The following is a 115,343-nucleotide window of genomic DNA, read 5'->3' on the forward strand; positions in this document are numbered from 1 at the left end:
ATAAATTGTTAAAGAGCAGGTGCGACGCGGCTTTCAGCTCACCGTCGCGAGGTGGCGTATATTACGCTTTCCTCTTTCAGAGTCAACCCTGAATTTCAGGATTTTTCTCTTCAACCGACCGGCTGTTTGTGTGAAGTGATTCACATCCGCCGTGTCGATGGAGGCGCATTATAGGGAGTCGGTTCAGGAAGACAAGCGGAAAAATGCATTTTTGTTTTAACCGCTCATCTTTTATCCATAACGCTTATTTTTGCTGCTTTTTTATCGCCGATGGCAGGTCGGCAAGGCTGTTTAACACCCAGTCCGCCGCGTTTTCTGCTTCTGCCGTGACCGGTTTGCCCGTACGCACCAGCACTTTTGTCCCGACATTTGCCGCCGCAGCCGCCTGCATATCTTCCAGCTTGTCTCCCACCATATAAGAAGCCGCCATATCGATATGCAGGAAATCACGCGCCGAGATAAGCATTCCTGGATGCGGCTTGCGGCAATCACATACCTGACGGAACTCTTCTATGCTGCCCTGCGGATGGTGAGGACAATAATAGATGCCGTCCAAATCAACATCGCGATCCGCCAACGACCAGTCCATCCATTCGGTTAACGTTTCAAACTGCGCCTCAGTGAATTTGCCGCGCGCGATTCCGGACTGGTTCGTTACCACCACCAGCGCATAGCCCATTTTTTTTAGCTCGCGCATCGCGTCAATAACGCCGTCTATAAACTCAAATGCATCGATTTCATGTACGTAGCCGTGATCCACATTAATGGTGCCGTCACGGTCGAGAAAAATTGCGGGTACAGACTTTGCCACCTTTTATAGCTCCTGAGTAAAGCAAGTGGCGCTAGTATCGCATGTTTCAGCAGGCAAGAAAGTGCTCATCGTATAAAGCCTGATTGATTTAGACGTCTGGATGCCTTAACATCCATTCTGTTGACGGCGTTGACCGTATTAGACAGACGAAAATGCCACGGCTAACTTAATTACGATAATAAATAACCAATGATTAAACTTTCGAATATTACCAAAGTGTTCCAGCAGGGGACGCGCACCATTCAGGCGCTAAATAATGTCAGCCTGCACGTGCCTGCCGGGCAGATTTATGGCGTCATTGGCGCCTCCGGCGCCGGTAAAAGTACGCTTATCCGCTGCGTTAACTTACTTGAACGCCCAACCGAAGGTAGCGTTCAGGTCGGCGGTCAGGAGCTGACAACGCTTTCAGAGTCTGAGTTGACCAAAGCTCGCCGTCAAATCGGCATGATTTTCCAACATTTTAACCTGCTCTCTTCCCGTACCGTGTTTGGCAACGTCGCGTTGCCGCTGGAACTGGATAACACACCAAAGGAAGAGATCAAACGCCGTGTCACAGAGCTGCTGGATTTAGTCGGTCTTGGCGACAAGCACGACAGCTATCCGGCAAATCTTTCCGGCGGTCAGAAACAGCGTGTCGCGATTGCCCGCGCGTTAGCCAGTAATCCAAAAGTGTTGCTGTGCGATGAAGCCACCAGCGCGCTTGATCCCGCGACGACCCGTTCGATTCTGGAATTGCTGAAAGATATCAACCGTCGTCTGGGGTTGACGATTCTGCTTATCACTCATGAAATGGATGTCGTAAAACGTATCTGCGACTGCGTTGCCGTCATCAGTAATGGTGAGCTTATTGAGCAAGATACGGTCAGCGAAGTCTTCTCGCACCCTAAAACGCCGCTGGCGCAGAAGTTTATTCAGTCCACTCTGCATCTGGACATTCCGGAAGATTACCAGGCGCGTTTGAAAGCGTCGCCGGAAACTGACAGCGTGCCGATGCTGCGCATGGAGTTCACCGGACAGTCTGTGGATGCCCCGCTGCTTTCTGAAACCGCGCGTCGTTTCAACGTGAACAATAATATTATTAGCGCGCAGATGGATTACGCGGGCGGTGTGAAGTTCGGCATTATGCTAACGGAAATGCACGGCACACAAGAAGAGACGCAAGCCGCAATTGCCTGGCTGCAGGATCACCATGTGAAAGTAGAGGTACTGGGTTATGTCTGAGGCAATGATGTGGTTACTGGTTCGTGGCGTCTGGGAAACGCTGGCGATGACCTTTGTCTCCGGTTTCTTCGGTTTCGTGATTGGCCTGCCGGTTGGCGTATTGCTGTATGTTACGCGCCCGGGGCAGATTATGGAGAACGCCAGGCTGTATCGCTCCCTCTCTGCAGTGGTCAATATTTTCCGCTCGATTCCCTTTATCATCCTGCTGGTGTGGATGATTCCTTTTACCCGAATAATTGTCGGCACCTCCATTGGTTTGCAGGCCGCGATTGTACCGCTGACCGTCGGCGCCGCGCCTTTTATCGCCCGTATGGTGGAAAATGCGTTGTTAGAGATCCCTGCCGGGCTGATTGAAGCCTCGCGAGCGATGGGCGCCACGCCGCTGCAAATTGTACGTAAAATCCTTTTACCGGAAGCGCTGCCTGGTCTGGTGAATGCGGCAACCATTACACTGATCACCCTGGTCGGTTACTCCGCAATGGGCGGCGCCGTCGGCGCAGGCGGCCTCGGTCAAATCGGCTATCAGTACGGTTATATTGGATACAATGCTACCGTGATGAATACGGTGCTGGTATTACTTGTCGTTCTGGTTTATTTAATTCAGTTATCCGGCGATCGCATCGTCAGGGCTGTCACGCATAAGTAACGTTAAACACAACACAAATACTCATTAAGGAAATAAGCATGGCGTTCAAATTCAAAACCTTTGCGGCAGTGGGTGCTCTGATTGGTTCTCTGGCACTTGCGGGTTGCGGTCAGGATGAAAAAGATCCGAATCATATTAAAGTCGGCGTAATCGTTGGCGCAGAGCAGCAAGTTGCCGAAGTCGCGCAGAAAGTCGCGAAAGAAAAATACGGCCTGGACGTGGAATTGGTGACCTTTAATGATTATGTTCTGCCTAATGAAGCGCTGAGCAAAGGCGATATCGATGCCAATGCCTTCCAGCACAAACCGTATCTGGATCAGCAAATCAAAGATCGCGGCTACAAACTGGTTTCTGTTGGTAAGACTTTTGTCTATCCCATTGCAGGATATTCCAAAAAAATCAAATCTCTGGATGAGCTCAAGGACGGTTCCCAGGTCGCTGTGCCTAACGACCCGACCAACCTTGGTCGTTCCCTGCTGCTGCTGCAAAAAGTAGGGCTGATTAAACTGAAAGACGGCGTTGGTCTGCTTCCTACCTCGCTGGATATCGTCGAAAACCCGAAAAATCTGAAAATTGTTGAGCTGGAAGCGCCGCAGTTGCCGCGTTCGCTGGATGACGCGCAGATCGCGTTAGCGGTCATCAATACGACTTACGCCAGCCAGATTGGCCTGACGCCAGCGAAAGACGGTATCTTCGTTGAAGATAAAGATTCTCCGTACGTTAACCTGATCGTGACGCGTGAAGATAACAAAGACGCCGAGAATGTGAAAAAATTCGTTCAGGCTTACCAGTCTGATGAAGTGTACGAAGCCGCAAATAAAGTTTTTAATGGCGGTGCGGTGAAAGGCTGGTAAGTTTTAGGCTGATTCCACAATCTGTAATATTATTCAGGACGGGCTATTGCCCGTCTTGTCATTTATGCAAGCTCCTGATTCAATATCTGGCAATTAGAACATTCATTGAGGAAATATTATGCGTGCTTTACCGATCTGTTTATTGGCACTCATGCTGGGCGGTTGTTCCATGCTAAGCAGATCCCCTGTTGAACCCGTTCAAAGCACCGCAACCCCGCCAAAAGCGGAGCCGGAGAAACCTAAAGCGCCGCGTGCCGCTCCCGTCAGGATTTACACCAATGCTGAAGACTTAGTCGGCAAACCTTTCCGCGATCTTGGCGAGGTTAGCGGCGAATCCTGCCAGGCGACAAATCAAGACTCTCCGCCTAACATTCCAACTGCGCGCAAGCGTATGCAGATTAATGCATCTAAAATGAAAGCCAACGCCGTCCTGCTGCACAGCTGTGAAATTACCAGCGGCACGCCAGGCTGCTATCGTCAGGCGGTTTGTATCGGGTCCGCCCTGAATATTTCGGCGAAATGAGCAGCTTTCAGTTTGAACAAATCGGCGTTATTCGCTCCCCCTATAAAGAAAAATTCGCCGTTCCGCGCCAGCCTGGTCTGGTCAAAAGCGCCTGCGGCGAACTGCATCTGATAGCGCCTTACAACCAGGCCGATGCCGTTCGCGGCCTGGAAGCGTTCAGCCATTTGTGGGTGCTTTTCGTTTTTCATCAGACGATGGACGGCGGCTGGCGGCCAACAGTTCGTCCGCCCCGTCTTGGCGGTAACGCCAGAATGGGCGTTTTTGCCACGCGCTCCACGTTCCGCCCCAATCCGATTGGCATGTCGCTCGTTGCGCTAAAAGGTATCGAGTGCCGGAAAGAGAGCGTAATTCTGAAATTAGGCAGTCTGGATCTGGTGGATGGCACGCCGGTGGTGGATATTAAACCGTATTTACCGTTTGCCGAGGCCTTACCGGACGCCGCCGCCAGCTATGCGCAACAGGCGCCGATAGCTGAAATGCCCGTGAGTTTTACCGCTGAGGTGGCTCAACAGCTTACGACGCTGGAAAGGCGTTATCCGCAGCTACGGACATTTATTTGCGATGTGCTGGCGCAAGATCCTCGCCCGGCTTATCGTAAGGGTGAAGAGACGGGCAAAACCTATGCCGTCTGGCTGCATGATTTTAACGTGCGCTGGCGTGTGGTTAACACCGGATTTGAAGTGTTTGCGCTGGAACCACGGTAATTTCACGCCCTTCTCTTTTGACATCTCTTGCACGCTGGTAAACTAAATCACTTTTTTTGTATCAGGCTCACATTGAGCCTGTTCGATCGTTCAACTGGAACCGTAACAACATGCGTACTAGCCAATACCTGCTCTCCACTCTGAAGGAGACACCTGCCGACGCCGAGGTTATCAGCCACCAGCTGATGCTGCGCGCCGGGATGATCCGCAAGCTCGCCTCCGGGTTATATACCTGGCTGCCGACCGGCCTGCGCGTCCTGAAAAAAGTCGAAAACATCGTGCGTGAAGAGATGAACAACGCCGGTGCTATCGAGGTGTCGATGCCAGTCGTTCAGCCAGCCGACCTGTGGCAAGAGAGTGGTCGTTGGGAACAGTACGGTCCGGAACTGCTGCGTTTTGTCGACCGTGGCGAGCGTCCGTTCGTACTCGGCCCGACCCACGAAGAAGTTATCACCGATCTGGTGCGTAATGAACTCAGCTCTTATAAGCAGTTGCCGCTGAACTTCTTCCAAATCCAGACCAAATTCCGTGATGAAGTGCGTCCGCGCTTTGGCGTGATGCGTTCGCGCGAATTCCTGATGAAAGATGCTTACTCTTTCCACACCTCTCAGGAGTCGTTGCAGGAAACCTATGACGCCATGTACGCCGCGTATAGCCGTATCTTCAGCCGTATGGGGCTGGATTTCCGCGCGGTACAGGCCGATACCGGTTCTATCGGCGGCAACGCCTCGCATGAATTCCAGGTGCTGGCGCAAAGCGGCGAAGACGATATCGTTTTCTCTGATGTTTCTGATTACGCGGCTAACATTGAACTGGCGGAAGCTATCGCGCCGCAAACGCCGCGCGCAGCGGCGACGCAGGAAATGACTCTGGTCGATACGCCAAATGCCAAAACCATCGCGGAGCTGGTGGAACAATTCAACCTGCCAATTGAAAAAACGGTAAAAACGCTGCTGGTGAAAGCGGCGAAAGACAGCAAGTCTCCGCTGGTGGCTCTGCTGGTTCGCGGCGATCATGAACTGAATGAAGTTAAAGCGGAAAAACTGCCGCACGTTGCCAGCCCGCTGACCTTCGCTACCGAAGAAGAGATTCGCGCCGTGATTAATGCCGGCCCTGGCTCCCTCGGCCCGGTCAATATGCCGATTCCGGTCATCATCGATCGCACCGTTGCCGCCATGAGCGATTTTGCCGCTGGCGCCAACATCGACGGTAAACACTACTTTGGTATTAACTGGGATCGCGATGTGGCGACGCCTGTTGTTGCCGACATCCGTAACGTAGTCGCCGGCGATCCGAGTCCGGATGGTCAGGGAACGTTGCTTATCAAACGCGGTATCGAAGTGGGTCACATCTTCCAGTTAGGTACCAAGTACTCAGAAGCGCTGAAAGCCTCCGTTCAGGGTGAAGATGGCCGTAACCAGATCCTGACAATGGGCTGTTACGGTATCGGCGTAACACGTGTCGTTGCCGCAGCTATCGAGCAGAACTTTGACGAGCGCGGCATTGTATGGCCTGACGCCATTGCGCCTTTCCAGGTCGCTATTCTGCCGATGAATATGCACAAATCCTTCCGTGTGCAGGAGCTGGCGGAAAAGCTGTACAGCGAATTGCGCGCGCAGGGCATTGAAGTGCTGATGGACGACCGTAAAGAGCGCCCGGGCGTGATGTTTGCCGATATGGAGCTGATTGGTATTCCACATACTATCGTGATTGGCGATCGCAACCTGGATAACGACGATATTGAGTATAAATACCGTCGTAGCGGTGAAAAATCGCTGATTAAAACCGGCGATATCGTTGATTATCTGGTCAAGGCGATTAAAGGCTAAACGACATTTTGTTGGGATTGCCCGGCGCCATCCGGCAGATATGTAAAGGCCTCGCACCCTGCGAGGCCTTTTATTAGTGAGTGCAATCTTTACCCGGCGCAAACTTCACATTTTTATCAGCTATTAGCGTTTTTACCGGCTCGCCCGTGTCCGGATTCGCGGCTAACACAAAATGCCCTTCTACCGTCAGCAGCACCGGTTTTTCCGCTTCACCTTTCGCCGCCAGATAGCCGCGCTCAAGCTGGGCGTTACTGGCGACCGGCAGCCGTTTTCCGGTCGCGCAATCGGTAAAGGTCGCCGCATCGGCCCTGTATACATACATACCACGCAACGGCATTGGCGTTACCGGCAGGCTGGCGGTAACAGGCACCAGCGTATAATTAAGCTGCGAAGCCACCGGATTGCCTTCTCTGTCGAGCATCTCCAGCGCATTGCCTTTCGCGCGATAATACGATTTCTCGCCATTGCTGTCGGTTAACACCAGTTTATCCGCCGTCCGCGCCCAGGTACCGTATGACGCAAAAGAGGAAGGTTCTTCGCGCACGCCCTGATAGCGCTCGTTCATCACCCATGTGCCGTCTTTTTCCAGAAACAGTGACGTTTCAATACCTTCACAATCCGCACAGGGCAGCACGCCGCGCCAGCTTTGCTGCATGGGTTTTAATTCCGCCGCCTGCGCAGGTTGCAGGGCGTCAACTTCCGCACGGTTATTACACCCTATCAATGCAAATAGCGTACAGGCTGCCGCTACTGACAATATTGCTGTTCTCACCATAAAATCCTTATGAAATTGCTATTCCTGCCCGTCAATCCAATGGACGACGAACTTTGCCGCGAAGCGCCTTTACAGAAGATTTTTGCGCCTTTGAGGACAAACGGCGCTCTTTCGAGGCACGCGTCGGACGGGTTGCGCGACGGCTTTTCTGCTCCGCAGTTAATTCTTTTATGACGGCAACCAGCCTGGCGATAGCCGCTTCCCGGTTGAGCTCCTGGCTCCGGAACTCCTGCGCCTTAATGATAATGACGCCATCATCGCTTATCAGATGGTGGCTGGCCGTCAGCAAACGCTGTTTATAATACTCTGGCAGGCCAGAGGCCCGAATGTCAAAGCGCAAATGAATCGCGCTAGAGGTCTTATTTACGTGCTGACCACCCGCGCCCTGCGCGCGAATGGCCGTAATTTCCAGCTCATTATCGGCTATGGAGACCGTCCGGGAGATGGCAATCATGAGGGCTGTTGCCAGGCGGTTAGCTGTATTTCCAGATTATTCCGAGCATCAGAAAGCCAGATTGCGCCGTCCTGAATCGTCGCCTGTAGCGTCATGGTACGATCGGCAAATTCACTGAGCTGCGCCAGTTGCCCGTCATCCAGATACCAGACGGACAGGTTAGCGAACTGCGCGCACTTGCTTTGATGCTGCTGCCACCAGATTTGCGCCGCCCGGGAGTTATAAGCAAAGAGCGCGACGTCGCTCGCCTGAGTACAGGCTTTCTTAATACGGCGCTCATCCGGCAGCCCCAGCTCTATCCAGAGATCGATGCCCAGATGATCGTTGCGCAGCCAGGCCTCCGGCTCATCTTCCGCGCTGAGCCCACGTGTAAACTGCAACCGTTCATCAGCATATTTTATCCATGCCAACAGGCGCAGCATCATGCGCTCCTGCGTTTCAGAAGGGTGACGCGCCAGCGTCAATGCCGCATCCAGAAACCGGTTGCGATCAAGGTCAGCCACATTGACGACGGCTTTATAAATTGTCGCTTTAAGCGCCATGAGAAAACTCCTTTCGAATCAGGCGCCCATTGTAGCGAAAACTGCGCTAAAAGGCTGTTAACGAATCTTTTACCCACTCGCGTCAGGCGCTGATATTGCGCAAATGAGTATGGTATAGTCACCTTGCTAAACAAGATTTAACTTCGTAGGCTTAGACTTGCATCCACGGTTAAGTCAGAATGCTGACAGGAGGGCATGTGGAAAAATATTGTGAGTTAGTACGCAAGCGGTATGCGGAAATCGCCAGCGGAGACTTAGGGTATGTCCCGGATGCGCTGGGTTGTGTATTGAAAGTGCTTAATGAAGTGGCGGCAGATAGCGCCCTTTCAGAGTCGGTCAGGGAAAAGGCAGCTTATGCTGCCGCGAACTTACTGGTGAGCGATTATGTCAATGAATGAAACGTATCAACCCATTAATTGCGATGACTACGATAGTCTTGAGCTTGCCTGCATGCATCATTTAATACTGACGCTAACGTTAAAAGATGGCGAGGTTTTGCAGGCAAAAGCGAACGATTTGATCTTACGTAAAAACGTAGAATATCTGCTTGCCGAGGTTTCCGGCGAGTCTTGTGAGCTTCGTCTCGATAAAATCGCCAGTTTCAGCCACCCGGAAATTGGTACCGTGGTAGTTAGCGAATCCTGAGTATTTTGTTGCCGGATGGTGGTGCAAGCACCTTATCCGGCCTACGTTCCATGCGATACGTAGGCCTGATAAGCGCAGCGCCATCAGGCATGCCAAACCAGACTCACCCCTTCTTTATCTTCTGCTGCTCCCTCACGCGTCACAAAAACACCCGCAGCCGCAATCAGCGTTTCGCCGTAAAACAACAGCGGCGTGGTGTCTCGTCGCCAGGGCGGGATCCCCTGCTCCTGCCAGATTTTCTTTAATTTACGTCCACCGTTACGCCCGACAATATGTAACACGCCTGGCGCTTTAAAACGAATGCTGACGGATTCTTCCTCTCGCGGTCGGCGCAGTTCGCCGCCAGGAACGAGCTGTACCGTCCCTAAGCCGGCAGGCAGCGCCAGCGGCGTTTGCCAGGCGGGCCAGGCCACCGTCGTTTCGTGTTGTCCGGCCACGGATTTAATCCACCACAGTTGCGACTGATAACGGCGAATCTCGTGATCGCCAAAGCGTAAACAGGGAGAGGCATCGTCGCGCGCCAGCGCCACCTCCTGCCAGATACGTTCCAGCGCGTCGCGAGAGGGCATCGGCGCATTACGCATCGCCAGCCAGCGACGCAAAATCGCCGCCCGCCGTACATCGCTCATCGACATTAATGGAGAGAGCCGCAATGTTCCCTCCGCCGTGATACAGTCAGTAAGATCGCTGGCCAGAAGCTCGTCCAGCAGCCGTTCTTGCTCGGCGCAGAGCGTCGCGCTACGGGCTACCGCCGCAGGAAAATGCGGCCAGCGCTGCTGCAAGAGCGGAAGCGCGCGCAGGCGTAAAAAATTGCGATCGTAGGCGTCATCCTGATTGCTTTCATCTTCAATCCAGCATAAGCCATGACGCACAGCCCACTGTTCCAGCGTCTTCCGCGTTTCTCTCAACAGCGGGCGAAGAAGCAGAGTTCCGGCAAAAGGCGAGCGTTCTCCCATCGCGGAAAGTCCGGCCGGACCGCTGCCGCGCTTTAACGCCAGCAGGAATGTTTCACACTGATCGTCAAGGTGCTGCGCGGTTGCCAGCACTTCGCCAGGCAATAGCGTCTGTGCGAACGCCCGGTAGCGCGCTTCACGCGCATGGGCCTCGATACCCAGGCCATTATCCGCCAGCGTCACCCGCTCCACTACCAGCGGAACCTGCCAGCGTTCGCATACGGTTTCGCAATGCCGCACCCAGCTATCAGCATGAGGGCTTAAACCGTGATGAATATGGATAGCACGCAGCGTGACGTCAGGATGGCGTTCTCGCCACAACACCAGTTGATGCAGAAGCACCGTAGAATCCAGGCCACCGCTAAAGGCAGCCAGAATACGGCGAGAAGAGAGTAACGAGGTATTCAACGTGAGAGTGGTCATGATCCATGCTTATAGTGACTTAGCCCGGCAACGTTACCTGGCGAGCGTCTTAATGACAAGCCTTACTGCTCATACAGCTCAAGCGGTAAACCGTCCGGATCGTTGAAAAAAGTAAAGCGCTTCCCGGTATACGGATCGATGCGTATCGGTTCGCACTTAACCTGATGCTTTTCCAGATGCGCAACGGCGTTTTCCACATTTTCCACGCTGAAAGCCAGATGGCGCAGGCCGCAGGCTTCAGGTCGGCTTGGACGCGCCGGAGGGAAGGGAAAAGAGAAAAGCTCAATCACATACTGCCCGTTTAGTGCCAAATCGCCCTTCCACGAGTCACGCTCTTCCCGCCAGACTTCGCTTAGCAGATCGAACCCCAGAATATCGCAATAAAACGCCTTGCTCACCGCATAGTCTGTCGCAATGATCGCGATGTGATGAACCTGTTTTAATCCCAGCATAGCGTCTCCTTTATTGATTATCAGTACGTTACTCGTCACATTCCCGTCAGGCAAGCTAACAGGCGTGTTTTAAGACTCGTACCTGGTACACCCCGTCTTCATTCCGTTTCGCGCCGTGAATATCCGTTTCAAAACCGGGATAATGCTGGCCAATCGAGCAGAGCATCAGCAGAAAATCGAGCACGGCCCGACTCTGTTGCGTGATCCTCTCGCCGGGCATCAACAGCGGAACGCCTGGCGGATAAGGCAGGATCATATTCGCGGAAACGCGCCCTGGCAGTTGATCGAGCGCCACGGTTTCCACCTCGCCTTTGATCTGACGCTGCCAGGCCTGGTGCGGGGTCATGATCATCTCCGGTAAAACCTCGAACGCCCGCAGCATCAGCCCCGGAAGATCGTGCTGGCGGATCAGTTTATGGATCCCCTGCGCCAGATCCTGAATGCGCATATTGCGATAAAAATCCGGATCTTCCGCATACAGATCCGGCAACATATTTTTGACGCGCAGGTTAAGATCGTAGGCGCGTTTAAATTCCGTCAGTCCGCGCAGCAGCCCCATCGCACGGGTCTTATCAATCCCTATGCTGAACAAAAACAGCAGATTATACGGCCCGGTTTTTTCCACCACCACGCCTCGCTCATCGAGGAACTTCGCCACCAGCGCGGCGGGTATCCCCTCTTCGCTCATGTTGCCCTGTTCATCCATCCCCGGCGTCAGGATTGTCACCTTAACCGGATCGAGAAACATATGATCATCATCGGCATCGGCGAAGCCATGCCAGGTTTCTCCCGGCGTGACCGGCCAGCATTCGGCCTCATCAACCTCTTCCGGCTGCCAGATATCAAAGAACCAGCTATCGGACTCTTCACGTAGCCGCTGTACCTCTTTACGAAAATGGAGCGCCCGTTCCACCGAACGGTTAATCAATCTTTTCCCTGGATTGCCGCGCAGCATCGCCGCCGCGGTCTCGATAGAGGCGACAATGGGATAGCTCGGCGATGTGGAAGTGTGCATCATAAACGCTTCGTTAAACGTCTCTTCGTCATATTCCCCTTTGATATGAATAAGCGACGCCTGCGAAAAAGCCGCCAGCATTTTATGGGTAGATTGCGTTTCGAAAATCACTTTTCCGGGCACCCGATCGCCGCTCATCCCGCTTTTCCCCTGGTAGATCGGATGGAAATGGGTATAGGGTACCCAGGCGGAATCAAAATGGATCGAGGGAACGTCCAGCATCTGCTTGATCCAGTTAGTGTTATACAGCAGACCATCGTAAGTCGAATTGGTGATAACCGCATGAACCGGCCATTGCGCCTGCGCGGTTTCCGCCACCTTACGCGCAATGCTGTCGCGGGTAAATTCACGCTTAGGAATACCGCCGAGAATACCGAGCGCATTGCGCGTCGGCTTCAACCAGAGAGGCACCACATCGCTCATCATCAGCAAATGCGCCAGCGATTTATGGCAATTACGATCAATAAGTAGCGTACTTCCCGCAGGCGCGGCATACATACCGACAATTTTATTCGAGGTCGACGTACCGTTCGTCACCATATAACTCTGCTCGGCGCCAAAAGTACGGGCGATATACTCTTCCGCTTCCAGATGCGGCCCGGTGTGATCCAGCAGCGATCCCAGTTCAGTCACCGAAATCGACACATCGGCCTTTAAGGTATTGCCGCCAAAAAAGTCATAAAACAGACAGCCTGGCGGGCTTTTCTGATACGCCGTTCCCGCCATATGACCCGGCGTACAAAAGGTATATTTTCCTTCTTTGGCGTAGGTAAACAGCGCTTTGGTAAACGGCGGCGTAATATTATCGAGATATTCGTTTGTATATTGATGAATGCGCGTCGCGATATCTTCAGCCAGCCCCAACGCATACTCAAAAAACCACAGCGCCATGCGCATATCGTGAACGCTAACGTCCAGCGTGGAGTTGGTATTGATAAAGGCGTAGAGAGGAAGGTATTCATTTAGCTGGTTGATTTCGCTACAAAGGTCGAGACTGTATTCATCCCAGTCAAAAATAACGCCGCAGATGCGCGGGTTATGTTCAATAAACTTCAACAAGTCAACGCTATTTTGCGGCCAGATAATTTGAAATCCCAGGGATTGTAATGCACGCTCAAGCTCCTTGATGGGTTCATCTTTATAGTAAACCCCGTGCGGCCCCATAATGGCGATGATGTTCATGCTTTCTCCTGAAAAAACCTGAGATAAGCATAGTAACAATCCTGCCGATGCAAAGCACCGACAGGATTTATCTTATTACAATGCGTTCCATGCATCGGCCCAGGCAATCCCTACACCGGGCTCATAGTAGGCAGGCGCAACATTACACCATGAGCCTTCCGGGAACGGTTTGCACTGGTACAATGCGCCATTACTGTTGACGATGTCGCCCGGATTCCATTTCTGGCTGCTGCTCCAGGCAGGGTAGCTGGTGGTCTTATCTTCGTCATCCGCAGCGGCGGCCTTCGCTTTCACATTCAGCGTATAAACCGCTGTACTGGAGAGCGTACCGTCGCTAACGGTCAGATTCACCACATACTGGGTGTTCTGAGTGACATCCGGCGCGTTGAAAATCACAACGGCTTTATCCTGGCCGCTCAGCGTTTTGCCATCCTGCGACATCCAGGTATAGGTGAGCTTGTCGCCATTCGCGTCGGTCGATCCTTCCGCGCTGAGTGAAACCGGGCTACCGGCTTCCACCGCCCCGACCGGCCCGGCAATGCGCGCGACTGGCGCCACGTTTTCATCCGTCACTGGCGCCGGAGTTGGCGTGACATCCGGTTCAGTGGTTCCGTTATCATCGACGATATTAACGTTGAAATAATGCTGTACACATTTCGTGTAGTCACCCTCTTTAAAGGCGGTATACGGTGTTTGATATCCCACTAACTGGCAGGAATAGGTTTTACCATCCGCAGTATCGGCGCTCCAGCCCCAGTCTTGTTCCCAGTAGATCGGTAACGCGCCAGCGCCGCCTTCATCGAACTGCTTCATCTTTTTACAGCCCAACACTTCGTCCGCCGGCACCGGCACTTTCAGGTAGTTGGCAAACTCTTTGTAGTAGGCGATACGGTTAAGCGACTGCGCATTCTCATCTGCGCCGCCGCACTCCACGCCGCCATTGATGATTTGAATGGTGACGCCGAAACCTGATACCAGGCCGTTTGCTTTATCGCGATCGTTTGGCTGCCAGGTACCGTCAATCACATGTAGCATAGACGGCTTCGGCGGCTGCGGATACACAAAGAAGAAGACGGCGCTCGCCAGGTTCATCCAGGTATCCGCCACCAGCTCGGGTTTATCCAGCAGAGGGCGAACGTCGCCATACATCGCGTCAGAGAAAGGCCCATAGTTGTAGTTATAAGAAAGCTGTTTTGCCCCGCGACCAAAATAGCTGAGGAAATCGCCGTCCTTATCTTTACCGCACGGCCAGGTCTGGCCCTGCCATACATCCGGGTTACATTCGCCGTTGTAGCCGCCTTTCTGCCCTTCAGTCCAGCCGACTTCGCGCAGATAGACCAGCGCCTGACGCCATTCTGGAATGTCACGCCAGCTTTCGTGACCGCCCGTCTCCTGGGCAAAATGCGCAAACATAGTAGCCAGGGTTTTACGGCAGATAGCGTCGCTATCGCGTCCATCGGTGTAGGTACCACAAACCGCCGGGAATTTACCTATCGCTTTCAGGAAGTTAGAGTAAGTGTATTCCGGCGCGCGCATCGGGAACAGATAATCCCAGTCGGCCTCTTTCAGAATACTTTCAACGCGTTTTACGTTTGCCGGGTTAGCGGCGCGCCCCGGTTCAATTTGTTCAACCGCGCTGTTATCCAACGTCTGAATAGAGGATTTCACGGCCTCCATTAACGGAAAATCCGTCAGCGCTTTCTCTTTCGCCGCCAGATCGCTGGCGTTAATGGTCATTGGCTCACTACTGCTAAGCAGCGGCGCGGCCTGCGCACCGGATAAGCTCAACATGATCCCTGCCGCTACGGCGCTGAGCGCCAGTGTTTTTTGCAATCCCATAATTTTTTCCTTGAAGGGTAGTTCACTGCCTGCCCTGGCCACACGCCTGGCAGTTGATACAGTGTCAGGGAGAACATGCCGTTGCGTTTAATCACATCAACTCATCGGCGTCTCATTTTTCCTCGTCCAAAAAAAAGAGGCCGGATTATCCGGCCTCCTGGGAAAAATGAGGTAAATGATTAGGCGTAACCGTAGCTCATCAAACGCTGGTAACGACGGTTTTTTAAATCATCGGTGCTTAACACATCGAGATCGGCTAAATCTTCCAGCAGCTGCGCTTTTAGCGATGCCGCCATCGCTTCCGGATTACGGTGCGCGCCGCCCAGCGGCTCCGGAATGATGGAATCGATTAGCTTCAGCTCTTTCAGACGCGGCGCGATGATGCCCATTGCTTCAGCAGCCAATGGCGCTTTGTCGGCGCTCTTCCACAAAATAGAGGCGCAACCTTCCGGGGAGATAACGGAATAGGTGCTGTATTGCAGCATATTCACTTTATCACCCACGCCAATCGCCAATGCGCCGCCGGAGCCGCCTTCGCCAATCACGGTGCAGATGACCGGTACGTTCAGACGAGACATCTCACGCAGGTTGCGGGCGATGGCTTCAGACTGACCACGCTCTTCCGCGCCCACGCCAGGGTAAGCGCCCGGGGTGTCGATGAAGGTGATAATCGGCATGTTGAAGCGTTCAGCCATTTCCATCAGGCGCAGCGCTTTGCGGTAGCCTTCCGGCGCTGGCATGCCAAAGTTACGACGAATTTTTTCTTTGGTTTCACGACCTTTCTGATGACCAATGATCATCACCGGTCGCCCTTCCAGACGCGCGATACCGCCGACGATGGCTTTGTCATCAGCATAGGCGCGATCGCCCGCCAGCTCATCAAACTCATCAAACGCCAGACGGACATAATCCAGGGTGTACGGACGCTGCGGATGGCGAGCCAGTTGGGCTACCTGCCATGCGCCGAGATCGGCGAAGATTTTGCGCGTCAGTTCTACGCTTTTTTCGCGCAGGCGATGGACTTCTTCATCGATATTAATATCCAGTTTCTCATCCTGGCGGCTTACCGCAGTCAGAGAATCGATTTTCGCTTCCAGCTCTGCTATCGGCTGTTCAAAATCAAGGAAATTCAGACTCATAGTATTCCTGTATTAGTCAAACTCCAGTTCCACCTGCTCCGAACCAATGAGGCCACGCAGATCGTTAAGTAAACGATCGCTCGGAGAGACACGCCACGTTGCGCCAAAACGCAGCCGCGCACGCGCATCCGCCCTCTGATAGTAGAGATGTACTGGAATGGTCCCCGAGCGGTGGGGTTCCAGAGACTGACGGAGTCGGTTTAAAAGCTGGTCATCAATTTGCCTGTCCGTCAGCGAGATAGCAAGCCCGCGAGCGTATTTTTCGCGAGCTTCGTCAATATCCATCACTTCGCGGGCGGTCATTTTAAGCCCCCCGCTGAAGTCATCAAAGCTGACCTGTCCGCTGACGATAAGTATGCGGTCTTTTTCCAGCAACTGCTGGTATTTATCCAGCGCGTCGGTAAATAACATCACTTCCAGACGCCCGGAACGGTCATCCAGCGTACAGATGCCGATACGATTGCCGCGCTTGGTGACCATAACCCTTGCGGCAATCACGAGCCCCGCAGCCGTGGTGACTTTACCACGTTCTGTCGGATGCATGTCTTTGAGCCTTACCCCGCCGACATAGCGCTCAATTTCTTTTAAATACTGATTGATGGGGTGGCCCGTCAGGTACAGCCCCAACGTTTCACGTTCCCCATCTAACACCACCTGCTCCGGCCACGGCTGGCAGCTGGCATAGGATTGCTCGATTTGCTCCGGCTCTTCCGCCAGTACGCCGAACATATCCGCCTGACCGATAGCTTCCGCTTTGGCGTGCTGGTCGGCGGCTTTCAGCGCATCGCCCAATGAGTTCATCAGCGCGGCGCGGTGCGGCCCCAGGCGGTCGAACGCCCCGGACATGATCAGCTTTTCCAGCACCCGGCGGTTGAGCTTTTTGGTGTCGGTCCGCGCGCACAGATCAAACAGCTCGCGGAAATAGCCGCCCTGATTACGCGCGTCGATGATCGCTTCGATCGGCCCTTCGCCGACGCCTTTGATCGCGCCGATACCGTAGACGATCTCGCCCTCATCGTTAACGTGGAAATGGTACAATCCGGAGTTAATATCCGGCGGCAGAATTTTCAGTCCCATCCGCCAGCACTCGTCCACCAGGCCGACGACCTTCTCGGTGTTGTCCATATCGGCAGTCATCACCGCCGCCATAAACTCTGCCGGATAGTGCGCCTTTAGCCATAGCGTCTGGTAAGAAACCAGCGCATAAGCGGCGGAGTGCGATTTGTTAAACCCGTAACCGGCGAATTTCTCCACCAGGTCAAAGATTTTCATCGCCAGTTCGCCGTCGATACCGTTCTTTTTCGCGCCCTCTTCAAAAACGGAACGCTGTTTGGCCATTTCTTCCGGCTTTTTCTTACCCATCGCACGACGCAGCATATCCGCGCCGCCGAGAGTATACCCGGAAAGTACCTGGGCAATCTGCATCACCTGTTCCTGATACAGAATGATGCCGTAGGTCGGCTCCAGTACCGGCTTCAGGCTTTCATGCTGCCACTGAACGTCCGGGTAAGAGAGTTCTTCACGACCGTGCTTACGGTCGATAAAGTTATCTACCATCCCTGACTGCAACGGACCGGGACGGAACAGGGCCACAAGCGCGATCATATCTTCAAAGCAGTCCGGCTGCAGACGTTTGATCAGATCTTTCATGCCGCGCGATTCAAGCTGGAAGACCGCCGTGGTTTCCGAGCGCTGCAGCATGTCGAAGCTTTTTTTATCGTCCAGCGGAATGGCGGCGATATCCAGCGGCGGCTCACCGTTTTTCTCGCGCCGCTTGTTGATCATCTCCAGCGCCCAGTTGATGATGGTCAGCGTACGCAAACCGAGGAAGTCGAACTTCACCAGCCCGGCATATTCCACGTCGCTTTTATCAAACTGGGTAACCGGATGCTTGCCCTCTTCATCGCAGTACAGCGGCGCAAAGTCGGTAATTTTGGTCGGCGCGATGACCACGCCGCCAGCGTGCTTACCGGCGTTACGCGTGACGCCTTCGAGCTTACGCGCCATATCGATCAGCGCTTTGACCTCTTCGTCCGCCTCGTAAATTTCCGGTAGTTGCGGTTCCGCTTCAAAGGCTTTTGCCAGCGTCATGCCCGGATCGGGCGGCACCAGCTTCGAGATACGATCCACAAAACCGTACGGATGCCCCAGCACGCGGCCCACATCGCGGATAACGGCTTTCGCCGCCATCGTACCGAAGGTGATAATCTGCGATACCGCATCACGCCCGTACATGTCTGCGACGTGCTCAATCACCTGGTCGCGTTTCTCCATACAGAAGTCAACGTCGAAGTCAGGCATCGAGACACGTTCCGGGTTCAGGAAACGTTCGAACAGCAGGTCAAATTCCAGCGGATCAAGGTCAGTAATTTTCAGCGCGTAGGCCACCAGCGAACCGGCCCCGGAACCACGTCCCGGCCCTACCGGCACGCCGTTATCTTTTGACCACTGGATAAACTCCATCACGATGAGGAAGTAGCCAGGGAACCCCATCTGGTTGATAACCTGTAGTTCAATATCCAGACGCTCGTCATATTCCGGGCGACGCTTTTTGCGCTCTTCTTCGTCCGGAAACAGGAAAGCCAGACGCTCTTCCAGCCCCTCTTTCGCTTTTTTGACCAGATAATCTTCGGTGGTCATATCGCCGGTCGGGAACTGCGGCAGGAAATATTCACCCAGACGCACCGTTACGTTGCAGCGTTTGGCAATCTCCACCGTATTTTCCAGCGCCTCCGGAATATCGGAGAACAGCTCGCACATTTCTTCTTCACTGCGCATATACTGCTGCGGTGAATAATTGCGTGGACGTTTAGGATCGTCGAGCGTGAAACCGTCGTGGATCGCGACACGAATTTCATGGGCGTCAAAATCATCGCTTTCAAGAAAACGGACATCGTTTGTCGCGACAACCGGCAAACCACGTGCCTCAGCCAGCTCAACCGCAGCATGGAGATAGGTCTCTTCATCCTGTCTGCCGGTACGGATCAGTTCCAGGAAGTAGCGTTCGGGAAAATGCGCTTCATAGAAAGCAACGCACTCCTCCACCAGCGCCTGGTTGCCGCGTAGCAGACAGCGGCCTACGTCGCCCATGCGCCCGCCGGAAAGCAGGATCAAACCTTCTTTAAGCTCTACCAGCCAGTCGCGCTCAATAATCGGGCCTGCCGCGCCGTAGCCGCGCTGATACGCTTTCGAGATCAGCAACGTCAGGTTCTGGTATCCCGTATTATTCGCCGCCAGTACCGTCAGATGAGTCAGCTCATCTCCCAGCAGTTCGTTGTGAACATTAAAGTCCGCCCCGACGATGGGTTTAATGCCCGCGCCATGACCCGCTCCGTAGAACTTCACCAGACCGCAGAGGTTGGTAAAATCGGTGATCGCCAGCGCAGGCATACCTAATGAGGCCGCCTTTTTCACCAGCGGCCCGGTCTTCGCCAGCCCATCGATCATAGAGTAGTCGCTGTGCACCCGCAGGTGAACGAAACGTGGTTCAGACATCTTCAGATTTCTCGATACAAGAATCAGGACACAAGTCCCAGAGCGCGTTTAACAGGCGCAAAACTGCGTCGGTGGTGCGCCGTCGCGCCATACTGGGCCAACTTTTCCAGATGAAAAGCGGTTGGATAGCCTTTGTGCTGCGCAAAGCCATACTGAGGAAAAACGATATCCAGCGCCGCCATTTCTGCGTCGCGGGTGACTTTCGCCAGAATAGACGCCGCGCTAATCTCCGCCACGCGACTGTCGCCTTTCACCACGGCCATTGACGGCACAGGCAGTTCCGGACAGCGATTGCCGTCGATCAGCACATATTCTGGCGCAATATGCAGACCAGCGACAGCGCGCTGCATGGCGAGCATGGTGGCGTGCAAAATATTCAGCTCATCAATTTCATGCGCTTCCGCGCGTCCCAGACTCCAGCTTAACGCCTTTTCTTTAATCTCGTCATACAATGACAGACGACGCTTTTCAGACAATTTTTTGGAATCATTCAGACCGACGATCGGGCGAGCCGGATCGAGGATCACGGCGGCGGTCACTACGGCGCCCACCAGCGGGCCACGGCCCACTTCATCCACACCCGCCACTAAATGGGTGTGTGGATAAACAAATTCGATCATTGTGCTAACTCCAGGACGGCATCTGCCGCCTGCTCATCGGCATTACAGCGGATCTGCTGATGCAGTTCACGGAAGGTGTCGTGCATCGCATGGCTGGTTTTACCGTTCGCCAGTAGCGGCAACAGCGCTTCGGCGAGTTTTTGCGGTTCGCACTCTTCCTGCAACAGCTCTTTGACTAATTCTCTTCCCGCCAGCAGGTTAGGCAAAGACACATACTCCGTTTTCACCAGACGTTTCGCCAGCCAGAAAGTGAAGGGCTTCATACGATATCCCACTACCATCGGGCATTTTGCCAGCATACACTCCAGCGCCGCCGTACCCGAGGCCAGCAGAGCCGCGTCGCTGGCGATCATCGCCTCGCGCGCCATGCCGTCCAGCAAATGAACGGCGAGATCCGGCGCAACCTCCGCTTTAATTTTTTCAAACTGCTCGCGGCGTTTCGCGTTCACCAGCGGCACTACCACTTCCAGATCGGGATAGCGCTGTCGCAGTAATTGTGCGGTTTTCAGGAAATCGGCGCTGAGCATTTCCACTTCCGCGCCACGGCTGCCAGGCAGTAGCGCCAGACAATGGGCGTCATGCGGGATACCCAGCACATCGCGCGCCGCATTTTTATCCGGGTCCAGCGGCATGGCATCCGCCATGGTGTGACCGATAAAGCGGCACGGGACGTTAAATTTATCGTAAAACGCTTTTTCGAAAGGCAGAAAAGCCAACACCATATGGGTGGATCTGCCTATTTTGAAAACGCGTTTCTGTCGCCAGGCCCAAACGGACGGGCTGACATAATGAATGGTCTTAATCCCTTGTTTTTTCAGATTACCTTCGAGGGTAATATTGAAATCAGGGGCATCAATCCCGACAAAGACATCGGGCTTGAGTTCGGTAAAACGGCGGGTCAGATCGGCGCGGATATGCAACAAACGGCGTAAACGTCCGAGCACTTCAACAATGCCCATGACCGCCAGCTCTTCCATTTCGTACCAGGCTTCACACCCTTCGGCCTGCATACGCGGCCCCGCAACGCCCACAAAGCGGGCGTTGGGTACGCGCGCTTTCAGCGCACGAATTAAGCCTGCGCCAAGAATATCGCCGGACGTTTCACCGGCGACCAGGGCAATCGTTAAAGGACGCTGTGCCGCCATTAACGAATCGGACCACGCGTTGAACGCTCAAAGAACTCGGTAAACGCCTTCACTTCCGGATGCTTTTCAGCAAGTTCAGCGATTTCCAGCTTCGCTTCGTCGAGCGTTTTACCACTGCGGTACAACAGTTTGTAGGCATTACGAATCGCCACCAGCCCTTCACGGCTAAAGCCGCGACGCTTCAGCCCTTCAATATTTACCCCGAACGGCGTCGCATGGTTACCCTGCGCAATCACATACGGTGGGACATCCTGCGCCACGCCGGAGCAGCCGCCGACCATCACATGCGCACCGATAATGCAGAATTGATGAACTGCCGTCATACCGCCGATGATCGCAAAATCATCGACTGATACGTGCCCCGCCAGCGTGGCGTTGTTGGCGAGGATACAGCGATTACCTACCGTACAATCATGTGCGACATGCGCATTGATCATCAGCAGGTTATCGCTACCCACCTTCGTCAACCCACCGCCCTGCACTGTACCACGATGAATGGTGACGCTTTCGCGGATGCGGTTACGATCGCCAATTTCCACACGGGTCGGCTCACCCGCATATTTTAGATCCTGGTTCACTTCACCGATGGAGGCAAACTGATAAATCTCGTTGTCGCGGCCGATTTTGGTTTGACCATTCACGACCACATGAGACTTCAGTACGGTTCCCTCACCAATTTCGACCTGCGGCCCAACAATACAAAAGGGACCAATGTGGGCATTAGCGCCAATTACAGCGCCGTCTTCCACAATGGCGGTAGGATGAATAAAGGCGGATTTATCAATCACGAATCAGGCCTCCCGGCTACGAGCACACATCATGGTTGCTTCGCACACAACTTTACCGTCGACCAGCGCAACCCCTTTAAAGCGGGTCAGGCCACGGCGCGTTTTCTCGAAAGTGACTTCCATGATCATCTGATCGCCTGGCACCACCGGACGCTTAAAGCGCGCTTCATCAATACCCGCGAAATAATACAGTTCGCCAGGTTCCAGTTTCCCAACGCTTTTAAACGCCAGAATACCGGTTGCCTGCGCCATCGCTTCCAGAATCAGCACGCCTGGCAAAATCGGTTTGCCCGGGAAGTGTCCCTGGAAAAACGGCTCGTTGACGGAGACATTTTTCACCGCACGCAGAAAACGACCTTCTTCAAAGTCCAGCACGCGATCGACCAGTAAAAACGGAAAACGGTGCGGCAGAAGCTCTAAAATCTCTTCAATCTGCAGAGTATGAGTGTTAGTAGTCAAAATACTCTTCCTGTCCAAATATACAAAAAGGCAATAATAACACGGCCTGCCGCAATCGTATGAATGTGACAGGCCGGAAAAGAATGGCAACTACAAGGCGGAACGTTAGTCTTGTTGATTAACCTTGCGCTCAATCGCTTTGAGACGCTTGCTCATATCATCAATGTTCATCACCAGTGCAGCAGTTTTACGCCATACTTTGTTGGGTTGCAGCGGAATGCCTGAGGAGTAGACGCCCGGTTCCGTGATGGGACGCATCACCATACCCATGCCAGTTACCGTGACTTTGTCGCATATTTCCATATGCCCATTGATCACGCTGGCGCCGCCAATCATGCAGTAACGGCCAATCTTCAGGCTACCCGCCATAATGACGCCACCGGCAACTGCCGTATTGTCGCCAATCACGACGTTATGTGCAATCTGGCACTGATTATCAATAATCACGCCATTGCCAATAACAGTATCATCCAACGCGCCACGGTCAATGGTGGTACAAGCGCCGATCTCGACACGATCGCCAATAATGACCCGGCCCAGTTGTGGGATCTTCACCCAGTTGCCACGATCGTTAGCGTAGCCAAAACCGTCCGCGCCGATCACCGTACTGGACTGGATCAGGCAATTCTCACCGATCTGAATGTCGTGGTAAATCGTTACGTTCGCCCACAAGCGTGAACCCGCCCCGATTTTGCTATTTTTTCCGACGAAACAGCCTGCGCCGATAACCACGTTATCGCCCAGTTGTACGCCAGATTCAATCACCGCATTCGCGCCGACTGAAACATTGCTACCCAGCGTTGCCGTCGCATCAATCACGGCGCTTGGCGCGATATTCTGCGCGGGCTGCGGCGTAGTATCTAAAATTTGCGCCATGCGCGCGTAGGTCAGGTAGGGATTTTTAACTACCAGCGCCGCGCTCTTGGCAAAAGGAAGATCGTCCTGCGTCATGACAACCGCAGAAGCCTGGCATAAACCTAAGTGTTCACGGTACTTAGGATTTACCATAAACGTAATGTGGCCTGTTGTTGCAGATTGCATGGACGCAACGCCGGTGATGACGATATCGCCATCACCGTGTAATTCTGCATCCAACTGTTCTGCTAAGTCAGCCAGTCGAATTGAAGGCATTACTTATTTAACCTGTTTCAGTACGTCAGCGGTGATGTCTTTCACATCGCTGCTGTTGTAAGCAACGGTGTTTGCGTCTACCACCAGATCGATACTCTGGTCGTTAGCCACTTTTTTCACCGCAGTCTGGATACGAGTCACCAGTTTGTTGCGTTCTTCGTTGGAACGACGAGCGCGATCTTTCTCAAAAGCCTGCGCTTTTTGCGCGAAAGTCTGGCGCTGAGACATCACGTCTTTTTCCAGCTTAGTACGATCGCTACCTGCTTTCATGGATTGCAGACGCTGCATTTTAGATTGCAGATCGGTTTCCATTTTTTGCAGTTCAGCCGCACGGCCTTTAAATTCGTTTTCCAGTGTATTGGATACACCCGTCTTCTGCGCAACCTGTTGGAACAGATTACCCATGTTGACGATTGCAATTTTGTCAGCAGCCTGTGCGGACGTTACCATCGCCAAACCAAGACCTGCAGCTAATAACCACTTTTTCACAATAAACTCCTTACCATCCCATTTGCACCCGAAGGTACAGCTCTTTGCGTGGCCTGGCGATCCCTGGGGGCATCGCCAAAAGTCATCGCTACACTACCAATGCATTCCTTTGCAGTGAACAATTACCAGGTTTTACCAATGTTAAACTGGAACTGCTCGGCTTTGTCTCCATCGTACTTTTTAAACGGCTGGGCGTAGGAGAAGACCAACGGCCCCAATGGGGACATCCATTGTAATGCGATACCCGCGGACATACGGATGTTGCTCGGATCGCTGTAGTCCGGATAACCAGAATACTGGCTGGAATCCCAGTTAGTATCCCAGACGGTCCCCATATCCCAGAAGAAAGAAGTACGGACCGAATTAGCATATTTCTCGCTGATAAACGGCGTCGGCGTGATAAATTCCAGGCTGGCGACCGCCATCGCGTTCCCCCCTACCGCATCATCCGACTTACACATATCTTTTGCGCCGTCCTGCGTCGCGCAATCGTAGTCTTCATCAGCATCGTAATTTTTAGGGTTATAGGGATAATAGACCGCCTTAGGACCAATGGTATTCGACTGGAAACCACGCACGGTACTGGAACCACCGGCATAGAAGTTCTCATAGAATGGCATCTCTTTACCGCCTAAACCATCGCCATAACCAAAGCGGGTACGGCCCAGAATGACCCACTTATGATCGTTATCGATCGGTACATAGGTCGCGGTATCCAACGTCGCTTTATAGTATTCGTTATCCGATCCCGGAATCGTCACCTTACCCGTCAGGTTGATACGCGTACCTTCCGTCGGGAAGTAACCACGGTCTAGTTTGTTGTAGGTCCAGCCGTAGTTAAAGGTGAAGTCATCAGTGCTAAAACTATTATCCTGATCATTAGTACTCGGATACTGGCCCATTGATGCCAGATAACGCCACATTGCAACCTGCGGTTCCATATTGGACAGGGAGTTATGCACATACCCTAAACCAGCACGCAACGTGTTGTACTCGTTGATGGGGAAGCCAAGCGTCACGTCCGTACCGTAACTCTTGTTGGTATAGTCGGACAGGTCTGCATCGTCCGCCTGGAAGTCGTTATAGAAGATACGACCACCGAGGCTCACGCCGTCAACGGTAAAGTATGGGTTAGTAACGGACAGTTCGCTGTAGGTCTGGTAGTCGTTTTTGGTACCGTTAATCCCCACGGAATAACCGGTACCTAACCAGTTGTCCTGCTGAACGCCGGCCTGGAAGCTAACGCCGCTTTCTGTACCGTAACCGATACCGAAGTTAAAGCTACCGGTGTTGCGCTCTTTCACCTTGTACACCACATCAACCTGATCCGGGCTACCCGGAACGCGCTGCGTGTCGGTGTCGACGGTTTCAAAGAAGCCGAGACGGTTCAGACGCTCTTTCCCCTGGTCAACCAGGTCGCTGCCCAGCCACGCCCCTTCCATCTGGCGCATTTCACGGCGCAGAACGGAATCTTTTGAGGTATCGTTGCCTTCAAAGCGGATCTTACGCACGTAGAAACGGTTGCCCGCATCGACGTTTACGCGCAGTTTTACGGTTTTGTCAGCATCGTTAATTTCAGGCTGTGACTGCACGCGCGGATAGGCGTAACCATAGCGACCCAGAAGCTTTTTGATGTCATCTTCCATTTTGGTCACTTTGGTGCCGTTATAGAGCTCGCCCGGTTCAATTTTCGTCAGTTTCTCAATTTCAGCGGAATGTCCGGCCAGGTTACCGCTCACCTGAACCCCGGAAAGCTTGTACTGATCGCCTTCGGTGATATTGACGGTGATGTAGATCCCTTTCTTATCCGGCGTCAGACTCACTTGCGTGGAGTCAATATTGAAACGCGCGTAGCCGCGATCCAGATAGTAGCTGCGCAAGGTTTCAAGGTCGCCCGCCAGCTTCTGTTTCTGGTATTTACGATCGCCGACGACGTTCCACCACGGCACTTCGTCACGCAACTGGAAATGAGAAATGAGTTCTTCGGTGCTAAAGGCATGGTTACCGACGATGTTGATCTGTTGGATCTTCGCCGATACGCCCTCCTGGAACACCAGTTTAAGATCAACACGGTTGCGCGGCAGCGGCGTGACGACCGCCTTAACGCTGGCGCTGTATTTACCTACGCTATAGTAAAAGTCTTCCAGACCTTTTTCGATATCAGACAACGTGGTGCGATCCAGAGACTCGCCAACACGTACGCCAGACGCTTCGAGGTTTTGCTTGAGCATGTCATCTTTCACCGACTTGTTCCCGGAGAAAGTGATGCTGGCAATGGTCGGACGTTCTTTTACCTGAACCAGAAGGGTATTACCATCGCGCAGGACGCGGACGTCCTCAAAGTTGCCGGTGGCGAACAGAGCGCGAATGGTGTTACTGATATCTTCATCATTAACCGTGTCGCCTGTGCGCACCGGCATACTGAGGAGAGCCGCACCAACGGCGACTCGCTGCAGGCCTTCGAAATGAATGTCCTTCACTACGAACCCTTCAGCACCGTATACGGTGGCGCTGCTGAACAGCAGCGACGCTATGAGCAACTTTTTCATCGCCATCGTTATTATGCGTTCTTCCTAACTAACTCTCTTACAACCGAGAGAAATCATTGAAAAGTGCAAGCCCCATTAACAACACCAGCAAAATCGAGCCAATGCGATAACTAAAGTCTTGAACCCGCTCGGATACCGGCCCGCCCTTAAGCTTTTCAATCGCCAGGAACAGCAGATGACCCCCGTCAAGAACGGGCAGCGGAAACAGGTTGATTATCCCTAAGTTCACGCTGATTAGCGCAAGGAACATCAGGTAATAAATCACCCCGAACTCCGCTGACATCCCAGCCCCCTGAGCGATAGAAATCGGCCCACTGAGGTTGTTCAGTTTCACATCACCGGTTATCAATTTACCCAGCATACTGACCGTCAGCTTCATCAACTGCCACGTCTTATCCGTGGCTTCGAGGATGGCGCTAAAAGGCCCATACTGGCGTATAGTCTTGTACTCTTCCGGCAGAGGAATAATTTTAGGCACCACGCCTGCAAACCCTTCCGCCTTTCCGTTAACCGATTTCGTATCCGGCGTTAACGTCAACGACAAGGCGCTCCCCTGCCTTTCAATCTCTAACGCTAACGGCTTACCGGGATTATCGCGTACAAACGTCACGAATTTCATCCACTGCGTTAACGGCTGACCATCGACTTTAACGATCCTGTCGCCCGCTTGCAAACCCGCTTTACTGGCTGCGGAATTCGCCTGCACTTCTGACAGTACCGGTTCAATCTGTGGCCCGCGGGGCCGAATCCCTAAAGAAGATACAGGATCTTGCTTATCAGGCTCAAATGCCCAGTGACGTAAATCAAGCGTTTTGTCCTGCCGCTGGTCGCTACCAAACGGCGCGACGCTCACCGTCGTCTGCTGATCGCCAATTTTGGACACCAGTTGTAAACGCACGGCATCCCAATCAGGGGTTTCGATACCATCAACGGCTTTAAGTTCCGTACCAGGCGCAATTTGCGCCTGCGCAGCAATCGAGTTGGGCGTTATTTCGCCAATGACCGGACGAACGCCAGGGACGCCGATGATAAAGACCAGCCAGTAAGCAAAGATAGCAAAAATGAAGTTCGCAACCGGACCTGCGGCAATAATTGCGGCGCGCTGGCCCACCGTTTTGTTATTGAAGGCGTGACGACGCAATTCCGGCGCTACCGGTTCGGCGCGTTCATCCAGCATTTTGACGTAGCCGCCCAGCGGGATCAGGGCGATGACATACTCGGTGCCGTACCGATCGGTACGACGCCAGAGCGCTTTGCCAAAACCGATGGAAAAGCGCTCAACTCGCACACCGCAGCGCCGGGCAACCCAGAAATGACCAAATTCATGCACAGTGATCAGCACGCCCAGTGCGATGATGAATGCAGCCAGATTCCAGAGAATACTCAGCATAAAACCTTCCGTTAGAGCGTCCTGAACACCAGTAACAACAGGCAAGCAAAGACCGGTACGGCAGCCGTCAGGCTGTCAATTCGGTCCAGAATGCCGCCATGGCCTGGAATCAAGTGGCCGCTATCCTTAATTCCTGCTTCGCGCTTAAACATACTCTCGGTGAGGTCGCCCAGTACAGAAGCCAGAGCCGCCACCACAGAGCAAATCAGCAAGATAACAGGCGCAACATTCAGATTCGCCCACATACCGTAACCCCATGAGATCACGGCAGCCGTAGCAAGCCCGCCGATAAACCCTTGCCAGGTTTTACCCGGGGAAACCTTCGGCGCCAGCTTATGTTTGCCAAATAATTTACCAAACATGTACGCGCCAGAGTCCGCTCCCCAGACCAGGATCATGACATAGAGTAGCCATATTGCGCCACTGTAATGATTCTCGTCATAGTGCCAGGCACGCAGCGCCAGCATGCCCCAGAAAAATGGCACAATAGTTAACAAACCGAAAATGAGACGCAATGTTTTTGAGTTGCGCCAGATTGCCGCCGAACCGGGATAAAATAGCACCAGCAGTAGCGCGACAACCCACCATCCTAACGATGCCCAAAGCGACATCTCAACCAGCGGTTGACGAATGTTGTGATGATACTCAGGCAACAAAAATAGCATCAGCGCCAATAACAGACCACACAGCACCGCCAGCCAAACCCGCTGTGAACGCGCGGCGAAACCGCTTAACTGTCCCCATTCCCACGCGGCCAGCATACAGACAACCAGCGTAATAATAGCGAACCCCACCGGCGGCAATAAAAAAAGCGCAGCGATGACCGCGGGTATTAACACAAAAGCAGAAATCAGGCGATACTTCAGCAAAAGCAACCCCCATCAGGCTTTGTCATCACCAGGCTCGGTACCGCCGAAACGACGCTCTCGATTAGCAAAGGCATGCAGCGCACCTTCAAAGTCTTGTTCATCGAAATCGGGCCAAAGAACATCCGTAAAGTAAAGTTCGGCATAGGCAATTTGCCAAAGCAAAAAGTTACTAATGCGATGCTCTCCCCCAGTCCTAATTACTAAATCCACAGGCGCCAGCTCATGCATACAGATTTGCTGGCCTAGTCTCTCTTCATCAATCTGATCGGGGCGCAGCACTCCAGCCTGCACCTGTTCCGCCAGTTGTCGGACTCCCTGGACAATATCCCAACGTCCGCCGTAATTCGCAGCAATATTCAGCGTTAGACCCGTATTATGGGCGGTAAGCGCTTCTGATTTGCGAATACGTTCTTGTAAACGTGAGTTGAATCGACTGATATCGCCGATAATACGCAGGCGAACGTTATGGCGGTGCAGGCTTTTGACTTCGCTATCCAGCGCCCACACAAACAGCTCCATTAACGCGCTCACTTCCTGCGCCGGTCGGTTCCAGTTTTCACTACTAAAGGCATACAGCGTTAACGCATCAATACCGTTATTGGCAGCAAAAGAGACCGCTCGCCGGACGGACTTCGCTCCGGCTTTATGCCCAAAGGCCCGGATCTTCCCTTGCTTTTTCGCCCAGCGACCATTGCCATCCATAATTATTGCAACATGACGGCAGCCATGCGCTGGCAAATTTTCGCTTACTGGTTGAGTTGCAGACAACATAACGCGTTTTTTGTCCCTGAAAGGATTTAGCGGTACTCAGGAATACTGAAGCCTTTATACACATTCTCTTCGGTTCGCTTCGCGGATGACTGCGCGTCATCGCCCCTGTCGTGCGCTGTCTGCGCACGCCGGGAACGTATTCGCCTGCCGTCCCGATGCGTCCTGAATGATTTTGTGTATCCACAAAAAAGCCGTGTAAAACCACGGCTAACCTGACCGAAAAAAGCCAAAAACCTGCGATCAGGTGGCGCAGACTATATCACCGAAGCCCAACGCTAACAAATAGCACGATCTTCTGTCGCGGGATAATCGTCAGCGTGAGAGCCGTATCACTTGTTTTCTGGCTACTTCACGCGCGATGGCGTCAACCTGCAATACGTCCTCAACGCTTGCCGGTTCCTGTAAATCCATCCTCTCCAGCACCGCTAAATTGAGCCCGGCGATATCGGTAAAACGAATCTGTTGCGCCAGAAACGCGGCAACGGTGATTTCGTTTGCCGCATTGAGCGCCGTCGTTGCCGCCTGACCTTGCTCAAACGCCTCCATCGCCAGCTTCAGGCACGGATAACGCTGATAATCTGGCGCGCTAAACGTCAGCGCGCTGAGTTTGCAAAAATCAAGCGGCTGCGCGCCGGACGTGACGCGATTCGGCCATGCCATCGTATGCGCAATAGGCGTACGCATGTCAGGTTCTCCAAGCTGCGCCAGGACGCTGCCGTCCTGATAACGCACCATCGAATGAATGACCGATTGCGGATGGATCAACACTTCCATCTGACGTGCGCTGGCATTAAATAACCAACGCGCTTCAATGTATTCCAGACCTTTATTCATCATGGTGGCGGAGTCGACGGAGATTTTTCGCCCCATCGACCAGTTCGGATGACGACATGCCTGATCCGGCGTCATCGCTGCCAGATCGCACATTGGCGTTTCACGAAACGGGCCACCAGACCCGGTAAGCAAAATCGACGTTACGCCATTTTGCTCAAGGTCAGCGTATCCCAGATTATGCTGAATAGATTGCGGCAAACTCTGAAAAATCGCGTTATGTTCGCTATCGACGGGTAAAAGCCGGGCGTTGCTGCGTTTTACTTCGTCCATAAACAGCCGCCCGCAGGTCACCAGCGATTCTTTATTCGCCAGCAGAATCGTCTTCCCTGCGCGAATCGCCGCCAGGGTCGGCAGTAAACCAGCCGCGCCCACAATGGCCGCCATCACATGCCCGACCTCATCAAGCGCCGCCATCTCACAGGCAGCCTGCTGACCGCTCAGAACCTCGGTGCGGCTGCCATGCTGCTGAAGCATTATTTTGAGCTGTTCTGCGCTCGACGTATCGTCCATCACGGCATAACGCGGCGAGAACTCCAGGCACTGCTCCGCCATGCGGGCGACATTTTTACCCGCCACCAGCGCGATAACGCGGAAGCTATCAGGATTATGGCGCACCACGTCCAGTGTGCTGCAACCAATAGAGCCGGTCGAGCCCAGAATGGTTAATTGCTTCATGAAACGTCCAGAAGTGTTGAAACGGAATAAAAAGCAAAACGCCGCACAGGAGACCTGATAATGTCTTCTGCGCGGCGCTTTGTACACCACTCATCCGCCAGGTTTAGCCGTGGAATGAGTTTATATCTGCGTACAGATCAATCAGAACTGCATCAGTTCTGCTTCTTTATCTGCCAACGCCGCATCAACTTTCTTAATTGCCGCGTCGGTCATTTTCTGTACTTCTTCCTGAGAGCGACGATCGTCATCTTCACTGATCGCTTTATCTTTCAGCAGAGCTTTTACTTTATCGTTCGCATCACGGCGGACGTTACGAACGGCGACACGCGCCTGCTCCGCTTCGCCACGGACAATTTTCGTCAGATCTTTACGACGTTCTTCGGTCAGCGGCGGCAGCGGAACGCGAATGTCGGTGCCCGCAGAGCTTGGATTCAAACCGAGGTCTGACGCCATGATCGCTTTTTCAACGGCTGGCCCCATAGAACGGTCAAACACGTTAATTTTTAAGGTACGGGAGTCTTCTACCGTTACGCTTGCCAACTGACGCAGCGGGGTCGGAGTGCCATAGTATTCTACGACAATACCATCCAGCAGGCTGGGAGAAGCACGACCCGTGCGCACTTTGCTGATTTGGGTTTTGAACGCTTCAACGCATTTTTCCATGCGTACTTCAGCATCTTTTCTGATATCGCTAATCACGTTACGAATCCTTGAAAACTAGTCTCAGTCAGACCAGACGGTCACACAATACAAAGATGTGCTAAGTATAGTCTCGTTTAATTTCTGCCAGGTAATAAGACCCGTCAATAGAACAGAATCTTACCCGTATTTGGCGCTCACGGGAATTATTCCGTGATTAACGTCCCTTCTTTTTCGCCCATCACCACACGACGCAGCGCGCCTGGTTTGTTCATGTTGAAAACACGAATCGGCAGTTTGTGGTCACGAGCCAGCGTGAACGCCGCCAGATCCATCACTTTCAGCTCTTTATCCAGCACTTCGCTGTAGGTCAGCTGATCGTACATGGTCGCGGAAGGATCTTTTGCCGGATCGGCAGTGAATACGCCATCCACTTTGGTCGCTTTCAGTACGACATCCGCTTCAATTTCGATCCCGCGCAGACAGGCCGCAGAGTCGGTAGTGAAGAACGGGTTACCCGTACCTGCAGACAGAATCACAACACGGTTATTACGCAGCAGGCTAATCGCCTCGGCCCAACTGTAGTTGTCGCACACGCCGTTTAAAGGAATTGCCGACATCAGGCGGGCGTTCACATAGGCGCGGTGAAGCGCATCACGCATTGCCAGGCCGTTCATGACGGTGGCCAACATGCCCATGTGGTCGCCCACAACGCGGTTCATCCCCGCTTTTGCCAGACCCGCGCCACGGAACAGGTTACCACCGCCAATCACCACACCAACCTGAATACCCAGTTCAACCAGTTCTTTGATCTCCTGAGCCATACGATCCAGTATGCTTGCATCAATACCGAAGCCTTCCGTACCCTGCAGAGCTTCGCCGCTTAATTTAAGCAGAATGCGTTTATAGACGGGTTTTGCATTGGTAGCCATGTTTCTTTCCTGAGACTGTCAACGATTGATATGAGTTAATTCCGGCGACATTGTACGTCGCATTTCAGCGCAGACGCCAGGCGTCGGCTGATTTTACAAGAGAGGCGCAAAAAGAAGCCGCCCTCAGGCGGCTCCTCAGGAAAATCAGGACTGCTTAGACATCGCAGCAACTTCTGCTGCAAAGTCAGTCTCGACTTTCTCAATGCCTTCGCCCACTTCAAAGCGGATGAAGCCAGTCACGTCAGCGTTGTGCTCTTTCAGCAGTTGGCCAACAGATTTGCTCGGTTCCATGACGAAAGGCTGACCAGTCAGAGAAACTTCGCCGGTGAATTTCTTCATGCGGCCTTCAACCATTTTCTCTGCGATTTCTTTCGGCTTACCGGATTGCATCGCGATGTCCAGCTGTACCTGGTACTCTTTCTCTACCACGTCAGCAGACACGTCTTCCGGCTTAACGAATTCCGGCTTGCTTGCCGCAACGTGCATCGCCAGCTGTTTAACCAGCTCTTCGTCAGCGCCTTTAGCGGCAACCAGAACGCCGATGCGCGCACCGTGCTGGTAAGAACCCAGAACGTCGCCTTCCAGGGAAGCGACGCGACGAATGTTGATGTTCTCGCCAATTTTCGCTACCAGAGCAACGCGCTCTTCTTCGAACTGTGCTTTCAGAACTTCTACGTCAGTGATTTTGCCAGCAACAGCGGCGTCCAGCACTTTGTCAGCAAATGCCTGGAAGCCAGCATCTTTAGCCACGAAGTCAGTCTGGCAGTTAACTTCCAGAATGAAAGCGACGTTGCCGTCGATTTTGGTTTTGATTACGCCGTCAGCAGCCACGTTGCCTGCTTTTTTCGCCGCTTTGATAGCGCCGGACTTACGCATGTTTTCGATTGCCAGCTCAATGTCGCCATTCGCTTCAGTCAGCGCTTTTTTGCAATCCATCATGCCTGCGCCGGTACGCTCACGCAGCTCTTTTACCAGGGATGCGGTAATTTCAGCCATTCTAAAATCCTCGAAAGATTTGATCTGCCCGGCATCAAACCGCACAGATATAAAAGTGAAAAAGGGGGCCATATACAGGCCCCCTAACCAAACGTGATACTACCTGGTCTATAAGGGCTCTCCCCTTCATATTTCGAGCCGCAGGCGCGTTGCCTTCACTCGCTCATCCCGGTCACTTACTGATGTAAGCTCCCGGGAATTCTCGAGCTTGCCGCCTTCCTGCAACTCGAACTATTTTAGGGAGTTATCAAGCCTTATTACTCGGCTTCTACGAAGCTTTCTTCCGCCTGGGAAGCCAGATCCTGAGAACGGCCTTCACGAACGGTTGCAGCGACAGCGCCCAGGTACAGGCTAACAGCACGGATTGCGTCATCGTTACCCGGGATAACGAAGTCAACGCCGTCCGGATCAGAGTTGGTATCAACGATAGCAAATACCGGGATACCCAGGTTGTTCGCTTCTTTGATAGCAATGTGCTCGTGGTCAGCATCGATAACGAACAGAGCGTCCGGCAGACCGCCCATGTCTTTGATACCGCCCAGGCTGTTTTCCAGTTTCTCAAGCTCACGAGTACGCATCAGCGCTTCTTTCTTGGTCAGCTTTTCGAAAGTACCGTCCTGAGACTGAGTTTCCAGGTCTTTCAGACGTTTGATGGACTGACGAACTGTTTTCCAGTTAGTCAGCATACCGCCCAGCCAGCGATGGTTCACGAAGAACTGGTCGCAGCTGTTAGCAGCTTCTTTCACCGCTTCGCTTGCAGCGCGTTTAGTACCAACGAAAAGGATTTTACCTTTACGAGCAGAGATCTTGTTCAGTTCAGCCAGAGCTTCGTTGAACATCGGTACAGTTTTCTCAAGGTTGATGATGTGAACTTTGTTACGCGCGCCGAAGATGAAAGGCTTCATTTTCGGGTTCCAGTAACGGGTCTGGTGACCAAAGTGAACACCAGCCTTGAGCATGTCGCGCATGGAAACAGTTGCCATGATTTAAAACCTCTATAGATTAAGTTGGGGTTATGCCTCCACGTATCCCATATTACCGACCCCAAAGGGCACCCCGGAATATGTGCCGATACGTGTGTGTTGTTACACAAAGTGAGATTTGTCGCTCCCGTCCATCGTGTGTAGTCTTCGAATGGATCGGAAGTCCGGCGCGCTTTATACCACAAATACGCCACCGACACCAATAATTGTTGGCACTCAGTGCTGAATTGAACGATGAATTTCGTGTTACAGGCAGGCGGCAAATTTTTGCATCCCCGGGAGCTTACGGCCAATAAGTGACTGGGGTGAAAAAATGTCCCCAACGCACCTGTGGCACGAAAGGCGAAGTTCAGAATGATTCTCAATTTGGCAGGGTACACCCCTGACTGATACCATTGTCAGCACTTACACAATTATTGCCGAAATCATCGGCACTGATGGACAGAATTCATGGCTATCTCTATCAAGACATCTGAAGACATCGAAAAAATGCGCGTCGCGGGCCGTCTGGCAGCCGAAGTGCTGGAAATGATCGAACCGTATATCAAACCGGGCGTCACCACCGGCGAACTGGACCGTATCTGTAACGATTACATCGTTAACGAACAACACGCGATCTCCGCCTGCCTCGGCTACCACGGCTATCCGAAATCCGTCTGTATCTCTATTAATGAAGTGGTGTGCCACGGCATTCCGGATGACGCTAAACATCTGAAAGATGGTGATATCGTCAACATCGACGTGACCGTGATTAAAGATGAATTCCACGGCGATACCTCGAAGATGTTTATCGTCGGCAAACCGACCATTCTGGGCGAGCGTCTGTGCCGCGTCACGCAAGAGAGCCTGTATCTGGGCATCAAAATGGTGAAACCGGGCATCCGCCTGCGCACCATTGGCGCCGCCATCCAGAAATATGCCGAAGGCGAAGGTTTCTCCGTGGTACGTGAATACTGCGGACACGGTATTGGTCGTGGCTTCCATGAAGAACCGCAGGTGCTGCATTATGATGCAGACGATGGCGGCGTCGTGTTGCAGCCTGGCATGACCTTTACCATTGAACCGATGCTGAACGCCGGGGATTACCGTATCCGCACCATGAAAGACGGCTGGACGGTAAAAACCAAAGACCGCAGCTTGTCTGCTCAGTACGAGCATACTATTGTGGTAACGGAAAACGGCTGTGAAATTCTGACGCTGCGTAAAGATGACACCATCCCGGCGATCATCACACACGACGAATAATGTTTTGCCTGATGGCGATGCCTTCGCATCTTATCAGACCTACAAATTACACCTTTACTCAAAATCATTCGAGTTGCCTCAAGGCGGCAAGAGAGTGAATCTTCAGGAGCGTACATAAGTACGTGACTGGAGTGAACGAGCGCAGCCAACGTAGAAGCAACTTGAAGGATGAAGAGTAAATACGTAGGCCGGATAAGGCGTTCACGCCACCATCCGGCTTTTTAATGGGTGGCGCATATGAATACTCTTCCTGAACAGCACGCGAATACCGCACTCCCCACCCTCCCTGACCAGCCGCAAAACCCTGGCGTCTGGCCGCGCGCTGAACTGACCGTCGCCGGTATCAAAGCCCGCATCGACATCTTTCAACACTGGCTGGGAGAGGCATTTGACAGCGGCATTTGTGCTGAACAGCTTATTGAAGCCCGAACCGAATTTATCGACCAGTTATTGCAACGCCTGTGGATTGAGGCCGGTTTCGGTCAGATTGCCGATCTGGCGCTGGTCGCCGTCGGCGGCTATGGACGCGGCGAACTGCATCCGCTTTCCGATATTGATCTGCTCATTTTAAGCCGCAAAAAGCTGCCCGATGAACAGGCGAAAAAGGTCGGCGAGCTGCTGACTTTACTTTGGGACGTCAAGCTGGATGTCGGGCATAGCGTACGTACGCTGGAAGAGTGTCTGCTGGAAGGTCTGTCTGATTTAACCGTTGCAACAAACCTCATCGAAACGCGCCTGCTGATCGGTGATGTCGCTCTGTTTCTGGCACTACAAAAACATATTTTCAGCGAAGGTTTTTGGCCGTCCGACAAATTTTACGCCGCCAAAGTAGAAGAGCAGAACCAGCGCCACCAGCGCTATCACGGTACCAGCTATAATCTGGAGCCGGATATTAAAAGCAGCCCCGGCGGCCTGCGCGATATCCATACATTGCAGTGGGTCGCCCGACGTCACTTCGGCGCTACCTCGCTCGATGAGATGGTGGGATTCGGCTTTTTAACCCCCGCTGAGCGCGCGGAGCTCAACGAGTGCCTGCATATCCTGTGGCGCATTCGCTTTGCGCTACATCTGGTGGTCAGCCGCTACGATAACCGCCTGCTGTTCGACCGCCAGTTAAGCGTCGCTCAACGCCTTAACTACAGCGGCGAGGGCAATGATCCGGTTGAGCGGATGATGAAAGACTACTTCCGGGTTACGCGTCGGGTGAGCGAACTTAATCAGATGCTGCTTCAGCTATTTGACGAGGCGATTCTGGCGCTGCCTGCGGATGAAAAACCGCGTCCTGTTGACGATGAGTTTCAACTGCGCGGCACGCTCATTGATCTGCGTGACGACACGCTGTTTATCCGCGAACCGCAAGCGATCCTGCGGATGTTTTATATGATGGTGCGCAATAGCGCGATCACCGGCATTTACTCTACGACATTACGCCATTTGCGCCACGCCCGCCGCCACCTGAGCCAACCGCTGTGTTACATCCCGGAGGCGCGCACTCTGTTTCTGAGTATGCTGCGCCATCCCGGCGCGGTCAGCCGCGGCCTGCTGCCGATGCATCGCCACAGCGTACTGTGGGCTTATATGCCGCAGTGGTCGCACATCGTCGGACAAATGCAGTTTGACCTGTTCCACGCATACACGGTGGATGAACACACCATCCGCGTAATGCTCAAACTGGAGAGCTTTGCGAAAGAAGAGACGCGCCAGCGCCATCCGCTATGCGTCGATCTCTGGCCGCGGCTTCCCCATCCGGAACTGATCCTGATCGCCGCGCTGTTCCACGATATTGCGAAAGGACGCGGCGGCGACCATTCCGTACTGGGCGCGCAGGATGTACTCACCTTCGCCGAACTGCACGGTTTGAACTCACGCGAAACGCAACTGGTCGCGTGGCTGGTGCGCCAACACCTGCTAATGTCAGTCACCGCCCAGCGCCGCGACATCCAGGATCCGGAAGTCATCAAGCAGTTTGCCGAAGAGGTGCAAACCGAAACACGGCTGCGTTTTCTGGTCTGCCTGACCGTCGCGGACATCTGCGCGACCAACGAAACCTTGTGGAATAGCTGGAAACAGAGCCTGCTACGCGAGCTGTACTTCGCCACTGAAAAACAGCTCAGACGTGGAATGCAAAATACGCCGGATATGCGTGAGCGCGTGCGTCACCATCAGCTTCAGGCGCTGGCGCTGCTGCGAATGGACAATATTGATGAAGCCGCGCTGCATAAAATCTGGACTCGCTGTCGCGCTAACTATTTTGTTCGTCATAGTCCAAATCAGCTCGCCTGGCACGCACGCCATTTATTGCAGCACGATCTGCGCCAACCGTTAGTGTTGCTCAGTCCGCAGGCCACGCGCGGCGGAACCGAAATTTTTATCTGGAGTCCGGACAGACCCTATCTGTTTGCCGCCGTCTGCGCCGAGCTGGACAGGCGTAATTTAAGCGTCCATGACGCGCAGATCTTTACCACTCGCGACGGCATGGCAATGGATACGTTTATCGTTCTGGAACCAGACGGCAGCCCGCTGGCGGCGGATCGCCATGACGTTATTCGCACCGGTCTTGAACAAACCATTACGCAGCGTAGCTGGCAGCCGCCGCAGCCGCGTCGGCAACCGGCAAAGTTACGGCACTTTACGGTCGAAACGGAAGTCAATTTTCTGCCCACCCATACCGACAGAAAATCATTCATGGAATTGATCGCGCTCGATCAACCAGGTCTGCTGGCCAGGGTCGGACAAATTTTTGCCGATCTGGGAATTTCGCTTCATGGCGCCCGAATTACAACCATTGGTGAACGAGTAGAAGATTTATTCATAATCGCCACAGCGGATCGGCGCGCACTTAATAATGTGCTGCAACTTGAGGTGCAACAACGGTTGACAGCGGCCCTCAATCCAAACGATAAAGGGTAGTGTGTTTATTTATATGAAAGAGTTTAACAATGCAGCAGTTACAGAACGTTATTGAGACCGCTTTTGAGCGCCGCGCCGATATTACGCCGGCTAATGTAGATACCGTGACCCGAGAGGCAGTAAACCAGGTCATTTCTCTACTTGATTCCGGCGCGCTGCGTGTCGCAGAAAAAATCGACGGTCAGTGGGTCACTCACCAGTGGTTGAAGAAAGCGGTTCTGCTCTCTTTCCGTATTAACGATAACCAGGTTATCGACGGTGCGGAAAGCCGCTACTTCGATAAAGTCCCGATGAAATTCGCTGATTACGACGAAGCGCGTTTTCAGAAAGAAGGCTTCCGCGTCGTTCCGCCTGCGGCCGTTCGTCAGGGCGCATTTATCGCCCGCAACACCGTGCTGATGCCGTCTTACGTTAACATCGGCGCCTACGTTGACGAAGGCACCATGGTTGACACCTGGGCGACGGTGGGTTCCTGCGCGCAGATTGGTAAAAATGTTCACCTTTCCGGCGGCGTGGGTATCGGCGGCGTACTGGAGCCACTGCAGGCTAACCCGACCATCATTGAAGACAACTGCTTTATTGGCGCGCGTTCTGAAGTCGTGGAAGGCGTCATTGTCGAAGAAGGTTCCGTCATTTCCATGGGCGTATACCTCGGCCAGAGCACCAAAATCTACGATCGCGAAACCGGTGAAGTTCACTATGGCCGCGTACCGGCGGGCTCCGTGGTCGTTTCCGGCAACCTGCCGTCAAAAGACGGCAAGTACAGTCTGTACTGCGCGGTGATCGTGAAAAAAGTCGACGCCAAAACGCGTGGTAAAGTGGGCATTAACGAATTATTGCGCACTATTGATTAAGCGAGTGAAAAGCGGGGGCGACAGCCCCCCTTTGCATTACGGCGAATGCGGTAACACGGTTTCCGGCGCAATCTTTGCCGCAAACGCCGAAGCCAGCGCAGTTAAAACGACATAACCGGCAACCAAAGTCCAACTGTTATCATAGACTGCGCTTAACGCTTTAGCGATAAACGGCGTGAATCCCCCTGCCACAACCGCCCCCAACTGAGCGCCAATTGATGAACCGCTGTAGCGTACAGGCGGATGAAACAGTCCGGCGAAAAAAGAAGGTTGCACGGCATTCAGTGAATTATGACCAATGTTAATAAGCAGAACGTAGCCCATTGTCATCAGTATGAGCGAACGGCTTTCCAGCAGCCAGAAAAAGGGAAAAGCCATTGCCGCGACAAAAAGCGCGCCGAAAATATACACCTGACGGCAGCCACGCCGATCCGACATGATGCCAAATAGCACGTGCATGGGATACGCCAGCAGACAGGTGAACATTACAATGTACAGAATAGTCAGGCTGGCAATCCCAAGCTGCGTCGTCGCCCAGGAAACCGCGAAGACGGTAGCAAGAAAAAAGGGAACGCTTTCCGCAAAACGCAGAATTATAATCAGCAAAATGCTGCGCCATTGTTCTCGTACTACTTTGACCACCGGCCTTTCTTCTCTTTGCTGCCTATGATTAATGGCCTGCTGCTTTTTAAACGCACGGAAGACAGGCGTCTCATCCAGACGATGACGCATATATAATCCAGGCAACACCAAAAGCGCACTGAGCAGAAAAGGAATACGCCATCCCCACGATAACAACGCCTCCTGCGGTAATTGGGTCACGACTATAAATACGCCTGTCGCCAATAATTGTCCCGTGAGTCCTCCTGTTTGCGATAGCGCGCTTAACCGCCCCCGGTGCTTTCCAGCAGCATATTCCACGACCATCAACATGGCGCCTCCCCATTCGCCTCCAACCATAAATCCCTGTAGAAAACGCAGAATAACCAGTAAAGCAGGCGCCAGCGCGCCAATACTGGCGTAAGAAGGCAGGCAACCGATGAGAAACGTGACCGCGCCCATCCCCCCTAACGTGATTAATAACGTGTTTTTACGCCCAAGCGTATCTCCCCTGTTGCCAAAAAATAGCGCGCCCAGCGGTCGGGAGATAAATCCCACGCCGAAACTGGCAAAAGAAGATAACGTTGCAGTCAATGGGCTGGCGCCAGGGAAAAAAAGCGGGCCAAATACCAGCGCGCTTGCCAGGCCGTATAATAGAAAATCATAATATTCAATGGAGTTTCCTATCCAGGCGGAAACCACCACCCGGCGAATAGTAGCATTATACGTTCCGGACATAGACTCCGCCTCTCAAGGTTATCGACCACTGCCTCCGGTCAATTTCCCACACTGACTTCAAACGCTTTCTCTATAAACGGAATATCACGTTGAATTACTTAAGCTATCAATAACCGCCGCCCTTTTGCTCATTACGTTGCCGAGACGTCTTCTGCGATCAACCGCGCTTTTTTTGTATACACTGGTGGCGAAAAACCAATTTTTCGTTAATTATTCAAAAGTTATAGTGTGATGAAGGATACCGCTATGTATGACAATCTAAAAAGTCTGGGCATTACCAATCCTGAGGAAATCGATCGTTACAGCCTGCGGCAAGAAGCCAATAACGATATCCTGAAAATCTATTTTCAAAAGGATAGAGGTGAATTCTTTGCTAAAAGCGTGAAGTTTAAGTATCCACGCCAGCGTAAAACGGTGGTGGCCGATGGCATCGGTCAGGGTTATAAAGAAGTACAGGAGATTAGCCCTAACCTACGCTATGTGATTGACGAGCTGGACCAAATCTGCCAGCGCGACCGCTCAGAACTCGATCTCAAACGTAAGATCCTCGACGACTTGCGCCATCTGGAAAGCGTCGTCGCGAATAAGATCAGTGAAATCGAAGCCGATCTGGACAAGCTTACCCGTAAGTAAGCTGTGTGTTGCCGGATGGCGACGTGTTACGCCTTATCCGGCCTACAGATATATCCCCGTAGGCCTGATAAGCGTAGCGCCGCCGGGCTTAACGCTGTTCATCCAATTGTAGCGCCACATACAGCAACAGCCGATCGTCAAAATTTCCCAAATCCAGCCCGGTCAGTTCCGAAATACGATTTAGCCGATATTCCAGCGTGTTACGATGAATAAACAGCGCCTTAGAGGTCGCCAGCGGCTGGACATTATGGCGAAACCACGCCGTCAGCGTCCGACGTAATAACCCGTTGTTATCCATCGCTTTGAGTTTTACCAGCGGGCGCGCCAGCTCATTGGCCTGCCAGCCGCCACGCAGGCTATCTAACAGAACCGGCAGCATCAAATCCTGATAAAAATAGCTGCGGCTTTCTGGCATCCGCTGTTTGCCGACCATCATCGTGGTGCGCGCCGTGCGGTATGAGCGTGCAATACTGCCCGGCCCGGTAAAGTAATTGCCCAGCGCTACGCGAAAACGTAGCTGACCATTCTCTTTCATTCGCGAGATAAGCTGCTCTACGCGCTTACGATGATCTTCAGCATCCCAACGACCAAACGAGTTTAAGGCGGGTTTGAGCACCACCATCTCGGTGAGAGAAACAATGGCTATCAGGTTGTTACGCTCCGGCGTGGTAAGCGCATTCTGCAACTGCTGAAGTTCCGCCATTGCGCTATCGACGCCAAGCTGGCCGCTGTCGACTTCCACCACCGCCGCCACACGCGGCTGGTTCAAATCGATCCCCAAACGTTGCGCCCATTCCACCAGCGCCGGCGTATTTTCTTCGGCCTGAATCAGGTTCATTACCAGCTCTTCACGCAAACGGCTATCCTGCGCCAAAAGGTGCATTAACCGCGACTGCTCCAGCATCATTTCGGCAGTCATACACACCAGTTCACCATATTTACGCAGGTGCTCTGGTTCGCCGGTGAGACCAATCACGCCGACAATTTCGCCCTCAAGGCGTAAGGGAAGATTAATCCCCTGACGCACCCCGTGCAGGTGTCGCGCCACGGCGTCGTCGATATCCACAACCCGGCCCTGCGACAGCACTAACAGCGCGCCTTCGTGCAATTCACCAATACGTTCCCGATCGCCGCTGCCGATAATACGCCCGCGGGCATCCATTACGTTGATATTGGTATCGATGATGCGCATAGTGCGCGCCACGATATCCTGCGCCATTTTGGTATCAAGATGCCAGCCAGCCATAAATCCCTCCTGTGAGCAGAGCACAAGCATAAGGAAGATGACAGGTCTCGACATTGTGCAAATGCACAAAACGGTGCAAATAAGTATGGAGTTGTGGGGGGTTTCACAGAAAAGTGTTGCCCCCTTCCATGGCGGAAGGGGGGCAAAGGTGATTACTGCATCAGCAAATAAATAGAACTATCACCACGCTGAATATTCAGCGCCAGCACCGACGGCTTGCTGTCGAGAATCTTACGCAGCTCGGCGATATTTTTCACCGGCTGCTGGTTAGCGCCGATAATGACATCGCCTTTTTTGAGGCCAATTTGCGCGGCGGGTGAGTTCGCTTTCACGCTGCTCACCACAACGCCTTTATCCTGGCCTTTATTGCTCATTTCAGCGCCTTCAATCCCGCTGAAGATGGTGCTGGAATCAACCTGACTCTGGCTGCTCTGCTGCAGTTCCAGATTAACCGTAATCGCTTTACCTTCACGCAGCAGACCGAGGCTGATTTTGCTGCCGACCGGCATAGTGCCGACCTGAGCGCGCAGCGCCGCAAAGCTGCTGATCGGTTTACCGTTCAGCGAGGTAATGACATCCCCGGCTTTGATACCCGCTTTCGCCGCGGACGAATTCGGCATCACCTGGCTGACGAACGCGCCACGCTGGGCGTCGACTTTCATCGCTTTCGCCAATTCGGAATTCAGCTCAGTCCCCATGATCCCCAGTTCGCCGCGTTTCACCTGGCCGTATTCCACCATCTGCGACGTCAGGTTTTTCACCATGTTACTGGGGATAGCGAAGCCGATACCGATGTTACCGCCGTCCGGCGCCAGAATCGCGGTGTTAATACCGATCAGCTCACCGTTCAGGTTCACCAGCGCGCCGCCGGAGTTACCACGGTTAATCGCGGCGTCGGTCTGAATAAAGTTCTCGTAATTTTCTACGTTCAGGCCGCTACGCCCCAGCGCCGAAACGATACCTGACGTCACCGTTTCGCCCAGACCAAACGGGTTACCAATAGCGACGGTATAATCCCCCACGCGCAGCGCGTCGGAGTCCGCCAGCTTAATCGCCGTCAGGTTCTTCGGATTCTGAATTTGAATCAGCGCGATATCAGAACGCGGATCTTTGCCTACCACTTTAGCATCGAATTTACGCCCATCGCTAAGCTGTACTTTAATCACGCTGGCGTTATCAACCACGTGGTTGTTGGTGACGACGTAGCCCTTCGCGGCGTCAATAATTACGCCGGAACCCAGCGCCATGAATTTCTGTTGTTGACCGCCGTTGCCGCCGTTACCGCCGCCCTGGCAGAAGGGAGAATTCTGGAACGGAGAACCGTCCTGGCAGAACGGGGAGTCATCGCCAAAGAACTGCTGGAAATTACGCGGCATACGCGGCGTATTCACCGTGGTGCTACCTTCTACATTAATACTGACCACCGATGGCATCACTTTTTCGAGCATCGGTGCCAGGCTTGGCATCTGCTGGGCAGTCATTGCTGAAGAGGACGTTTCAGCCGCCGTGGCAGACAGAGGCGACAATGCCAAACCTAAACTCAGAGCCAGTGCACTCATTGCTAATGTGGTTTTTTTCATGTGTTTCAATCTCGATTAACAGGTAACGCAAAATTGCTGTGTACGTCAGATTCATTTTATAACGCGAAGTTCCGGAACAAAGTTTCTGGAAAAAGTAAAAATTTATTGTCCATCTTTACAAAAGTCCATTTACTGTTCGACCGCCATCAAACGCCGATATTCATCCCATGCGTAAAGGTCAGTCATCCCGCTGATATAATCCTGAATCAACCGACAGCGATAATAATATTCCAGTACCGGGTACTCCGCCGAATCCGTAGGTAATTTACTGACGACTTCCACGTAGGCCAAACGATGGCGCGTAGAAAGTTTCTGAAATAAGCGCGATTCTATGGGGAAGCGTTTCAACCGTTCTTTTTCCACCAGCTCGCGAAAGTCGTTAAGCGACAAACTTAATAGCGGCTGATAGATATCTAATAATCCGCGGATCACCCGGTATCCCTGTAGTTCAAGCTGTTCTACATCCGGATGGCTAAACACATGTTCAACCGCCACATTCTTATAGAGTTCAAGCAGGCGGCTAAAACCGCTGGCATCTTCCAGTAACGCCTGATTGAAGGTACCGGCAAAAATCTGCGGCAAATTATCAATAAAACGCTGAGCGGCATAGGGCACCAGTTTATTTAATGTATTTACCCGTAAATACATAAAAAACTGATCTTCGGTACTGCGGCTTAATGTATTGGCGCGTGATTTTTCCCACGCATTTCCTACCACCAGCTCAAACAGCGAATCCTTCTCATGGTGGCCCCACGCGTGATATAAATGGTGATAAAGCTGCTCAACGCTAAAGATTCTTTTCTCTACCGCGTCTTCAAGATCGGCGACACAATAAGAAATATCATCTGCGGCTTCCATAATCCACGTTAATGGAAAGCGACTGTAAGGCGCTAACTGAAGTTCTTTACGTAACCTCGCAATATACTTCTCTTCAGAAAGATAATAGCCCGGTTTCTTCATTAAATAGCGATGGGAATCCGGCACCGGCCCTCGCCACCATGCCGGACGGGTATATTTTAAAATTCCGCCAACCTGCGCCCAGGTAAGATTCATCCGCATGAGCGTATGCACCAGACGAATTCCCTGTGCATTGCCTTCAAAATGGCAGATATCCTGACGTACCTTGCGGCGAATATCGTTCAGATTTTCTTCGCCTTCCTGTAACCGTAGCGAGGAAACCACACAACGATCATGCGTGAGCGGCTGACTTTCCGCATCTTCCGGATGCAGCCGCTGACGAAACCAGTCATTGATCGCCGCCTCGCCAAAATGACCGAACGGCGGATTACCGATGTCGTGCATCAGGCAGGCCATTTCCACAATACTTTCAAAGGGACCGGTCAGCGCATCCAGACCGTACTCCTCCAGCCGGTTTTGCTCTTTCAGGCGGCTTAAAATCTCTTTCGCGATATAACGCCCTACCTGCTGCACCTCCATCGAATGCGTCAGGCGAGTACGCACCGCGGCATTGCGCTCCAGCGGGAAAACCTGCGTTTTTTGCTGCAAACGGCGTATAGCCGGAGAGTTGATAATCCGCCCGCGATCGCTTTCAAAAATCCGCAGGATCTCATGTTCCGTCTTTACGCCCTGCGGTGAACGATAACGACGATGCCAGTTAATTTTATTTCGGAAATCGATCGATGCCATATCCTCTCCCCGCCTGAGAAATGCGCTTCCCCATAAGCGCATGATAAACTATGCCCCCAAAACTGACTTATCGCGAGTAAATCTATGAAAATCGGCATCATTGGCGCAATGGAAGAAGAAGTTACGCTGCTGCGTGACAAAATTGACAACCGTCAGACGATTACGCTGGGCGGCTGCGAAATTTACACTGGCCAGTTGAACGGCACCGAAGTGGCGTTGCTGAAATCCGGTATCGGTAAAGTCGCGGCGGCGCTGGGCGCAACGTTGCTTCTGGAGCACTGCAAGCCGGACGTGATCATCAATACCGGTTCCGCAGGCGGTCTGGCGTCCACGCTGAAGGTCGGCGATATCGTCGTCTCTGACGAAGCGCGTTACCACGACGCTGATGTGACCGCTTTCGGCTATGAATACGGGCAATTACCGGGCTGTCCGGCCGGATTTAAGGCCGATGACAAACTGATCGCCGCCGCGGAATCCTGCATCAGGGAGTTGAATCTGAACGCGGTACGCGGCCTTATTGTTAGCGGCGACGCGTTTATTAACGGCTCCGTCGGGCTGGCGAAAATTCGGCATAACTTCCCCGACGCGGTCGCCGTAGAGATGGAAGCCACCGCTATCGCCCACGTCTGCTATAACTTCAACGTGCCGTTCGTGGTGGTACGCGCTATTTCTGACGTGGCCGATCAGCAATCGCACCTCAGCTTTGACGAATTCCTCGCGGTGGCGGCGAAACAGTCGACTCTGATGGTCGAAACGCTGGTACAGAAACTGGCGCATGGCTAAGCAAATGTTCAGGGCGCTGGTCGCCCTGCTGCTTACGCTCCCGGTGTGGCTTTACGCTGCGCCGCGCGTAATTACCCTCTCTCCCGCCAATACGGAGCTCGCTTTTGCCGCCGGGATTACGCCCGTTGGCGTCAGCAGCTATTCCGACTACCCGCCCGAAGCGCAAAAAATAGAACAGGTCTCTACCTGGCAGGGAATGAATCTGGAACGCATTGTGGCACTGAAGCCGGATCTGGTCGTCGCCTGGCGCGGCGGTAATGCGGAACGCCAGGTAAACCAACTGACGTCATTAGGTATTAAGGTCATGTGGGTGGACGCGGTAACCATCGAACAGATCGCCGACACGCTCCGTCAACTGGCCGCCTGGAGCCCGCAGCCGGAAAAGGCTCAGCAGGCAGCGCAGACATTGCTAAACGAGTACGCCGCGCTCAACGCCGAGTATGCCGGTAAAGCTAAAAAGCGCGTCTTTCTTCAGTTTGGCATGAATCCTCTGTTTACCAGCGGTAAAGGGTCTATTCAACATCAGGTTTTGACGACCTGCGGCGGAGAAAACGTCTTTGCTGACAGCCGCGTGCCGTGGCCGCAAGTAAGCCGTGAACAGGTGCTGGCAAGGCATCCCCAGGCCATTATCGTGGCCGGAAAAGCGGGCGAAATTCTCAAAATTGAACAATACTGGGGAAACCTGTTAAAAATTCCGGTTATTCCGCTTAACAGCGACTGGTTTGAACGCGCAAGCCCGCGTATTATCCTCGCCGCAAAACAACTCTGTAATGCGCTTTCACAGGTGAATTAGAGCCTGTCTTACCAGGCTCCCAGTGGGGATTCGACAATGCTCGTCTATTGGCTGGATATTGTAGGCACGGCTGTATTTGCTATCTCTGGCGTGTTGCTGGCCGGGAAATTACGTATGGACCCGTTCGGCGTCCTGGTGCTCGGCGTCGTTACTGCCGTCGGCGGCGGGACAATCCGCGATATGGCGCTGGATAACGGCCCGGTATTCTGGGTTAAAGATCCTACCGATCTGGTCGTCGCCATGGTCACCAGTATGCTGACCATCCTGCTGGTTCGCCAGCCAAGACGTCTGCCGAAATGGATGTTGCCGGTACTGGATGCGGTCGGGCTGGCGGTATTTGTCGGCATTGGGGTGAATAAAGCCTTCCTCGCTGAAACGGGGCCATTAGTGGCTGTCTGTATGGGCGTGATTACCGGCGTCGGCGGCGGGATTATTCGCGATGTTCTGGCACGCGAGATCCCCATGATCCTACGCACCGAAATCTATGCCACGGCCTGTATTATCGGCGGGATTGTTCACGCTACCGCGTTTTATACGTTTTCAGTACCGCTGGAAAGCGCCAGCATGATGGGTATGGTCGTCACGCTGTTCATTCGCCTGGCGGCCATTCGCTGGCATTTGAAATTGCCGACGTTTGCCCTGGATGAAAACGGACGTTGATATTGTTTTGCCCGATGGCGCTACGCTTATCGGGCCTACAGGAAAGATGTTGTAGGCCGGATAAGACGCTCGCGTCGCCATCCGGCACAACGAACAGCAATCAAATGCTGAAGGAAGAGCCACACCCGCAGGTACTTTTCGCATTCGGGTTGGTTACAATGAAGCGGGAACCTTCCAGACCTTCGGTATAATCTACCGAACCACCCACCAGATACTGCAAACTCATCGGGTCAACCACCAGGCCAACGCCCTGTTTTTCGATGGTCATATCCCCTTCGTTAACCTGATCGTCAAAGGTAAAACCATACTGGAAGCCGCTGCAACCACCGCCGGTGATATACACGCGCAGTTTCAGATTCGGGTTATCTTCGTCAGCGATAAGACTTTTTACTTTATTCGCTGCTGCGTCGGTAAACTGCAGCGGCAGCGCTACGTCATCACTCATATTTTGCTCCAAACGACATCGGTAATTGGATAAATTTTCACCCAATATTGGCAGTCATTATCTAATACCCTGGTAATTCGTTCAAGTATTCTCGCCCGCAGGCGCATTCTGGTTTTTCGCCGCCTGTTCCGCATCCTGCTTCGCCAGAGTGCGCGCCAGGATGGTTGAGTATAACGGTTTCCCGCCCAAAAACTGGGCTAATAGTGTCGCGCCAAGACAGGTGATAATCATTGGCAAAATGAGCTGGTAGTTATCGGTCATCTCCAGCACCAGCACAATCCCCGTCAGCGGGGCGCGCACCGACGCCGCCATCAGCGCCCCCATCCCGGCAATCGCAAAGGTACCGGCCTCCAGGTGATACTGCGGGAAAAGCACTGCCGCCGCCATACCGAAGGCCGTACCAAGCAGCGTTCCCAACGCCAGCATCGGGGCGAAAATGCCCCCCGGCGCGCCGGAAGAAAAGCAAAGCAGCGTTGTGACCACCCGGGTAATAAAGATGAACAGCAGTAGCCCGACGCTAAAATTACCTGCCGCGGCGATAGGAATAAGGTTAAATCCGCCGCCTGCCGCTTCCGGCTCAATCAACCCCAGAATACCGCACAGGCCGCCGATCGCGCCGCCCATTAGCACCCATTTTTTAATTTCGCCGCCATGAAAGCGCTGAAACATATCCTGGGTACGCAGCACCAGCGAATTAAATACCGGCCCGACGCAGCCAAAAATAATACCGAGGATAAGGTATAACCACAGCGTGTTAACCGGCGCATCAGACAGTTTGCCGACTTCAATAATCGGCGCTTCGCCGTTAAATATGCGGAACACAATGCTCGACATGATGACGCCGGTAAACACCGCTTTAATCGAAATCAGGTTGTAGCGAAACTGCGGGCGCATCTCTTCAATAATAAACAGGATACCCGCCAGCGGCGCGTTAAACGCCGCAGAGAGCCCCGCCGCCGCGCCGGTCGCCAGCAACGTATGCCGCGCTTCGGCGCTGCGCATACGAAAAACATCCAGCACCATGCGCCCCAGGTTGCCCCCGATTTGCACCGTTGGCCCTTCGCGCCCTAATACCATTCCTGCGCCCAACGTTCCCATCCCGCCGATAAACTTCACCGGCAACACGCGCCACCAGCGCACCGGACGTAGCTCCTCCAGCGCGCCTTCAATTTCCGGGATACCCGAACCGCCGGCTTCCGGCGCAAATTTTCGCACCAAAAAGTAGCCGACCATCGCCAGTAACGCCGAAAGGATAAAGGCCAGCGGCCAAAGCAAAAACGCATGGTCCGCGACCTGAACCAGCGCGCCAATGCGCATGTTTTGTACCCAAGAAACCGCCTTTTCAAAGGCGACGCCAACCAGTCCGGTAAGCGTGCCGACAACGGCCGCCATGAACAGGATGGCCAGCGGCGTTTTATCCCGCTGCATTAACCGGCGAATCTGATCTCTGCGCCGTAAACGCACAATTTGCTGAGCTAAAAAGGTGGAAGTGTCTGTTTTCATCAGAAGATCATTAATTGGTAATACAAATCTAAAGTCGGCATTCTACTCGCCAACGCCGCGAAAATCCCCTGCAAATCGTATTGTTTCAAATGCGTAAAACTTTCATAACCTTCTCTGAATAACTTAGAATAGCGGGTATTCACTTTTTCTACGAACCAGGAATCTTTCCATGAGTAAGTCTGAAAATCTCTATAGCGCGGCCCGCGAGCTGATCCCCGGCGGCGTGAACTCCCCTGTTCGCGCCTTCACTGGCGTGGGCGGCACCCCGCTGTTTATCGAAAAAGCGGACGGCGCGTATCTTTATGATGTCGATGGCAAAGCGTATATCGACTATGTCGGTTCCTGGGGGCCAATGGTACTGGGGCATAACCATCCGGCTATCCGCAATGCGGTGATCGAAGCTGCGGAGCGCGGTTTAAGCTTCGGCGCGCCAACCGAAATGGAAGTGAAAATGGCGGAACTGGTCACCAACCTGGTGCCGACCATGGACATGGTGCGCATGGTGAACTCCGGCACCGAAGCGACCATGAGCGCTATTCGCCTGGCGCGTGGTTTTACTGGCCGCGATAAGATTATCAAATTCGAAGGCTGCTACCACGGCCACGCAGACTGTCTGCTGGTCAAAGCCGGTTCTGGCGCGCTGACGCTCGGTCAGCCAAACTCGCCGGGCGTGCCGGCAGATTTCGCGAAACATACGCTGACCTGCACTTATAACGATCTGGCGTCAGTGCGCGCGGCGTTTGAACAATATCCGCAGGAAATCGCCTGTATCATCGTCGAACCCGTGGCGGGCAATATGAACTGCGTCCCGCCGCTGCCGGAATTCCTGCCGGGCCTGCGCGCCTTGTGCGATGAGTTCGGCGCGCTGCTGATTATCGACGAAGTGATGACCGGTTTTCGCGTAGCGCTGGCCGGAGCCCAGGATTACTACGGCGTCGTGCCGGACCTGACCTGTCTGGGTAAAATCATCGGCGGCGGGATGCCGGTAGGCGCGTTTGGCGGTCGTCGCGATGTAATGGATGCGCTGGCGCCGACGGGCCCGGTTTACCAGGCTGGCACCCTTTCCGGCAACCCGATTGCGATGGCGGCCGGTTTCGCCTGCCTGAATGAAGTCGCCCAGCCCGGCATTCATGAAACGCTGGATGAGCTCACCACCCGCCTGGCGGAAGGGCTGTGCGAAGCGGCGCAGGAGGCGGGGATCCCACTGGTCGTTAACCATGTCGGCGGCATGTTCGGGATTTTCTTCACCGACGCTGAGAGCGTAACCTGCTATCAGGACGTGATGGCGTGCGACGTGGAACGCTTTAAGCGTTTCTTCCACCTGATGCTGGAGGAAGGCGTGTATCTGGCGCCATCGGCGTTTGAGGCGGGCTTTATGTCGGTCGCACACAGCATGGACGACATTAATAATACTATTGACGCCGCGCGTCGGGTGTTTGCGAAATTGTAAAAGAGAACGTCCAAAAACAACGTAGGCCGGGTAAGGCGAAGCCGCCACCCGGCTTTTTATTGGTTCATCGCAGGTTAGCCTGAACCGCACCAGACACCCTAAAGCTCATCAATAATATACTGGAAGCTACAGGTCGACGTGAACTGCCCGGAGCCAATGTTGCTGGTGTTCACCGCCACATTAATGTCATGAAGTTCAACATCGGTTATCGGATGATCAACGGCGCTGGTCGTGACGCTCGACTGGTCGCAGCCCAACACATTGAGCGTAATACCCGATGAGACAAAACGGCAATAAGCGCCACGGTCGTCAAATTTGCTGCCATCGCAAAGTTTTCCGCCCTCCATCAAATAGGTATGTAACGTGCGATTCACCGTGCCACCGGTGGCATCAAGCATGAGGGTTGTTTTCTGTTTCGAAACGTTCGCATCCCAGGAGATATCAAAAGTATCAACGGGAACTTTCGGGCAAACTGAGCTGCGCGTATCCGGCGGGGAATACTTTTCGTTAGTGATAAAAGCGGTAGCAACGATATGGCTCGACGCCAGCCAGGGGCAACCATAATCATCGCTTTGTACTGTAATCTCCAGGGTAAAAGAGCCACACCCCCTCCAGTTCGAGGGAAGATTCTTGCACGCAGATCGCGAAACAGTGTTATCAAAATCCTTCAATACAACCTTCGGCGCAGGTTCTGGCCCAGACCAGGAGTCTGCGGTTAGCGTTTCTCCTTTACGATGTCCCGAAAGGTTCCAGGAGCCATAGTACACCCCCTCCGGAGTCGCTATCGTCACCTCCGCCACAATAGATTTGTCGCTATTAGGGCCAATACCATAATACATCGTGGTGCTTGAAAATGTCGCTTTCAGCATGGGTCCCGCCGCTATTGAACGGCAACAAACGACCGCCAACAGTAAAAATAAAATCTGTATGTTTCTCATCATAAATACTCAAAGGTAACCAGTGCGCTTGCGAAGAACGTTCCCGGAACCAGATCTTCGCCAGGAAGGCGTTGTACCCAGGCATTCAGGCTTAGCGCGTTATTCCCCGTCACCAGCGTGAATATCGCACCCTCTTCATCGTTCATGCCCACGGGAACGCCGGATAGCGTTTCAATACCAATCCCGATCCCGGAAGCGCCTGAGTGGCTATCGATGGCCAGGATACCGCGCATTCCGGTCGCTTCTGTTCCAGTGAAAGTCACCTGCACCCCGTTACTCAGCGCCGAATCGCAATCCGTGAGCTCAAACACCAGAGGCTTACGAGCAGACTGGCCGTCGGGAGTGAAATCAGAACTGTCAAGCGACGAAAAATCGACTTCGGCAATCCCCGTCCCCTGCATCGTGAGCGTGCAAGGACTGGCCACCAGGCTACCGGAAAAATGCAGGTTATCTGCCGCTGAGACCGGCAATATCAGCGCCCCACAGAGGATGCAGGCCGCGCCGTGTAATAACGCCTGTCTTTTAGCCATTACTGATAATCCACCTGTAATGTTGCCGTCGCATCGAAGCCGCCTTCTTTCAGCGAAGCACCGCTCTTTTTAACCGGTATGGCTTTCAGAACAGGTATCGATTGTTCATTCACCGTAATGGTGGACCCCAACGTAAAGGGTTGGTCGTTCTGCCTGAGTTCAATCCCCAGTCCCGCCACGCTGGTGTTTACCGCCGCCGGATTAAAATCACTCACGGAACCGCTTAGCGTCAGGGTCATCGCCATCGTCTCATCGCGCACCGTTGAATCACAGGTGATCTCATACGGAACATTCTGCGCATAACGCGTACCATCTATTTTATTAATCAGCAGGTTACCGAACTCAACGTCGATCGTCTGATCATTGTTAATCGTACAATTCGGCGGTGAAATTAATGTGCCGTGAAACTTAAGATTATCGGCTGCCTGTGCGGCAAGGCTGCCCCCCATTAACATCGTCAAAACTATTTTTTTCATTGGTAATCCACCACCAACGTGGCGCCTGCGTTAAACGCGCCACCTGTTAACGTTACGCCATTATTTTTGACGGGAATTGCCTCAATGGCCGGACCGCTGCCGCCGCTGTATTGAAATGACAACCATTGCGTATTGCCGGGTGAAATCAGCGCGCCATCCGTGGCGGTTTGCAGACGGATACCCAATCCATCGACATCGGTTTGCAATACCGACTCGCCATTGATAGTCACCGCATTCCCCTGAATCTGTAACTTCAGGTAATCGCTCACTCTGCCGTTACAGCTCAGGCGATAGCCCACCGCCTGCCGGTAATTCACCCCGTCCACTTTCGTCGTCAACACATTGCCAAATTCCACCTCACCGCCGGTCACAGTACAGGGCGGCGCGGCATTAACGACTATCGTCAGCGTCATGTTGACCGTCTTACTTCCTGCTGCCAGCGGCATACTGACCGCACTCAGCATGGCCGCACACGTTACCGTGCCCAGCCGTAACCGCCATTGCCTCATCTTGCGTCTCCTTGTCGGTTACGACTTTCTGCTTTTTGCTTCATCTACCGCACAACTATTGTCAGTACAGTTAAAAATCAGCGGTAACCGCGCGCCATAATCGTTGACGTAAGTCAGCACAGGCGAGTGACCTAATTCACTGGCGTCCCCTCCCAGCGTCACGTTGCTTTTTGGTGCAATCACTAAAGGGCTAAAGCCTCTGGCTGGTGTGCCGTCCATGCGGTTGCTGGCGTTGCTTAACACCACGTAGTAACCGGTCGGATTGCTCACCTGATAGCCATTGCCCTGACGCTGAAGGGTGATCTTGTATTGCCAGGGATGCTGCATATCGATTTTCGATAGCGCCTGCGGGCGGTAAAAAACTTTGATGCGCGTTTGCAGGGCAATTTGCAGCGTATTGGGCTTGTCGCTTTGCGGCGGAATTTCGCGCACGTTGTAATAAAAAAGGGTTTCCCGATCCTTGGGGAGCGACGCCAGCGCCGGCATCCCCTGAATTTTGACCTGTCCGATTGCCGACGGCTCAATGCGCTGGACCGGTGGGACGACGATTAAAGGCGAGGTGATTTTGACGCCCTTCTCATCTTCCACCCAGGACTGCGCCAGATAGGGCAGTTTGCTGTTGGCGTTTTTCAGATCGACGCTTATCGATTTATCTTCGCCGCGAAACACCAGGCGGGTGCGATCGGGCGCGATGGCGGCCTGAGCGCTACCGTAGCCGCCCAGCAAAAGCAGCAAAACAGCGGCCAGGTTATAACGTTTTAATGGCATCATGAATGCGATTTCCTGAATCAATGTGTTGGATAACGAGAAGAGAGCGCTTCGGGTTGCGTTGAAGACGTCCGCCGCTGCGTATGAAGCTGGAGTAATGGTTTCTCTGCAGGCTGCGTTGCCTCAGGTGATGAAGCGTCGCCGATGCACGGCAGCAGCAGGCCGCTAAACAGATCGCCCGGCAGCGGATCGGGCAACGCCGCTTCACACTGCGTTTTACCTTCCCATGTCACCTGCAACCGCTCGCCGGGGTTAATGCCTATCAGATAAACGCTGCCGTCTTCACCTACGATCCCTAACTGTTGCTGGCGACTGTTGTAAACCTCCGCGCCGAAGGGCGGCGTGCCGCCATCGCGCAGGCGGATACTGGCCATGGCTTTTTTACCGCTGAGCACCTCCATGCGGCGATAACCGATCGCCCCTTCCGTCAGGGTCGCCTGAGCAATGGAGAGGGTTGCTTCCGCGTCTTCCGGCAACTGGGTAATGTCGATTTTCACCTGGTTGCGGTAGTAGTCGTTGACGTCGACAATGACGGCTTTACCAAACGCGTTGGTATATACCGGCGTGCTGTAGCCGGAGATGGGTACGTTCGCTTCATCGCCGACATCCACCATCAGCCGCGAGCCGCCGTTGACGCTGGTGCGGTGCAGCGCCCCGCCTTTAGCAGTCAGCGTCGCGCCGCCCTGGATGTTCAGCCCGCCGGAGGTATAGTCGCCTTCCTGATAGTTCGCACTGACGTCAATGTCGGCATAGCTCGCTTGATGACGGTAATAGCCGTCAAGAGTCGCGCCGTTATCCGCGCGGCCAGCGTTGATCTGGTAGTTATTGCGATCGTCAATGCGCTCGTAATAGCCGACCTGATTGCTGTTGTTGTCATCGCTAAAGGAGCCGTTGTAGCTCAGCGTGCGGTTGTTGCCCCACGGAATACTCAGCGAGACGTACACGCCGTCATCACGTTCATTGTCATATTCGTTGCGAAAACCGTTCACCGACAGACTGATCCCGCGCACCTCGCCGACATCGAAATAGTGCGACAGCGTCAGGTTATAGCTGTCCTGGTTGGGTTGGTTCCAGTAGGTGCGATGGGTGTAGTTGATATAGGCGTTGACGTTTATTGCCGAAAAGTTCTGGCTGTACGTCAGGGTATACATCTCTTTATCGTGGCCGGTGCGCTGACGATCGTTATCGTCATTATGCGTATCGATAAACTCGTCCATCGTCATGTAGTTTTCTTCGGAAAAGCGATAACCAGCAAACGTCAGACGGCTGTCTATATCATCAAAATCTTTAGCGTAGCTGGCACGGAACGAGTTACCCTGAATGGTGCCGTCGCCGTAGGCGCTACCCTCTGGCAGCGTCGCACGGGAATGGGTGACATCGACGGAAAACGCGCCCAGCAGCGCCAGATCGCGCCCCAGTCCTAACGCCAGCGCCTGATAATCCTGCTCGCCGATGGCGCCGCCGTACAGCGACCAGCCGTTAGCGATCCCCCAGGAGGCTTCGGCTGAGGTGAAAAAGCCGCCTTCCATATTGTGATCCCAGTCCTGCGGTCGCCCGGCTGCCAACTTGTAGCGCACCTGGCCGGGACGGGTCAGAAACGGAATGGAGGCGGTGCTGACGTCATATTCCTGCACCTGACCGCTTTGTTCTTCAATTTTGACGTGTAGATCGCCGGATACCGTTTCATTAATATCCTGAATGCGAAACGGCCCTGCCGGGACCTGCGACTCATAAATCACCCGCCCGCGCTGGGTCACGGTGACTTTGGCGTTGGTGCGCGCCACGCCTGATATATCCGGGGCGTAGCCGCGCAGATTAGGCGGTAACATCTGATCGTCGGTAATAAGGCTGCCGCCAACATAGTTAAAGCCGTCGAAAATATCGGATTCCAGCGATCCTTCGCCCAGCGTTAGCTGTGCCCGGAGCTGCGGGATCGCCCGCCAGGCGTAATAGCGGTTCCAGTCCCAGTTCTGTTCGGAACTGGAGCCAAAGTTGTCTTTATCTTCGCTGTCATTTTCGTGACGATAGTTAGCCTGCCAGTCCGCGCGCAAACGCCACGCGCCGAGGTTGGCACCCACCGTGCCGTTGCCGCTGATGTCATATTCATCGCCATCATCATGTTCAGCATGTCGCCACTGGCTGTTAACGTTGTAGTCAAATAACACGCCGGGAATCCCTTCATCCCAGCGGGAAGGTGGATCCCACTCTTCATCGCTGTATTCCAGATACGCCTGCGGAATAATCACCGTCAGCGTTGACTGGCTTAAATCCGTTTGGGTTTCCATCCCTTCCAGTTGATCTGGTTGCAGACACTGACCGGCATTTATCCAGATCATTTTATCTGCTATTTCAGGTTTTAACCCCAGCAGCGATACCAGTTCAGGCGATAAACAGGGATATGTATTATCAGGATCGTTATTATCAACGGAATACGTAATAATATTATCCTGGGCAATTTGACTCTGATTGACCAGCACCTGGAGATGATAGCTCCCCGGCATAATGTAGCCTTTACGGGAAAAACGGGAGAGATCCAGGCTGGCATCATCTTTAACATCAAGAAATCGGGTATTAAATTGAATGGGCGCTTCCGCATAGCTATTTTCCGGACCGACAGCCAGAACAATACCCACCACGGCCGCAAGCGTGCTCAGACGAAATTTTTTATAGTGAGCCATCAGACAATCTATCCCTGAAATATATAATCTATTTTTTTACTTTGAGCATTATCCTGCGGCAGACTGCCGCAGGATGATATTTCACTTACAGATAGCTGATCGTGAAGTTTACGGTGCTGCTGAATTCGCCGGTATCGATAGTGGTGGCAGCGGAATCGCCTTTCACCCAGGCTTTGAAGTTAAGAGTCTGTTTCGCCGCCGCAACGCTGCCGTTCATCGTCAGGTTTTCGCTGTAAGCGTCGCCCAATTTGATCGCAGAACCCAGGTGGTTGCCGATAACAATGCTGGAACCCGCCATTTCGCCGCCGCCGATACGCATCAGCGCAACGCTGCCCGGATTAGCGCTGGATTCGTTACCGATGGCAGAGAAAACGGTAGACGCTTCTTTCTCAGTGGTGAATGCGCAGTTTTCCAGACCGATATGGAAATCGACTTTTGAAGATTCTTTACCGCCCATCAGAGAACCGGTACCGATATGGCCCAGGTTAACGGTCTGGTGTTCGTCGCCAACCACGATTGAACACGGTGAATCTTCAATAGTACCGGTAAAAGTAACCGTACCAGTATTACTGCCCGCAGCATTGGCAAAGCTGGAAACACCCATAACCAGTGCGGCAGCAACCGCAGCTTTTACTGCTGTATTCATTTTTCATCCTTATTAAAAGTTGGTGAGTATTTTTACGCTATTCACATGGAGCTATACTCAATACCCCATGTTTATATGGGTAGATATATATTATATGACGAGTTATGAAATTCCCGATGCAACATTCAAAAGAAGCAAACAACACGTTAATAAATAACATCCCTTAGGCGCGGCAAAGTATTTTCCATTAAAACCCCAAAGACAAGCGTTTTTTATTTAAAGGATCATCAGCATTAAATAATAAATATTTTTTACCGTTCAAAAAACAAACAAAGCAAGCAAGACGGGAGAGCCGAAAAAACAATAAACATGTCAAAATGAATAAAAAAAGATCAGAATTACAGTACTGAGTATATAGCAATGATGCATAAGATTTATTTTTGGTATAAATTCCATTAAAAAAATCAAAAAATGCTAAGTTACATTTTTTTTGTTTACTCGTGGCAATTAATTTATTTTAATAGAGTTGTTTTTTATTACTTCGATAAAAAAACAATATTTTATTATCGAAGTTTTATAATGAAAACTTATTATTAAATTAAAATTGATTTACGGGATGCATTAAAGATGCGGCATCCACATCTTAATATTTAAAAAGGCTTAATACCGAAACCGGTAATTCTTATTATTGGATAGATCATGCCGCAATTTATCATCAACGTTTCGGGCCTGGATATGTTGAAATTAGTCACCCTGTTCAGGAGACAGCGGCGCGCCACTGAAATAGCACATGACTTATCGATACAGAAATAACACCTGCTTCTTGCTGAACATACAAGCAGAGTTCCCTCGATAAAACGTGACAGGACAGCTTTCGCACGCTGATAGCGTTCAGCGATTTTTAGGTCTACAAAATATTGCCACAACATATTGATATTGTGTAATTTGTAGGTCGGGTTGAGCATGGCTGCCACCCGACATAAATGTGGCACAGCTTTTTTTACCGACTCTGTTTACGTAGCAAATAGATAAAGTACGGCGCGCCAATAAAGCTTGAAAGCAGTCCCGCCGGGATCTGATACGGAAATAGCGCCATCCTGCCGCACCAGTCGGCAAAGACCAGTAAAACGCCCCCTGCCAGCGCCGAGATGACCATATGCGGCATCGTCCGGCGAAAACCGAGCATCCGCGCAATATGCGGCGCCATCAGTCCAACGAAACTCAGCGGCCCAATGGTCATCGTCGCGGTTGCCGTCAAACAAGCCGCCAGCGCCAGCAGCGCGATACGCGACGGCGTAAGCGCCATGCCCACCGCGCGCGCAGCATCGCCGCCCAGAGGCAAAATCGTTAACCAGCGGCGACACAACGGCACAATTGCCAGCAAAATTACCATCACGATCGCGGTTCGCGTAACCTGCCCGCCAGTGGCGTTATAGGTAGATCCTGCGATCCAGGTCAATACTTCCGCCATCCGCGGGTCGCCGCTCGCCTGGAGCATCATTAGCAGCATGGTAAACGCGGTGCTGAGCGCCATCCCCGCCAGCAACATCCGTTGCGGCGAGAAACCGCCGCGCCCGGCGGCTATCATAATAATCAACAGTGTCGCCGCCGCGCCCAGGCTTCCGGCGGGCAGTAGCCAACCGAAGGCATTCCCCGGCACCAAAAACAGCATCAACACCACGCCAAACGCGGCTCCGGAACTGATCCCCAGCACTTCCGGACTGGCCATTGGATTACCGGTCAGACGCTGAATAATGCAGCCCGCCACCGCCAGCATGACGCCCGCCATTAACGCCGCCAGTATCCGCGGCCAGCGCCACGGCATCAGTTCTTCAAGCAGCGTTCCGCTCGCCCACGTCCAGCCGTGCGCGTCGCGACCAAAAGAGAGCGCGACCCATGTTGCCAGCAGCAGGAGCGCGCCACCGGCAACGGCAAAAGCGAGGACATGCCGACGCTCCGCCGCCACACGATCGCTGGCGTTCATATCCGGCGCGCTCATGCTTTTAAGCCGCGGCAGCAGCCACAGGAGCAGCGGCGCGCCGATTAGCGCCGTCACTGAACCGGTGGAGACCTCCATCCATACGCGGGTGAGCCAAAGGATAATCTGATCGGATAGCCATAAAATAAGCGCCCCAATGAGCGGCGCCAGCATCAGGCGCGCCAGCAGACGTCTTGCGCCAAGCATTTTCGCCAGCAGCGGCGCAAACAGGCCGATAAAACCGATAATGCCCACCGCGTTGACCAGCAGCGCGCTCAACACAATCGCCAACGACAGCGCCGCCAGACGCGCTAACGACAGCGCCAGACCCAGATTACGCGCAACGCCGTCATCCAGCCCCATCAGCGTCATCGGACGTAGCAACAATAATGTGAGCATCACACCGCCCAGCAACTGCGGCCACAGACGCTGCACGCCGCTCCAGTCGGTTTGCGTTAGCGTTCCGGTGCTCCATAAAAACATGCTTTGCAACTGATCGTGGTGGAAAATCACCAGTAACTGGTTGATTGCGCCACAATAGAGGCTGACCACCAGCCCGGCGAGGATTAGGGTTACCGGCGACAGACGTTTGCCCCACGCCACGCCGAACACCAGCGCGCCGACAATGCAGGCTCCCGTCAGGGCGGCAAACTGTGTGGTCAGCGCGCCGGGAATCGCCCATAGCGTAGTCACCGTGATCCCCAATTGCGCGCCGGTCGCCACGCCCAGCGTGGTCGGTTCCGCCAGCGGGTTACGCAATACTTGCTGGAACAGGACGCCTACCAGCCCAAGCCCCGCGCCCACCAGTAGCGAAATCGCCAGTCTTGGCAGCAGGCTGTAATGAAAAATCATCTGCTCAATGATGTCGATATCCGGTGACCAGATAGCCTGTTGCCACTGGCTGCGCGGTAGCGCAACGGAGAAGTTAACCCATGTCAGCCAGCAGGCGGCAACAAACAGCGCCAATAACAGCAACGCCGGATGGCGGCTTCGCCTTATCCGGCCTACAAAGCACCCGAACCGTAGGTCGGATAAGACGCTTTTCGCGCCGCCATCCGGCATTTCACGTTTTCTGCTCACGCTTTGCCTCCCAACACGTTATTCAGGATGCGGACAAAATGCATCGTGGAGAGGGTCGCGCCATAGAACCAAACGGCGGGCACCCGATGAAAACGCCCGGCGCGGACAAACGGCATGGCCTGCCACAGCGGCGTTGCCATCAGCGCGTTCATATCGGTGCTATTCCCGTGATCGAAGCAGATCACATCCGCTTCTTTATACATCGCCAGCCGATCGATGCTAACCGCCGTACTGCCCCAAAAGTTGGTTTCACCCTGCCAGGCATTGACAATGCCATACTCGTCCAGCACCTCCTGGAACAGGCAATTCGGGCCGAGCACCAGCATATGCCGCGGATCGATAAGCGTCGTCATCAGTAACGGACGCCCCCCGCGGCGGATAAAATGCGGCTTCTGGCTGGCGATGAAGCGATCGTATTGCGCCAGATGTTTTTCTGCCGCAGCTTCCAGATTCAGCGTCTGCGCCAGTTCAACCAGCGAGCGTCGGGCTACCGCCAGCGGCTTTTTGCCGTCGCTAAAATCGAACCCGCGCCCCGGCGCGATCCGCGCCAGTTTCTCCGGCGAGGGTCCGTACCCTGCCGACCAGACCATAAACGACGGCTTCATCTCCGTCAGTAGTTCGAGATTGGGTTCAGTGCGAAGACCCACATCAATCACCGAATCCGGCAACGGCGGTTCGCTAACCCACAGCTTATAATTTGGCACGTCCGCCACGCCATAAGGCGTAATACCGAGCGCCAGCAGCAGCTCAACCGGCAGCCACTCCAGCGCCACAATCCGGCGGGGATCGATAGCGGCAGCCTGCGCCGTATTCATTTGCCACAGCAGCGGCGAGAGCGCCATCGCCGTTAATAAACGGCGGCGAGTAAGAGGATATAAATCACGCATTAATACACAAAACTCACAGGTGCGGCGCCCGCCGGATGCGGAAGGATACCCATCGGGATACCGTAAATCTTCTCCAGCGTTTCACTGCGCATCAGTTCCGCAGGCGTTCCTTGCGCAATCATTTCACCGCCGCGTAGCGCGACTAAATAATCACAGTAGCGGGCCGCCATGTTGATATCGTGCAGCACCGCAACCACCGTCAGCCCGCGCTGCTGGCTTAAGCGATGCACCAGCGCCAGCACGTCAACCTGATGGGCGATATCCAGCGCTGACGTCGGCTCATCCAGCAGCAAACAACGGCTGTCCTGCGCGACCAGCATGGCAATCCACGCGCGCTGGCGCTCGCCGCCGGAAAGGCTGTCTACCAGACGATGCGCCAGCGGTTTTAAGCCGACCAGCGTAATCGCCTCTTCTACTTTTTCCCGGTCCGCGACGCCAAAGCGTCCCAGCGCGCCGTGCCACGGATAGCGGCCAATCGCCACCAGTTCGCGCACCGTCATTCCTTCCGCCTGCGGCAATTGTTGAGGCAGATAGGCAACTTTGCGGGCAAACGCCTTGCTGCTCCAGCTCGCCAGCGGCTGATTGTCGAGCAGAATATCCCCTTCGGAAGGCAGCTGATGGCGGCCCAGCATTTTTAACAGCGTGGATTTACCGGAACCATTATGGCCAATAAGTCCGGTGACGCGACCTGCGGGAAACGTTAACGAGAGGGGGTGTAAAAGCGTGCGGCCCGGCACACGAAAGGCGACGCTTCGCAGCGCAAAGGTGGTATCGGAATGAATGTGGTTTTCCTGCATCGCAGCCAACTTGTAAAACGGGCACGGCAAGCCGTGCCCAAAAAGAAATTAGAAACGGAAGGTTGCCGTTGCAACGACCTGACGTTCTGCGCCCCAGAAACAGCCGTAGGTCTGGAAGCAGCTGGCGACGTATTCGCGGTCGAGCAGATTATTAACGTTAACCGCAATGCTGGAGCCCGCCATACCAAAACGCGCCAGATCGTACTTGACGACCGCATCCATCACCGCTGCGCTGCCTACCTTGAAGCTATTGGCCGGATCGCCGTAACTGGAACCAATAAAACGACCGCCTGTTCCCAGCGTTAAACCTGACAACGGACCATCGTTGAAGGTGTAATCGCCCCACAACGACGCCATGTGTTCAGGCACCTGCTCTGGCGTATTCCCTTTCAGGTTAGTGTCTTTCGTGTATTCAGCATCAGTATAAGTGTAAGACGCCGTCATATTGATGTTAGCCGTCAATGCTGCTTTGGCTTCCAGCTCTACACCTCGCGCACGAATTTCGCCTGCCGGCACCTGCGCTAATGGGTTGGTTGGATCGGCGGTCAGGTTATTGGTTTTGGTCAGCTGATAAACGGCCCCCGTAACAACAACCGGCATGTCTTTCGGTACATATTTCACCCCTGCTTCATATTGCTCGCCTTTTGACGGCTTGTAAGAAACGCGTGGGGTGCTCCACAAATCGAAGGCGCTTGGCTCGAAAGATTGGCTATAGCTGAAGTAAGGTGAAATTCCATTATCGAATACGTAGTTTACGCCACCGCGCCAGGTGAACTGGTGGTCATTACGTTCAATATATCCTTCTGTCGGTGTAGTGGAATTCTGACGCACCGTTGTCGCTTGTTTAGACCAGTCATAACGGCCGCCGAGAGTAAATACCCACTTATTCCATTCCGCCTGATCCTGAACATAAAGGCCTGTTTGTTTACTTTCGTTCATCTGGTACGGCTCAGCGCCGCCGAAAGCAAAGTATTCAGGATGGTAATTGTTATAGAGATCGATTGACGGCGCGCTACCAAACGTCGCGTTAATATCATTACGCATACGCATGAAATCGACACCCGTCAACAACGTATGATCAATATTGCCGGTCGCGAATTTACTTTCCAGTTGTGTATCTACGCTGAAATTCTGTAAACGCTCGTTGTCAACGATAGTACCGCGGTTAAGCGTATGGCCGTCCGCCGCAATCCCCGTGCCATAGACGCTTTTTTGCGCGGTTTTCATTTCGACAAAACGTAAATTCTGGCGCACGGTAAAAGTGTCGTTGAAGCCATGCTCGAAACTGTATCCCACCATTTTCTCGTTACGAGAATAGGTGTTGTTTGACGCCCCTTCGTTGAAATCCGTTGGCAGACGTTTACCATTCGGTAACGGTTCAACCGTTCCCTCTTTCGGCAGCCAGCCGTAGTAGCCGGTCTCTGGTTCGTTCTGGAAATAAGAAAGGAACGTAAAATTCGTTTTCTCATCAGGACGCCAGGTAAAAGAGGGCGCAATCGCATAGCGCTGCGACTCAGAACTCTTTTGCTGCTCATTTGTCGAACGCGCCAGCCCCGTCAGACGATATGAGAACTCACCGTTGTCATCCAGAGAATCACTAAAATCAAAACCGGTCTGGAACAAATTGTCCGTCCCCATTTTGAATTGAATTTCTTTCAGCGGCTCAGTAGTCGGCCGCTTGCTAACCATCGAAATGATACCGCCCGGGTTGCTCTTACCATAGAGAACGGACGTTGGGCCACGCATCAACTCAACACGCTCAAGCATGTAGGGATCAATAACCGCATCGTTGTAGAAGTTCCCCTGCAATTTCAGGCCATCCAGATAGTTATTCTGGCTCAGGCCGACGGAAGAGAAGCCACGGATAATCACGAAGTCATAGGTATTGGAAGCGCCGCGACTGCTTACCGTTACGCCCGGCGTGTAACCCAACGCTTCTTTTACTGACTGGAATTGATGCATCTGCATCTCTTCGTTAGTGACCACCGAAACCGACTGTGGCGTTTTTTCGATAGGTGTATCAGTTTTGGTGGTAGTGGCGGAACGCTTCGCGGCGATGGTCGGAGCCGGTCCCCAGGCACTTTCCTGCGCGGCAGGCGCTGCGGTTACGGTAATGGTTTCTTCTTTCGGTTGAACCGCCGCCTGTGCATAGACAGACATGCCGCTAACCGCTGTGGCTACTACAACTGCGATTTTACGCAGTGAAGAGTTTGGCTGAGCAGTTTTAAGACGCGCCATTGGTATATCTCTGATGAAAGTGAATGATAACGTAAACGATAATTATTATTATAACCGCAGCATGATAGGCGAAATATCGTCGCAATGGCAAGCGATACGCGGCCCTACGAAAACTAAGGGGTTAAGAAATAACCAGATGAAAAGGAAGGGTTAATAAATTAGACTGAAATGTTATTTATAGGGGATTTGCCGGATGGCGACGTAAGCGTCTTATTCGGCCTACGTCGCACATAATGGGGTCGTAACGGTGTAGACCGGGTAAGCACAGCGCCACCCGGCACTATTACCGTGATTAATTGCCGCCGAACATCTCCTTAATCCAGCCGGCAACGCCGTCGCTCTTCTCTTCTTTCGGCGGCTGTTGCTGCGCAGGCTGCTGCGGCTGAGACGACTGATCGAACGGATTGCCTGACGGCTGCTGTTGCTGCTGCATCATCTCGCCCTGCTGGCACAGCGTATTTGGATCGTCCGTCCAGACCGGCAGAGTGCGCATACCGCCGCTACAGACAAAATTACCGTCGTAATCAACGCCCATATCCACCACATCTTCCGGCGGCGTCAGAACTAAAGGCGTCGGCGTCTGGTTCGCCAGATAGCGCTGGTAAATCGCCATCGCGCCGCTGGCGCCGTACAATTTCGTCGGCTGGTTGTTATCACGGCCTACCCAGGTGATAGTCACCTGGCTGCCGTCGATACCGGCAAACCAGGTATCGACATTGTTGTTTGTCGTCCCGGTTTTACCCGCCAGATGCAGACCTGGATATTTCGCGCCAAGCTGACGCCCCGTACCACGCTGGACGACCTGCTGCATTGTCCAGAGCGTCAGGTAAGCCGCCTGTGCCGGTACGGCGCGTTCAGCTTGCGGATAACTTTGGTACAGCACCTTACCATCTTCCGCAATAACCGAACGCAGCGCTGATAACGGCGCGCGATTTCCGCCGCTGGCGATAGTCTGGAACGCCTGCGCCACTTCGATCGGCGTCAGGTTCAGCGCTCCTAACAGCATCGCCGGAACCGGATTGAGCTGATCTTTCGGCACGCCGAGCTTCGTCCAGGTATCGGTTACCGCCGGTAGACCTAACGCCATCCCCAGATTGACCGTCGGTACGTTCATTGAGCGAGTTAACGCATCCACCAGCATCACTTTCCCGCTTTCGCTGTAGCGACGATCGTCGTTCTGCGGCGACCAGACCTGACCATTCGGCTGGCGCAGAGAAATCGGCGCATCGGCAATCCAGGTGTTCAGACGGTATAAGTTCGGCTGACTTAACGCGGTCAGATAGGTCGCCGGTTTCGCCAGCGACCCGATGGAACGGCGCGCCTGCATGGCACGGTTATAGCCGGCATACTGCGGCTCCGCCCCGCCAACCATCGCGCGCACCTCGCCGCTAAAGCGATCCACCACCACCATCGCAGTTTCCAGATCGCTCAATTTACGCTGCTTCTTCAACGCCGGAATGCCTTCGACAACGGCTTTTTCTGCGGCATCCTGCGCCACGGAGTCAAAGGTGGTGAAGATCTTCACGCCGGAAAGATCTTTAATTTTATCCCCCAGCTTCGCCTGCAGTTCCTGGCGAACCATCTGCATAAACGCTGGCTGCGGTGAAATAACGCCGCCGCGCGGCTGTACGCCAAGCGGACGCGCGCTCAGCATGTCATAGAGTTCCTGATCGATGATTTTCTGCTGCTGTAACAGGCGTAACACCAGGTTACGACGCTCCAGCGCCAGTTTCGGGTTGCGCCACGGGTTATAAATCGACGCCCCTTTTACCATCCCCACCAGTAACGCCTGCTGATCGAGGCTCAGTTCCTCTACCGGACGACCAAAGTAATACAGGCTCGCCAGCGGAAAACCGCGAATTTCATTGTCCCCGCTTTGACCGAGGTAGACCTCGTTCATGTACAGCTCAAGAATACGATCTTTACTGTAACGGGCATCCATGATCAGCGCCATGTAGGCTTCATTCGCTTTACGCCAGTATGATCTTTCGCTGGAGAGGAACAGGTTCTTCACCAGCTGCTGGGTCAGCGTACTGGCCCCCTGCACCGTGCGTCCCGCCGTCAGGTTGGCCAGCACCGCACGCCCGATAGAGTAAAGACTAATGCCATCATGCTCATAGAAATGACGGTCTTCCGTCGCCAACAGCGTATCGACCAGCAGATCCGGGAAACCGCTGCGCGGGACGAATAAACGCTGCTCGCCATTTGGCGAAGAAAGCATGGTGATAAGCCGCGGATCGAGACGGAAGAAGCCAAACTGGCGGTTGTTATCCAGATTGACGATGGTTTCCAGACGCCCGTCACTGAATGTCAGCCGCGCGCGCACCTGCCCTTCTTTGCTGTCCGGGAAGTCAAACGGACGACGGATCATCTCAATGCTATTGGCCTGCACGGTAAATTCGCCGGGACGGGTCATCTTCGTCACCAGACGATACTGCGTCGCTTCCAGCAATTTCACCATCTCGTTTTTGCTGACAGGCATGTCTGGCTCAAGGTTCACCATCCGACCATATACCGCCGCCGGAAGCTGCCAGACCTTGCCATCGATACGGCTGCGGATTTTTTGATCCAGATAGACGCCGTAAATGGCGAATAGCACCACAAAAACGATAAACAGTTTTAGCAATAGCCACAGCCAGCCGCGCTTGCCACGAGGCTTACGCCCTTTGCCCTTACCTTTACGCGGCATCGGTTCTTCATCCTCATAGTCATCATCATAATCGTCGTCATGCTGCCGACGACGGCTCACCTTTTGTTTCACAGGACGTGACGGTTTCCCCTTACGTCCAATCGGCTCGCGGTCATTCCCCGCCATGCTTTTTCTCCGCAACATACAGGCGCAAAGGCCCGATTCTCTATTCTTCCGCCAGACGACAGAAGAAGAAATCTCTCAATTTACCCTTTTGCCGGATGGCGATTAACGCCTTATCCGGCCTCGAGGCAACGTATAACACGTCACGAATACTTCTTCGTGCGCCGCGTTGGGGCCGTATTCGCCGGATCGTCCGGCCAGACATGTTTGGGGTAACGGCCCTTCATCTCTTTTTGCACTTCGCGATACGCCCCCTGCCAGAAAGCGCTTAAATCGCGCGTAATCTGTAGCGGTCGCTGCGCAGGCGAAAGCAGTTCCAGCACCAGCGGCACGCGGCCCTGAGCGATGGTTGGGGTCTTCGCTTCGCCGAACATTTCCTGCATTCTGACCGCCAGAGCGGGCGGGTTATCTTCATGATAACGAATCGTTATTCGGCTTCCCGTCGGCACAGTGTAATGCCCAGGCAGTTCACTATCCAGACGTTGCAGCATGGCATAGTCAAGCAGTCCCCGTAACGCCTGAGTCACATTCAGAGATTTCAGACTCCGTAACGACTGTACGCCTGTCATGTGCGGCAGCAACCAGTTTTCCAGAGTCGCCAGCAGCGACGCCTCATCCACGGCAGGCCAGTCATATTCCGGCAGCCATTTCGCCGCACAGTGTAGACGCAGACGGAACTGCTCCGCTTCCGGCGTCCAGTTAAGGACGGCCAGACCTTTATCGCGGATGCCGTTCAGCATCGCCTGATGAAGCTCCTCTTCAGACGGCTTCGCCAGTGGCTGAACGTTAACCGTCAACTGTCCAATACGCATTCTGCGCCACGCTTTCAACGTTCCCTGCGCTTCGTCCCATTCAACCGTGTCAGACTGGCGCAGTAAATCAGGACACGCCTGAATCAGCGAGGCGATATCCAGCGGCTGCGCCAACAATATTCGGGCGTCCGGCGAGGCGCTACCTTGCAGCAACAGCGGCGCGATCAGCCATTCATGACGTCCCAACGCGTCATCCGCATCTAACATCGCGCCCATACCATTGGCTAACTGATAGCGCCCTTCCTGACCACGACGCCGCGCGATGCGGTCGCTAAACGCTCTGGCCAACAGCGGCATAATAAGCGCGCTATCCGGCTCGCCATTACGCACCTGCAGCCGTTTTAAAAGCTGCTGGCTACGCTGCTGCCAGCCCGGCTGTCGCCGCGAAAATAGCACGCTTAAATCCGTACCGCCGCCGCGCGGCGGGTCCTCAAGGATGGCCGCGAGCATGGCGGCGGTGGCGGCGCTGTCGCCCTCGTCGGCGTTGACTAACATCGCCGCCAGGCGCGGATCGTTACCCATTGCCGCCATTTTCCGCCCCCGCGCGCTTAATCGCTCGCCCTCCAGCGCGCCTAACATCAATAATAAACGGCGGGCGGCCTGAAGATTCACCTCCGGCGGCCTGTCCAGCCAGAAAAGCGATGCCGGATCGTGACATCCCCACTGCAACACCTCCATCAATAAACCGGAAAGGTCGCTGTGTAAGATTTCCGGATCGCTTTGCGCCGCCGCCCGCTCCGCCTGTTCTTTGGCCAGCAGATGTAAACAGATACCCGGCGCCAGTCGTCCGGCGCGCCCCGCGCGCTGCGTCATTGATGCCTGACTGATACGCTGCGTAACCAGCCGCGTCAGTCCCGTTCGCGCGTCAAATCGCGCCACGCGCTCCTGAGCGCTATCGACAACCAGACGAATCCCTTCAATCGTCAAACTGGTTTCGGCAATGTTAGTCGCCAACACCACTTTACACATCCCGGCGGGGGCGGGAACAATCGCTTTGCGTTGCGCCTCCAGAGACAATGCGCCATACAGCGGACAAAGCAGGACATCGCTCCCTACCCGCGACGCCAGATGTTCATGAACGCGCTGTATTTCGCCTACACCGGGTAAAAATAGCAGCAGCGAACCGTTTTCATTGCGCAGCAGTTCCGCTGTCGCCATCGCGACGGCTTCATCAAAACGCAAATGCGCCGCAAGCGGCTGATAACGTCGCTCCACGGGAAACGCGCGCCCCTCCGAGACGATCGTCGGCGCATCAGGCAGTCGCTGACAAAGCCTGTCGTTATCCAGCGTCGCTGACATGATTAACAGCCTGAGATCGTCACGGAGCCCTTGCTGGATATCCAGCAACAGCGCCAACGCTAAATCCGCCTGTAAACTGCGCTCATGAAATTCATCCAGTATCACCAGCCCCACGCCGCGTAATTCGGGATCGCGCTGAATCATTCTGGTCAATACGCCTTCGGTCACCACTTCCAGCCGGGTACGCGGCCCCACGCAGCTTTGCGCGCGCATCCGGTAACCTACCGTTTCGCCAGGCTTTTCATTCAACGCTTCCGCCAGACGCTGGGCGACATTACGCGCCGCCAGACGACGCGGTTCAAGCAGGAGAATTTTTCCAGCAACCGGCCCCTGTTGCAGGAGTTGCAACGGCAGCCAGGTGGATTTCCCCGCCCCGGTAGGCGCGGACAACAAAACCTGCGGCGCGGTTTTTAGGGCTGTCAACAATTCAGGCAATACGGCGGCAACGGGCAATGACGTCACAAACGGCTCCACGGGGTTAACTTTCTTTGCGCCGCATTGTAGCATCGTGTTAATCCATAACCGAGTATCCCTATGTCTGAGCCAAAACGGCTGTTTTTTACGATTGACTTACCCGACGACGCGCGCGCGCAAATTATCGCCTGGCGCGCCGCCCATTTTGCGTCTGAAGACGGACGCCCCGTGGCAGCGGCGAACCTGCACCTGACGCTGGCCTTTTTAGGCGACGTCAGTAACGATAAGCAGCGCGCGCTTGCGCAACTGGCCGGACGAATTCGCCAGCCGGGCTTTACGCTACATCTGGATGACGCCGGTCAGTGGCTGCGTTCACGTGTGGTGTGGCTGGGGATGCGCCAGCCGCCGCGCGGGTTGTTGCAGTTGGCTAATATGTTGCGCGCGCAGGCCGCCCGCAGCGGTTGTTACCAAAGCCCGCAGCCTTTTCACCCGCATATTACGCTGCTGCGCGACGCCAGCCATACGGTGGCTATCCCGCCGCCGGGCTTTTGCTGGTCATTTCCGGTCACGTCGTTTGCGCTTTACGCCTCTTCGTATGGGCAAGGCCGTACCCGCTATGCCGAGCTGCAGCGCTGGACGCTGGGCGAATAATAATGAAGGAATGTCGATGCTATTCTCCCCCCCTTTACAACGCGCTACGCTGATTCAGCGCTATAAACGTTTTTTAGCCGATGTGATCACCCCTGACGGTACGACGCTTACGCTGCACTGTCCTAATACCGGCGCGATGACCGGCTGCGCCACGCCTGGCGATACCGTCTGGTATTCGACATCAGAAAATACTAAACGCAAATATCCGCATACCTGGGAATTGACTGAAACGCAATCCGGCGCATTCATTTGCGTGAATACGCTGCGGGCGAACCAGCTAACGAAAGAAGCGATTCAGGAGAATCGCCTGCCGGCGCTGGCGGGGTACAATATTCTGAAAAGTGAAGTCAAATATGGCGCCGAGCGCAGCCGTATAGATTTTATGTTACAGGCAGATTTCCGCCCGGACTGCTATATTGAAGTGAAATCGGTCACGTTAGCGGAAAAAGAAAACGGTTATTTTCCCGACGCCATCACCGAACGAGGGCAAAAACATCTTCGGGAGTTGATGGGCGTTGCGGCGGCAGGTCATCGCGCGGTGGTGGTGTTCGCGGTGCTGCACTCCGCCATTACACGTTTTTCACCCGCACGTCATATCGATATAAAATACGCGCAGCTATTGAGCGAGGCTCAGAATAAAGGCGTGGAAGTTTTAGCTTATAAAGCAGAACTTTCAGCCCAAAAAATGGAACTGAACGAACCAGTACCCATAACGTTGTAGTGGAATAACAGCCTGATTATTAAGTATTCTGGCCGCGTGCGTAAATACGCTTTTCCTCACAGGGTTGTCAAGTGTTACGTTTAGATAATTGCTATCCGGAAAAGCATCTGCTATTTATAGCGACCTGATTTTCCCCCGAACATGGGGATCGATAGTGCGTGTTAAGGAGAAGCAACATGCAAGAAGGGCAAAACCGTAAAACATCGTCCCTGAGTATTCTCGCCATCGCTGGGGTGGAGCCGTACCAGGAGAAACCGGGCGAAGAGTATATGAACGAAGCCCAGCTATCGCACTTCAAGCGTATTCTTGAAGCATGGCGTAATCAACTCCGGGATGAAGTCGATCGCACTGTGACGCACATGCAGGACGAAGCCGCCAACTTCCCCGATCCGGTCGATCGCGCCGCGCAGGAAGAGGAGTTTAGCCTGGAGTTACGTAATCGTGACCGTGAGCGCAAACTGATCAAAAAGATCGAGAAGACGCTGAAGAAAGTGGAAGATGAAGACTTCGGTTATTGCGAGTCCTGCGGAGTGGAGATTGGTATCCGCCGCCTGGAAGCGCGTCCAACAGCCGATCTGTGCATCGACTGCAAAACGCTGGCTGAAATTCGCGAAAAACAGATGGCGGGTTAATCCCGTTCGTTTCTACCCTATTTATGACAGGCGGGAGTTTTCCCGCCTTATTCTTTATTGCCCGCAGCATGACTGACTCACACTATATTGGCCGTTTCGCGCCGTCGCCATCCGGCGAACTGCATTTCGGCTCGTTAATCGCCGCCCTCGGCAGCTATCTACAAGCCCGTGCGCAACGCGGAATTTGGCGCGTTCGCATAGAGGATATCGACCCCCCACGTGAAGTTCCCGGTGCCGCAGCGACCATTCTGCGCCAGCTGGAACATTACGGCCTGCACTGGGATGGCGAGGTCTTATGGCAATCACAGCGTCATGAGGCTTATCGCGAGGCGCTGGCCTGGCTTCATGAGCAGGGACTGAGCTACTACTGCACTTGCCCCCGCTCGCGCATTCAGCGTCTGGGCGGTATTTACGACGGCCATTGCCGGACGTTATGCCACGGGCCGGAGAATGCCGCCGTCAGAATTAAACAGCAGCATCCGGTGATGCATTTCTATGATGCCTTGCGCGGCGACATCCAGGCTGACCCACAGCTGGCGAGCGAAGATTTTATTATCCACCGCCGCGACGGACTGTTTGCTTATAATCTGGCCGTGGTGGTCGACGATCATTTTCAGGGGGTGACGGAGATCGTCCGCGGCGCAGATTTAATCGAACCCACTGTCCGACAACTTTCTCTGTATAAACAGTTTGGCTGGCGTGCGCCTGGTTACGTGCACCTTCCGCTGGCGCTCAACGAACAAGGCGCTAAACTTTCCAAACAAAATCATGCCCCTGCGCTTGCGACAGGCGATCCGCGCCCGGTACTGGTCCAGGCATTGCGCTTTTTAGGCCAACGCGACGTCGTAGCGTGGCAGGAGATGTCTGTTGAGGAGTTGCTGCGCTTTGCAGTGACGCACTGGAGGCTTACAGCCGTACCCACATCGGCTAATGTAAATCCGGCATTCTCAAATGCGTCTCGCTGAGCTATGATTAGCCGCTATTTTTGCTCATCGTCTTTCGCATTGCTGCGGCGTTAATGATGCTTACAGCCCAGGTCGCGTTGCTCTCTTACGCCCGTCTGCCGTAATGCGAAAGACATAGAGTAAGTTGATCTTATTAATGTATGACACTACCGAGGTGCGCTATTTTTACCCGAGTCGCTAATTTTTGCCGTAAGGTGTTAAGCCGCGAGGAGAGCGAGGCAGAACAAGCCGTCGCCCGTCCACATATGACGATTATCCCGCGTGAACAGCACGCTATCTCCCGCAAAGATATCAGTGAAAATGCCCTCAAGGTACTGTACAGGCTGAACAAAGCGGGCTATGAAGCCTACCTGGTCGGCGGCGGCGTCCGCGATCTCCTGCTCGGCAAAAAGCCGAAGGATTTCGACGTGACCACCAACGCAACACCGGATCAGGTACGGAAATTATTCCGCAATTGCCGTCTGGTGGGGCGTCGTTTCCGCCTGGCTCACGTGATGTTTGGCCCGGAAATTATCGAAGTGGCAACGTTTCGTGGTCATCATGAAGGCAGTGAAAGCGACCGTACAACCTCCCAGCGTGGGCAAAACGGTATGCTGCTGCGCGATAATATCTTCGGCTCTATCGAAGAAGATGCCCAGCGCCGCGATTTCACCATCAACAGCCTTTACTACAGCGTAGCGGATTTTACCGTGCGCGATTACGTCGGCGGAATGCAGGATCTGCAAGAAGGCGTGATTCGCCTGATCGGCAATCCGGAAACGCGCTACCGCGAAGATCCGGTTCGGATGCTGCGCGCCGTGCGTTTCGCTGCGAAGCTCAATATGCGTATCAGCCCTGAAACGGCTGAGCCAATCCCGCGTCTGGCTACCTTGCTAAACGACATTCCTCCCGCGCGCCTGTTCGAAGAGTCGCTGAAGCTGTTGCAGGCGGGGAACGGTTTTGAAACCTATCAACAACTGCGGGAATACAACCTCTTCCAGCCGTTGTTTCCTACCATTACGCGTTATTTCACCGAAAACGGCGACAGCGCAATGGAACGCATCATTGCGCAGGTGTTGAAGAATACGGATAACCGCATCCGTAACGAGATGCGCGTTAATCCGGCATTTTTGTTTGCCGCCATGTTCTGGTATCCGCTGCTGGAGATGGCGCAAAAAATCGCTCAGGAGAGCGGTCTGGCCTATTACGACGCTTTCGCGCTGGCCATGAATGACGTGCTGGATGAGGCCTGCCGTTCACTGGCGATCCCGAAACGTCTGACCACACTTACCCGTGATATTTGGCAGCTTCAGTTACGGATGTCGCGACGTCAGGGCAAACGCGCCTGGAAACTGATGGAACATCCCAAGTTCCGCGCCGCGTTTGATTTACTGGAGCTGCGCGCTCAGGTGGAAAATAATACTGAACTGCAACGTCTGGCGCAGTGGTGGGCCGAGTTTCAGGCTTCCGCGCCGCCGGAACAAAAAGGGATGCTCAACGAGCTGGACGACGATCCTGCTCCACGCCGCCGCCGTTCACGTCCGCGCAAACGCGCGCCGCGCCGCGAGGGCACCGTATGACGATCGCGTATATCGCGCTTGGCAGTAATCTGGCCTCTCCGCTGGAGCAGGTCAATGCCGCCCTGAAGGCTATCGCCGACATTCCCTATAGCCGTATCGTCACGGTGTCTTCGTTTTACCGCACGCCGCCGCTTGGCCCACAGGATCAGCCGGACTACCTGAACGCCGCGGTGGCGCTGGATACCGCCCTCGCCCCCGAAGAATTGCTTAACCATACCCAGCGCATTGAGCTGCAACAGGGCCGGGTGCGCAAAGCCGAACGCTGGGGGCCGCGCACGCTGGACCTCGACATTATGCTGTTTGGCGATGAAGTCATTAACACCGACCGTCTGACCGTGCCGCACTACGATATGAAAAACCGCGGCTTTATGCTGTGGCCGCTGTTTGAAATCGCTCCTGATCTGATCTTTCCGGATGGTATCAGCCTGCATCAGCATCTCACCCATCTTGGTGCTGCAAAACCCGCCCACTGGTAAAACATCGCCTCCCCTTTAGCGTTTACTGCTTTAGCGCCAAACGATTGCTTAAATCAATTGCCCCCCTGAATATGACTGTTAGAATGCCGGGAAATATAACTTTTACCATCAGGAAACGTTATGAAACCCACCACTATTTCACTGCTGCAGAAATGCAAGCAAGAGAAAAAACGCTTCGCGACAATTACCGCCTACGACTACAGCTTCGCTAAGTTATTTGCCGACGAAGGTATCAATGTGATGCTGGTTGGCGACTCGCTGGGCATGACGATTCAGGGGCACGACTCCACCCTGCCGGTCACCGTGGAAGATATCGCTTACCACACTCGTGCCGTGCGACGTGGCGCGCCCAACTGTCTATTGCTCTCCGACCTGCCGTTTATGGCTTACGCCACCCCGGAACAGGCATGTGAAAACGCGGCTATCGTGATGCGTGCGGGGGCCAATATGGTCAAAATTGAAGGCGGCGCCTGGCTGGTTGATACGGTGAAAATGCTCACCGAACGCGCCGTACCGGTTTGTGGTCATCTGGGGCTAACGCCCCAGTCGGTGAATATCTTCGGCGGCTATAAAATTCAGGGCCGCGGCGACGCCGGACAAGTGCTGCTGGATGACGCGCTGGCTTTAGAAGCGGCTGGCGCTCAACTGCTGGTGCTGGAGTGCGTGCCGGTTGAGCTGGCGAAGCGCGTCACGGAAGCGCTGTCGATTCCGGTGATCGGCATCGGCGCGGGCAACGTCACCGACGGTCAGATCCTGGTGATGCACGATGCGTTTGGCATCACCGGCGGCCATATTCCCAAATTCGCGAAAAATTTCCTTGCCGAGGCGGGCGACATGCGCGCCGCTGTACGGCAGTATATGGCTGAAGTGGAGTCCGGCGTTTATCCGGGCGAAGAACACAGCTTTCACTAATTTTTCTGACCGTGCCGGATGGCGACGCGACGCGTCTTATCCGGCCTACAGATCCTCAACGGATGTAGGCCTGATAAGCGCAGCGCCATCGGGCAGGATCATCAAGCAACTCAAGGAGTTTTGTTGTGCTAATCATTGAAACCCTGCCGCTGCTGCGCCAGCATATTCGTCGTCTGCGTCAGGAAGGTAAACGCGTCGCACTGGTTCCCACCATGGGCAACCTGCACGACGGCCATATGAAGCTGGTCGATGAGGCAAAAGCCCGGGCTGATGTGGTGATCGTCAGCATTTTCGTCAACCCGATGCAGTTTGACCGGCCGGACGATCTGGTGCGTTATCCGCGCACGCTGCAGGAAGATTGTGAAAAGCTGAACAAACGCAAAGTCGATTATGTCTTTGCGCCAGCCGTTGAGGAAATCTACCCACAGGGGCTGGAAGGCCAGACGTACGTTGATGTTCCCGGCCTCTCTACCATGCTGGAAGGCGCCAGCCGTCCGGGCCACTTCCGCGGCGTCTCGACTATCGTCAGCAAGCTGTTCAACCTGATCCAGCCGGATATCGCCTGCTTTGGCGAGAAGGATTTCCAGCAACTGGCGCTGATCCGCAAAATGGTGGCGGATATGAGTTATGACATTGAGATCGTCGGCGTGCCGATTATTCGCGCCAAAGACGGTCTGGCGCTCAGCTCACGTAACGGTTATCTGACCGCAGAGCAGCGCAAAATTGCGCCGGGTCTACACAACGTGATGAATAGCATCGCTGAAAAACTGATTGCGGGTAATCGTGAGCTGCAAGAGATTATTGCCATTGCCGAACAGGAACTGAATGAAAAAGGCTTCCGTGCCGACGACATTCAAATCCGTGATGCCGACACGCTGCAGGAGCTGACGGAAACCAGCAAACGCGCAGTGATTCTGGCCGCCGCCTGGCTGGGTCAGGCGCGTCTGATCGATAATCAAAGCGTTACATTAGCCCAGTAGACAGGGGTTAAAAATCGGGCAATACTGCCTGAGAATTTCCAAAGCAGGCCACAAGCGCCTGCTTAGCCAAGGTAAACGACAGGGTAAAGAAGTTATGATTCGCACCATGCTGCAAGGCAAGCTCCACCGCGTAAAAGTCACGCAGGCGGACCTGCACTACGAAGGTTCCTGTGCCATTGACCAGGATTTCCTTGATGCCTCCGGTATTCTGGAAAACGAAGCGATTGATATCTGGAACGTGACCAATGGGAAACGTTTCTCAACCTATGCGATTGCGGCTGAACGCGGCTCCAGAATCATCTCGGTGAACGGTGCGGCGGCGCACTGCGCCGAAGTTGGCGACATTGTGATTATCGCCAGCTTCGTCACCATGTCTGATGAAGAAGCGCGTACATGGCGTCCGAAAGTGGCCTATTTTGAAGGCGACAACGAAATGAAGCGCACCGCGAAAGCTATTCCGGTACAGGTTGCCTGATTTTCAATAATAGGACAACCCTTCCAGAAAAACATATTTTGGGATGGGTTGTCTTTTTTTTAAATCACCAATAAATAATATTATTTATTATTTATCTTATTGCTTAAATAATAAAACATTAGCTTTACTTAAAAGAACATAAAGTATTTCTAATGGATAGTTTTATTCCTTTTCATCGCAACTCTCTATAAAATCCGCCTCGAAATATAATATTTCAACAAATAAGATATATAAATATATTTTATTTATCTTTATCACTAAAATATGGATATTCTAAATGTTTTTCAGAAAATATGGCGTAGCCGCTTTTATTGCAATGACTTTGGGTGCCGGGTCTGCAATGGCAGCAGATCCAGATACGGGTACTATTACTTTCCACGGTCTGGTTTCTAACAATACCTGTAAAATCTCTCTTGATAATAAAATAGATCAAGACGGTAATGATTTTGACATTACTCTGGATACCGTTTTTGTTAAAAACTTCGCTACCGCACTGGGTGCTAACAGTACTCTGGGCGAAAAACAGTTCACTCTGAATCTGAGCGAATGTGATAACGCAACGGTAAAAGATGCCTCCGCTCAGTTTAATTCCTGGGGCGGTTCCAGTTCAACGTCAGGTGGTCTGTTAGTACCACCGGCTAATCTGCAAGGAGCAGCAGAAAACGTTAACCTGGTGCTGGCTAACAACGGTAACGGCGCTACCGATCTGATCAAAATTGACCAGACTAACAACACGCAGAAAGCCACTATTTCCGCTGATGGCACCGGTGACCTGTTCTACCGCGTAGCCTACACCCAGGGCCAGAAGTGGAATGCAGACACCAGCCCGGTAACGGCAGGAACCGTACAGGCACAAGTTGCCTTCACCGTTATTTATAACTAATCCTTTGTATTTAAAAAGATTAGCCAATCCCTCAGCGGCTGTGCTGGGGGATTTTAATTTTAAAGTATACCTACAGGGAGGGTAAAATGGTCAATACGGTTATTACAAAGGGATTTAAAACCACCTGCTTCGCTGCCGCGGCCTTCACGGCATTTGCCACATTCCAGGCAAACGCGGATATCGTCATTTCCGGAACACGTATTGTGTACCCAGCGTCATCAAAAGACGTGATTGTGAACCTGGATAACCGGGGCAATAAACCTCTACTGGTGCAAACCTGGCTGGATGACGGGCGTGACGGTGTTGACCCGCAGGAGCTAAAACTGCCGTTTGTCATTACACCTCCGGTATCTCGTATCGATCCACAAAAAGGGCAATCCTTGCGTATTACGTATATGGGTAGCGCATTACCTCAGGATCGGGAATCGCTGTTTTGGTTTAACGTGCTGGAAATTCCGCCAAAATCAAAAGCGAAAGAAGGCGAGAGTTTAAATCAACTTCAACTCGCCTTTCGCACGCGGATCAAATTATTTTTCCGCCCGGACGGCCTGAAAGGCACGCCTGGCGATGCGGCGGCAAACCTGAAATGGTCGCAGAAAAAAGAAGGCAATACGCTTTCACTATTTGCCCAAAATGACAGCGCGTACAACGTTTCTATTTCCAACGTAAAATTTAAAGTGGGCGGTAAAGAATATACCGTCGACAGCAAATCCGTTTTACCCTTTAGCGGGGTCAGCATGCCCGTAAAAGGCCTTTCGAATAATATTAACGGTACCGTTATCTATAACACCATTAATGATAATGGCGGCACAAATAAACGAGAAGCCAAAATAGACTAATCAATTATAACAATTACGTACCAATGTAGTGGGCCATTCTGGCCCACGTTAATTATTCGGAAAAACAATGCTATTTCAACGCTCATTATTATGTCTTACTATTGGCGCTGCACTCCCTTTTTCCGTTTCTGCTGCAAATTCAGCAGCAGAAAAAACCGTTGCTGAGTCGGACGAAGCCGTAGAATTTAACGAACAATTTTTACTTAATAGCAGCGCTAATATCGATATTAGTCGCTATGCATATGGCAACCCGGTGCTTGCCGGAACCTATCGTGTGAAAGTGAATCTTAACAATGCGTTGAAATCTACCTCTGAAATTACCTTTAATGAAAACGGTACGCCACGCGCCAGTGCATGTCTGACGCCGCTTTTACTCACCCAGGCAGGCGTTGATCCCGCCGCAATGCGCGATGACGTTGAGGTCGACGACGACAACACGTGTCTGGATATAAAAAAATACTACCCCGGTGCGACGGCGAATTACGATTCCGGCAAACAGGCCATGGATCTCAACTTCCCGCAGATTTATATCCTGAAGCGTCCTGCCGGGTATGTTGACCCCTCACTGTGGGAAGATGGCGTTCCGGCGGCCATCGTCTCTTACGATATGAACGCCTGGCACAGTGAAGGCAATGGCACAACGTCCGATACCGCTTACGTGGGGCTACGTTACGGTTTAAATATGGGACCGTGGCGTTTGCGTTCCCGAGGTAGCCTTAACTGGAACAAAGATACCGGTAGCGAATACAACAATCAGGACGTTTATTTACAGCGAGATATCACCGCGCTGAAAGCGCAAATGGTGATAGGCGACTCCTACACCCGTGGCGATGCGTTTGACTCCTTCAGCCTGAGCGGGATACGGATGTATAACGATGACCGCATGTTACCGATGGGCTCCAGCAACTACGCGCCTGTTATCCGCGGCGTCGCCAACAGCAATGCCAAAGTCACGGTGATGCAAAGCGGCAATAAAATCTACGAAACCACCGTACCGCCGGGGGCGTTCGAGATTAACGACCTTAGCACCACAGGTTATGGTAACGATCTGCTGGTCACCGTAGAAGAAGCGGACGGCAGCAAACGCAGCTTTACCGTTCCCTTTTCGTCAGTCACCCAAATGTTACGCCCCGGCGCGACACGCTGGGATATCGGCGTCGGCGAGCTGAACGATGATTCTTTACATGATAAACCGCAGGTGGGTTACGCGCAGTTTTACTATGGCCTGAACAACACCTTTACCGGCTATATCGGCGCGCAATATACCGATATGAATTTCTATGCTGGGTTATTAGGTCTGGCAATGAACACCGGTATTGGCGCATTCGCCTTTGATGTGACGCAATCTCACGCCAGTATTGATGATTTAGGCACGCTCAGCGGGCAAAGCTACCGGCTGACCTACAGCAAAATGATCGAGGCGACCAATACCTCATTTAACGTCGCCGCTTATCGTTTTTCTACTGAAGACTACCTCAGCCTGAATGACGCCGCGTCTTTGCAAGACAGCGTCAAACATCAGCAATATGCCCAGCAAAGTTATCGCTCAGGCGATGAGTTATATGACGATTACCAACGTACCAAAAATCAGGTGCAAATCAGCATCAACCAGCCCTTAAACCAGGGAGAAACAACCTGGGGTTCTGTGTATGTCAGCGGAACATGGCAGGACTACTGGAATGATGCGGGCTCCACGGCCAACTATAGCGTGGGTTACAACAACAGTTTTGCCTACGGCAGCTATAGCGTGTCATTACAACGCGCCTATGACCAGAACGGCAGTAAAGACGACAGCGTCTATTTAAGTTTCAGTATTCCGTTGAGTATGTTCTCGCACAACGGGGAACGCTCTGGCGGTTTCTCCAATATCAACATGGGTCTGCGTTCTGACATGAAGGGCGGTACTAACGTCAACTCCACCGCCAGCGGTAATACCAAAGATAGCGACATCAGCTACTCCGTGAGCGCCACCTCCAGCAGCGGTAATTACGGCAACCTGAATCAGGTAAGTGGCTTTGGCTCCCTTAACAGCAGCTATGGCCCATTAGGGCTTTCCGCCTCGTTTGGCGACGACAATAGCCAGCAATATTCCGCCAGTTACAGCGGTGGCATGGTGCTGCATTCTGGCGGCGTGGCGTTCGCGCCGGGCAGCATTGGCGAAACCGACGCCGTCGCGCTGGTGAAAGCCAGCGGCGCACAAGGCGCAGGACTGGGCTACAGCAGCAGCGAAATCGGCAGTTCGGGCTATGGCATTTTACCGTATATGTCAGCCTACCGCGAAAACCGGGTGTCGCTGGATATCAGCACACTGGAGAACGATGTTGAAATCAAAAGCACCAGCACGGTTACCGTACCGCGTAGCGGCGCCGTCGTGCTGGTGAATTTTGAAACCGATGAAGGTCGCTCACTGATTCTGGAATTACTGCGTAGCGATAAAGGCTTTATTCCTTTAGGCGCAGATGTCCTTAACGAGAAAAATGAAACTGTCGGTACCGTAGGCCAGGCCGGACAGGCGTACGTGCGCGGCGTAGAACAGCAAGGCGAACTTCGCGTGGTGTGGGGCAGTGGTAAAGAAAGTACCTGTACGGTGCGTTACCAATTAGCTGAAACCACGGCAAAAGCGGGACTCACCCCCGTACTGAGCAATCAACTTTGTCACATGTAATGACCTGTTTAGGGAAAAACTAATGAGAGTTTATATGAAAAGAAACCGCCTCAGTCTTCCCATCGCGGCACTTGCCGTAATGGCAGCTTCTGGAAGCGCGCTTGCCGCTAACTCCACTAACCTGGATGTTAATTTCACGGCCACAATTTTAGAGACGACGTGTAACATGAAACTGGTCGGTGGTACAGGCTCCGACACGGTACAGGAATTAATCATTGGTAATAGTAGTGGTGAAGTTCGTATTGATGATGTAAGAGCGGGAACAGCAACGGCAGATTTTAAATTAGTGATTGTTGAATGCCCGGCATCGCTTCAATCATTAAAGACATCAATCAACGGAACGCCATCCGGGTATTCAACAAAAATATTAACGAATGGAACAAAAGGCTCAGCCGACTATATGGGGGTGTCAGTAGCGCGCGCATCCAAACCAGATGAACCTTTTGTTATTAACTCCACCGCCGATTCAGAACGTCTGGTCTGGAGTGAGGTAGAAATTAACAATAAAGAGGTTCCGCTGATCGCCATCATGAAAGAGACCAAGGCAAATTCGGCTACCACCGGGGCTTTCTCAGCCGTTGCGACTTTCGTATTTAGCTACGAGTAATTAACGCAGATCTACGGAGCATCACTATGAAATTTACATCAGCTTTAATCACATTATCCGTTTCTGCCGTCTTATTCTCTGGAGTGGTCAGAGCCGCTATTACCGGTACCGACAGTGTACAAATGACCTTTAAGACCACAGTGACAACCGGTACCTGTAAAGCTATCGTCGTTAATGGTGACGGAAAAAATGTCAGCACCATTGGCTATGGTGAGACATATAAATCGGATCTTAACAAGAAAGCGATGCCGCTGAGCATTGTCTTGAGCAATTGTTCCGGCGTAACCATCGCAGAAGTAGAAGCAAAAGCGGGCACCGGCGGCACCTGCTCCGGTGATAATTTAGACGGCGATTCTTACGCGGCGGGCCTGAATACCGCCTTCGAAATTTGGGGCGGCGATGCAGACACGGGGGTGAAACTGTCTTGTAAAACGCCACCAGCCGCACAGAAGGTGACCATTACCAACGGTGCGGGTACCTACCCAATGACGTCACGCATTGTGGTGGCAAACGGTAAAAGCCTGAGCGACGTCACCGCCGGCGATGTCACGGCTCCGGTCACCTTTGTTGTGACATACCCTTAATTTTCAGGTGCTTTGTTCATGCAACAATTACTGTTTCTTTTACGCCAGCCCGGCCTTGTGTTGCTTATGGGTCTGACGGGCGGGTTTTGGTCTGGCATCAGCCAGGCGGGTTCCAATTTGGATATCAATCTGACCGCCAGTATTGTTAACAGCACCTGCAAACTCAGTCTGGAAAACGGGGGGGAAGTCTACCTTCCCAACGTCACGCGGGCATGGTTTTACAATAACGACGGCAGCAGTAAATATGCGCCTACCGACGAAGCGGGCGGCACGCCTTTTAACGTGCGTCTCGAAAACTGTGCAGATAACAGTAGCATCAAGCAGTTGATGTTCAGTTTTACGCCGCAATCCGGTTTTTGGAGCAATCAAAACCAGGTTTTCAAAAATGATGCCACAACAGGCGCGGCGCAAAACGTGGGTATCGTCATTTTCTCGGCAGACTATAAAACTAACGTCTTAAACAGCGATGGCAGTTCTAACGTGGTTTACGACGTCAGCGGAAAAAGCAGTTCGCTGTATTTAACGGATTATCAGTTTTACGCGCGCTATCAGAATACGGGCGCAGTTGTCAGCGGCGTTGTCACCAGCAACGTGTTGGTTGACGTCAGCTACGAATAAAAGGATTTATGATGAAGCTATCCCCTTATCTGGCCGCACTGTTATTGTTGAGCGCATCCGGCGCAGCCTATGGTGCTATGGAATGTAAATTTTACAATGGCGATACACGACAGATAATGTCGCCAGGCGTTCAACCAATCATTACCTTTCACCCCTCGGTGCAAACCGCCACGCTGCTGGCTAGCGGTATTACGATGGAATTAACGCCGGAAATGCATAGCCACTGTGCAGTGGGGGATGATGGAGAGAACATTTACCAGATGACGGACAACACCTTACTTGAAGGGTATGTCGACGGTAAGGCGTTGTTTCGCACTAATATACCCGGCATTACGTATGCCATTGGGTTATACCCCGCAGGGAAAGGCATTACCGGATGGTTTCCCGTCAATTCCGGTCAATATTATATGACCGCTTATGCTGACGACAACGAAGGCTATTTCGACCATGAAAAAAAATGGTACGCCGTGATGGAAATCTACCAGATGCCCGGCTTTAATGGCGTACCTTCAGGAGTCGGTTTTATTAGCTCAATCGGCGGCCCATTGGGGCACATTGTTCTCGGAGACCCCGTAGGTTCTGAATCTGACCATCCTCGCCCGCTAATCACCATTTCTGATATGATGTTTAACATTCCATTCTCCGAACCGACCTGTATTCTTACCGCGCCCACCACCGTGAATTTAGGTGATTGGTACCGAAGCGACCTGGAGAAAGATCAGACCACCGAGGTGCCTTTTCAGATTACCGGAACCTGTACCGGGACGATTGAAGTCTCGTTCGTGGCGAAATCCTCATATACCAATGCGGATAAGAACCTGTTCACCAACTCGATTACCAGCAACTCAAGCGTTACCGCGGCTGGCGGCGTCGGCGTAAAAATAAGCTCACCGGCCTATCCGCAAATTCATGCCGACAGTACGCCAGAAGTCATTGCCGTGGGCGAGATAATCGGGAGGCCGGTGACCTCAGTAAACGCCAACTTTAAGGCAAAGCTGGTCAAAACAGGGACGGAGGCCGTGACACCCGGTATTTTCGGATCGTCTGTCACCTTCCAGGTAACCTACGAGTAAACTACCCCTGCGGCTGGTTGCTGATCAGCCGCGACATGGTTTCCAGCGAATCCGTGCGCAGAATATACAGCCTTTTGAGCAACATCGGATTATCCCCCGGCTTCACCTTCCCTCTCACCGTGGTGACCGCCAGATGGAAACCGGCGTCTTTTGCTGCTTTGATCGCGGTCGCGTTATAGCCGCCAAAGGGATAAGAAAGATAAAATACGTGCGGAGTAAACTGTGCGAGCGCCCGCCGCGAGCGTTCAAAATCAAACAGAATATTATGGTAGCTGCGGCTATATAAAATCGGGCGACGATGCCCGTCTACCCGGTGTAAAAAATGGGTATGCGACTGAAAATCAAAAACGTCGCTTATCTTGCGCAATTCGGACACGCTCATAAATTGCAGCGACCTGGGATTCCATGTTTGCGGATGGCGCTTAATACGCGATGAGATAATAAATGCCGTCGCTTTCATACCGTACTGCTTTAATACCGGATACGCATAGCGACTCACCGATTTAAGGCCATCGTCAAAGGTGATAACCACCGCGCGCGCCGGGAAATTGGCGCGGTTATAGATGTAATCCTCCAGTTGGTACATTGTCAACGTGGCATAGCCGCGATCGCGAAGCCAGGTCATTTGGTTGCTGAATGCCCGAACCGAAGTCGTGGTGGACGTATGGCGAAAACGGGTATTCTCTTCATCACGTAAGATGTGATGATAGGTCAAAATCGGAATGCCGTTGTCTTCCTGCGCATCCATGGCGCTGACATAAGCCAGCCTGTCGCCAATACGGATCTGATACCAGGTTTGATGTAGCCGACCTTGCAGCTTGCTAATAATGGGGTAACGCAAATTATCCACCAATACGCCAAACGGGGCGCTACTGATGTCCGGCGCGTTATACACCGGCGTGTCCTTCCAGGTCACCAGATTCTGATTGCTGAGCGGCTTGTTAAGATCGCCCAGGCCATCTTCCACTTTTTGTTTTCCCTGCACGGATTCCAGATGGCCTTTATCGATAAAGCCCACACCGAAGCCGAATTTAAAGGCATAATAATCAGCCGCAACAGGCGTTACGGAAAGAATTTGTCCGGCGCGGATATTCCCTACGGTCACCATTTTGTCGCCAATCTGCGACCAGATGGCGGCATCTTTCGTCGTTTGCATATAACGAGCGGGCAAGGCAGCCAACACATTACCGGCGAAAAAGAACAGCAAGATAAGAACAACGCGCATAACCATATATCATAACCGAGGCGAAAAAACGCCGTCATTGTAGCAAAAGCGTCGTCAATGGTATTGATCAAAACTCATACGAATCATGCAGCAATACAAAAGGCGGATTTTTCTGCTGCTGATGCCAGAGACTGGTGACATCCGGCGCGCCAAGCGCGACAATCTGGTCGCGAAATGCTGAACTGCTCATTGACTCTCGCCAGGGAATCATTTCCTCCATCAATGAATAGCTAACACCGGAAATAACTTCACATTGAGAATGTTTATGGCTCATCAGCGACGCTACACGATAAGGCGCCGCGCCGGAAATGTCGGTTAAAAATATCACGCCTTCACCGGAGTCGGTGGCATGGAGGGCGTCACACATCATGCGGCTGAGCATATTTACGCTTAACCCACGCCAGAAATTGACCGCCCGACACTGCGCCAACGGCCCATATTTCTTTTCAAGACCTTCGAGCATTTCCTGCGCCCGATCGTCATGACAGGAAATGACCCATCCCAGCATAACTTCTCCTCCATTGAGCTCCAATCCTGCATGATGTCAGCATGTTTTTTTGGCCGACAACACACTATGACCACGATCATTTTTTATTCAAAAAAATTTGCATTATTTTTAAAATTGTTAGCAGCCTTCATAGAATCTGGCCCATTAAAGGGTAATCACGGCGATTCAATTAAACAAACACTCACCAAAATAATTGATTAAATATATATTATAAATATTTCATATTTATGTATTCTGAATTTTTCTTCGCGCCGCAAAAATCATCGGACATTATATTTACTCATTCGGCAATAAAAAGAACAATAACTTCCCACACTATAGATATTGTTACTATGTCAATATTTATAATATCTTAAAGGATCAAAGATAATGAAACTCACCTTAAAAACACTCACTGTGGCACTGGCTGCCATCACCCTCTCCCCCGCCGCGCTGGCCGACACCGCCAAAGACGGCACCGTACATATCACCGGCCTCATTAAGCAAAACGCCTGTACGGTAAAAACGGATTCAGTAGAGGTGACATTACAGGACGAATTTGCCTCTCTTTTTACTGCCGCAGGGCAGACGGCAGGGGATAAAGACTTCACCATCGAACTCGAAAACTGCGACGCAAACGTCTACAGCAGTGTACAGGCGCGCTTTGAAGGCACACTCGACGGAACCGATGCGACCATCCTGAAAAATGAGGATGATGCTGAGAATATTGGCGTGCAAATTCTTGATAAATCTAGCACCCCTATGACCTTTAACGATCTTCAGGCATGGTCTGCCGCAGTCGCGCTCACAGAGGGGGTGACGGAACTCTCAATGCCTTTCACCGCCCGCTATATCTCCACCGCGGTTCCCGTTAAGTCGGGAACGGTCGATGCAACCGCAACATTCTATCTGCAATATAACTGATCCTGGCGGCCAGCGTCGGCTGGCCCCTTTGTTTATTGAGGTCATCAATGAATTCATTGGCTAAAGCAGGGTTGCTTTGTTGCCTGTTGTGCGGTTCGCTGGCGCATGCCGCAGGGATAAACATCGGCACAACGCGGGTTATTTTTCACGGCGATGCCAAAGATGCGTCCATATCGATAAGCAATAACGACAACGTTCCCTATTTAATTCAGTCCTGGGCGCAATCGATCAGCGAAACCGGGGCGAGCGGCGATGCGCCGTTTATGGTCACCCCGCCGCTTTTTCGCCTTAATGGCGGGCAAAAGAACGTACTACGAATTATCCGTACCGGCGGCAATTTGCCGGAAGATCGCGAGTCGCTGTACTGGCTGGATATTAAATCGATTCCCAGCAGCAATCCGGACAATAAACACAACACACTCATGCTGGCCGTTAAAGCGGAATTTAAGCTGATTTACCGGCCAAAAGCGTTAACCCAAAAACCAGAAGAGGTTGCCGATCGGTTAACGTGGTCGCGTCAGGGTCGCACGCTCACCGTGAAGAACCCCACGCCCTATTATATGAACTTCGCCACCCTTTCCGTTGGCAGTCAAAAAGTGAAAGCCCCGCGCTATGTGGCGCCTTTCGGCAACGCGCAGTACACGCTGCCTGCCGCCGCCAGCGGCCCGATTGTCTGGTCTATCATCAACGATTTTGGCGGTATTGGCCCCGAACATAAACAAACGCCTTGAGAAGAGTGACAGGGATGAGAGTGCCGATGTGCAAAAGGCAACACCGGGTATTTTATTTATCGCGCTGCGCTGTGTGTATCGCGCTGGGCAGCACGTTCACACACGTTGCATGGGCGCGCGACTATTTCAATCCGGCATTTATTGAAAACCATGGGCAGGCGAATCGCACAAGCGTCGATCTGTCGACATTTGATAACGACAAAAGCCAGCTGCCTGGCACCTATTACGTCACTATCAATATCAATAAAACAGAAATCGGCGCACGAAACGTTGATTTTCAACTCGCGACGCTCAGTGACGGTCAACAGGCATTACAGGGCTGTTTACGGCTCCAGGAACTAAAAGATAACGGCGTCAAAACCGACCTTTTTCCAACGCTGGAGAGTGAAAAAGGCTGCGTCGATCTCAACGTTATCCCCGGCGCCAGCCAGCGGTTTGATTTTCAGCGACAGGCATTATCAGTAAGCATCCCGCAACTCTACATCGCCAACAACGCGCGCGGCTACGTACCGCCGGAAAAGTGGCAGGAGGGGATTACCGCGCTGATGCTGAACTACAGCTTCAGCGGCTATAAAGAGTACGGTTCCAGCGAGGATTCCGACGATGCGGAATCGAAGTATCTCGCTCTCCAGCCGGGTTTTAACCTCGGGCCGTGGCGTTTTCGCAACTACAGTAACTGGAGTTCAAATAACGGCGAGAGCGGTAGCTGGAACAGCGTTTATAACTATTTACAGCGCGACATTATCGCGCTGAAAAGCCAGTTCACCGCCGGAGACAGCAATACGCCATCCGACGTGTTCGACAGCGTACCTTTTCGCGGCCTCCAGCTCACCTCTGACGATCAAATGCAGCCCAACAGCCAGCGTGGTTACGCCCCGACGATTCGCGGCATCGCCCGCTCAAACGCGCAGGTTATCGTGCGGCAAAACGGCTATATCGCCTATCAGACCGCCGTTTCGCCGGGCGAATTTGAAATCAACGATATGTTTCCCACCGGCAGCAACGGCGACTATGACGTAACGGTAAAAGAAGCCGACGGCAGCGAACAGCATTTTATCGTGCCCTACTCTTCGCTGCCGATTCTGCAGCGCACCGGACGGGCAAAATACAGCGTGACGGTGGGTAAATATCGCGATTATAACAACCACACGCTGGACGACTTCGGCCAGGCAACCCTGCTGTACGGCCTGCCGTGGGGCATCACCCTGTACGGCGGCAGCCAGATTGCCGGCGATAAATACCAGTCCGTCGCCTTCGGCGTCGGGCAAAATATGCAGATGCTGGGGGCCATTTCCCTGGACGGCATCTGGTCGCACGCCAAATTTGACGATGGCCGCAAAGAAATCGGGCAATCCTGGCGCGTCCGCTACAGCAAGGGCGTCGTCAGTACGGGCACCACGTTTTCGCTGGCTGGCTATCGTTACGCCAGCGAAAACTACAATTCGCTGAGCGAGGTGATCAACCCGGACGACGATTTTTATGATAACTACGGCAAGCGCCATAATCGTTTCGAAGCCTCGGTCAACCAGCAAATTAGCGATACGCTCGGTTCCTTAACGCTAAGTTGGGTAAAAGAAGATTACTGGCACAGCGCGCAGCAGATGGAGTCTCTGAGCGCCAGCTACAACAATAGCTGGGGTCCGGTGAGCTATACGCTGAGCTACAGCTATAACAAAAACACCTACCAGTACCGATCGGACAATGACGATGATGATAACGACGACGATCGTTATAACCAGAACGATCGGCTGTTCACGCTGTCGCTGCACGTTCCGTTTACGGTGTTCGATTCCAGGCTATACGCCAGCTATATGCTGAACACGCGTAAGCACGATGCCACGGTGAACAGCACCACCCTTAGCGGCACCGCGCTGCGTGACAGAAACCTGAACTGGTCGTTACAGCAGAGCCACAGCACACAAGACGGTGATTCCGGCGGGGTAAACGCCAGCTATAAAGGCACTTATGCCAACCTCAACGCCGGTTACAATCAGTCGCCAGATAGCCAACAGGTCAGCTACGGCATCAGCGGCGGCATTCTGGCGCACGAAAACGGTATTACCCTGAGCCAGCCGATTACCGGCGCGGCGATTTTAATTAAAGCGCCCGGCGCCAGCAGCGTTTCGGTTGAAAACCAGACCGGCGTCGCCACCGACTTCCGGGGTTATACGGTGATCCCCAACGTCACGCCGTATTATCGCTACGATATCTCGCTCGACAGCAGCACGTTTGCCGACAACGTGGATATTCCGCTCAACAACCAGACCGTCTACCCGACGCGTAATGCGGTGGTGCGCGCGGCGTATGACACGCATAAGGGCTATCGCGTGTTGTTAACGCTGACGCGCAGCAATGGCGAGCCCGTGCCCTTTGGCGCGACGGCAAGCGTCGATGGGCAGGATGCGAACCTGGCCAGTATCGTCGGCGATAAAGGCCAGGTCTTCCTCAGCGGCCTGCCGGAAGAGGGTCTGCTACTGGTGAACTGGGGAAGCGCCTCTTGCCGCGCGGATTACCACCTGGATATCAGCAAAAATATGAACGGCATCGTGATGGCGAACGCCGTCTGCCAGTGAGGAACACAATGAAGAATTTATGGATACTGCTGGCGCTGTCGCTATTTTCAGGCCATGCGCTGGCAGAAGAAACGATGGGCAACGGAAGCGGCTGGTGTCAACCCACCAGCGGCACGCATACTTTCTTTTTTCCCCTTGACCAGACCATTACCGATACGGATGAGAACCAGGCAGGGAAAATAGTCAAAGAGAGTTGGTCGGTCGGCGGCGAATACAGCGCCAAGTGCGACTGCGATAATAAAGATTATCGGGGCGTTAACTATTTCACCGCCACGACCGGCGATTTAACACAAAAAGGAACGTACAGCGAAGCGGGTAGCAATGGGCAGCAGATGGATTTTTATGTTCTGGTCGCGGGTAAGCTGGAGATTGGTACGGAAACCTACATCGTCGGTAACCTGAAACAGTATATCCCCGTTCCCTTTTCAGCGATCAGTAATCAGGACCCTACCGCAGGCGGGTGTACGGGCGCGGACATAAACAAAATGTCCGCAGGGAATAAGGGTAACGTGCGTATTTATATTACTCACCCACTGGTAGGTGAAATCACCATTCCTGAGACGACGATTATGAATCTCTATTTGTCAAAAGTGCCGGGCAGCAGCGGAGATAATATTCCCCCTTCCGTTCCACCGATGGCGCACGTCACCCTGTCCGGAACTATTACCGTGCCGCAGTCCTGTTCCATCAACGCCGGGCAGGTTATCGAGGTCAGGCTGCCGGATATTGAGGGCAAAGATATTCGTAATCTCGGCGACAGTCCGCAGAACTCGCACGTCACCACTCAGGTAAACTTTACCTGTAGCAACGTGGCGGACGGCACCAACCTGTCAATGTCATTGAACGGAGAAACCGATCCGCACAACCCGGAATACCTGAAAACCGACAATGAGAATTTAGGGATACGGATTTCCGATAAATACGATAAGACCATCGTTCCCGGCGGTAGCGCCGAATTGCCGATTGAAGATTACACAGACGGTAAAGGCAGCACCGAGTTCACCGCCGCGCCGGTCAATACCACCGGACATGTTCCCCACACCGGAGAATACCAGGCTACCGCCACGCTGGAGATTCAGATTCGCTGAGAGAAGCGTTGGGTTTCAGCAAGCCTCCCCCCACCTACAGCCCCGTAACCCATTGATATTACGGGCCCGTAGATGGGATGAAGCGAGGTGCAACCCAACGCCCCTGTCAACGCTTAACTGCGCAACCCGCGCCCACGCTGGATCAGCGACCAGCACAGCAGGTAGAAAGCGGCGATAAAGATCACCAGTACGCCAAACGTCGTCACCAGCGGCACATCATGGATACCCAGGAAGCCGTAGCGGAAGCCGCTGATCATGTAGACGATTGGGTTCAGGTGCGACAGCCCTTGCCAGAACGGCGGCAACAGCGTCAGCGAGTAAAATACCCCGCCGAGGTAGGTCAGCGGCGTCAGCACGAAGGTGGGAATCAGGCTGATATCGTCAAAGGTTTTCGCAAACACGGCGTTCAGCAGTCCGGCCAGCGAGAACAGAATCGCGGTCAGAATCAGCGTTAGCGCGACAAATACCCAGGAATGCACCTGGAAAGGCACGAAAAAGAGCGAAATCGCCGTCACCAGAATCCCCACGCACAGCCCGCGCGCTACGCCGCCGCCGACAAATCCGGCGATGATCACGTGCGTTGGTACCGGCGCGACCAGCAGTTCCTCAATATTGCGCTGAAACTTGGCGCTAAAAAATGACGACGCGACATTCGCGTAGGAGTTAGTAATAACCGCCATCATAATCAGGCCCGGCACAATAAATTGCATATAGCTAAAACCATGCATTTCGCCAATGCGCGAACCAATCAGGTTGCCGAAAATAATAAAATAGAGCGTCATGGTGATGACGGGCGGCACCAGCGTTTGCACCCAGATCCGCATAAAGCGGTGGATCTCTTTCGCCCAGATGCTTTTAAGGGCAACCCAGTAAAGCTGCATCATGCGCGATCTCCTTGTTTTTCATGCACCAGCGACACAAACAGTTCTTCCAGACGGTTAGCTTTATTACGCATACTTAATACCTGAACCCCCTGCTCGCTCAGTTGACTAAAGACGCTGTTAACCCCCTGCTCGCGTAACACTTCCACCTCCAGAGTCGAGGTATCCACCAGACGATATTGATAACCCGTAAGCTTAGGTAGCGGGCTTTTTGGCGCTAAATCCAGAATAAACGTCTCCGATTTCAGCTTTGAAAGCAGATTTTTCATGGAGGTATTTTCCACCAGCTCGCCGTGCTGAATAATACCGATATTGCGGCACAACATTTCCGCCTCTTCCAGATAGTGGGTGGTGAGAATAATGGTGGTGCCTTTGGCGTTTAAGTCTTTCAGGAATCCCCACATCGAGCGACGCAATTCGATATCGACGCCCGCCGTCGGCTCGTCGAGAATCAATAGCTTAGGCTCATGCATCAATGCGCGGGCGATCATCAGGCGGCGTTTCATCCCACCGGAGAGCATCCGCGCGCGTTCATGACGTTTTTCCCACAGATCGAGCTGTTTTAAATACTTTTCGCTACGTAAAACCGCCTCTTTATGCTCCACGCCGTAATAACCGGCCTGATTCACTACGATCTGTTGCACCGTTTCAAACGGGTTAAAGTTAAATTCCTGTGGTACCAGTCCAAGCTGTCGCTTGGCGTTAACCACGTCTTTTTCCAGGTCATAACCAAAAACGTTAACGCGCCCGGACGTTTTATTCACCAATGAGCTGATAATACCGATGGTGGTCGATTTCCCTGCTCCATTTGGCCCCAGAAGCGCGTAAAAATCCCCCGCTTCGACCTGCAAATCTATGCCGCGCAGCGCCTGAACGCCGCCGGGATAGGTTTTTTTAAGTTGTTGAAGTTCCAGCGCAATGGTCATAAATTCTCACTTACTTTACGTTCTTACACTTTATATATGGTTTAAATAATTACGGAGTTGCCCTATATTAGCCCAACGCACTTATTTGGTTACAGGTCGTTAACTTCCATGAAAGACATAGATACACTCATCAGCAACAATGCACTATGGTCAAAAATGCTGGTGGAAGAGGACCCCGGATTTTTTGAGAAACTGGCGCAAGCGCAAAAACCGCGCTTTCTATGGATTGGATGTTCCGACAGCCGCGTTCCCGCAGAGCGTTTAACCGGGCTTGAACCGGGCGAATTGTTTGTTCACCGTAATGTGGCTAACCTGGTTATTCACACCGATCTGAACTGTCTCTCCGTGGTTCAGTATGCGGTAGATGTTCTGGAAGTTGAGCATATTATCATTTGCGGCCACTCCGGTTGCGGCGGTATCAAGGCTGCGGTAGAAAACCCTGAGCTGGGCTTGATTAATAACTGGCTGCTGCATATCCGCGACATCTGGCTTAAACATAGCTCGCTGTTGGGAAAAATGCCCGAAGAGCAACGTCTGGACGCGCTCTATGAATTGAACGTCATGGAGCAGGTCTATAACCTGGGGCATTCCACCATTATGCAGTCAGCGTGGAAACGCGGGCAGAATGTGACCATTCACGGCTGGGCGTACAGTATCAATGATGGCCTGCTGCGCGATCTTGACGTCACCGCCACCAACAGAGAAACGCTGGAGAACGGCTATCATAAGGGTATCTCCGCCCTAAGTCTGAAATACATTCCCCACCAATAAGCAATTAGCTATAGGCCGGATAAGTCGCTTTAGCGACGCCATCCGGCATTTCTGCGCTTACTCGTCCAGCAGCACCACTTTACCAACATACGGTAGATGGCGATAACGCTGGGCGTAGTCGATACCGTAACCGACTACAAATTCGTCCGGAATCGAAAAGCCAACGAACTCAACCGGCACGTCCACTTCGCGGCGAGACGGTTTATCCAGCAGCGTACAAATCGCCAGCGATTTCGGCTCGCGCAGGCCCAGGATTTCACGGACCTTCGACAGCGTATTACCGGAATCAATAATGTCTTCGACAATCAGCACGTCTTTACCGCGAATATCCTCATCCAGATCTTTGAGGATTTTCACGTCGCGGGTGGTGGACATGCCGCTACCATAACTGGAGGCGGTCATAAAATCGACTTCATGAGGAACCTGGACTTCACGGCACAGGTCCGCCATAAACATAAATGAGCCACGCAACAGACCTACCAGCACCATTTCACTGCCGCTGTCTTTATAACGTTCGGTAATCTGACGACCCAGCTCGGCAATACGTGCTTTGATCTCCGCTTCGGGGATCATGACTTCAACAGTATGTTTCATATTTATAACCATATGATTTAAAAACAAATCACTCAATGCCGGTGACTAATAACGCCGCATTGACGCGCAAGGCACGCAGTATAACAGCAAACGTATTCATTCGCGGCATTTGATAAGAAAGCTCATTTTGTGATGACGATCACACATGTTAATTCCTATACTTAATTGCTACTAAAAAATTAACAATTTGGGATGGTGTCTTTTTATGGCAGAAAATAACGCACGATCGCCACGATTACTCGTGACGCTGACGGCCCTCTTTGCAGCACTTTGTGGGCTGTATCTTCTTATCGGAGGTGTCTGGCTGGTTGCTATTGGCGGTTCCTGGTACTACCCCATCGCGGGCCTCGTGATGCTGGTTGTGGCCGGATTGCTATGGCGCAGTAAACGTGCCGCACTGTGGCTGTATGCCGCCCTGCTGCTGGCGACAATGATTTGGGGCGTGTGGGAAGTCGGGTTCGACTTCTGGGCGCTCACGCCGCGTAGCGATATCCTGGTGTTTTTCGGCATCTGGCTAATATTGCCGTTTGTCTGGCATCGGCTGGTGGTTCCTTCCAGCGGCGCAGTGGCGGCGCTGGTCGTGGCGCTGCTGATTAGCGGCGGCATTCTGACCTGGGCTGGCTTCAACGACCCGCAGGAGATCAACGGTACGCTTCGCGCCGACGCCACGCCCGCCGCAACAAGCTCGTCGATCGCCGACGAAGACTGGCCGGCCTATGGACGTAATCAGGAAGGCCAACGCTATTCGCCGCTGAAACAGATCACTGCGGATAACGTTCACCAACTGAAAGAAGCGTGGGTCTTCCGCACTGGCGATCTGAAACAACCCAACGATCCGGGCGAAATCACCAACGAAGTGACCCCGATTAAAGTCGGCGATACGCTTTATCTGTGTACAGCTCACCAGCGACTGTTCGCGCTGGACGCCGCCAGCGGTAAAGAGAAGTGGCATTTTGATCCTCAGTTGAAGACCGATTCGTCTTTCCAGCATGTGACCTGCCGCGGCGTCTCTTATCATGAGGCCAAAGCGGATACCGCCTCGCCGGAGGTCATCGCCGACTGTCCGCGCCGCATTATCCTTCCGGTCAATGACGGTCGCCTTTTCGCGGTGAATGCCGAAACCGGCAAGCTGTGTGAAACCTTCGCCAACAAAGGCGTCCTGAATCTGCAAACCAATATGCCGGACACCACGCCGGGACTGTATGAACCGACGTCGCCGCCGATTATCACCGATAAAACGATTGTCATTGCCGGTTCGGTCACGGATAACTTCTCTACCCGCGAAACGTCCGGCGTTATCCGTGGTTTTGATGTTAATACCGGTAAACTACTGTGGGCCTTCGATCCAGGGGCGAAAGATCCGAACGCGATTCCAGCCGATGAGCACTCTTTTACCTTTAACTCGCCGAACTCCTGGGCGCCTGCCGCCTATGATGCGAAACTGGATCTGGTCTATCTGCCGATGGGCGTGACCACGCCGGATATCTGGGGCGGTAACCGCACGCCGGAGCAGGAACGTTATGCCAGCTCCATCCTGGCGCTGAATGCCACCACCGGGAAACTGGCCTGGAGTTATCAGACCGTCCATCACGATCTGTGGGATATGGACCTGCCGGCACAGCCGACGCTGGCAGATATTACCGTTGACGGTACTACCGTTCCGGTTATCTATGCGCCAGCGAAAACCGGTAATATCTTTGTGCTCGACAGACGTAATGGCGAGCTGGTCGTGCCCGCTCCGGAAAAACCGGTCCCGCAGGGCGCGGCAAAAGGCGATTACGTCGCCAAAACTCAGCCGTTCTCTGATTTAACCTTCCGCCCGAAAAAAGATCTCTCCGGCGCGGATATGTGGGGCGCGACCATGTTCGACCAACTGGTGTGCCGCGTTATGTTCCACCAGTTGCGCTATGAAGGTATCTTCACCCCGCCGTCCGAGCAGGGGACATTGGTATTCCCTGGCAACCTGGGGATGTTTGAATGGGGCGGTATTTCCGTCGATCCAGACCGTCAGGTCGCTATCGCTAACCCGATGGCGCTGCCGTTTGTATCGAAGCTGATCCCACGCGGCCCGGGTAATCCGATGGAGCCGCCGAAAGACGCGAAAGGTACCGGAACAGAAGCGGGTATTCAGCCACAGTACGGCGTACCGTTCGGCGTCACGCTGAATCCGTTCCTTTCGCCGTTTGGCCTGCCGTGTAAACAACCGGCCTGGGGCTATATTTCCGCGTTGGATCTGAAGACCAATGAAATCGTATGGAAGAAACGTATAGGGACGCCGCGCGACAGTATGCCGTTCCCGATGCCGGTTCCGGTGCCGTTCAACATGGGGATGCCCATGCTCGGCGGGCCAATCTCAACCGCCGGTAACGTGCTGTTCATTGCCGCGACCGCCGACAACTACCTGCGCGCTTATAACATGAGCAACGGGGAAAAACTGTGGCAGGGACGTTTACCCGCCGGAGGCCAGGCAACGCCGATGACCTATGAGGTAAACGGTAAGCAGTACGTGGTCGTTTCTGCCGGAGGCCACGGTTCGTTTGGTACGAAGATGGGCGACTATATCGTGGCCTATGCTTTGCCTGACGACGCGAAATAACCATTAATGCCCGGCGTATGCCGGGCATTGTGCCGGGTGGCGGCTTCGCCTTACCCGGCCTGCGTCACAGACATCGATTAGACCGTAAATCCTAACATCATTCCCGTATCTTCATGTTCTAACAGATGACAGTGCGCCATATAGGCATGTTCCTTCGGCGCGTCGTGATCGAACTTGACCAGCACTTCGCTGATACCGCCCTCAACGCGTACCGTATCCTTCCAGCCCGTTCTATGCGCCGCTGGCGCTTTGCCGTTCTCTGACAGAATACGGAACTGCGTGCCGTGAATATGGAAAGGATGCAGCATCATGTCGCCCACGCCGGAAATGACCCAACGTTCATGTCGGCCTTTTTGCGCCGCGAACATCGGTTTGTTCATATCGAAGACCTGGCCGTTGATAAAGTTAGCGTTATGGAAGTCGAATTTTCCGCCGTGATTCATATTGCCCATCGCGCCATGATTCATCCCGCTGTGATCCATGTTGCCATGATCCATCTCGCCATGCCCCATATTGCCGCCCTGCATATGCGCGTTCATGCTGTCATGATCCATGCCGCTCATCGCCTGAGCGCCATATTTCTTCATCAGCATTTGCATCCCCATCATATCAAGGCGCGGGTCCATCGACAGTTTCAGGTTGCGCACCGTCAGCCCTTCCAGCGACGGCAGCGCCGGCATCGTCGTCAACGTATCCGGCAGCGTACCGGAGGCGGTAATCCGCAGCGGCTGGATACGCATCACCGGATGCGGTTTATCAAACGGAGCGATCGCCATTCCCATCTGGCTGACCGGCAGGGTCACCAGATCAAAGGCTTTCCCGTCGCTGATATCCACCAGCACTTCAAAACGCTCGCCCATTAATAACGGCAGTTCGGTGACTTTCACCGGCTCCGCCAGCAGGCCGCCGTCGCTGGCGATCACATAAAGCGGGCGATTATCGCTGGCGGCGATATTCAGCGAACGCGCATTACAGCCATTTAGCAAGCGCAGACGTAGCCAGCCTTTCGGCGCGGAATGCTGCGGATAGATAGCGCCATTGGTCAGCAGCGTATCGCCAAACCAGCCGACGGCGGCGGTCATAATATCCAGTTGATAATCAATCTGGCCATCGGCGGAGAAGCGTTTGTCCTGAATGATCACCGGCACATCGTCGATGCCCCACTGTTTCGGCAGGCGCAATTTGCGAATCTCGTCATCTTCAATCAGCACCAGCCCGGCAAGGCCCATCGCCACCTGGCGCCCGGTTTTGCCGTGTTTGTGCGGATGAATCCAGCAGGTCGCGGCGCGTTGCTCCGGCGTAAACGTCACCGTGCGGGTTCCGCCTGCGGGAATAATCCCCTGCGGACCGCCGTCGACGATGCCCGGAATCTCCAGACCATGCCAGTGAAGCGTCGTGTCTTCGGCCAGTTGGTTATGGATATCAACGGTCACGCTTTTTCCTTTGTGAAGCTGTACCGCTGGCCCCAGCAAATTACCGTTGTAGCCCCAGGTTGTCGCGTTCTTACCGGCGAATGTCGACTGTCCGGCTTTAACAATTAACTGCATACGGTTGCTCGCATCTGCCGTTAACAGGTCAGGAATAGGCAACGCGGGACGTTCGGCGGCAAAAGCGGCGCGGCTCCACAGCGGCAGCGCTGATGCAACCCCCAGCGCCACTGAATATTTTAAGAAATCACGGCGTAACATAATCATTTCCTTATAATGAACAGGCGGGTGTCTAAGCTTAGACCCTGCCCTAACGGGAAGGTCAAGCCAGCAACACGTCTTTACCATTCCTGACAGCAATACAATAAGAATGAAAACGCCGCGACCAATCCTGATAATAAAAGTCGTCGCTACGTTCTCAGTATGCTAACGTTGACTTTCCCTGATGCCGTGGTAGAAGCAATGAAGACGTTTTTCAGACCCGTGTTGTTTGGCAGCCTGATGGCCTTATGCGCAAATAGCTATGCGCTTACTGAATCCGAAGCTGAAGATATGGCCGATTTAACGGCGGTTTTCGTTTTTCTGAAAAATGACTGTGGTTACCAAAATTTACCCAACAGTCAGATTCGCCGTGCGCTGGTCTTTTTTGCCCAGCAAAATCAGTGGGACCTGAGTAACTACGACACCTTCGATATGAAATCGTTGGGCGAAGACAGCTACCGCGATCTTAGCGGCATCGGTATTCCGGTCGCTAAAAAATGCAAAGCTCTGGCCCGCGATTCTCTGAGCCTGTTAGCCTACGTTAAATAATCCTCCGCGATCCTATTGCTGAAATAATGACCGTGCATCCACGGTCATTGTTAGCTATGATGTTGCGCCCTTTTTTTACGGGTGTTAACAATGGAGGTATCAGCCAATGGCCGAAAATACGATGTGGCATGAAACGCTACACGACCAGTTTGGTCAGTACTTTGCCGTAGACAACGTTCTGTATCATGAAAAAACCGATCACCAGGATTTAATCATCTTTGAAAACGCCGCTTTTGGCCGCGTGATGGCGCTGGACGGCGTGGTACAGACCACCGAACGCGACGAGTTTATTTATCATGAAATGATGACCCACGTCCCGCTGCTGGCGCACGGTCATGCGAAACACGTTCTGATTATCGGCGGCGGCGACGGCGCAATGCTACGTGAAGTTACCCGGCATAAAAATGTCGAAACCATCACCATGGTAGAGATAGACGCTGGCGTAGTCTCGTTTTGCCGCCAGTATTTACCCAACCACAATGCCGGCAGCTACGACGATCCGCGCTTTACGCTGGTGATCGACGACGGCGTGAATTTCGTCAATCAGACCCATCAGACCTTTGATGTGATCATTTCCGACTGTACCGATCCGATCGGCCCCGGCGAAAGCCTGTTTACCTCCGCCTTTTATGAAGGCTGTAAGCGTTGCCTGAATCCGGGCGGCATTTTTGTCGCCCAGAACGGCGTGTGCTTCCTGCAACAGGATGAAGCGCTCGACAGCCACCGCAAGCTGAGTCATTACTTCAGCGATGTCGGCTTCTACCAGGCGGCGATTCCGACCTATTACGGCGGCATTATGACCTTCGCCTGGGCGACGGACAACGACGCTCTTCGTCACCTGTCGAGCGAAATTATTCAGGCGCGTTTTCATGCCGCCGGCCTCAAATGTCGCTATTACAACCCGGCTATTCATGCCGCTGCATTTGCGCTACCGCAATATCTACATGACGCACTGTCCGCACAGTGACGTTAAGGAGGTGATAAAAATTGAAAAAGCTGAAACTGCATGGCTTTAACAATCTGACGAAAAGCCTGAGTTTTTGTATTTACGATATCTGCTACGCCAAAACCGCAGAAGAGCGCGATGGCTATATCGCCTATATCGATGAACTCTATAACGCCAACCGACTGACCGAGATCCTGTCGGAGACCTGCTCCATTATCGGCGCGAACATCCTGAACATCGCCCGTCAGGATTATGAACCCCAGGGCGCCAGCGTCACGATTCTGGTGAGCGAAGAGCCGATCGACCCGAAACTTATCGACCAAACCGAACATCCCGGCCCGCTGCCGGAAACCGTGGTGGCGCACCTCGATAAGAGCCATATCTGTGTGCATACCTATCCGGAAAGCCATCCGGAAGGCGGGCTATGCACCTTTCGCGCCGACATAGAAGTGTCAACCTGCGGGGTGATTTCACCGCTAAAAGCGCTCAATTACCTGATCCACCAGCTAGAGTCCGATATTGTTACCATCGATTACCGCGTGCGCGGCTTTACGCGCGACGTCAACGGTATGAAGCACTTTATCGATCATGAGATTAATTCTATTCAGAATTTTATGTCGGAAGATATGAAGTCGCTGTATGACATGGTGGATGTAAACGTGTATCAGGAAAATATTTTCCATACCAAGATGCTGCTTAAAGAGTTCGATCTTAAACACTACATGTTTCACACCAAACCGGAAGATCTCACTGAAACCGAACGCCAGGAGATCACCGCCGCGTTGTGGAAAGAGATGCGCGAGATTTACTACGGCCGCAATATTTCTGCGGTCTGATTCACCACTGGCAGCGCCTGACGGCGCTGTCACTCCGGCTGCACCAGCGTTAGCGCAAAAGCGCGCCCTTTCAGTTCAACCTGCGCTGACGGCGGCAGATTGACGTCGGTAATCACATCATTAAAGCGCTCAAGCGGCACCACATTAAAGAGCGAATGCGCGCCATACTTACTGCTGTCCGCCAGCAATACTTTGCGCTGCGCATTAGCAATAATCTCCTGTTTAAGCCCGGCCTTATCTTCCGTTGGGGTCGTCACGCCCGTTTTTACCCCCCATGAATTACAGCTCATAAACGCGATGTTCGGATACACGCTGCGCAACAGCTTACGCCCATGCTCACCGATACAGGACTGACTGCTGTCATCGATACGACCGCCGACAATCGTCACTTCAATTTGCCGGAACTCAGCTAAAAACAGCGCAATATGCAGATCGACGGTGATGACCCGCAGCGGAAGATGGGTTAAGCATTTCGCCAGTTCCATCATTGTCGTACCGGCATCCAGCACGACGGCATCGCCAGCATTGACCAGCGATGCGGCAACGCGTGCGATCGCCCGTTTTTCAGCGGGCGATCGCAGTTGTTTTTCATTGGTGGTGGGCTGGGCGGGTTCAAAACGCCGCAGCGCCACGCCGCCATGACTACGGCTGATCACGCCCTGCTCATCCAGCTTGATCAAATCGCGACGGATAGTGGCTGGCGATGCGTCAACCGCCTCAACCAGCTGTTCTACCGTAACCAGCGTATGGTTTTTCAGATACGCCACAATGAGATCCAGACGGTGTTGTCCTTTCATAACAGGGAATTATGCCAGTTGCATTGCCAGTTTGATCGATACGGCCATGCTCTCAGATTTTGCTTTTCCCGTCCAGGCGATATCAAATGCGGTGCCATGATCGGCAGAAGTCCGGATAAACGGCAGCCCTGCGGTGATATTCACGCCATCATAAAAGCCAAGCAATTTCAACGGGATATGCCCCTGGTCATGATACATCGCCACCACCATATCATACTGTCCCTCATAAGCCTGGAGAAATACAGTATCCGGCGGGCACGGCCCATAAACGTCCATACCTTTTGCGCGGGCATCGGTAATGGCTGGCGTCAGGATACGCGTCTCTTCATCGCCAAACAGGCCATTCTCGCCCGCATGAGGATTCACGCCTGCCACGGCGATACGCGGTTTAACGTAACCCACACGCTTGAGGAAAGTATCAGCAATGCCAATCACCGTTTCGACACGCGCAGTACTTAACGTATCAAGGAATTTACGCAGCGCGATATGCGTTGAAACGTGAATCACTTTTAGTTTATCGGTGTAAAGTACCATCGCGTAATCGCGGCTATGGGTCAGGGTCGCGAGCAGCTCGGTATGGCCCGGATAGTTGTGCCCCGCCAGGTGCAGCGCCTCTTTATTCAGCGGCGCGGTAGCGATAGCCTGTACGTCGCCCCGTAACGCTAACTCGGTGGCGCGCTTCACGCAGCGATACGCTAAATCCCCCGCCTGCGCCTGAACTTTCCCGGCCTCCAGCGCCTCCGGCTGCGCCAGCGGCTCATCAATCACATGAATGATGCCGGGCGCAAAACGCGCTTCGGCGACCCGTTCAATGGCCCGTAACTCGACGTTCGGCGTGATGCCCTTCGCCTGTAAACGTTTCAACGTTGCGAGGCATCCAATAACCACCAGCGGCGCGCCGTTGAGACCGTCTTCGCTTAGCGCTTTAACAATAATTTCCGGCCCAATGCCCGCTGGATCGCCCATGGTAATGGCAACGGTTTTAGTCTCCACAATACATCTCCTCAATATAATAAAGCGCGTCACACAACGTACTGTCTGAACCGAATCCGCCCGCTTTGGTAATGACCGGCAGATCGTCAATTTCGCTGTTTACAAACGTTCCACAGGGAATACAGGGCGCCACCTCGCTCTGAATGCGATAACCTTCAGCGCCAAGCGCGCCGGCGACGGCGGTAGCGATATCGCCGCCGGTCAGAAACAACCCGCCAATCCGCGCCTGCTCGATAATGTTTAACGTGACGACGCCAAGCCGCTGACTCAGTCGCTCGCCCAATTGCTGACGGCTCATCGCGGATTTTTCGCACAGCGCGTCGATTAACTGTCGATCTTCTGCGCGACGGCTGGTGCGTAAAATCGTATGTCGATGCTGACTTAACAGCGCGCAGGCCTGCTCTACGACAGACGCGATTTCCTGTTCCGCGCTATCCGACACCATGCGCGCGGCATCAATATCCACGACCTCCGCACGTCCCCGGCACAGCGCATTATCCACCTGACGTCGCGTGGCTTCGCTCATCGAACCGGCCACCACCAGCACCGGCAGCCGCTGCCGGTCTTGCATAAAAAGTTCAACCGGCAACGCATTCGCCAGACCCGCTGCGCCGACGAGTAGCGGCATCGACGGTTGTTCGCACGCCGATTGCGCAATCAACGTCAGATCCCGCTCTTCCACCGCATCCACGACGATAATCCCTTCGCCCTCAGCCGCATAAGCCGTAAGTAAGGCGCTTAACCCACCGCGTCGGACATCCTGCAAAAAGACTTCATACACAGGGATCTCACTTTGCAACGCCACTATCTCGGCAATGCGGGAAGAGACAATGGGCGTTTTCGGATCGCTGGCAAATTCTGTTTCCAGTAGCGGGACGCCATTAACCAGACATTTTCCTTCAAGCGTCGTGCGTCCGGCCGCAGGGATCGCCGCGGCGATAACGGCCAGTTTTCGCTGACTGGCGCGCATGGCCGCCGTCACTTCGGCGCCGATATTGCCGCGAAATGTAGAGTCGATTTTTTTGTACACCAGCGGCGCTGGCGATGTCTCACACCACGGGGAAAGCGCGGCATAAACGGCAGATGCCGCCTGATCTGCGGGCATCGCCCGGCTTTCGGTGTTAATGACTAACACATCGGCACGGCGGGACGGTTTTTGCGACGCGCTCAACATGACTTCCGTTCTCGCCCCCTTCTTCGCCAACTGGACGCCGGTATCATTCGATCCGGTAAAATCGTCGGCGATAACTATCATTTTCATGCGTTTTTCTCCAAAGAAGCCTGACGCGCCTGTTTTTTCGCAACCCAGGAGGTCAACACTGGCGTCAGGATTGCCGTGGTGATCACCGAGGCGGCAATCAGCGGAGCGGCAGCAGCGGCCACCTCGGCGAGCGAAGGGTCGGCCTGCGCAATAGCCAGCGGCGTCGCAACGGCATTACCCGCGGTGCTGGAGGCCGCCGCCCCAGCAATGCCAGTTCCGCCAACCAGACGATCTGCGCGAATATTAAAGAAACCGCCAACGAACGTTGTCAGCACGCCGAGCAGAATTCCGGCAAGTCCGCCTTGCAGTAACATTTCCAGATTGATGCCCGCCCCCAGCGCAAAAGCAAAGAAAGGAATGAGCAGCGGGCCGCCTTTGGTCAAAAAATCGCGCATATGAGGATCAAGATTGCCGAGGATCATGCCGACAACCAGCGGAACCAGCACCGCCACCAGCGCCATAATGGGAATGTTCGCCATCCCTGCCGCGCCAAGCGCAATCATCGTAAAGAAAGGGCCATCATTAAGAGACAAAATAGAGATAGCGCCGACGTCGCGCTCATTGCCGAATTCGCCTACCAGCGCAGCATAAAGTCCGCCATTCGAATTGCTCATCGCCGCGATAATCGCCACGCCGCTCAGGCCAAAAATACCCTCCGCGCCGAAAAGATGCTCCACGCCCAGGCCAATGCCGATGGCGACAAGCAACTTAGTGAGCGTAATCGTCCCACCCTGCAATAACGCCTGGGGCGCGGCTTTCACACTGATACCGGCTCCCATACACAGCAGAAAAGCGCCAATCAGCGGCGCCGCGCCGTTTTTAAATAAGGCGGTGGTAAAACCGCCGATCTCAAGCGCCTGTGGAGCGAAGGTGTTAATGACTGCGCCAATAACGAGCGGTACGACCATCATGCCGCCGGGTACGCGCTCTATTGCTTTTTTGATGTTCATGGTCTTACCGCCTGTTGCTTGCTGTGATTGAATAAAATCATAACGATTATATTCAATCAAATTAAGATCACAAACGCGTCAGATCACAGTTTTAAAATGATTAATAAAAATCAAAAAATCATTCTGCAATAAAAAAGCCGGGATACTCCCGGCTGGAATGTGTGGTGATTTCGTTTCCACTACCGCCCCCAACTGTCCGTCGACTGGCGTTGCGGGACAATAACGAAGAGAGGGTCAGGCTTTACTGACGAATTCCCGATACGCGGCGACGACCCGTAGAAAATCCTCCATGCCGCACAGGGATAAACTCTCTTCATCGTAATAACTCATCCCCTCTTCCATCTCATCGCCGGAAAAATCCAGCTGATTGGCGCGAATCATCACCTCTTCGCCGTCCATCCAGATCGTGTATTCATGCCCTGCTCGTTGCCAGGAGCGTTCGCTGCCTTTGACCGTACGCGCGGCTTGTTCTACTTCATCCAGTAGCGATAGGTTGTCTTTAACCTCTTCATTAAACCAGTGACCGACCACCTCGTGGCCCATCGACATTCGTACTTTTACCCCTCCGGTAACGTCGCGCAGAAATTCGTAATCCATAATTGTTTTCCTCTGCCCTGGCAATGCGCCAATACCGCATTGCGCCTTGAGGTAATTATCGCAGCACGGTGAAAGAAAAACAGCGGGGCGCACAAAAGATAAAATAAAAATGCCAAAACGGTTTATTATTCATACAGAAAGTCACGCCAGCGCTTCAATATATCTACACGCGCTCCGACAAAGTGCTACGTGCCGCACCGTGGGGTATTGAGTCTCCACGACTGACAAACTCGCCGTTAGCGAAGCGCGATCTGGAAGAGTATTTATTTAATGAATGTGCTTTTCATATGCAGCCGTAATCAATGGCGCAGCCCCACGGCGGAGCAGGTGTTCCGCCGCTATCCAGGCCTTAGCGTCCGTTCCGCTGGCACCAGCCGCAATGCCAAAAAAAGCGTGTCGGGTGGGTTACTTCAGTGGGCTGACGTTATCTGCGTTATGGAGCAAAAACATAAAGACCGATTGATGGCTGAATATCGTCGTATTATTGAAAATAAGCCCCTGCACGTACTCGATATCCCCGACGACTACCGCTACATGGACCCCGAACTGGTCAGGCAACTGGAAGAGCTGGTGCCGGAAGTGTTGGAGATATAGGCATTGCCGCAAGGAAATGTCCATCATCCATCACGATTACATTCACTTAATCTCCGTTAAGCGAAAACTCGACGACAAATTTCACATCAGACAGCGCGCCGTTTAGATGAACTTTTATTATGCGCCGGAAGAGCGCAGTCATTAAAAATAGCTGCCCCTCATCCAGTTATAGCATTACCAGCCCGGTGTCCCTCTGGCGTTTTTTTCAGAAATCATCAATACCCTGCCACGCCGATGCCTGCTAGTCTTTCAGACGCTTCCTTATCATCCGGGTCGTTGTCATGAAATCGTTGGTCGCATGGTCGTTGCTTTTTGCCCTTTCCGCATTCAGCGCCGCCGCATTGGCAGACGAAACGCCAGCCGAAGCCATTGCCCGCCTGTACTCACCGCTGGCAGATAACAGCAATGAGATCCTCTCTACCGGGTTTATCGTTGATTTACGCAGCTTGAAAAGCTTCAAAAAAAGAAATAGCTATACATGAATTCCGCTACTTGATAAGCACTTTTCAACTGAGCTCCAGCAATGGGCGATATCAACAGAGGAGCCGTAGTGAGTTGTATTTTTTGTCAGACGGTTGAAGGAAAATTCAGGAAGGATACATTATGTCTGTATTTCGACGAATAATTTATCATAGCGGTTGGTTTATTCTGCTTGGGCCGTTAATAGGCGCAGCCACCGCGATAGGTGTCATAAACTATTCACCCGCCATTATTGGCGGACCAGACTCATTTTTGTTCTGTTTCTACAGAACAATACCAGCATTAGTGATTATTACCGGCTGGATATACAGTCTCCTCCCCGCATGGTTAACCGGTGTCGCCTGCGCGCTGATACCCCTGAAATTATATCAAAAAATAATTAACAGGATGATCCTTTGCGCCATTGCAGGTGGTCTTATCACGACGCTGTTTAATTTTGTGCGATATAGTATTGACATAATCAATAGTGCATTACTATATAATGAAATATTGATTATGCTTATTTCGTCGATTGTAGCCGGGACAATAATGGGCGGGGTAATTACGTATTTGCCGGGGCTACGGGAAGTGAAGCGTAATAATAAATAAGAAGCGCCATTCGGTCCCGGAAATCCGGGCCCGTCTCTGTTACACCGCCGTCTGGAAAATCACCCCATCTGCTTTCTCAGTGTACTGAGAAAGCTGGTCGAAGTTCAGGTAACGGTAGGTATCTACCGCCGCCAGCTCCGCAGAAGCCGGAAAACGATCTGTCGATGACCTTTTATTATGCGCCGGAATAACGCAGTCATTAAAAATGGGGAGTCTCACATCACCAGCCCGGCCCCTCCATCACGGGCATGAGTTCCACAATATTCTCCAGTACCAGTGGCGTGTGGTGATCTGAACTTAATGCCAGTAAAACATCACCTGTGACAACAATTTCTTGGTTTAACAAATCGTCGCCGTACTGTACTTTAACTCTTTCTATGATCTCATCGCTCAACAAGAGTTGCACTTGCCCATTCCAGTCGGCTGCCTGCATGTCGGCATCCTGGACGCAGGTTAACGGTTCTTCGAGTTTAACCACCCAATAACGCTGCGCGCCGCTTTTTTGCTCTGCCAGTATTCCGCGCAATGACACGGTATCGCCTTCCCGCACGCAACGCTGTTGCCGTTTTTTCGCCATTTCTTCAACCGTTTTGACTGGCAAAATGTCGGTGCTGTGGTTACACCAGGCCAGTGAGCTTTGGCGACTAATGCCCTGAAATTGAGGAACGGGCAACCACCATGTATTATTAGCGTCTTTCTGCAATACCACATCCAGCTTTTTACTATCCTGACTATACCAGTCAGCATCGGCATTGGCAGGTTCGCCACAAAAATAGGCATATTTTTGCGCCGCGCATAGCTGTGTCACCACGAAGGATGGCACAGGCGTATTATTCAGCGTTGTTTTACGATTAAGATCGCCAACGTAGTTTTCACGTACCGCGTCAAGCAGTTGCGTGCGCAACGGATCGCCTTTTTCTACCGGCAGGCAAGCTGCGATGCGCCCGTACTGTTTCACCAGCGCGCGTAATTCCTGTGACTTCAGGTCAACATTCCCGGCAAAGTGGCACTTTGCTTGCTCCGGCGCGCTAAACTCTTCATCCAGGTAAACCGTACTCACCCACCCTTCGGTACCGCTGTCCAGCAGAATACGATCGAAGAGATAATATTTATCATCTTCATCTTTAATATACTGACCGTCAGTATCTTTTAGCAGGCCGCAAAAATAGGCCAGTTCGCGCGTCTCGTTGATTTCAATCCGCTTGATATCGAAGCGGGCGTTTAATAGCCCAACCTCCTCGCGTAGCGTTAATGCAATAGCGCCGCGTGGATTTTCATCAGGCTTCAGCGGGAACATATCTGATGCATATAAATTGCAACAAACCATCATCAACACCAATAAAAAATAACGCATGAACGTGACCGTCGAAAAATTGCATTGAGGGTGCCATAATAGCGCTTTGCGTTATTATCAGTAATCATTTACTCATGAAAAAGATCGCGTTCGGTTTCCCGTTATTGCTGACAGTATTGCCTCATCCGGCGCAAGCCAATGAGGCCGTGGCGAATAGTTCATTGCATTTACTGGCACAGAGCGATATTCAACTGGCGAAAGAGCGTCTGTTAATTGAACGCGAGCGGATTAATGCCGATTATTTGTTTGTGAATCCGACCGCGCAGGATATTACCGTTCCTGTCGTTTTCCCCATGCCGCCGCTGTCATTTAGCGACGTTAACGAAGCCGGTGAAGATTACATCCCCGGCATCCGCAACATTAAAATCCGCGTCGATGGTCAGATCGTGGCCCCGCAACCACGCTGGACCGTAGTACTGAATGCTCCGCAGGAAGAGATCACCGATAAACTTCAGCAGACTGGCTGGACGGTGGAGCAACTGATCGCCGCGCTAAGCGACGGTGAATTTTCGCCTCCGGCGGATCTCCCGGCGCTGCCGCCGGAATGGTTTAAGGATAATCAGCCGCAGTTTACTATCCAGCGCAACTTCATCTGGCAGCAGACCTTTCCGGCGGGGAAAGCGGTGACTATCCACCAGGTTTACACCCCGAGCGTGTCACTCAGCGCGCTAATGTCAACGGATGAGCTGGACAATGACAACACCTGCCCGACAGCGGAAAACCGCCAGCAAATACAGCAGGCGCTGGATCAGTTAATGGCGACGCAAGGCCCGGCAAGAGATTTGGGGCAAAACCGGATGGATGTGGTGCTAACCGGTGATCCCGCGTGGAAAGAGGGGGACATCGGCGAGTTTACGCTGCGCCTTCACGGCGATGCGATCACCACCTGCTTTCAGCCGCCGCTGACGCGGGTTAACGCCACTACGCTGGAATTTAAGCAGAAAAATTTCCGGCCTGCGGAAAATTTGGCAGTGACGTTTTATTCTTTATCGTCTATGTACGAATGATGGCATAAAACGCTTTACTCACTCAAATCCACGAGCGCATGAAGCGTCTTATAATTAAAAATCCACCAGGTAGAAAGAATTTCACCCTGCTGGTAAAATTTATAATCACTCTCGCCATTTGGCGACTTCAGTTTTATGACATCCCCCATCTGTTTCCAACGGGCATAAGGCGCCTTGTTATTCATTGATTTGAGATTCTGCACCATCGGTTCGCAGCGCGCGCACATTTTTGCGTTACCGTCATCGTAAAATGCCATCATCCCACCGTTAGTAACGTGTAAATACTGTAATTTAGCCGCCGCATCAGCGTTGCCGCATAGCATCAATAGCATTCCTATAACCCAAACTTTCTCATTCACTTTATTTCCGTTAAGCGAAAAATATTATCCAGTAACAGCGGCGTATGATGCGAGGCGCTCAGCGCCAGAAAAATATCGCCGCCGACGCTGACTTTTTTACCGACCAAATTGTTGAGCGATTCCCGCTCTTGTGGGGTTAGCACCAGTTGCATCGTCTGGTTCCAGCCAGGCTGCTGCTTATTGGCATCGCGCACGCAGGTAAGGGGGCTATCCGGGGTCAGGATCCAGTAAGCGGACTCGCCATCACCCTGCTGGCGAAGCGTGCCGGTGAGGTTAACGGTGTCTCCCTCCACCCTGCACGCCTGCGCCAGTTGCGCTAAATCGGTTTCTCGCAGCGTGCCATCGCTATAGTACCCGCAGCTCACTTTAGATTGTTGTGTCAGCAGGTTGTTTTCCGGCTGCGGGCGCCACACGCCATCCGGGGATTTTTTCAACACGACGCGAAGCCGATTATTGGCGTCATCATGGATAAAAAAACTCGTTTTATCTCCCGTCGCCTTACCCAAAAAGTAAGCATAATCTTCCGTGGCGCAAAGGTCTTCGACGATAAATTTTACCGTCGGCAGCGGGCCGTTAAGGGTTAAGCTATTGCTGTCGCCAATATAACTGGCGCGCAGGCCGTTCAGAATATCGCTTCGCAGCGGGTCGCTGGCTTTTACCGGCTGGCAAATATTTTTGCGCCCTTGCGCGGCGACCTGCTCACGTAAGAGCGCAGACGTTAACGGTACGTTTTTACCATAATGGCAGTGAACATCCTGCGGCGAAGCAATGGTTTTATCAAAGCGCACAACGCTGACCCAACTCCAGCGATAACCTATCGCCATCACGCGGTCATAAAGATGATATTGATTTTGCCCATCCGTCAGAAAATTATCGTTTTTGTCTTTTATTAAGCCACAAACGTAAGCAATGCTACTGTTTGCTTCAATCCGCCGCAGGTTAAACAGCCCATCCTCAAGCCCTTCTTCATCGCGCAGCGACAGGGCAATATATTTGCGCCAGGTATCACCTTGTGGCAATGGTTTTATTTCTTCGGCAAATGTATTTTGGCAAATTATTAATAATAAAAATAAATAATACCGCATTTTTCTTCCCTCGAAAAACGGCACTCACCGGATTATGATAATGATTATGTTTCGGACATGGAATGCACCGGTATGACATATTTTAAGTGGCTGAGCGTACTCCTGTGTTTTATTACCAGTTATCATGCTTATGCAAACGACTCGGCGGTCGGGGAAACCAATGGTTCCATTGAATTTCTGCAACAAAATGAGATCAGCATGGCGAAAGAGCGATTGTTGATTGCCAGCGATCGTATCAATGTCGATTATGTATTTATTAATCATTCGGCGCAGGATATTACCGTTCCGGTAGCCTTTCCGATGCCGGCTATTTCCCAACGATATATGGGAGATCGCACAGAAGGTATTGCCAACTTTAAGATCAGCGTGGACGGTAAACCGGTTAAAAGCGAGTCCCGCTGGCGAGTCATCCATGACTTAGGCGGTAAAGGTGAAGAAGACATTACGGCGAAACTACTGCAAACCGGCTGGACGATCCCACAGCTACGCCATGTCCTCAATCGCGAGGGCAAAGCCTCTATTGAAGAAGGATATAAAGAGGGAAAACAGCAATTACCGTCAGAGTGGTTTGATGACGGCTATCTGAATATTGCCGTTCAACAATATTTTATCTGGCAACAACGTTTTCCGGCGGGCAAGGAGATCGTTATTCACCACTCATACACGCCCAGTACGTCCACCGGCGTGCCTGACAGCCTTGACAGTCTTCTTGGTGATGAGCTCGGCGATCAATGCCTGACCGCCGCCACTCGCAAGGCGTTAAAACAGCTGGATGCAGGAATAAAATATAAAAACGAAGACGGTAGCGCGAATATCGGCTGGGGCTATCTGGGCTATATTCTGAAAACTGGCGCTAACTGGAAAGAGGGTGTCATTGGCGACTTTACCTTGCGCATTCATAAGAAGGATGAGACTGAAGTGGTTGTCCCCTGCTTTAATTACCCGCTAAAACAAATTGATCCGTTAACCCTAGAGTTTAAACAAAAAAACTTCAAGCCCGATGAAAACCTGGATATCCATTTTTATTACGATTCTTCGCGGTAAAAACTGGCCCGGAAATCCGGGCCAGTCACTTTTACACCGCAGTCTGGAAAATCACCCCATCTGCTTTCTCAGTGTACTGAGAGAGCTGGTCGAAGTTCAGATAACGGTAGGTATCCACCGCCGTCTTATCCACCTGCGCCACAAAGGTCTGGTACTCTTCCGGCGTCGGCAGTTTGCCGATAAGCGCTGCCACCGCCGCCAGCTCCGCAGAAGCCAGGAAGACGTTCGCACCGGTACCTAAACGGTTCGGGAAGTTACGGGTAGAGGTAGAGACCACCGTCGCACCGTCAGCCACACGCGCCTGGTTACCCATACACAGGGAACAGCCTGGGATCTCAATACGCGCACCGCTCTTACCAAACACGCTGTAGTAACCTTCTTCGGTCAGCTGCGCAGCGTCCATACGGGTTGGCGGCGCTACCCACAGGCGGGTTGGCAACTGGCCTTTGTGGTTATCCAGCAGCTTACCAGCCGCGCGGAAGTGGCCGATGTTGGTCATGCAGGAACCGATGAACACTTCGTCGATCTTCTCGCCCTGCACGTCAGACAGCAGACGCGCGTCGTCCGGATCGTTCGGCGCACACAGGATTGGCTCTTTGATATCCGCCAGATCGATGTCGATCACCGCCGCATACTCTGCGTCAGCATCAGCTTCCAGCAGTTGCGGATCCGCCAGCCATTTTTCCATGCCCTGGATACGGCGTTCCAGCGTACGACGGTCGCCGTAGCCTTCCGCAATCATCCACTTCAGCAGGACGATGTTGGAGGTCAGGTATTCAATGATCGGCTCTTTGTTCAGCTTGATGGTACAACCCGCAGCGGAACGCTCGGCAGAAGCATCGGTCAGCTCAAACGCCTGCTCAACTTTCAGATCCGGCAGACCTTCGATTTCCAGGATGCGGCCAGAGAAGATGTTTTTCTTGCCTTTCTTCTCAACGGTCAGCAGGCCCTGTTTGATGGCGTACAGCGGGATGGCATGGACCAGATCGCGCAGGGTGATGCCCGGCTGCATTTTGCCTTTGAAGCGCACCAGCACGGATTCCGGCATATCCAGCGGCATCACGCCGGTCGCGGCGGCAAACGCCACCAGACCAGAACCCGCCGGGAAAGAGATACCAATCGGGAAACGGGTATGGGAGTCACCGCCGGTACCGACGGTATCCGGCAGCAGCATACGGTTCAGCCAGGAGTGGATCACGCCGTCGCCCGGACGCAGGGAGACACCGCCACGGTTCATAATGAAGTCCGGCAGCGTGTGATGCGTGGTGACGTCAACCGGCTTCGGATAGGCTGCGGTGTGACAGAACGACTGCATGACCAGATCGGCGGAGAATCCCAGACAGGCCAGGTCTTTCAGCTCATCGCGGGTCATCGGGCCAGTAGTATCCTGAGAACCGACGGAGGTCATTTTCGGTTCGCAGTACGCGCCCGGACGGATACCTTTCACGCCGCAGGCGCGACCGACCATTTTCTGCGCCAGAGAGAAGCCACGGCTGCTTTCCGCCACGTCTTTTGCCTGACGGAAAACGTCTGAGTGCGGCAGCCCCAGCGCTTCACGCGCTTTGGTGGTCAGGCCACGGCCGATAATCAGCGGAATACGACCACCGGCACGCACTTCGTCGATCAGCACGTCGGTTTTCAGTTCGAAGGTTGCCAGTAGCTCGCCGGTTTCGTGGTTACGCACTTCGCCTTTGTACGGGTAGACGTCAATCACATCGCCCATATTCAGGTTAGAAACGTCAACTTCAATCGGCAGCGCGCCCGCATCTTCCATAGTGTTAAAGAAGATAGGCGCAATTTTGCCGCCGAGGCACAGGCCGCCGCCGCGCTTATTCGGCACGTTCGGGATGTCATCGCCCATGAACCACAGCACGGAGTTGGTCGCGGATTTACGGGAAGAACCGGTGCCCACCACGTCACCCACGTAAGCCAGCGGGTAGCCTTTTTTCTGCAATGCTTCGATTTGTTTGATCGGGCCGACAACGCCTGGCTGATCCGGCTCAATGCCTTCACGGGCGTTTTTCAGCATCGCCTGCGCATGTAACGGGATATCCGGTCTCGACCACGCATCCGGCGCCGGAGAAAGATCGTCGGTATTCGTTTCGCCGGTCACTTTGA

Annotated in this window: 105 protein-coding genes and 1 pseudogene (1 of these 106 running past the window's edge); 46 read left to right on the forward strand and 60 right to left on the reverse strand. The window is 53.1% G+C overall.

What is annotated here, in order from left to right:
- Positions 1-244: 244 nt before the first annotated feature.
- Complete coding sequence (gmhB, locus tag NA330_RS07780; RefSeq protein WP_001140158.1) at positions 245-811, reverse strand: D-glycero-beta-D-manno-heptose 1,7-bisphosphate 7-phosphatase; 567 nt, start codon at positions 809-811, stop codon at positions 245-247.
- A gap of 189 nt (positions 812-1,000) precedes the next feature.
- On the opposite strand from gmhB, the gene metN reads away from it, so the two are divergent.
- The 6 genes from metN (at position 1,001) to proS (ending at position 6,588) form a co-directional block, all read left to right on the forward strand.
- The gene (gene metN, locus NA330_RS07785) at positions 1,001-2,032 is read left to right on the forward strand and encodes a methionine ABC transporter ATP-binding protein MetN (RefSeq protein ID WP_000594021.1); all 1,032 of its coding nucleotides are present in this window, start codon (positions 1,001-1,003) and stop codon (positions 2,030-2,032) included.
- Positions 2,025-2,678, forward strand: coding sequence for a methionine ABC transporter permease MetI (locus NA330_RS07790; RefSeq protein WP_001287486.1), 654 nt, complete (start codon positions 2,025-2,027; stop codon positions 2,676-2,678). The genes metN and NA330_RS07790 overlap by 8 nt, the downstream gene beginning before the upstream one ends.
- A 38-nt stretch (positions 2,679-2,716) precedes the next feature.
- Positions 2,717-3,532 carry a methionine ABC transporter substrate-binding lipoprotein MetQ gene (gene metQ, locus NA330_RS07795; RefSeq protein WP_000874215.1) on the forward strand — a complete coding sequence of 272 codons (816 nt, stop codon included), beginning with the start codon at positions 2,717-2,719 and terminating at the stop codon, positions 3,530-3,532.
- 118 nt (positions 3,533-3,650) lie between these two features.
- The gene (gene rcsF, locus NA330_RS07800; RefSeq protein WP_001202315.1) at positions 3,651-4,055 is read left to right on the forward strand and encodes an Rcs stress response system protein RcsF; all 405 of its coding nucleotides are present in this window, start codon (positions 3,651-3,653) and stop codon (positions 4,053-4,055) included.
- Positions 4,052-4,759, forward strand: coding sequence for a tRNA (N6-threonylcarbamoyladenosine(37)-N6)-methyltransferase TrmO (tsaA, locus tag NA330_RS07805; protein WP_000093988.1), 708 nt, complete (start codon positions 4,052-4,054; stop codon positions 4,757-4,759). Before rcsF ends, tsaA begins: the two co-directional genes overlap by 4 nt.
- A gap of 110 nt (positions 4,760-4,869) precedes the next feature.
- Complete coding sequence (gene proS, locus NA330_RS07810) at positions 4,870-6,588, forward strand: proline--tRNA ligase (protein ID WP_001260672.1); 1,719 nt, start codon at positions 4,870-4,872, stop codon at positions 6,586-6,588.
- 73 nt (positions 6,589-6,661) lie between these two features.
- Here proS and nlpE read toward each other — a convergent pair whose 3' ends face one another.
- Genes nlpE through NA330_RS07825 form a run of 3 tightly spaced genes read right to left on the reverse strand, consistent with a single transcriptional unit; the run spans position 6,662 to position 8,359 of the window.
- Positions 6,662-7,363 carry an envelope stress response activation lipoprotein NlpE gene (nlpE, locus tag NA330_RS07815; protein WP_000252575.1) on the reverse strand — a complete coding sequence of 234 codons (702 nt, stop codon included), beginning with the start codon at positions 7,361-7,363 and terminating at the stop codon, positions 6,662-6,664.
- 31 nt (positions 7,364-7,394) lie between these two features.
- Positions 7,395-7,817: an alternative ribosome rescue aminoacyl-tRNA hydrolase ArfB gene (gene arfB, locus NA330_RS07820; RefSeq protein ID WP_000560527.1), complete on the reverse strand. Its 423-nt coding sequence runs from the start codon at positions 7,815-7,817 to the stop codon at positions 7,395-7,397.
- On the reverse strand, positions 7,814-8,359 hold the full coding sequence (locus tag NA330_RS07825; RefSeq protein ID WP_001185319.1) for a YaeQ family protein: 546 nt from the start codon (positions 8,357-8,359) through the stop codon (positions 7,814-7,816). The genes arfB and NA330_RS07825 overlap by 4 nt, the downstream gene beginning before the upstream one ends.
- A 197-nt stretch (positions 8,360-8,556) precedes the next feature.
- On the opposite strand from NA330_RS07825, the gene NA330_RS07830 reads away from it, so the two are divergent.
- Complete coding sequence (locus NA330_RS07830) at positions 8,557-8,757, forward strand: YaeP family protein (protein ID WP_001518678.1); 201 nt, start codon at positions 8,557-8,559, stop codon at positions 8,755-8,757.
- Positions 8,744-9,004 (forward strand): Rho-binding antiterminator, encoded by a 261-nt coding sequence (rof, locus tag NA330_RS07835; protein ID WP_000062330.1) that lies wholly within the window; start codon positions 8,744-8,746, stop codon positions 9,002-9,004. The genes NA330_RS07830 and rof overlap by 14 nt, the downstream gene beginning before the upstream one ends.
- 83 nt (positions 9,005-9,087) lie before the next feature.
- Here the strand turns inward: rof and tilS are convergent, their stop codons facing one another.
- From tilS to rpsB, 21 genes are all read right to left on the reverse strand, one after another.
- Entirely contained in the window at positions 9,088-10,380 is a 1,293-nt protein-coding gene (gene tilS, locus NA330_RS07840; RefSeq protein WP_020898417.1) for a tRNA lysidine(34) synthetase TilS, read from the reverse strand.
- A 62-nt stretch (positions 10,381-10,442) separates the two neighbouring features.
- Positions 10,443-10,832: a VOC family protein gene (locus tag NA330_RS07845; protein ID WP_000901088.1), complete on the reverse strand. Its 390-nt coding sequence runs from the start codon at positions 10,830-10,832 to the stop codon at positions 10,443-10,445.
- Between the two features lie 55 nt (positions 10,833-10,887).
- Positions 10,888-13,029, reverse strand: a complete 2,142-nt coding sequence (ldcC, locus tag NA330_RS07850) for a lysine decarboxylase LdcC (RefSeq protein WP_001021042.1) — start codon at positions 13,027-13,029, stop codon at positions 10,888-10,890.
- 75 nt (positions 13,030-13,104) lie between these two features.
- Positions 13,105-14,868: a chitinase gene (locus NA330_RS07855; RefSeq protein WP_023241712.1), complete on the reverse strand. Its 1,764-nt coding sequence runs from the start codon at positions 14,866-14,868 to the stop codon at positions 13,105-13,107.
- Positions 14,869-15,047: 179 nt separating this feature from the next.
- Positions 15,048-16,007, reverse strand: a complete 960-nt coding sequence (gene accA, locus NA330_RS07860) for an acetyl-CoA carboxylase carboxyl transferase subunit alpha (RefSeq protein ID WP_000055753.1) — start codon at positions 16,005-16,007, stop codon at positions 15,048-15,050.
- Positions 16,008-16,019: 12 nt separating this feature from the next.
- Positions 16,020-19,502 (reverse strand): DNA polymerase III subunit alpha, encoded by a 3,483-nt coding sequence (gene dnaE, locus NA330_RS07865; RefSeq protein WP_023241711.1) that lies wholly within the window; start codon positions 19,500-19,502, stop codon positions 16,020-16,022.
- Positions 19,503-19,525: 23 nt separating this feature from the next.
- Complete coding sequence (gene rnhB / locus NA330_RS07870) at positions 19,526-20,122, reverse strand: ribonuclease HII (RefSeq protein WP_000569412.1); 597 nt, start codon at positions 20,120-20,122, stop codon at positions 19,526-19,528.
- On the reverse strand, positions 20,119-21,267 hold the full coding sequence (lpxB, locus tag NA330_RS07875) for a lipid-A-disaccharide synthase (RefSeq protein WP_000741216.1): 1,149 nt from the start codon (positions 21,265-21,267) through the stop codon (positions 20,119-20,121). Before lpxB ends, rnhB begins: the two co-directional genes overlap by 4 nt.
- The gene (lpxA, locus tag NA330_RS07880; RefSeq protein ID WP_000565950.1) at positions 21,267-22,055 is read right to left on the reverse strand and encodes an acyl-ACP--UDP-N-acetylglucosamine O-acyltransferase; all 789 of its coding nucleotides are present in this window, start codon (positions 22,053-22,055) and stop codon (positions 21,267-21,269) included. Before lpxA ends, lpxB begins: the two co-directional genes overlap by 1 nt.
- Positions 22,056-22,058: 3 nt before the next feature.
- A complete protein-coding gene (fabZ, locus tag NA330_RS07885; protein WP_000210741.1) occupies positions 22,059-22,514 on the reverse strand; it encodes a 3-hydroxyacyl-ACP dehydratase FabZ in 456 nt (151 codons plus the stop codon).
- 105 nt (positions 22,515-22,619) lie between these two features.
- Complete coding sequence (gene lpxD, locus NA330_RS07890; RefSeq protein ID WP_001139265.1) at positions 22,620-23,645, reverse strand: UDP-3-O-(3-hydroxymyristoyl)glucosamine N-acyltransferase; 1,026 nt, start codon at positions 23,643-23,645, stop codon at positions 22,620-22,622.
- A gap of 3 nt (positions 23,646-23,648) precedes the next feature.
- Positions 23,649-24,134 carry a molecular chaperone Skp gene (skp, locus tag NA330_RS07895; protein WP_000758966.1) on the reverse strand — a complete coding sequence of 162 codons (486 nt, stop codon included), beginning with the start codon at positions 24,132-24,134 and terminating at the stop codon, positions 23,649-23,651.
- 122 nt (positions 24,135-24,256) lie between these two features.
- Complete coding sequence (bamA, locus tag NA330_RS07900; RefSeq protein WP_001240931.1) at positions 24,257-26,689, reverse strand: outer membrane protein assembly factor BamA; 2,433 nt, start codon at positions 26,687-26,689, stop codon at positions 24,257-24,259.
- Positions 26,690-26,720: 31 nt separating this feature from the next.
- Positions 26,721-28,073 (reverse strand): sigma E protease regulator RseP, encoded by a 1,353-nt coding sequence (rseP, locus tag NA330_RS07905; protein ID WP_000949017.1) that lies wholly within the window; start codon positions 28,071-28,073, stop codon positions 26,721-26,723.
- A gap of 11 nt (positions 28,074-28,084) precedes the next feature.
- Complete coding sequence (gene cdsA, locus NA330_RS07910) at positions 28,085-28,942, reverse strand: phosphatidate cytidylyltransferase (RefSeq protein ID WP_000922422.1); 858 nt, start codon at positions 28,940-28,942, stop codon at positions 28,085-28,087.
- Between the two features lie 12 nt (positions 28,943-28,954).
- Positions 28,955-29,713 (reverse strand): (2E,6E)-farnesyl-diphosphate-specific ditrans,polycis-undecaprenyl-diphosphate synthase, encoded by a 759-nt coding sequence (gene ispU, locus NA330_RS07915; RefSeq protein ID WP_000947413.1) that lies wholly within the window; start codon positions 29,711-29,713, stop codon positions 28,955-28,957.
- Between the two features lie 312 nt (positions 29,714-30,025).
- On the reverse strand, positions 30,026-31,222 hold the full coding sequence (gene ispC, locus NA330_RS07920) for a 1-deoxy-D-xylulose-5-phosphate reductoisomerase (RefSeq protein ID WP_000811905.1): 1,197 nt from the start codon (positions 31,220-31,222) through the stop codon (positions 30,026-30,028).
- A 141-nt stretch (positions 31,223-31,363) separates the two neighbouring features.
- A complete protein-coding gene (frr, locus tag NA330_RS07925) occupies positions 31,364-31,921 on the reverse strand; it encodes a ribosome recycling factor (protein WP_000622423.1) in 558 nt (185 codons plus the stop codon).
- 146 nt (positions 31,922-32,067) lie between these two features.
- A complete protein-coding gene (pyrH, locus tag NA330_RS07930) occupies positions 32,068-32,793 on the reverse strand; it encodes a UMP kinase (RefSeq protein WP_000224567.1) in 726 nt (241 codons plus the stop codon).
- Between the two features lie 144 nt (positions 32,794-32,937).
- Complete coding sequence (gene tsf, locus NA330_RS07935) at positions 32,938-33,789, reverse strand: translation elongation factor Ts (RefSeq protein WP_000808106.1); 852 nt, start codon at positions 33,787-33,789, stop codon at positions 32,938-32,940.
- Between the two features lie 257 nt (positions 33,790-34,046).
- On the reverse strand, positions 34,047-34,772 hold the full coding sequence (gene rpsB / locus NA330_RS07940; protein ID WP_000246886.1) for a 30S ribosomal protein S2: 726 nt from the start codon (positions 34,770-34,772) through the stop codon (positions 34,047-34,049).
- A gap of 450 nt (positions 34,773-35,222) precedes the next feature.
- Between rpsB and map the strand changes: the two genes are divergently transcribed.
- From map to dapD, 3 genes are all read left to right on the forward strand, one after another.
- Positions 35,223-36,017, forward strand: coding sequence for a type I methionyl aminopeptidase (gene map / locus NA330_RS07945; protein ID WP_001018214.1), 795 nt, complete (start codon positions 35,223-35,225; stop codon positions 36,015-36,017).
- A gap of 237 nt (positions 36,018-36,254) precedes the next feature.
- On the forward strand, positions 36,255-38,927 hold the full coding sequence (gene glnD / locus NA330_RS07950) for a bifunctional uridylyltransferase/uridylyl-removing protein GlnD (RefSeq protein ID WP_023241710.1): 2,673 nt from the start codon (positions 36,255-36,257) through the stop codon (positions 38,925-38,927).
- 29 nt (positions 38,928-38,956) lie between these two features.
- Positions 38,957-39,781 (forward strand): 2,3,4,5-tetrahydropyridine-2,6-dicarboxylate N-succinyltransferase, encoded by an 825-nt coding sequence (gene dapD / locus NA330_RS07955; RefSeq protein WP_001186673.1) that lies wholly within the window; start codon positions 38,957-38,959, stop codon positions 39,779-39,781.
- A gap of 36 nt (positions 39,782-39,817) precedes the next feature.
- On the opposite strand, the gene NA330_RS07960 is transcribed toward dapD, so the two are convergent.
- Entirely contained in the window at positions 39,818-41,119 is a 1,302-nt protein-coding gene (locus NA330_RS07960; protein WP_000017195.1) for an MFS transporter, read from the reverse strand.
- A 246-nt stretch (positions 41,120-41,365) separates the two neighbouring features.
- Between NA330_RS07960 and NA330_RS07965 the strand changes: the two genes are divergently transcribed.
- The gene (locus NA330_RS07965; protein WP_000272193.1) at positions 41,366-41,752 is read left to right on the forward strand and encodes a DUF3461 family protein; all 387 of its coding nucleotides are present in this window, start codon (positions 41,366-41,368) and stop codon (positions 41,750-41,752) included.
- Between the two features lie 88 nt (positions 41,753-41,840).
- Here NA330_RS07965 and cdaR read toward each other — a convergent pair whose 3' ends face one another.
- From cdaR to dgt, 3 genes are all read right to left on the reverse strand, one after another.
- Positions 41,841-42,998 (reverse strand): DNA-binding transcriptional regulator CdaR, encoded by a 1,158-nt coding sequence (gene cdaR / locus NA330_RS07970; RefSeq protein WP_000929420.1) that lies wholly within the window; start codon positions 42,996-42,998, stop codon positions 41,841-41,843.
- Between the two features lie 152 nt (positions 42,999-43,150).
- Positions 43,151-44,578, reverse strand: a complete 1,428-nt coding sequence (gene degP, locus NA330_RS07975) for a serine endoprotease DegP (protein WP_000753958.1) — start codon at positions 44,576-44,578, stop codon at positions 43,151-43,153.
- Between the two features lie 129 nt (positions 44,579-44,707).
- Positions 44,708-46,225 (reverse strand): dGTPase, encoded by a 1,518-nt coding sequence (gene dgt / locus NA330_RS07980; protein WP_023241709.1) that lies wholly within the window; start codon positions 46,223-46,225, stop codon positions 44,708-44,710.
- An 84-nt stretch (positions 46,226-46,309) separates the two neighbouring features.
- On the opposite strand from dgt, the gene mtnN reads away from it, so the two are divergent.
- From mtnN to NA330_RS07995, 3 genes are read left to right on the forward strand one after another with little or no spacing between them, the layout of a single operon-like run.
- Positions 46,310-47,008, forward strand: a complete 699-nt coding sequence (gene mtnN, locus NA330_RS07985) for a 5'-methylthioadenosine/S-adenosylhomocysteine nucleosidase (RefSeq protein WP_000689822.1) — start codon at positions 46,310-46,312, stop codon at positions 47,006-47,008.
- Positions 47,001-47,801: a vitamin B12 ABC transporter substrate-binding protein BtuF gene (gene btuF / locus NA330_RS07990; protein WP_001118843.1), complete on the forward strand. Its 801-nt coding sequence runs from the start codon at positions 47,001-47,003 to the stop codon at positions 47,799-47,801. The genes mtnN and btuF overlap by 8 nt, the downstream gene beginning before the upstream one ends.
- Positions 47,802-47,837: 36 nt before the next feature.
- Positions 47,838-48,461: a TRIC cation channel family protein gene (locus NA330_RS07995; RefSeq protein WP_000964234.1), complete on the forward strand. Its 624-nt coding sequence runs from the start codon at positions 47,838-47,840 to the stop codon at positions 48,459-48,461.
- 100 nt (positions 48,462-48,561) lie between these two features.
- Here NA330_RS07995 and erpA read toward each other — a convergent pair whose 3' ends face one another.
- Together erpA and clcA are read right to left on the reverse strand one after the other, a co-directional pair.
- Positions 48,562-48,906: an iron-sulfur cluster insertion protein ErpA gene (erpA, locus tag NA330_RS08000; RefSeq protein ID WP_001278668.1), complete on the reverse strand. Its 345-nt coding sequence runs from the start codon at positions 48,904-48,906 to the stop codon at positions 48,562-48,564.
- A gap of 81 nt (positions 48,907-48,987) precedes the next feature.
- On the reverse strand, positions 48,988-50,409 hold the full coding sequence (gene clcA / locus NA330_RS08005; RefSeq protein ID WP_000845430.1) for a H(+)/Cl(-) exchange transporter ClcA: 1,422 nt from the start codon (positions 50,407-50,409) through the stop codon (positions 48,988-48,990).
- A gap of 169 nt (positions 50,410-50,578) precedes the next feature.
- Here clcA and hemL point away from each other — a divergent pair, with 169 nt between their 5' ends.
- Complete coding sequence (hemL, locus tag NA330_RS08010) at positions 50,579-51,859, forward strand: glutamate-1-semialdehyde 2,1-aminomutase (protein WP_001602163.1); 1,281 nt, start codon at positions 50,579-50,581, stop codon at positions 51,857-51,859.
- 98 nt (positions 51,860-51,957) lie between these two features.
- On the opposite strand, the gene stfH is transcribed toward hemL, so the two are convergent.
- The 13 genes from stfH to hrpB form a co-directional block, all read right to left on the reverse strand.
- Positions 51,958-52,797 (reverse strand): fimbrial adhesin StfH, encoded by an 840-nt coding sequence (gene stfH, locus NA330_RS08015; protein WP_023241707.1) that lies wholly within the window; start codon positions 52,795-52,797, stop codon positions 51,958-51,960.
- Positions 52,797-53,327, reverse strand: a complete 531-nt coding sequence (locus tag NA330_RS08020; RefSeq protein WP_001129319.1) for a fimbrial protein — start codon at positions 53,325-53,327, stop codon at positions 52,797-52,799. The genes stfH and NA330_RS08020 overlap by 1 nt, the downstream gene beginning before the upstream one ends.
- Positions 53,327-53,803, reverse strand: coding sequence for a fimbrial minor subunit StfF (gene stfF, locus NA330_RS08025; RefSeq protein ID WP_000725074.1), 477 nt, complete (start codon positions 53,801-53,803; stop codon positions 53,327-53,329). Before stfF ends, NA330_RS08020 begins: the two co-directional genes overlap by 1 nt.
- Positions 53,800-54,312, reverse strand: coding sequence for a fimbrial protein (locus NA330_RS08030; RefSeq protein ID WP_001250313.1), 513 nt, complete (start codon positions 54,310-54,312; stop codon positions 53,800-53,802). The genes stfF and NA330_RS08030 overlap by 4 nt, the downstream gene beginning before the upstream one ends.
- 18 nt (positions 54,313-54,330) lie before the next feature.
- The gene (stfD, locus tag NA330_RS08035; protein ID WP_000982721.1) at positions 54,331-55,083 is read right to left on the reverse strand and encodes a fimbrial chaperone StfD; all 753 of its coding nucleotides are present in this window, start codon (positions 55,081-55,083) and stop codon (positions 54,331-54,333) included.
- A 17-nt stretch (positions 55,084-55,100) separates the two neighbouring features.
- Positions 55,101-57,758, reverse strand: a complete 2,658-nt coding sequence (locus NA330_RS08040; protein ID WP_023241706.1) for a fimbrial biogenesis outer membrane usher protein — start codon at positions 57,756-57,758, stop codon at positions 55,101-55,103.
- Between the two features lie 85 nt (positions 57,759-57,843).
- The gene (gene stfA, locus NA330_RS08045) at positions 57,844-58,404 is read right to left on the reverse strand and encodes a fimbrial major subunit StfA (RefSeq protein WP_001090554.1); all 561 of its coding nucleotides are present in this window, start codon (positions 58,402-58,404) and stop codon (positions 57,844-57,846) included.
- 940 nt (positions 58,405-59,344) lie between these two features.
- On the reverse strand, positions 59,345-61,384 hold the full coding sequence (fhuB, locus tag NA330_RS08050) for a Fe(3+)-hydroxamate ABC transporter permease FhuB (RefSeq protein ID WP_095500916.1): 2,040 nt from the start codon (positions 61,382-61,384) through the stop codon (positions 59,345-59,347).
- 14 nt (positions 61,385-61,398) lie between these two features.
- Positions 61,399-62,289 (reverse strand): Fe(3+)-hydroxamate ABC transporter substrate-binding protein FhuD, encoded by an 891-nt coding sequence (gene fhuD / locus NA330_RS08055; protein ID WP_001205359.1) that lies wholly within the window; start codon positions 62,287-62,289, stop codon positions 61,399-61,401.
- Positions 62,289-63,086 carry a Fe3+-hydroxamate ABC transporter ATP-binding protein FhuC gene (gene fhuC, locus NA330_RS08060; protein ID WP_023203640.1) on the reverse strand — a complete coding sequence of 266 codons (798 nt, stop codon included), beginning with the start codon at positions 63,084-63,086 and terminating at the stop codon, positions 62,289-62,291. The genes fhuD and fhuC overlap by 1 nt, the downstream gene beginning before the upstream one ends.
- 48 nt (positions 63,087-63,134) lie before the next feature.
- On the reverse strand, positions 63,135-65,324 hold the full coding sequence (fhuA, locus tag NA330_RS08065; RefSeq protein WP_000113221.1) for a ferrichrome porin FhuA: 2,190 nt from the start codon (positions 65,322-65,324) through the stop codon (positions 63,135-63,137).
- Between the two features lie 292 nt (positions 65,325-65,616).
- Positions 65,617-68,139, reverse strand: coding sequence for a bifunctional glycosyl transferase/transpeptidase (mrcB, locus tag NA330_RS08070; protein WP_000918127.1), 2,523 nt, complete (start codon positions 68,137-68,139; stop codon positions 65,617-65,619).
- 140 nt (positions 68,140-68,279) lie between these two features.
- Entirely contained in the window at positions 68,280-70,709 is a 2,430-nt protein-coding gene (gene hrpB / locus NA330_RS08075) for an ATP-dependent helicase HrpB (RefSeq protein ID WP_023241704.1), read from the reverse strand.
- A 72-nt stretch (positions 70,710-70,781) separates the two neighbouring features.
- On the opposite strand from hrpB, the gene thpR reads away from it, so the two are divergent.
- The 16 genes from thpR (at position 70,782) to NA330_RS08155 (ending at position 85,301) form a co-directional block, all read left to right on the forward strand.
- On the forward strand, positions 70,782-71,312 hold the full coding sequence (gene thpR, locus NA330_RS08080) for an RNA 2',3'-cyclic phosphodiesterase (protein ID WP_023241703.1): 531 nt from the start codon (positions 70,782-70,784) through the stop codon (positions 71,310-71,312).
- 16 nt (positions 71,313-71,328) lie between these two features.
- Complete coding sequence (gene sfsA / locus NA330_RS08085; RefSeq protein ID WP_000899412.1) at positions 71,329-72,033, forward strand: DNA/RNA nuclease SfsA; 705 nt, start codon at positions 71,329-71,331, stop codon at positions 72,031-72,033.
- 176 nt (positions 72,034-72,209) lie between these two features.
- Positions 72,210-72,665: an RNA polymerase-binding protein DksA gene (dksA, locus tag NA330_RS08090; RefSeq protein ID WP_001155232.1), complete on the forward strand. Its 456-nt coding sequence runs from the start codon at positions 72,210-72,212 to the stop codon at positions 72,663-72,665.
- Between the two features lie 68 nt (positions 72,666-72,733).
- Positions 72,734-73,630 carry a tRNA glutamyl-Q(34) synthetase GluQRS gene (gluQRS, locus tag NA330_RS08095; protein ID WP_023138976.1) on the forward strand — a complete coding sequence of 299 codons (897 nt, stop codon included), beginning with the start codon at positions 72,734-72,736 and terminating at the stop codon, positions 73,628-73,630.
- A gap of 161 nt (positions 73,631-73,791) precedes the next feature.
- Positions 73,792-75,189 carry a polynucleotide adenylyltransferase PcnB gene (gene pcnB / locus NA330_RS08100; protein WP_204355897.1) on the forward strand — a complete coding sequence of 466 codons (1,398 nt, stop codon included), beginning with the start codon at positions 73,792-73,794 and terminating at the stop codon, positions 75,187-75,189.
- The gene (gene folK, locus NA330_RS08105) at positions 75,186-75,665 is read left to right on the forward strand and encodes a 2-amino-4-hydroxy-6-hydroxymethyldihydropteridine diphosphokinase (RefSeq protein WP_023241702.1); all 480 of its coding nucleotides are present in this window, start codon (positions 75,186-75,188) and stop codon (positions 75,663-75,665) included. The genes pcnB and folK overlap by 4 nt, the downstream gene beginning before the upstream one ends.
- A 120-nt stretch (positions 75,666-75,785) precedes the next feature.
- On the forward strand, positions 75,786-76,577 hold the full coding sequence (panB, locus tag NA330_RS08110; RefSeq protein ID WP_000805489.1) for a 3-methyl-2-oxobutanoate hydroxymethyltransferase: 792 nt from the start codon (positions 75,786-75,788) through the stop codon (positions 76,575-76,577).
- 125 nt (positions 76,578-76,702) lie between these two features.
- Positions 76,703-77,557, forward strand: coding sequence for a pantoate--beta-alanine ligase (gene panC / locus NA330_RS08115; protein ID WP_000905349.1), 855 nt, complete (start codon positions 76,703-76,705; stop codon positions 77,555-77,557).
- A gap of 94 nt (positions 77,558-77,651) precedes the next feature.
- Complete coding sequence (gene panD, locus NA330_RS08120) at positions 77,652-78,032, forward strand: aspartate 1-decarboxylase (protein WP_000621526.1); 381 nt, start codon at positions 77,652-77,654, stop codon at positions 78,030-78,032.
- Positions 78,033-78,309: 277 nt separating this feature from the next.
- Positions 78,310-78,915: a Stk fimbria major subunit StkA gene (stkA, locus tag NA330_RS08125; protein ID WP_000466114.1), complete on the forward strand. Its 606-nt coding sequence runs from the start codon at positions 78,310-78,312 to the stop codon at positions 78,913-78,915.
- A gap of 86 nt (positions 78,916-79,001) precedes the next feature.
- Positions 79,002-79,754, forward strand: coding sequence for a fimbrial chaperone (locus NA330_RS08130; RefSeq protein ID WP_000248430.1), 753 nt, complete (start codon positions 79,002-79,004; stop codon positions 79,752-79,754).
- A gap of 67 nt (positions 79,755-79,821) precedes the next feature.
- Positions 79,822-82,419: an outer membrane usher protein gene (locus NA330_RS08135; protein WP_023241701.1), complete on the forward strand. Its 2,598-nt coding sequence runs from the start codon at positions 79,822-79,824 to the stop codon at positions 82,417-82,419.
- 22 nt (positions 82,420-82,441) lie between these two features.
- A complete protein-coding gene (locus tag NA330_RS08140; RefSeq protein WP_001267119.1) occupies positions 82,442-83,026 on the forward strand; it encodes a fimbrial protein in 585 nt (194 codons plus the stop codon).
- Positions 83,027-83,052: 26 nt separating this feature from the next.
- Positions 83,053-83,610 carry a fimbrial protein gene (locus tag NA330_RS08145; RefSeq protein WP_000673424.1) on the forward strand — a complete coding sequence of 186 codons (558 nt, stop codon included), beginning with the start codon at positions 83,053-83,055 and terminating at the stop codon, positions 83,608-83,610.
- Between the two features lie 18 nt (positions 83,611-83,628).
- Positions 83,629-84,228, forward strand: a complete 600-nt coding sequence (locus NA330_RS08150; protein WP_001186616.1) for a fimbrial-like protein — start codon at positions 83,629-83,631, stop codon at positions 84,226-84,228.
- An 11-nt stretch (positions 84,229-84,239) separates the two neighbouring features.
- On the forward strand, positions 84,240-85,301 hold the full coding sequence (locus tag NA330_RS08155) for a fimbrial protein StkG (RefSeq protein WP_023241700.1): 1,062 nt from the start codon (positions 84,240-84,242) through the stop codon (positions 85,299-85,301).
- A gap of 1 nt (position 85,302) precedes the next feature.
- Here NA330_RS08155 and NA330_RS08160 read toward each other — a convergent pair whose 3' ends face one another.
- Together NA330_RS08160 and NA330_RS08165 are read right to left on the reverse strand one after the other, a co-directional pair.
- Positions 85,303-86,532 carry a polysaccharide deacetylase family protein gene (locus tag NA330_RS08160; protein WP_024146287.1) on the reverse strand — a complete coding sequence of 410 codons (1,230 nt, stop codon included), beginning with the start codon at positions 86,530-86,532 and terminating at the stop codon, positions 85,303-85,305.
- Positions 86,533-86,593: 61 nt separating this feature from the next.
- On the reverse strand, positions 86,594-87,034 hold the full coding sequence (locus tag NA330_RS08165; RefSeq protein ID WP_000901958.1) for a PTS sugar transporter subunit IIA: 441 nt from the start codon (positions 87,032-87,034) through the stop codon (positions 86,594-86,596).
- A 369-nt stretch (positions 87,035-87,403) separates the two neighbouring features.
- On the opposite strand from NA330_RS08165, the gene stiA reads away from it, so the two are divergent.
- Genes stiA through NA330_RS08185 form a run of 4 tightly spaced genes read left to right on the forward strand, consistent with a single transcriptional unit; the run spans position 87,404 to position 92,329 of the window.
- Entirely contained in the window at positions 87,404-87,937 is a 534-nt protein-coding gene (stiA, locus tag NA330_RS08170) for a Sti fimbria major subunit StiA (RefSeq protein WP_000779122.1), read from the forward strand.
- A gap of 47 nt (positions 87,938-87,984) precedes the next feature.
- Positions 87,985-88,668: a fimbrial biogenesis chaperone StiB gene (stiB, locus tag NA330_RS08175; protein WP_001086402.1), complete on the forward strand. Its 684-nt coding sequence runs from the start codon at positions 87,985-87,987 to the stop codon at positions 88,666-88,668.
- Between the two features lie 26 nt (positions 88,669-88,694).
- Complete coding sequence (locus tag NA330_RS08180) at positions 88,695-91,241, forward strand: fimbrial outer membrane usher protein (protein ID WP_023241699.1); 2,547 nt, start codon at positions 88,695-88,697, stop codon at positions 91,239-91,241.
- A gap of 8 nt (positions 91,242-91,249) precedes the next feature.
- On the forward strand, positions 91,250-92,329 hold the full coding sequence (locus NA330_RS08185; protein WP_023241698.1) for a fimbrial protein: 1,080 nt from the start codon (positions 91,250-91,252) through the stop codon (positions 92,327-92,329).
- A 113-nt stretch (positions 92,330-92,442) separates the two neighbouring features.
- Here the strand turns inward: NA330_RS08185 and NA330_RS08190 are convergent, their stop codons facing one another.
- Together NA330_RS08190 and NA330_RS08195 are read right to left on the reverse strand one after the other, a co-directional pair.
- Positions 92,443-93,213: an ABC transporter permease gene (locus NA330_RS08190; RefSeq protein ID WP_000983418.1), complete on the reverse strand. Its 771-nt coding sequence runs from the start codon at positions 93,211-93,213 to the stop codon at positions 92,443-92,445.
- Positions 93,210-94,136 carry an ABC transporter ATP-binding protein gene (locus tag NA330_RS08195; RefSeq protein WP_000150619.1) on the reverse strand — a complete coding sequence of 309 codons (927 nt, stop codon included), beginning with the start codon at positions 94,134-94,136 and terminating at the stop codon, positions 93,210-93,212. The genes NA330_RS08190 and NA330_RS08195 overlap by 4 nt, the downstream gene beginning before the upstream one ends.
- Before the next feature lie 108 nt (positions 94,137-94,244).
- Between NA330_RS08195 and can the strand changes: the two genes are divergently transcribed.
- Positions 94,245-94,907, forward strand: a complete 663-nt coding sequence (gene can, locus NA330_RS08200; RefSeq protein WP_000651591.1) for a carbonate dehydratase — start codon at positions 94,245-94,247, stop codon at positions 94,905-94,907.
- A gap of 57 nt (positions 94,908-94,964) precedes the next feature.
- Here the strand turns inward: can and hpt are convergent, their stop codons facing one another.
- Positions 94,965-95,501, reverse strand: a complete 537-nt coding sequence (hpt, locus tag NA330_RS08205; RefSeq protein ID WP_000683342.1) for a hypoxanthine phosphoribosyltransferase — start codon at positions 95,499-95,501, stop codon at positions 94,965-94,967.
- Positions 95,502-95,706: 205 nt separating this feature from the next.
- Here hpt and NA330_RS08210 point away from each other — a divergent pair, with 205 nt between their 5' ends.
- A complete protein-coding gene (locus NA330_RS08210; RefSeq protein ID WP_023138984.1) occupies positions 95,707-98,097 on the forward strand; it encodes a glucose/quinate/shikimate family membrane-bound PQQ-dependent dehydrogenase in 2,391 nt (796 codons plus the stop codon).
- A 77-nt stretch (positions 98,098-98,174) separates the two neighbouring features.
- On the opposite strand, the gene cueO is transcribed toward NA330_RS08210, so the two are convergent.
- The gene (gene cueO / locus NA330_RS08215; protein ID WP_000946047.1) at positions 98,175-99,785 is read right to left on the reverse strand and encodes a multicopper oxidase CueO; all 1,611 of its coding nucleotides are present in this window, start codon (positions 99,783-99,785) and stop codon (positions 98,175-98,177) included.
- 201 nt (positions 99,786-99,986) lie between these two features.
- Between cueO and NA330_RS08220 the strand changes: the two genes are divergently transcribed.
- From NA330_RS08220 to speD, 3 genes are all read left to right on the forward strand, one after another.
- A complete protein-coding gene (locus NA330_RS08220; protein ID WP_000846613.1) occupies positions 99,987-100,334 on the forward strand; it encodes a YacC family pilotin-like protein in 348 nt (115 codons plus the stop codon).
- Between the two features lie 106 nt (positions 100,335-100,440).
- Positions 100,441-101,301, forward strand: coding sequence for a polyamine aminopropyltransferase (speE, locus tag NA330_RS08225; RefSeq protein WP_000829968.1), 861 nt, complete (start codon positions 100,441-100,443; stop codon positions 101,299-101,301).
- 20 nt (positions 101,302-101,321) lie between these two features.
- Positions 101,322-102,116, forward strand: coding sequence for an adenosylmethionine decarboxylase (gene speD, locus NA330_RS08230; RefSeq protein ID WP_000734276.1), 795 nt, complete (start codon positions 101,322-101,324; stop codon positions 102,114-102,116).
- Positions 102,117-102,145: 29 nt separating this feature from the next.
- Here the strand turns inward: speD and NA330_RS08235 are convergent, their stop codons facing one another.
- The 5 genes from NA330_RS08235 to yacL form a co-directional block, all read right to left on the reverse strand.
- Positions 102,146-102,913 (reverse strand): DeoR/GlpR family DNA-binding transcription regulator, encoded by a 768-nt coding sequence (locus NA330_RS08235; RefSeq protein WP_000678254.1) that lies wholly within the window; start codon positions 102,911-102,913, stop codon positions 102,146-102,148.
- 9 nt (positions 102,914-102,922) lie between these two features.
- Entirely contained in the window at positions 102,923-103,906 is a 984-nt protein-coding gene (locus NA330_RS08240; RefSeq protein WP_000448745.1) for a D-threonate 4-phosphate dehydrogenase, read from the reverse strand.
- Positions 103,896-105,167: a D-threonate kinase gene (gene dtnK / locus NA330_RS08245; RefSeq protein WP_023241696.1), complete on the reverse strand. Its 1,272-nt coding sequence runs from the start codon at positions 105,165-105,167 to the stop codon at positions 103,896-103,898. The genes NA330_RS08240 and dtnK overlap by 11 nt, the downstream gene beginning before the upstream one ends.
- Entirely contained in the window at positions 105,164-106,117 is a 954-nt protein-coding gene (locus NA330_RS08250) for a 2-keto-3-deoxygluconate permease 1 (RefSeq protein ID WP_001022089.1), read from the reverse strand. The genes dtnK and NA330_RS08250 overlap by 4 nt, the downstream gene beginning before the upstream one ends.
- 234 nt (positions 106,118-106,351) lie before the next feature.
- Positions 106,352-106,714, reverse strand: coding sequence for a protein YacL (gene yacL / locus NA330_RS08255; RefSeq protein WP_000384308.1), 363 nt, complete (start codon positions 106,712-106,714; stop codon positions 106,352-106,354).
- A gap of 270 nt (positions 106,715-106,984) precedes the next feature.
- Between yacL and NA330_RS08260 the strand changes: the two genes are divergently transcribed.
- The 3 genes from NA330_RS08260 (at position 106,985) to NA330_RS08270 (ending at position 108,376) form a co-directional block, all read left to right on the forward strand.
- A complete protein-coding gene (locus NA330_RS08260; protein WP_023241695.1) occupies positions 106,985-107,308 on the forward strand; it encodes a low molecular weight protein tyrosine phosphatase family protein in 324 nt (107 codons plus the stop codon).
- Between the two features lie 281 nt (positions 107,309-107,589).
- Positions 107,590-107,790, forward strand: a complete 201-nt coding sequence (locus NA330_RS08265; RefSeq protein WP_023241694.1) for a hypothetical protein — start codon at positions 107,590-107,592, stop codon at positions 107,788-107,790.
- A gap of 121 nt (positions 107,791-107,911) precedes the next feature.
- Positions 107,912-108,376, forward strand: coding sequence for a hypothetical protein (locus NA330_RS08270; protein ID WP_023241693.1), 465 nt, complete (start codon positions 107,912-107,914; stop codon positions 108,374-108,376).
- A 39-nt stretch (positions 108,377-108,415) separates the two neighbouring features.
- Here NA330_RS08270 and NA330_RS08275 read toward each other — a convergent pair.
- Both NA330_RS08275 and NA330_RS08280 read right to left on the reverse strand, forming a co-directional pair.
- Positions 108,416-108,508, reverse strand: a pseudogene (locus tag NA330_RS08275) (hypothetical protein); the annotation flags it as partial.
- An 88-nt stretch (positions 108,509-108,596) separates the two neighbouring features.
- Positions 108,597-109,730 carry a DUF4431 domain-containing protein gene (locus tag NA330_RS08280; protein WP_023241692.1) on the reverse strand — a complete coding sequence of 378 codons (1,134 nt, stop codon included), beginning with the start codon at positions 109,728-109,730 and terminating at the stop codon, positions 108,597-108,599.
- A 74-nt stretch (positions 109,731-109,804) separates the two neighbouring features.
- Here NA330_RS08280 and NA330_RS08285 point away from each other — a divergent pair, with 74 nt between their 5' ends.
- The gene (locus NA330_RS08285) at positions 109,805-110,737 is read left to right on the forward strand and encodes a DUF4424 family protein (protein ID WP_023241691.1); all 933 of its coding nucleotides are present in this window, start codon (positions 109,805-109,807) and stop codon (positions 110,735-110,737) included.
- 14 nt (positions 110,738-110,751) lie between these two features.
- Here NA330_RS08285 and NA330_RS08290 read toward each other — a convergent pair whose 3' ends face one another.
- The gene (locus tag NA330_RS08290) at positions 110,752-111,096 is read right to left on the reverse strand and encodes a hypothetical protein (RefSeq protein WP_223175026.1); all 345 of its coding nucleotides are present in this window, start codon (positions 111,094-111,096) and stop codon (positions 110,752-110,754) included.
- Positions 111,093-112,115 (reverse strand): DUF4431 domain-containing protein, encoded by a 1,023-nt coding sequence (locus NA330_RS08295; protein ID WP_223175027.1) that lies wholly within the window; start codon positions 112,113-112,115, stop codon positions 111,093-111,095. Before NA330_RS08295 ends, NA330_RS08290 begins: the two co-directional genes overlap by 4 nt.
- Positions 112,116-112,253: 138 nt before the next feature.
- Between NA330_RS08295 and NA330_RS08300 the strand changes: the two genes are divergently transcribed.
- Positions 112,254-113,225, forward strand: coding sequence for a DUF4424 family protein (locus NA330_RS08300; RefSeq protein ID WP_023241688.1), 972 nt, complete (start codon positions 112,254-112,256; stop codon positions 113,223-113,225).
- A 31-nt stretch (positions 113,226-113,256) separates the two neighbouring features.
- Here NA330_RS08300 and acnB read toward each other — a convergent pair whose 3' ends face one another.
- Positions 113,257-115,343 carry the 3' portion of a bifunctional aconitate hydratase 2/2-methylisocitrate dehydratase gene (acnB, locus tag NA330_RS08305; protein WP_000888956.1) on the reverse strand. The gene runs 511 nt beyond the window's last position, so 2,087 of the gene's 2,598 nt are visible here — the last part of the coding sequence; the start codon falls outside the window, past its right edge — the gene reads right to left on this strand; the stop codon is at positions 113,257-113,259.

The organism is Salmonella sp. NW722 (assembly GCF_051702785.1).
In the GTDB taxonomy this organism is placed as follows: domain Bacteria; phylum Pseudomonadota; class Gammaproteobacteria; order Enterobacterales; family Enterobacteriaceae; genus Salmonella; species Salmonella enterica.

What these genes read in the sequence shown, in the direction of transcription:
- metN (WP_000594021.1), top strand. Translation starts at nt 1,001, where the DNA reads ATGATTAAACTTTCGAATATTACCAAAGTGTTCCAGCAGGGGACGCGC.
- NA330_RS07790 (WP_001287486.1), top strand. Translation starts at nt 2,025, where the DNA reads ATGTCTGAGGCAATGATGTGGTTACTGGTTCGTGGCGTCTGGGAAACG.
- metQ (WP_000874215.1), top strand. Translation starts at nt 2,717, where the DNA reads ATGGCGTTCAAATTCAAAACCTTTGCGGCAGTGGGTGCTCTGATTGGT.
- rcsF (WP_001202315.1), top strand. Translation starts at nt 3,651, where the DNA reads ATGCGTGCTTTACCGATCTGTTTATTGGCACTCATGCTGGGCGGTTGT.
- tsaA (WP_000093988.1), top strand. Translation starts at nt 4,052, where the DNA reads ATGAGCAGCTTTCAGTTTGAACAAATCGGCGTTATTCGCTCCCCCTAT.
- proS (WP_001260672.1), top strand. Translation starts at nt 4,870, where the DNA reads ATGCGTACTAGCCAATACCTGCTCTCCACTCTGAAGGAGACACCTGCC.
- nlpE (WP_000252575.1), bottom strand. Translation starts at nt 7,363, where the DNA reads ATGGTGAGAACAGCAATATTGTCAGTAGCGGCAGCCTGTACGCTATTT.
- arfB (WP_000560527.1), bottom strand. Translation starts at nt 7,817, where the DNA reads ATGATTGCCATCTCCCGGACGGTCTCCATAGCCGATAATGAGCTGGAA.
- NA330_RS07825 (WP_001185319.1), bottom strand. Translation starts at nt 8,359, where the DNA reads ATGGCGCTTAAAGCGACAATTTATAAAGCCGTCGTCAATGTGGCTGAC.
- rof (WP_000062330.1), top strand. Translation starts at nt 8,744, where the DNA reads ATGTCAATGAATGAAACGTATCAACCCATTAATTGCGATGACTACGAT.
- tilS (WP_020898417.1), bottom strand. Translation starts at nt 10,380, where the DNA reads ATGACCACTCTCACGTTGAATACCTCGTTACTCTCTTCTCGCCGTATT.
- NA330_RS07845 (WP_000901088.1), bottom strand. Translation starts at nt 10,832, where the DNA reads ATGCTGGGATTAAAACAGGTTCATCACATCGCGATCATTGCGACAGAC.
- ldcC (WP_001021042.1), bottom strand. Translation starts at nt 13,029, where the DNA reads ATGAACATCATCGCCATTATGGGGCCGCACGGGGTTTACTATAAAGAT.
- NA330_RS07855 (WP_023241712.1), bottom strand. Translation starts at nt 14,868, where the DNA reads ATGGGATTGCAAAAAACACTGGCGCTCAGCGCCGTAGCGGCAGGGATC.
- accA (WP_000055753.1), bottom strand. Translation starts at nt 16,007, where the DNA reads ATGAGTCTGAATTTCCTTGATTTTGAACAGCCGATAGCAGAGCTGGAA.
- dnaE (WP_023241711.1), bottom strand. Translation starts at nt 19,502, where the DNA reads ATGTCTGAACCACGTTTCGTTCACCTGCGGGTGCACAGCGACTACTCT.
- rnhB (WP_000569412.1), bottom strand. Translation starts at nt 20,122, where the DNA reads ATGATCGAATTTGTTTATCCACACACCCATTTAGTGGCGGGTGTGGAT.
- lpxB (WP_000741216.1), bottom strand. Translation starts at nt 21,267, where the DNA reads ATGGCGGCACAGCGTCCTTTAACGATTGCCCTGGTCGCCGGTGAAACG.
- lpxD (WP_001139265.1), bottom strand. Translation starts at nt 23,645, where the DNA reads ATGCCTTCAATTCGACTGGCTGACTTAGCAGAACAGTTGGATGCAGAA.
- bamA (WP_001240931.1), bottom strand. Translation starts at nt 26,689, where the DNA reads ATGGCGATGAAAAAGTTGCTCATAGCGTCGCTGCTGTTCAGCAGCGCC.
- rseP (WP_000949017.1), bottom strand. Translation starts at nt 28,073, where the DNA reads ATGCTGAGTATTCTCTGGAATCTGGCTGCATTCATCATCGCACTGGGC.
- ispU (WP_000947413.1), bottom strand. Translation starts at nt 29,713, where the DNA reads ATGTTGTCTGCAACTCAACCAGTAAGCGAAAATTTGCCAGCGCATGGC.
- ispC (WP_000811905.1), bottom strand. Translation starts at nt 31,222, where the DNA reads ATGAAGCAATTAACCATTCTGGGCTCGACCGGCTCTATTGGTTGCAGC.
- pyrH (WP_000224567.1), bottom strand. Translation starts at nt 32,793, where the DNA reads ATGGCTACCAATGCAAAACCCGTCTATAAACGCATTCTGCTTAAATTA.
- tsf (WP_000808106.1), bottom strand. Translation starts at nt 33,789, where the DNA reads ATGGCTGAAATTACCGCATCCCTGGTAAAAGAGCTGCGTGAGCGTACC.
- rpsB (WP_000246886.1), bottom strand. Translation starts at nt 34,772, where the DNA reads ATGGCAACTGTTTCCATGCGCGACATGCTCAAGGCTGGTGTTCACTTT.
- map (WP_001018214.1), top strand. Translation starts at nt 35,223, where the DNA reads ATGGCTATCTCTATCAAGACATCTGAAGACATCGAAAAAATGCGCGTC.
- glnD (WP_023241710.1), top strand. Translation starts at nt 36,255, where the DNA reads ATGAATACTCTTCCTGAACAGCACGCGAATACCGCACTCCCCACCCTC.
- dapD (WP_001186673.1), top strand. Translation starts at nt 38,957, where the DNA reads ATGCAGCAGTTACAGAACGTTATTGAGACCGCTTTTGAGCGCCGCGCC.
- NA330_RS07960 (WP_000017195.1), bottom strand. Translation starts at nt 41,119, where the DNA reads ATGTCCGGAACGTATAATGCTACTATTCGCCGGGTGGTGGTTTCCGCC.
- NA330_RS07965 (WP_000272193.1), top strand. Translation starts at nt 41,366, where the DNA reads ATGTATGACAATCTAAAAAGTCTGGGCATTACCAATCCTGAGGAAATC.
- cdaR (WP_000929420.1), bottom strand. Translation starts at nt 42,998, where the DNA reads ATGGCTGGCTGGCATCTTGATACCAAAATGGCGCAGGATATCGTGGCG.
- degP (WP_000753958.1), bottom strand. Translation starts at nt 44,578, where the DNA reads ATGAAAAAAACCACATTAGCAATGAGTGCACTGGCTCTGAGTTTAGGT.
- dgt (WP_023241709.1), bottom strand. Translation starts at nt 46,225, where the DNA reads ATGGCATCGATCGATTTCCGAAATAAAATTAACTGGCATCGTCGTTAT.
- mtnN (WP_000689822.1), top strand. Translation starts at nt 46,310, where the DNA reads ATGAAAATCGGCATCATTGGCGCAATGGAAGAAGAAGTTACGCTGCTG.
- btuF (WP_001118843.1), top strand. Translation starts at nt 47,001, where the DNA reads ATGGCTAAGCAAATGTTCAGGGCGCTGGTCGCCCTGCTGCTTACGCTC.
- NA330_RS07995 (WP_000964234.1), top strand. Translation starts at nt 47,838, where the DNA reads ATGCTCGTCTATTGGCTGGATATTGTAGGCACGGCTGTATTTGCTATC.
- erpA (WP_001278668.1), bottom strand. Translation starts at nt 48,906, where the DNA reads ATGAGTGATGACGTAGCGCTGCCGCTGCAGTTTACCGACGCAGCAGCG.
- clcA (WP_000845430.1), bottom strand. Translation starts at nt 50,409, where the DNA reads ATGAAAACAGACACTTCCACCTTTTTAGCTCAGCAAATTGTGCGTTTA.
- hemL (WP_001602163.1), top strand. Translation starts at nt 50,579, where the DNA reads ATGAGTAAGTCTGAAAATCTCTATAGCGCGGCCCGCGAGCTGATCCCC.
- stfH (WP_023241707.1), bottom strand. Translation starts at nt 52,797, where the DNA reads ATGAGAAACATACAGATTTTATTTTTACTGTTGGCGGTCGTTTGTTGC.
- NA330_RS08020 (WP_001129319.1), bottom strand. Translation starts at nt 53,327, where the DNA reads ATGGCTAAAAGACAGGCGTTATTACACGGCGCGGCCTGCATCCTCTGT.
- stfF (WP_000725074.1), bottom strand. Translation starts at nt 53,803, where the DNA reads ATGAAAAAAATAGTTTTGACGATGTTAATGGGGGGCAGCCTTGCCGCA.
- NA330_RS08030 (WP_001250313.1), bottom strand. Translation starts at nt 54,312, where the DNA reads ATGAGGCAATGGCGGTTACGGCTGGGCACGGTAACGTGTGCGGCCATG.
- stfD (WP_000982721.1), bottom strand. Translation starts at nt 55,083, where the DNA reads ATGATGCCATTAAAACGTTATAACCTGGCCGCTGTTTTGCTGCTTTTG.
- NA330_RS08040 (WP_023241706.1), bottom strand. Translation starts at nt 57,758, where the DNA reads ATGGCTCACTATAAAAAATTTCGTCTGAGCACGCTTGCGGCCGTGGTG.
- stfA (WP_001090554.1), bottom strand. Translation starts at nt 58,404, where the DNA reads ATGAATACAGCAGTAAAAGCTGCGGTTGCTGCCGCACTGGTTATGGGT.
- fhuB (WP_095500916.1), bottom strand. Translation starts at nt 61,384, where the DNA reads ATGCCGGATGGCGGCGCGAAAAGCGTCTTATCCGACCTACGGTTCGGG.
- fhuD (WP_001205359.1), bottom strand. Translation starts at nt 62,289, where the DNA reads ATGCGTGATTTATATCCTCTTACTCGCCGCCGTTTATTAACGGCGATG.
- fhuC (WP_023203640.1), bottom strand. Translation starts at nt 63,086, where the DNA reads ATGCAGGAAAACCACATTCATTCCGATACCACCTTTGCGCTGCGAAGC.
- fhuA (WP_000113221.1), bottom strand. Translation starts at nt 65,324, where the DNA reads ATGGCGCGTCTTAAAACTGCTCAGCCAAACTCTTCACTGCGTAAAATC.
- mrcB (WP_000918127.1), bottom strand. Translation starts at nt 68,139, where the DNA reads ATGGCGGGGAATGACCGCGAGCCGATTGGACGTAAGGGGAAACCGTCA.
- thpR (WP_023241703.1), top strand. Translation starts at nt 70,782, where the DNA reads ATGTCTGAGCCAAAACGGCTGTTTTTTACGATTGACTTACCCGACGAC.
- sfsA (WP_000899412.1), top strand. Translation starts at nt 71,329, where the DNA reads ATGCTATTCTCCCCCCCTTTACAACGCGCTACGCTGATTCAGCGCTAT.
- dksA (WP_001155232.1), top strand. Translation starts at nt 72,210, where the DNA reads ATGCAAGAAGGGCAAAACCGTAAAACATCGTCCCTGAGTATTCTCGCC.
- gluQRS (WP_023138976.1), top strand. Translation starts at nt 72,734, where the DNA reads ATGACTGACTCACACTATATTGGCCGTTTCGCGCCGTCGCCATCCGGC.
- folK (WP_023241702.1), top strand. Translation starts at nt 75,186, where the DNA reads ATGACGATCGCGTATATCGCGCTTGGCAGTAATCTGGCCTCTCCGCTG.
- panB (WP_000805489.1), top strand. Translation starts at nt 75,786, where the DNA reads ATGAAACCCACCACTATTTCACTGCTGCAGAAATGCAAGCAAGAGAAA.
- panD (WP_000621526.1), top strand. Translation starts at nt 77,652, where the DNA reads ATGATTCGCACCATGCTGCAAGGCAAGCTCCACCGCGTAAAAGTCACG.
- stkA (WP_000466114.1), top strand. Translation starts at nt 78,310, where the DNA reads ATGTTTTTCAGAAAATATGGCGTAGCCGCTTTTATTGCAATGACTTTG.
- NA330_RS08130 (WP_000248430.1), top strand. Translation starts at nt 79,002, where the DNA reads ATGGTCAATACGGTTATTACAAAGGGATTTAAAACCACCTGCTTCGCT.
- NA330_RS08135 (WP_023241701.1), top strand. Translation starts at nt 79,822, where the DNA reads ATGCTATTTCAACGCTCATTATTATGTCTTACTATTGGCGCTGCACTC.
- NA330_RS08140 (WP_001267119.1), top strand. Translation starts at nt 82,442, where the DNA reads ATGAGAGTTTATATGAAAAGAAACCGCCTCAGTCTTCCCATCGCGGCA.
- NA330_RS08145 (WP_000673424.1), top strand. Translation starts at nt 83,053, where the DNA reads ATGAAATTTACATCAGCTTTAATCACATTATCCGTTTCTGCCGTCTTA.
- NA330_RS08150 (WP_001186616.1), top strand. Translation starts at nt 83,629, where the DNA reads ATGCAACAATTACTGTTTCTTTTACGCCAGCCCGGCCTTGTGTTGCTT.
- NA330_RS08155 (WP_023241700.1), top strand. Translation starts at nt 84,240, where the DNA reads ATGAAGCTATCCCCTTATCTGGCCGCACTGTTATTGTTGAGCGCATCC.
- NA330_RS08160 (WP_024146287.1), bottom strand. Translation starts at nt 86,532, where the DNA reads ATGGTTATGCGCGTTGTTCTTATCTTGCTGTTCTTTTTCGCCGGTAAT.
- NA330_RS08165 (WP_000901958.1), bottom strand. Translation starts at nt 87,034, where the DNA reads ATGCTGGGATGGGTCATTTCCTGTCATGACGATCGGGCGCAGGAAATG.
- stiA (WP_000779122.1), top strand. Translation starts at nt 87,404, where the DNA reads ATGAAACTCACCTTAAAAACACTCACTGTGGCACTGGCTGCCATCACC.
- stiB (WP_001086402.1), top strand. Translation starts at nt 87,985, where the DNA reads ATGAATTCATTGGCTAAAGCAGGGTTGCTTTGTTGCCTGTTGTGCGGT.
- NA330_RS08180 (WP_023241699.1), top strand. Translation starts at nt 88,695, where the DNA reads ATGTGCAAAAGGCAACACCGGGTATTTTATTTATCGCGCTGCGCTGTG.
- NA330_RS08185 (WP_023241698.1), top strand. Translation starts at nt 91,250, where the DNA reads ATGAAGAATTTATGGATACTGCTGGCGCTGTCGCTATTTTCAGGCCAT.
- NA330_RS08190 (WP_000983418.1), bottom strand. Translation starts at nt 93,213, where the DNA reads ATGATGCAGCTTTACTGGGTTGCCCTTAAAAGCATCTGGGCGAAAGAG.
- NA330_RS08195 (WP_000150619.1), bottom strand. Translation starts at nt 94,136, where the DNA reads ATGACCATTGCGCTGGAACTTCAACAACTTAAAAAAACCTATCCCGGC.
- can (WP_000651591.1), top strand. Translation starts at nt 94,245, where the DNA reads ATGAAAGACATAGATACACTCATCAGCAACAATGCACTATGGTCAAAA.
- hpt (WP_000683342.1), bottom strand. Translation starts at nt 95,501, where the DNA reads ATGAAACATACTGTTGAAGTCATGATCCCCGAAGCGGAGATCAAAGCA.
- NA330_RS08210 (WP_023138984.1), top strand. Translation starts at nt 95,707, where the DNA reads ATGGCAGAAAATAACGCACGATCGCCACGATTACTCGTGACGCTGACG.
- cueO (WP_000946047.1), bottom strand. Translation starts at nt 99,785, where the DNA reads ATGTTACGCCGTGATTTCTTAAAATATTCAGTGGCGCTGGGGGTTGCA.
- NA330_RS08220 (WP_000846613.1), top strand. Translation starts at nt 99,987, where the DNA reads ATGAAGACGTTTTTCAGACCCGTGTTGTTTGGCAGCCTGATGGCCTTA.
- speE (WP_000829968.1), top strand. Translation starts at nt 100,441, where the DNA reads ATGGCCGAAAATACGATGTGGCATGAAACGCTACACGACCAGTTTGGT.
- NA330_RS08235 (WP_000678254.1), bottom strand. Translation starts at nt 102,913, where the DNA reads ATGAAAGGACAACACCGTCTGGATCTCATTGTGGCGTATCTGAAAAAC.
- dtnK (WP_023241696.1), bottom strand. Translation starts at nt 105,167, where the DNA reads ATGAAAATGATAGTTATCGCCGACGATTTTACCGGATCGAATGATACC.
- NA330_RS08250 (WP_001022089.1), bottom strand. Translation starts at nt 106,117, where the DNA reads ATGAACATCAAAAAAGCAATAGAGCGCGTACCCGGCGGCATGATGGTC.
- yacL (WP_000384308.1), bottom strand. Translation starts at nt 106,714, where the DNA reads ATGGATTACGAATTTCTGCGCGACGTTACCGGAGGGGTAAAAGTACGA.
- NA330_RS08260 (WP_023241695.1), top strand. Translation starts at nt 106,985, where the DNA reads ATGAATGTGCTTTTCATATGCAGCCGTAATCAATGGCGCAGCCCCACG.
- NA330_RS08265 (WP_023241694.1), top strand. Translation starts at nt 107,590, where the DNA reads ATGAAATCGTTGGTCGCATGGTCGTTGCTTTTTGCCCTTTCCGCATTC.
- NA330_RS08270 (WP_023241693.1), top strand. Translation starts at nt 107,912, where the DNA reads ATGTCTGTATTTCGACGAATAATTTATCATAGCGGTTGGTTTATTCTG.
- NA330_RS08280 (WP_023241692.1), bottom strand. Translation starts at nt 109,730, where the DNA reads ATGCGTTATTTTTTATTGGTGTTGATGATGGTTTGTTGCAATTTATAT.
- NA330_RS08285 (WP_023241691.1), top strand. Translation starts at nt 109,805, where the DNA reads ATGAAAAAGATCGCGTTCGGTTTCCCGTTATTGCTGACAGTATTGCCT.
- NA330_RS08300 (WP_023241688.1), top strand. Translation starts at nt 112,254, where the DNA reads ATGACATATTTTAAGTGGCTGAGCGTACTCCTGTGTTTTATTACCAGT.